This is a genomic window from Hydrobacter penzbergensis (assembly GCF_900106985.1).
Taxonomy (GTDB): Bacteria; Bacteroidota; Bacteroidia; order Chitinophagales; family Chitinophagaceae; genus Sediminibacterium; species Sediminibacterium magnilacihabitans.
The window spans coordinates 228847-344189 of the sequence record NZ_FNNO01000001.1; the positions used below are offsets into that span (position 1 = coordinate 228847).

Sequence of the window (115343 nt, forward strand, 5' to 3'; positions counted from 1 at the left end):
TGCGTGACTACCCTTCGGCCATCGCCACTTATGAAGCTTTTCTGAAACGTTTCCCTGAAAGCGCTTCCGTAGAGCAGGTGCTGTTCAACTTATCGCTTTGCTACCAGGAGAGCGATGCCGTTGCCAAAGCCGATTCGATACGGACCGTTTTGAACAAATCTTATCCGGCCGGCTCCTATACCGCTTTATTACGTAAGGCACAATCGGCCAACCAACCCGATGCCCCAACGCAAACATACGAATCGGTTTACCGCCTCTTTATTGAAGGACGTTTCAATGAAGCACGCCTTGCCAAGTTGAAAGCCGATCAACAGTTCGGTCATTCGCATTGGACGCCCCAGTTGTTGTTCATTGAGTCCATCAGCTATGTGCGGGAGCGGCAGGACAGTATTGCCATTAACCGCTTGCAGGAGATCATCCAACAATTCGGGCAATCTCCCATGGCCGCGAAAGCCGCCACCATGATCGATGTGCTGAAAAGAAGGAATGAAATAGAAGCTCATTTGACCAACCTGAATATCGAAAGAGGAGATGAATCTGTTTCGCGCCGGGTTGACCTGCAATCGCCACTTACTACCATTACGGCCGAAAAGAGAAAAGACAGCAGCAAACTGGCGCCGCCACCCACAGCAATCGTTTCCAAAGAATTAAAACAGGAAAACAAACCGGTGATCATCAGCAACGATGTGTACCGGTTCGTACCAACAGACTCGCAGTATGTAGTCATCATCATGAATAAAGTGGATCCTGTTTATGCAAGTGAAAGCCGTAACGCATTCAATATTTTCAACAGGGAACGTTATGCACGGCTGAAGATCGTCAGCAGCAGCATGCGGCTCACAAGCGATGTGCAGCTTTTATTACTCGGGCCATTCATGAACGCTGCTACAGCCGCTTCTTATATCGATGCGGTAAAGCCCCTTTCAAAAACAAATATCGTTCCCTGGCTACCGGCGGATAAATACAGTTTCAGCATCATCAGTCCGGCTAACCTGGCCATTTTACTTAACAACAAAGACATCAATGAGTTCAGGGCTTTTATGCAAAAATTGCTTCCCGAGTAATTTTAACGGAGAGATAAGGATCTTTGGCGAACTGTTGTTTAGTTTTACGTACCATTGCGAAACAATCATAGAACAGATTTACCATGTCTAAACCGGTGAGAATTTTCTGGCGCATTTTTTTCTGGGGCTTTGCAGGCTTCATCCTCTTGTTGCTCATGATCAACTGGGGTTGGCTGGGGGCCATGCCCGACCTGGAGGATATCGAAAACCCAACAGCGTCGCTCGCGAGCCAGGTTTTTGCCCAGGACGGAACACCCATGGGTAAATATTATATTGAAGACCGGGTGAATGCGGATTACAAAGACATCAGTAAATATGTGATCAATGCATTGGTAGCCACTGAAGACAAACGCTTCTATGTTCACAGTGGTATCGACCCATGGTCACTAGCCCGCGCTGTTGCCCACCTGGGTGGCGAAGGTGGCGCCAGCACCATTACCATGCAAACAGCTAAAAATCTTTTCACCGATAACTGGGATACCAGGAATTTTCTGTTGCGCATCCTCCAAAAAGTCAAAGAATCGATCATCGCTGTTAAGCTGGAAAGGAACTTCACCAAAGAAGAGATCGCAACACTTTATCTCAATACAGTAGCTTATGGCGATAATGTGTATGGCATCCGGAATGCTTCGCGCACTTTCTTCCAGAAGGAGCCCGACCGTTTGAGTGTGGAAGAAGCTGCCGTACTGATAGGCATGTTGAACGCACCCTCTTTATATAACCCTCGCCGCAATCCCAAGCAGGCCCTCGATAGGAGAAACCTCGTATTGAATCGCATGGTAAGCAGTAATTACCTGAGCGCCGAAGAAGCAAACAAACTGAAGACAAAACCCATTGAACTCAATTACAAAAAACTGGACGAGAACAACGGGTTGGGCCCTTATTTCAGGATGGTATTGGGTGAATACATGAAGACCTGGTGTAAAGAACACAAGAAAAACAATGGCGATAGCTACAATCTTTACCGTGATGGATTGAAGATTTATACCACCATCAATCCACGCATGCAATTGTATGCAGAAGAAGCAGTAGCGCGTCACATGAGTTATATGCAGAAGTTGCTGAACACGCAGGAAAACATCAAAAAGGGTTCTGTATGGAAAGGTTATGAGAATGTGCTGGAATCTGCCATGAAGCAAAGCGACCGCTGGCGCAACTTCAAGAAAGATGGTATGGGTGATGATGAGATACGCAAAACTTTTTTTGTCAAAACCCCCATGCACATTTTTGCCTGGAATAATTCACGTGGAAAAGACACGGTGATGACACCTTATGATTCACTCAAATACAATCGTCAGATGTTACAGGCGGGATTCATGGTAATGGAACCCGTTAGCGGAGAAGTCAGGGCCTGGGTGGGCGGTATCGATTTCAAAACTTTTAAATTCGATCATGCGAACCCCAACACCAGGCGTCAGGTTGGTTCTACCATGAAACCATTGTTGTATAGCCTTGCCATTGAAGAAGCGGGATTCACACCGAATACAACCGTATACGATGAACAGCAGAGTTTTGGTCAATACGGATTGGTGCCTGCCACCAGCAAATCCTGTAAAGGAGGAGCCATACCGATGGCCAATGCACTGGCCTTCTCGCGAAACTGCGCTTCGGCTTATATCATGAAGCAGCTCGACAATGAAGGCAATAATGGCGCAAGACGTTTTGTTGATTTCCTGAAAAAATGCGATCTCAAAACCAAGATAGAACCCTACCCTTCTATTGCCCTGGGCGCTTGTGAAATCTCTTTGTATGAAATGATGCAGGCTTACAGCATGTTCCCCGGCAGGGGTTTCAACGTAAAGCCCATGTATATTACCCGCATCGAAGACCGGAACGGGAATGTGCTGGCCACTTTTATTCCCCAGCGAAAAGAAGTGATCAGCGATGTAACAGCTTATTCCATTATCAAGATGATGGAAGGAACAATGACCATTGGTACCGGTCGCGGTATCTGGCAGTACGATGTACCCAATATGGAAGTGGCCGGCAAAACAGGTACCACCAATGAAAACAGCGATGCCTGGTTCATGGGTTATACACCTCAACTGATGGCCGGCGCCTGGGTGGGTTGCGATGACCGGTTCATCCATTTTGATAAAGACAACCTGAACGGACAAGGTAGCCGCGCTGCAATGCCCATCTGGGCCTATTTCTACAGCAAAGCTGTCAAAGACCCTAATTGCGGACTGGATCCAAAACAGACCTTTGTGAAACCGGATGTAATGAGCAATGATCTCATCATCGATTACATCAATGGCAATACGCCGGTACTGGGTGGAGAAGGAGAAGACATGGGTACCGGTCAATCGAAAGATTATGAAGTACCCAAAAACATCAAACCGGAAGACATAGCGCCGGAATCACAGATCAAACTGGACGACAACAATAACAAATCCAAAACGCCTGTTAAACCCATCAACCCACCTCCTTCTGCTAATAAACCCGGACAAGATCCAAAAGCGGTCATGCCGAAGAAAAACCAATGATTAAATAAGTGCGTCATCCCGAGCGAGCGAAGCGAGTCGAGGTACGTCATCCTGAGCGAGCGAAGCGAGTCGAGGTACGTCATCCCGAGCGAGCGAGGCGAGTCGAAGGAGCTGCTGAGGATTCAGGCAGATCCCTCGGCTGCGCTCGGGATGACGGGCTTAAATCATTGAACAACTATAGTGTGATGGAAAAGTGATGGAACAAACTTTGTTGATAGAAGCCTGTTGCATAATGCACATGCAGCTTTTTCAGCAACAGACTGGCGCCAAGGCTGACGCCATTGAGTCCGCTCGTAAAATTGTACGCATTCAAATCATACCCGCGCTGAAAATTATAACCTGCCTGGATGGTGCATTTTTCGCTGAGATATAATTGCGTACCCAACACGATATGCGAAAATATTTTTTGCGTCACCGGGCTGTTCTTGTAATTGATATCGCCTTCCGAAGCACGGAAACTGGTATCGTTATAGTAAATATTGAACCGGTGTAAATGATGTAAAGTGAGTGAGAACTGAAAAGGCGCATGGGCCAGGCGTTTGGATATGCCCGCCTCCACATCAAAAGGCAATTCTTCTTTCCGCGCGCTGCCATCATAGGTATTGAGTTGTGTGCCCATGTTTTTGGCTACCAGGCTGGCCTGCCATTGGCCTTCTTCGTCGTAATACGCAATTCCTGCGTCAACGGCCAGTCCGGATGAACGATACATACCATATCCGGAATGCATGAATTTCAGGCTCATCCCATACCACCATCTTTCTTTATACGGCTGAGAGATCATGGCCTGCACCACATAATCGCGCGGCGAAAAACTACCCCACACATTGCCGGAAGCATCGGTCTGTGGCATGGTTCCGTAGTTGAAATAATTCACGCCTACCCCAACGGTTGTTTTTTCATTGCGCAGGTGCATCGCAGAAGTAAGACTGTAATTACTGATACCAGCCAAAAAAGCGTTGAAAGAAAAATCCGTTTTCAAATGCATATCAGGACGCAACAGGGCCGGGTTCTGAAATGCCATACCTACATCCTGACCAATAGCAGAGACATTCATACCACCCAGTGCAGATAAGGTTGCCGTATTGGGTTGTTGCAGGAACTGGAAAACGGCATTGCCCCCAAGGGTTTGCGCTTTTCCCGGATGAGCAAAAAAAATCAGAACAACAATAGGGCAATAACGATGCATGAACAGGTTTCTATTCCAAATCTAAGTAAGAAAACAAAGCGGCGCCAGTTACATCAATAAACCAGGTCCTCATAAGCTGCCTGCAATTCGTTGTAAGCGTGCTGATCGCCCGCCTGTTTGGCCGCTTGCATGCCTTTCTCGTACCATTCGATGGCCAGTTGTTTTTCCTGCATCTTTTCGAGCAGTTTGGCCAGGTGATAATAAGAACCGATATAATCGGGCGATTGGGTAAGGATGGTTTCAAATAAAGCGCGGGCTTCCTGGTCCTGCTCCTGCTTGATGTATTCCAGGGCCAGCGCATGGCGGAGGAAATTATCCTGTGGGTTGTCTTTCAGGAATTCCCTGAGCTTGGAAATGCGGTCTGTCATCCCGTAAAGTTAGGCCGAGGCCGGTGAATAAAGTTTTTGCAGATTAAATTTTATCCTAACCTTTGCCGCGTTGAAATCATCCCTATATTTGCTAATAGTTGCATAAACAACTATTAATTCCGGGATGAATTAAATCTGCATTTATTATGAAAATTTTAGTGTGCGTAAGCAAAACGCCAGATACCACTTCCAAGATTGCCTTCTCCGACGGCAATACCAAATTTGATGAAGCCGGTGTGCAATGGATCATCAATCCGTATGACGAATGGTATGCCCTCGTAAGAGCTATTGAACTGAAAGAAAAAGATCCTTCCGTGGTACTGCACCTGGTAACTGTGGGCGGCGCCGATACAGAGCCCATCATCCGGAAAGCGCTGGCACTGGGCGGCGATGAAGCCATTCGTGTCAATGCCAACAGCAGCGACAGCTATTACATCGCCTCTCAAATAGCAGCAGTGATCAAAGACGGTGGTTACGATCTTATTTTAACGGGAAAGGAAACCATTGATTACAACGGATCTTCCATCGGCGGCATGGTCGCTGAACTGATCGATGCGCCTTATCTCTCGTTGGCTACCCAATTCAATCTTGAGGGAACCACCGCTACCGTTACACGTGAGATAGAAGGTGGAGAAGAAGTAGCAGAAGTAGCATTACCTGTAGTAGTAAGCTGCCAGAAAGGAGTAGCAGAGCAACGCATTCCCAATATGCGCGGCATCATGGCTGCCAGGACCAAGCCTTTGAAAGTAGTAGAGCCTGTAGCAGCAGATACGCTTACTGCCATTACCGGTTTTGAATTACCACCAGCAAAAGCGGGAGTGAAACTGGTAAGTCCGGATAATGTAGCCGAACTGGTACGTCTTCTGCACGAAGAAGCCAAAGTGATCTAAATCTTTCAACAAAAACGAAGCACAAACATCATGGTACTGATATATATAGATCAAAGCGAAGGTCATATCAAAAAAGCTTCTTTCGAAGCCATGAGCTATGGCGCCGAAGTAGCCGAACAACTGGGTACTGTTGCCGAAGGCCTGGTACTGGGTCAGGTAAACGATGACCTGGCCGCACTGGGAAAATACGGGGTCAAAAAAGTACACCAGGTAAACAACGATGCATTGAATCACCTCGATGCACAGGTATATGCCAAAGTCATTGCAGAAGCCGTAACAGCAACAAATGCCAACGTGGTAATATTTTCGCATAACCAAACGGGCAAAGCCATATCATCGAGGGTAGCGGCGCGTTTGAAAGCTGGTATTGTTACCGGCGCTTCTTCCCTGCCCGATACTTCGAACGGATTTGTGGTTCGCAAAACCGTTTTCTCCGGCAAGGCTTTTGCGCATGTGAATATTCTTTCTTCTATCAAGGTTATTTCGCTGAGTCCGAACAGCTATACCACTACTGTTGGAGCAGGTGTTGCGGAAGTGAACCAACTGAACATTGCAGTAGATGCTCCTAAAGTAAAAGTAACTGCGGTTAATAAAGTAACGGGCGAAATTCCTTTAACAGAAGCCGACATAGTAGTGAGTGGAGGACGCGGCATGAAGGGCCCTGAAAACTGGGGCATCTTGTTAGACCTCGCCAAAGAACTGGGCGCAGCAACTGCCTGTAGCCGTCCGGTTGGAGATGCACACTGGAGACCGCATCATGAGCATGTAGGACAAACCGGTATCCAGATAGCGCCCAATCTCTACATTGCGCTGGGTATTTCCGGAGCCATACAGCACCTGGCAGGTGTGAACAGGAGTAAAGTGATCGTAGTGATCAACAAAGATCCCGAAGCGCCTTTCTTCAAAGCAGCTGATTACGGTATTGTAGGCGATCTGTTTGAAGTGGTGCCCAAACTCACCGAAGAGATCCGCAAAATGAAAGCATCATAATCCACTCAGTTTGCCGCCATCCACCGGCAGATTGATACCATTGATATAAGCGGCTGCCGGAGAACATAAAAAAGCTACGGCAGCCGCCAGTTCTTCCGGCTCTCCCAAACGGCCCGCAGGAATTTGTGCAACTGCTTGCTGCATGATAATATCTATTGTACTGTTTGCGGAAGCAGCCTGCTTTTCAAATAAATAATCCAATCTATCGGTACGCGTAGAGCCCGGCAATACATTGTTCACCGTGATCCCGAACGGTCCCAATTCATTAGACAATGTTTTGGCCCAGTTGGCCACTGCAGCGCGAACCGTATTGGAAATACCCAATCCTCCGATGGGTTGTTTCACCGAAGTGGAAGTGATGTTCACGATCCGGCCATAACCTGCTTCCTTCATTCCAGGCACCAATAGTTGTACAAGTGTATGCGCAGCGCTGAGTTGTGAACGGAACGCAGTTTCCAGTTCATCTGCACTTGTATTCAATAACGGGCCCGCTGGCGGTCCGCCGGTATTATTTACCAAAATATGTACTTGTCTTGTTTTAGTGAGCAAGGATGCTATCTGTGCAGCCAACTGATCGGGATGTGCTGTATCTGCCACTATATAGCTGTGTTGTTGCCGAAGCGAAATATCGAGTGACTGTACAACCCGCCTGAGTTTTTCTTCATTCCTGGCGAGCACCACCACATGCGCACCCAGCAATGCCAGCTCGGATGCTACGGCCGCTCCCAATCCTTGCGAGGCGCCGCAGACCAGGGCAGTTTTATTGGTAAGATCGAGGTTCATGCTGCAAATTACGATATGGTGTTAAGATATGGGTAGCTATAGGTTTCCGGCATCCAGTATTAAACAAATTAAGTTATTTTCGTGTCAGCTATGAAAAAGATAGAATTGGAGATAGTGGCCCTTTCCCACAGCATTACGCAAACCCATTCTTATGCAGTGGTATTGGGCGAGATCAGTGGATTGCGCAGGCTGCCCATCGTCATCGGTGGTTTTGAAGCCCAGGCAATTGCAGTGGCATTGGAACACATGCAACCCAGCCGCCCCCTTACACACGATTTGATGAAGAATTTCATGAACGCTTTCAATGTGGAATTACAGGAGATCATCATCAGTGACCTGCAAGAAGGCATTTTTTATTCGAAGCTTGTTTGTTATACCGAACACGATACCATTGAGATCGACAGCCGTACCAGCGATGCACTGGCATTGGCCGTTCGTTTTGGTTGCCCCATCTATACCTACGAACATATCCTAGAGAACGCCGGTATCCTGATGGAGGAAAATCCCGAAAAGAAACCCAAAGGAGAATCGGTTGGTTCCGAAGCCGCCAGCGGCAGCCGGGAAGACCTCAGTTCCATGCCCCTTGAAGACTTGCAGAACCTGCTCAATGAAGTATTGGAACACGAAGATTATATCCGCGCCATAGCCATCAGGGATGAGATCAATAAAAGAAAATAATGGTTCTTTTTCCCAACTGTAAGATCAACCTGGGACTCAACATCATTGAGAAAAGAAAGGATGGTTACCACAACCTGGAAACCGTATTTTATCCCGTAGCATGGAATGATGCGTTGGAATTAGTGACCTCCCCGGAAGCTCCTTATCCCGGCATACAGTTCAACTCAAGTGGCCTGCCCATCGCAGGCGATCCCGATTCCAATTTATGCACCAAAGCCTATCAACTGCTGGCAAAAGATTTTCCGCGACTTCCTGCTGTGCGTGTGCATCTCCACAAAGCCATCCCTATGGGAGCGGGTTTGGGAGGAGGCAGTTCCAATGGGGCTTTCATGCTGAAAATGCTTAATGAAAAACTGTTGTTGGGTCTTGATGCTACGCAATTGATGGGTTACGCGCTGCAACTGGGAAGCGATTGTCCTTTTTTCATCCGCAATACGCCCTGCATTGCAACCGGACGAGGCGAGGATATGCAACCCTTGGCATTGGACCTGAATGCTTACCGCATGGTATTGATTAATCCGGCCATTCATGTATCTACTGCCTGGGCTTTCGCACAACTGAAGCCACAACCTGCGGCTATACCGGTATCCGAAGCCATCCGAAAACCCATTGAGCAATGGAAGGATATCCTGTTGAACGATTTTGAAGCGCCCGTTATCAAACAATTCCCTGAAATCGGACAAATCAAAGAACAACTCTACCAAAGCGGCGCCCTTTACGCTTCCATGACAGGGAGCGGCAGTACCCTTTTTGGCATTTTTCCAGCCAACCGGCATCTTGAATCTTCCATTGAACAACATCACAGTATAAAAGAAATTTCCCCGCTTTAAGAACGGTTGTTAGTTTTTTGAATAGAAATTATTCAACAGATTGTCAATTTTATTGAATATTATACACTTCTTTCAAAATTTATTAGAAATGCTGGATAATATTTAGCAATTCTTTTGTAATTTACCAACCGATTCGGTTGCTTGCCATATTATTCCTGATCCTTAATTCGATTGTACATGCTTGTTTCAGCAAACAGCCAGGGACTTTATAGCCCTACCTTTGAGCACGATGCCTGTGGTATTGGTTTTGTAGCGAACATTAAAGGCCGCAAATCCCACCAGCACATTTCAGATGCTTTAACCGTACTGGAAAACATGGAGCACCGTGGCGCCTGTGGTTGCGAGAGCAATACGGGCGACGGTGCAGGTATCATGATCCAGGTTCCGCATGAATTCTTTTTCGATGAATGCTTAAAACTGGGCGTACACCTGCCTGCTTTTGGCAAGTACGGTGTGGGCGTTATTTTCTTTCCGCAAGACTTACAGCTTCGTGAAGAGTGCCGCGATATTTTCAATCGCGCAGCAGAGAAACTCGGACTCGAAATCCTTACCTACCGCAAGGTTCCGGTAAACCAGAAAGACATCGGCAGCTCTGCCCTTTCTGTTGAACCGATAATGGAACAAGTATTCATTGCTTGTCCGCACAACATCATCAACCCCGATGATTTTGAACGCAAATTGTTTGTGCTGCGTAATTATGCAAGTCATACCATTTTTAATACAGTCAGAAAGGACGAAATCGGTTTCTACCTGGCATCACTTTCTCATAAAACGATCGTTTACAAAGGCCAGCTCACCAGCACACAGGTGCGCGGCTATTTCCCCGACCTGAGCGACAAACGCGTGGTATCTGCTTTTGGCCTGGTTCACTCCCGTTTTGCTACCAACACTTTTCCTTCCTGGAAACTGGCGCAACCCTTCCGTTACATCGCACACAACGGAGAGATCAATACATTGCAGGGCAACCTCAACTGGCTTCGCGCGAGTGAGAAAGGATTCACCAGTCCTTATTTCTCGCAGGAAGAAATGGATATGTTGTTGCCCATCGTAACGGGTGGACAATCAGATTCAGCCTGTCTCGACAACATGATCGAATTGCTCACCCTCACCGGCCGCTCATTACCGCATGTAATGATGATGCTCATACCCGAAGCATGGGATGGCAACGACCAGATGGATCCGGTGAAAAAAGCATTCTATGAATACCATGCCTGTATGATGGAACCCTGGGATGGACCTGCTTCCATTTCATTCACCGATGGCAAGACCATCGGCGCCACACTCGACAGGAACGGCTTACGTCCTTCACGTTATTGCGTTACATCGGACGACAGGGTGATCATGGCTTCCGAAACAGGCGTATTGCCGGTAGACCCTTCCATCATCATAGAAAAAGGACGCCTGCAGCCCGGCCGTATGTTCCTGGTAGACATGGAACAGGGCCGCATCATCAGCGATGAAGAATTGAAACAGACCATCTGCTCGCAAAAGCCTTATGCAGAATGGCTCAACAAATACAAAATACGTTTGGAAGAACTGCCCGAGCCAAGGGTGATGTTCACACACCTCGAGCACGACCAGATATTTAAATACCATAAAGCATTCGGTTATTCTACCGAAGACCTGGATACCATCATTGCACCTATGTGCATCGATGGTAAAGAACCCATTGGCTCAATGGGAACCGATACGCCGCTGGCAGTACTGAGCGATCAACCGCAACACCTGAGCAGTTATTTCAAACAATTGTTTGCACAGGTAACCAACCCGCCCATCGACCCCATCCGTGAAAAGATGGTAATGTCGCTGGCTACTTTCGCAGGAAGTACCGGAAGCCTGTTGAACGAAGATCCATTGGCTTGTCACAGTGTGGCACTCAAACAACCCGTACTCAGCAACCACGAACTCGAAAAGATCAGGAGTATCGATACGGGTATCTTCCAGGCAAAGACCCTGCAAACTTATTTCAGGGCCGATGGCAAACCGGGATCGCTGAAAGCGGGACTTGACCGCCTCTGCCGTTATGCAGTGGATGCAGTGGAAGATGGTTTTGAAGTGATCATCCTTACCGACAGGGCCATCGATTCAGACCACGCACCTATTCCTTCCTTGCTGGCTACCGCTGCTGTGCATCATCACCTCATCCGAAAAGGTTATCGCACACAGGTTGGTATTATAGTAGAAGCGGGCGATGTATGGGAAGTACACCATTTCGCTTGTCTCATCGGGTTCGGCGCTACAGCCATCAATCCTTATCTCGCGCTTTCTTCTATCCGCGATATGAAATTGAATGGCCAGTTAGATACGGAACTGGATGTAGAGCACCTCAAAAAGAATTACATCAAAGCAGTGAATGAAGGATTGCTGAAAGTGTTTTCTAAAATGGGTATCTCAACACTGCAATCTTATCAGGGTGCACAGATATTCGAGATCATCGGCCTTAATAAAAAAGTGGTGGACACTTATTTCAGCGGCGCCACTTCACGCATAGAGGGCATGGGACTCGATGAAATTGCAAAAGAAACACTGGCCAAGCACCAGTTCGCTTTCAGCAAGACCGACAGCGCCGTAAACCGGTTGTCTGTTGGTGGTGTGTACCAGTGGAAACGCAAGGGAGAGTTTCACCTGTTCAATCCGCAGACGATACACCTCTTGCAGTATGCAACCAAGATGAACGATTACAATACGTTCAAAAAATATTCCAAGCTGGTGAACGACCAGGGCGAGAAAGCCTGCACGTTGCGCAGCCAGTTCCGTTTCAGGCGTAACCGTCCTTCTATTTCAATTGAAGAAGTAGAACCGGCAGAAAACATTTATAAACGTTTTGCTACAGGTGCTATGTCCTTCGGTTCTATCTCCTGGGAAGCACATACCACACTGGCCATTGCCATGAACCGTTTAGGCGGCAAAAGCAATACCGGTGAGGGTGGAGAAGATGATATCCGTTACCAGCAATTGGCCAACGGCGACTCTATGCGTTCTGCAATTAAGCAGGTAGCATCGGCCAGGTTTGGCGTAACCAGTTACTATCTTACCGAGGCAGATGAATTGCAGATCAAAATGGCGCAGGGTGCGAAGCCGGGTGAAGGCGGACAGTTACCTGGTCATAAAGTAGACGACTGGATCGGCAGAACAAGACACGCAACGCCGGGTGTGGGATTGATCTCTCCCCCGCCGCACCACGATATTTATTCTATTGAAGACCTGGCACAGTTGATCTTCGACCTGAAAAATTCCAACCGCGCAGCACGCATCAACGTGAAGCTGGTATCCAAAGCCGGCGTTGGTACCATTGCTGCAGGCGTAGCCAAAGCAAAGGCCGATGTGGTATTGATCTCCGGTTTCGACGGCGGTACCGGCGCCTCTCCCATCAGTTCTATCAAACATGCGGGACTGCCCTGGGAATTAGGACTGGCCGAAACACACCAGACATTGGTGAAAAATAAATTGCGCAGCAGGATCGTAGTGCAGGCAGACGGACAAATGAAAACCGGTCGCGATATTGCCATCGCTGCTTTGCTGGGCGCTGAAGAATGGGGTGTGGCCACTGCGGCACTGGTGGTGGAAGGATGTATCATGATGCGCAAGTGCCACATGAATACTTGTCCGGTTGGCGTAGCCACACAAGACGCCGAACTGCGTAAGCGTTTCACCGGCGATCCCGATCATGTGGTAAACTTCTTCAAATTCATCACACAGGAATTGAGGGAGCTTATGGCTGAACTGGGTTACAGAACTGTGAATGAAATGATCGGCCAGGTAGATGACCTGGAAGTAAGGGATGATATCAAACACTGGAAATACAGCAAGCTGGATCTTTCTCCTGTTCTGTACAAAGAACCTACTTCTTTGTACACCGGATTGTACCAGCAGGAAGCACAGGATCATGGTTTAACCGAAGTGCTCGACTGGAAACTGCTCAAAGCGGCCAAGCCAGCCATAGACAACGGACAAACAGTGGTAGCTTCTTTCCCTATTAAGAATACAGACCGTACAGCGGGTACCATTCTTTCGAACGAGATCACCAAAAAATACAAGGCAGAAGGTTTACCTGATGATACCATCCATTTCAACTTCACCGGTACAGCCGGACAAAGTTTCGGTGCCTTCAATACCAAAGGGGTGACCCTCGAGTTGGAAGGCGATGCGAACGACTATTTCGGTAAAGGCCTGAGTGGAGCGAGACTGGTGGTGTATCCGCATAAGAGCGCTTCATTCGTACCGGAAGAAAACATCATCATTGGTAATGTTGCCTTCTACGGCGCTACATCGGGTGAAGCTTTTATCCGTGGAAAAGCGGGAGAACGCTTTGCCGTAAGGAATTCCGGCGCCAATGTGGTGGTGGAAGGTGTGGGTGACCACGGTTGTGAATACATGACGGGCGGACATGCTGTTATCCTGGGTAATACAGGCCGCAATTTTGCAGCGGGCATGAGTGGCGGTATTGCTTACGTGTACGATGTACAGGGCAATTTTGCCGAGCTCTGCAACAAGGAGATGGTAGACCTCGATCCGGTAAGCATCAACGATATCGGCTTCCTCAACGACATGATCACCAGGCATTATGCGCATACGGGCAGTACCGTGGCGCGATTCATCCTGGATGATTTTGAAAACCAGTTGAAGAATTTCATCAAGGTATTCCCCAGAGATTACAAGAAAGCGCTGCAACTGAAACAGGAAACAGCCACACAACAACTTTAAGAACCTTGTCGCAATACCCGTAAGGGTTGTAGCGAACGCAAAATAGAATGTATGGGTAAACCAACCGGATTTTTGGAATTTACAAGAGAACTGCCAACCAAGCGTAACGTGCGTGAAAGGCTGGACGATTATAACGAGTTTGTTGACCGCCTGCCCGAACAGAAACTGAACCAGCAGGCAGCAAGATGTATGAACTGCGGCGTTCCTTTTTGCCACAGCGGATGTCCGCTGGGTAATATCATACCTGAATTCAACGACGCTGTTTACAGGAAGAACTGGGAAGAAGCTTATGAGATACTGATCTCTACCAACAACTTCCCCGAATTCACAGGACGTATTTGTCCGGCTCCCTGCGAAAGCGCTTGTGTGCTGGGCATCAACCAACCACCTGTTACCATCGAGGAGATTGAAAAACATATCATTGAAATTGCTTTTGATAAAGGTTTTGTAAAATCACGCAAACCCAACCTGAGAACAGGCAAGAAAGTAGCGGTAGTTGGTTCTGGCCCGGCCGGACTGGCTGCTGCAGCGCAACTGAACTATGCAGGACATTCCGTGACCGTTTTTGAAAGGGATGATGCGCCAGGCGGACTGCTGCGTTATGGTATACCGGATTTCAAACTCGAAAAATGGGTAGTGGAAAGAAGGGTTAAACTCATGGAAGAAGAAGGTGTGGTGTTCAAATGCAATGCTAATGTGGGTGTGAACATCAGCATCAACGACCTGCTGAGGGAATACCATGCTATTGTACTGGCAGGCGGGTCTACCATTCCCAGGAACCTTCCTATCCCAGGCAGGGAACTGAAAGGTGTACACTTCGCCATGGAATTCCTGAAACAACAGAATAAAAGAATAAGCAAGTTACCTGTTGAAGGCGACGATATACTGGCAGGTAAGAAGCATGTGGTAGTCATTGGCGGTGGCGATACCGGCAGTGACTGTGTGGGCACTTCCAACAGGCATGGGGCCGTTTCTGTAACCCAGTTCGAATTGCTGCCCAAGCCGCCCGAATCCAGAACCGCTTTCATGCCATGGCCTACTTATCCTATGACGCTGAAAACCTCTTCTTCGCATGAGGAAGGCGCTAACCGCCAGTGGGCTATTGCTACCAAAGCCTTTATCGGCGATGAAAAGGGCCAGTTGAAATCATTGCAGATCGTAGACCTGGAATGGAAGTTTTCGGAAGATGGCCGCCCGGCTAAATTCGTGGAAGTAGCCGGAAGCGAAAGGGAGATACCCTGTGAGCTTGCCCTTCTGGCCATGGGCTTTGTGCACCCGCAGCATGAGGGCCTGGTAGAGGAACTGGGTGTAGAGTTGGATGAAAGAGGCAATGTAAAAGCCAGTGAAAAAGCCTTCCAGACCAATATTCCCAAGATTTTCACCGCCGGAGATATGCGTCGCGGTCAATCGCTCGTGGTATGGGCCATCAGTGAAGGCCGGGAATGCGCCCGTAAAGTAGATGAATACATTATGGGATTTTCTATGCTCGAAAAGAAGGATGAAAGCTGTCTTATTAGTGTTTAGTATATATGTATAGTTAACCCTCGCTAAGCCTGTTTGAGAAATCAAATGGGCTTTTTTGTGTTCTAATTTTCTCTCCCATCAAATAATTTAATCGTCATTTCCAATTTAAACATTTTTCAATTAAACGGACATATACATTAAATAATATTAAATGTTAGCAATTAATGTAAAATAATAAGAAAAACTTCATACTTTAGCTTTATAATCATTAATTGATTTTTTTATTAATGTCATTTATCTCAACCATGAAAAAAATTACTTTACAACAAATCGCGCCCTTCGCAATATTGGCTCTGGTAGCCTTGGGGGCCATCTTTGTGCCATCGTTTAACCTGTTCGATGGTACCGGTAAATACAACGCGGCCGACATTACCTGGATCATCGTGGCAACGGCCCTGGTATTCTTAATGACACCTGCCCTTGCATTCTTTTACGGTGGTATGGTACACAGGAAAAACGTGCTGTCAACCATGATCAAGAGCGTGGTAGCTGCAGGTGTGGTAAGTATTATTTGGGTAGTGGTTGGCTATAGTCTTTGTTTTGGCCAGTCGATCGGCGGCTTCATCGGTAATCCCATGACACACCTTTTCTTCAAAGGTGTAGCATCAGGTGCCCCCTGGAGCCTTACACCTACTATTCCGCTCACCTTGTTTGCATTGTTTCAATTGATGTTCGCCATCATTACACCCGGATTGGTAGTAGGCGCGGTAGCAGAGCGTATCCGTTTCACTTCTTATACTTTGTTCATTGTGCTGTTCAGCCTCTTGGTATATGCACCGATCGCACACTGGACATGGCACCCTGACGGGTTCCTCTTTAAGATGGGCACACTGGATTTCGCAGGTGGTACCGTAGTGCATATCTCTGCCGGATGTGCAGCGCTGGCCGGTGCACTCGTATTGAAACGTCGCCAGGTGCATATTGAACACAAAGAAATTCCTCCTGCCAATATCCCTTATGTACTCATCGGAACCGGTTTGCTTTGGTTCGGATGGTTCGGGTTCAATGCCGGATCTGCGGGAGCAGCCAATGCACTCGCCGTATCTGCATTTGCCACTACCAATACAGCAGCGGCTTCCGCCGGACTGGCCTGGATGTTCTTTGATGTAGTGCGTGGCAAAAAGCCTTCTGTACTCGGATTCTGTATCGGCGCAGTAGTAGGGTTGGTAGCCATTACACCGGCTGCGGGCTTTGTTGCCATCCCACAAAGTATTTTCATCGGCTTTGTTGCTGCACTGATTTCCAATCTTGCAGTTTATTATAAAAGCAAATCAAGTCTGGATGATACCCTCGATGTATTCCCCTGTCATGGACTGGGTGGTATGGTTGGTATGCTCCTCACCGGGGTCTTCGCTACCAAAACCGTAAACAGTGGCGGTAATGATGGTCTATTTTATGGAAACGCTGCATTCTTTTTTACACAAGTGAAAGCACTGTTGATCGTGGTTGCGTACAGTTTCACCGTTTCCTTTCTTCTTTTCAAATTCATCAATTTCATCCTGCCGTTGAGGGTAAGCACTGTGGAAGAACAACTGGGGTTGGACGCTACCCAGCACGATGAAAAATACCTGCAAGGAACTTTGTTGGTCCATGAAAATGGGAACATCAAAGAAACCCTGCTGGATGAACAGTTCTAACATACTAAGTTGTACTACATCTCTGACCGGGTGTGGTACAACTGCATTTTCTTTTGCTGATTGCTTTTGAATGGTGTACCATAAAAAAGGTACAGCCTTATGTTGAACTTCTGACCAAGTTGAACGGCTGTACCCTTTGTTAATCATAAAACCAAGACAATGTTAAAGAAAATTTCGACACTCGGATGCGGATTTTTAAGCATGGCTGCGCTGCATGCGCAAACTGACACTACCAAAAAAGCAGCCCCGGCAACCACTTTCACCTATTCAGTGGATGCCTATTACCGGTACGACTTTAATGATGCACCTGCTTCGGTAGCCAATCCCACCAACAGCCTCACGAGTTTTACCAATTCAAAAAACTCTTTCGAACTGGGGATGGCTTCTGTAAGGGCAGATCATTCTTTCGGCAAGATCGCTGCTACTGCCGACCTCGGGTTTGGCAGAAGAGCAGAAGAATTTTCGTACAACGACGGACAGTCACCCGGCAAAAATGGTTTCCTCACACTGGCAGTCATCAAACAGGCATACCTCAGTTATGCACCTTCTTCTGCTATCAAGTTCACCATCGGTAAATGGGCCACCCATGTGGGTTATGAATTGCTCGATGCTTACGCTAACCGTAACTATAGCATGAGCTATGGATTCTCTTACGGGCCATTCTTCCATACGGGTCTTAAAGCCGATATCTCTCTTGGCGGAAAAAGCGCCATCATGATTGGTGTAGCAAACCCTACCGACAATTCTACTACCACTTCCCCTTCCCAAGTAGCGCTGGCGCAGTTCAGCACAGGTACGAAGGACGACAAACTCAAGGCCTTCCTCAATTTCCAGGGCGGCGACGGCTTCAGTCAATTCGACCTGGTACTGAATGGTGTGGTCAGTTCAAAGTTCGGCATCAACTACGATGGTACTGTTAAGACCGTTAAAATAGCAGGTACCAATAAAAGCTGGTCCAGCAATGCACTTTATTTTAATTACGATCCCACCAGCAAGTTCGGCTTCACATTACGCGGCGAATATTTCGACGACAAAAAATCGGTTGCAGGCGTGGGTACCAGCATTTTTCAAACAACCCTCTCGGGCAATATTCATTTAGACAACCTGACCATCATTCCTGAATTCAGGCTCGACAATGCGAAGGACAATACCTTTTTTAAAGGTTCCGGGGCCGCAACCAAAACCGATGCCAGTTTTATCCTGGCTGCTGTTTATAAATTCTAACTGCACTTATAATACCCTATCCTGCTGAATTTGCAATATTCATCATCTTCAAACCCCTACGCCATGTTTTCAAGCACATTATCTACGCTAAAGCAACTGGGCAAAAGGAAACCTAATGCTTCCCCCGCCACACTCACACTTTCAAAAGCCGATCGATGGAGAATTGGAATCACCCTTTTCGCCGGAAAGATCCTCGGCTTATTGGTCGTGCTTGCCGTTATGAAAGTTTTACCGGGCATACTGGCAACACCTGCCAAAGCAGCGGAAACATATTCGGCCCACGAAACGTCTATCATGAATTCGATCAACACCGTGTGGACACTGGTGGCAGCATTCCTGGTATTTGGTATGCAGGCTGGTTTCGTAATGCTCGAAGCCGGTTTTGCAAGAACCAAAGAGACCGTCAATGTGTTACTCGAATGTATTTTCGATACTGCTATTTGCGGTATCCTCTTCTGGGCCATTGGTTATGCTTTCATGTTCAGTCATGGTAATGGTTTTATAGGGAAGAACTGGTTCTTCCTGTCGGGCGTTCCGGCCACTTATGAAACCACGGGCGTACCCATCCTCGCACACTGGATATTCCAGTTTGCATTCGCCGATACCACTTCTACCATTACTTCAGGCGCGATGATCGGCCGCACCAGCTTCAGGGGCGATATCCTCTACAGCATTGGCGTAACCGGTTTCATCTATCCCATCATTGGTCACTGGGCATGGGGCCCCGATGGCTGGCTGGCAATGATGGGCAGCACTGGTAATTTCTTACCCTCATTGGGTCAGGGATTCCGCGATTTTGCAGGCTCAACCGTAGTGCATACCATCGGTGGTGTGATCTCATTGGCTGGTGCACTGGTATTGGGTCCGCGTATCGGTCGCATTTTTAAAAGAGACGACAAAGAAAAAGGAGGCCTGCCTCCTGCACACAGCCTTCCATTAGCTGCTGTGGGTGCATTCATTCTCTGGTTCGGCTGGTATGGTTTTAACCCCGGTAGTACTTTATCTGGTATGGATGCCGATGGTATCGGTCGTATTGCAACCAATACCACCCTTGCGGCTTGCGCAGGTTCATTAACAGCCATGCTGCTACCCTTGTACTTTGGCCCTAACAAAGGCAAATACGACCTTCCTTTCACCATCAATGGTTTGCTCGCTGGTCTTGTTGCCATTACCTGCCCCTGCTATTGGGTATCTCCCCTCGGCGCCATTTTTATCGGTCTTATTGCAGGTGCAGTAGTTTACTACGGAACCCTTTTACTAGAACAACTTCGTATCGATGATCCTGTTGGCGCCGTTCCGGTGCATGGCATTGCCGGTATCTGGGGTACTCTGTCACTGGGCTTGTTTGCCTGTGGTAAATATGGTGCAACCGGACCCACAGGAGCCGATAATTCTGCTCCCGTAAAAGGATTGTTCTATGGTGGTGGATGGGATGTATTCAAAGCACAATTGATCGGAAGTGCAGTCATAACCATCGCTACATTTTTGGTAGCCATCGTACTCATGCTGATCGTCAATAAGCTGCCCTATCCATGGAAATTACGTGTAGAGCCTGAAGCGGAAACAGGCCCCGGTCTTGATTTGTTTGAGCATGGCAGCTCTGCATATCATGTGCAGGATTAATCATTCCGCCTTTACAAACGGCCACATTTTTTGAGATAAATGACAGGCAAAAAGGGGGCATCATCCTAGCATGGTGCCCCTTCTTTTTCCCCAAAAAGCCCATTTTACGGGCTTTACGCAGCCTTGTGGAAAATTTTTTAAAAATTTTTTACTTTTTTTTGAAAAAACAGGCTTCCGTACAAACCCGCTTTTTTTGCTAACCCCACCCTCATTCGTTTTGGTTTTTTCAACAAAAAAAACTTCTCAGGCCATCTGCTGTTTTAAACAGGCCCGATAGTCAGCCCAAAACATTTATTATCATTTTTCATATTGCATAACCCATCAATTCTGTGCAGGCGCACTATGTAAAAGTTGTGCTTTTTTGGTTCAACTTTGTGGTGTTCTTTTATTACAAATAAAAAATCAAACCATGAATTTGTTAGCAGCACAATCAACCCTGGATGTAACCAATGAAGGTACATTACTGGTTATTGGTCTTATTGCCTGTATCGGCGTATTCGCCCTGTTACTGGCTAAGAAAGAAATAAAAAATGTTGCCTGATTCGTTCCGCAATATTTTTTAAATACCTGACAAGTCCGCCGTAGCTTTAGCGAAGGCGGGCTTTTTTGTTGGTTTTTACTTAAGTTAGGCCAATGAAAAGACTGTTACGTCTCCTGCAATACCTGTATTGTATTTATGCGCTCCTGCTTTTTATTATACTGATGCTTCTTATTTTCCCGTTGGTATTGCTCGCATTACTGTTGGGAAAGATCCGCGGTGGTAACATCATTTATGCACTCTGCATGATCTGGGGAAAGATCTGGTACTTTCTCATTGGCGTACAACACCGGGAGATCTATGAAGCGCCACATAACTGGCAAAAGCAATACATCTTCGTGGCCAACCATATTTCTTATATGGATATTCCGCCCCTGGTACTGATTGCTCACCAACCGATCAGGGTATTGGGTAAAGCTGACATGACAAGGATACCGGTATTCGGGTGGATCTATCGCGCTGCTGTGATCCTGGTTAACCGCAGCAATGCAGAAACAAGGGCCAGGAGTGTTCGGGCGCTCAAAGCGGCATTACGGCATGGCATTTCCATCTTTATTTTTCCTGAAGGCACTTTCAACGAAACAGGTAATCCTTTGAAAAATTTTTTCGATGGCGCTTTTCGCATCGCTATTGAAACTGCTACACCTATCAAGCCCATTTTACTGGTAGATACCGTTGACCGCCTGCATTACCGCAGCATCTTTGAACTCACACCGGGACCAAGCCGTGTTGTTTTCCTGGAAGAAATTCCTGTAGCTGGACTTACCATGCGAGATATCCTGTCTCTGAAACAACAAGTATACGATGCCATGGAAGCGGCACTCAGACGCTATCGCAACTATCCAACTGCTTAAAGCTTATTTTTGAAGAAATTAGGTTGATTTGTTTGTAGAAGTCATTATACCACTCGCCCTTCCCAAAAATTACACCTGGTCGGTACCCCCGCATTTGCTGGATGCCGTACAACCTGGCGTACGTGTGGAAGTGGTGCTGGGCAGGAATAAAAAATATGCCGGCATTGTAAAACGCGTATTGCCATCTAAACCGGAATCCTTTCAACCCAAAGACATTTTAAACGTGCTGGACCCCGAGCCCCTGCTCTATACTTCTCAACTGCAGTTGTGGGAATGGGTAGCGGATTATTACATGTGCAGCGAGGGAGAAGTGATGCAGGCCGCCGTTCCTGCCAACCTGAAATTATCGAGTGAGAGCGTGCTTATCTGGAATGAAGCGGCAGGCTATGCTCCCTCTGATCTTTCCGACGCCGAATACCTGGTTACGGAAGCGCTGGAACTCAAAAAAGAATTGCGGCTGAGCGAAGTGCAACAGTTGCTGGATGCTGCTGTTGTTTATCCTGTTATCAAAAAACTCATAGAGAAGAATATCTGTTATGTGTGGGAAGAATTGAAGCAGAAATACAAAGTCAAAACTGAAACCTATATTTCACTGGCAGCCGCATACCGGAACGAAGATCAGTTGGCAGATTTACTAAACAACTGGAGCCGTGCACCCAAACAAATGGAATTGCTGCTCGCTTACCTGCACCTCGTAAAAACAGCGGGGGAAGTAACCAAAGCAGAATTGTTGAAAAAATCCGGCGCTTCTGATGCGCAACTGAAAGGATTACTGGAAAAAAATATCCTGGTTGCCGAAAAAAGGGCCATTGATCGTATCAGTCCTTTGCCCAGGAATATCGCCATCGATTTCACACTTTCTCCTGCACAAGAGAAAGCCCTCGCTGCCATCAGGGAAACCCTGGAACACAAACAGGTTACTTTATTGCATGGCGTAACAGCCAGCGGTAAAACACAGATTTATATCAAACTCATCGAAGAACAGATCATGCAGGGTAAACAGGTGTTGTACCTGCTGCCGGAGATCGCACTCACTGCGCAAACCATCCGCCGCCTGCAAAAACATTTCGGCGGGTACATTGCCATTTATCATTCCAAATTCAATCCGAATGAACGGGTTGAGATATGGAACAAAGTAAAATCGGGCGATATCAAAGTAGTATTGGGCGCCCGCTCTGCTCTTTTTCTTCCTTTCAGGGAACTGGGTATGATCATTACCGATGAAGAGCACGATGCTTCTTATAAACAACAGGAACCTGCACCCCGCTATCATGCAAGAGACACCGCTATTTATTATGCATCCTTGTTCGGCGCTAAGGTATTACTCGGAAGCGCTACGCCTTCGGTAGAAAGTTATTTCAATTGCATGCAGGATAAATACGGACTGGTAACCCTTGCTGAAAGATTCGGCGATGCAGGTCTGCCTGCGATTGAACTCATCGACATAAAAAAATATCCTGCCAAACCAAAACCTGTATTTACACCACCACTCATCGATGCCATCCAGGCATCATTGGACGCAAAGAAACAGGTCATTATTTTTCAGAACAGGCGGGGCTATGCCCCTTACCAGGTATGCGATACCTGCGGATGGATACCGCAATGCCGCGATTGCGATGTAACGCTTACGTATCACAAAACAAGAAATCAACTGGTTTGTCATTATTGCGGCACCATTTACCCGGTGATACAAACCTGCCTGGCCTGTGGCAACCATCATTTCACACAGAAAAATTTTGGTACGGAACAGGTAGAAGAATTGTTGGGCGAAACATTTCCCGAAGCCAGGACCGCCCGGATGGATTACGACAGCGTTAAAGGCAAACACGATCACGATGCGCTGATCAAATTATTTGAACAGCAGCGTATTGATCTGCTGGTGGGTACACAGATGGTGGTAAAGGGACTGGACTTTGAACACGTGAACCTGGTGTGCATTGTTGATGCCGATGGCATCCTCAACTTCACCGATTTCAGGGTCAATGAACGAGCATTTCAGTTGATGGAACAGGTGAGCGGAAGAGCCGGCCGCAAAGACGATGAAGGGAAAGTGCTGATACAGGTGAGCAATCTGCAGCACCCGGTTTTGCAATTCGTGAAAGACCATCGTTATGCCGAGCTCTTTGAATTTGAATTGCATAACAGGAAAGCGTTCGACTATCCGCCCTATACCAGGCTGATCCGGCTGGTTTTCAAACACAGGGAAAAACATATTGCCGAAGAGGCCGCCCATATCATGGCGCAGGGATTGAAAACCCATTTTGGCAAATACCTTTCCGGTCCTGCGCAACCGGTGGTAGATCGTATACGCAATCAATACCTTTGGGAAATACTGCTCAAGCTGCCGAAAGACAGTCGCTTCATCCATCAGTGTAAAAAAGAAATTCATCAGCAAACAGTCATCATCCAATCCAATAAAAGATACAGGGCGGTTGTGATACAGCCCGATGCAGATCCTGTTTAAATCATTATACCAACCTAATCTCCATGCAAATTAGCCAGCACTTATCACTCAAACCATACAACAGTTTTGCCATCGACGTGAAAGCAAAATATTTTGCTGCTTTTGAATCGGTGATGGTGTTGGAGGAATTGCTTAGTGCTGCCGGTCATGAACAAATGCTGGTGCTCGGCGGCGGAAGCAATATTCTTTTCACCGGCGACTTTAATGGATGGGTATTGAAAAACGAATGCAAAGGCATCCGTCTCATAGATGAAGATGACAATTATTTTTACGTGAAAGCCGCTGCCGGTGAGAACTGGCACCAGTTTGTGATGCATTGCATAGCGCAAGGTTATGCCGGCGTTGAAAACCTCAGTTTGATTCCCGGTAATGTGGGCGCTTCTCCCATGCAGAACATCGGCGCCTATGGTGTGGAGATCAAAGACGTATTTCATGAGCTGGAAGCTTTTCATCGCGAAGAGCGAAAGCTGGTAACCTTTACGCTTGCCGACTGCTCATTCGGCTATCGCGAAAGTGTTTTCAAAAACAAATACAAAGACCAGTTCATCATTTTGAATGTGACTTTCCGTTTACGCAAAAAACCGGTGTTCAATACAAGTTATGGGGCGATAGAACAGGAACTGGAAAAAATGGGTGTGCAGGAACGCTCTATAAAAGCTATTTCAGAGGCAGTAATACACATCAGGCGCAGCAAGTTACCAGACCCTGCCGAGACGGGTAATGCCGGCAGTTTTTTCAAAAACCCCATTATTCCTACTCTTCAGTTTGAACAATTGCAACAATCATTCCCCGCAATTGTTGGCTATCCTGCGGGTGCAGGCCAAACGAAAGTTGCCGCCGGTTGGCTGATAGAGCAATGCGGCTGGAAAGGTTACCGGAAAGGCGATGCGGGCTGTCATGCACGGCAAGCGCTCGTATTGGTGAATTACGGTAATGCCACAGGCGCTGAAATAGTGCAACTTTCAACCGATATCATCAACAGTGTGCAAGAGGAATTCGGTATTCACCTTGAACGGGAAGTGAACCTGGTTTAATGATTCACAGGTGTTTGCGCTGCTGTTGAATCCCTTACAGGCGCTATGGAACTGATGTAGATATCCATCACCTGCCCCTGCCTGATCTTATTGGGTACTTTTTGTCCTGTTGGCCCCAGCACATCAGACAAAACCGTGGGCGACTGCTTTACTATAAAAGCTGCTGCTGAATCTTTGACGGCATCGGTAGCAACAATAGAACCAATGTTCACATTCACCGTAGCGAGGTAAGTACGCGCTTCCAGCAAGGTCATGCCTACCAGGTCGGGCACAGGAATATCGCTGCCGCCTACACCGCTTCCCAGTACAAAGCTAATGGTACTGCCCAACGGTATCTTGGTTCCGGCTGTTATCTGGGCGCCGTTGTAATACTGTTCCAACACAGAGTTACGCGCTATATCAGGCTTGTAGGTCACTTCACCCAGTTTCAATCCCAGGCTGCGCAGGTACATTTCCGCGCTTCTGATGGAAAAGCCTGCCATATTGGGCATTTCTACCTGCGGTGGAATGCTGCGGTTGACAGTAAGATAAACAGCGCGGCCGGATTTCACGGTAGCGTCTGCCTCAGGAGATTGGCGGATCACCGCTTGTTTGGGAATGCTATCGATATACAATGAATCCTGTATCACTACATCAAATCCTTTGGCTTGCAGTATCTGTTGGGCGGCCAGCACGTTTTGTCCTGTTACCGATGGCACTTTCTCCACTTTCCCATAGCCCGTAAGCCATCCTAATGAACTGAAAAAAAGGATCAGTAATACAACGAGGATACCGATCGCTGCGAGTATGTTTACCCAAATGGATTTTCCAGTAATTCTTTTAACCAGGTTGCTCATGCTTACTTATTAATTAAGGACTTCGTCTATCAATGCAGAATAAAAATCTTTCAGGTTCCATCCCATGGTCTTCACCTGTTGAGGAATGATGCTGGCTTCACTTTGTCCCGGAACCGTATTCACTTCCAGCATATAGGGTTGTCCCTGTGCTTCGTTGTAAATAAAATCGATGCGTACCACACCGCGGCAGTTCAACACCTCATACACTTTTTTAGCGGCCGCTTCCAGTTTTGTTTTCATTGCATCATCAATAAGCGCAGGTGTTGTTTCAACGCTTTTGCCCTGGTACTTCGCTTCAAAATCGAAGAACTCGTTTTGCGTGCTCACTTCCGTAATAGGCAGTACCATGATCTTTCCTTTCGACTTGAATACACCGATCGTGAACTCGCGTCCGCTGATATATTCTTCTACCAGCACCTGGTCGTCTTCCCGGAAAGCCTTATGCAGCGCAGCTTCCAGCTCATCCGCCACACTCACTTTACTCATACCGATGCTGCTGCCGCCGTTGTTGGGTTTCACGAACACAGGTAGTTTTAAGGCAGTCAGTATGGCTTCGGAGGATACGGGGGTATGCCTGAAAATATGTTTGGAGTGTGCAACATGTATGCCCCCGAATGCTGCAACAGCCACTGTATATCTTTTGTTGAAAGTAAGCGCTGAAGTAGCCGCATCGCAACTGGTATAAGACAACCCTAGCATATCGAAATATCCCTGCAACTTGCCATCTTCTCCCGGCGTACCATGAATGCAAAGCAATATCGCATCGAAATTGATCTTCTTGCCGTTATCAGTAACTGAGAAATCGTCGCGGTTGACTTTCGATTTTTCTCCCTGCACAGGTTCATACCACCAGCCGGTGGCATTGATATCGATCCGGTACACATCGAACCGCTCTCTGTCTACATTGTTGCCAACGGTGATAGCGCTTTTATAACTGATCTGTGCTTCGTTGCTCAAGCCTCCTGTTACCAGGGCTATCTTTTTTTTCATTTCCTTGTTTTTAACGTCATCCCGAGTGCAACCGGGGGATCTCACTGAAGGTTCGGCAGATCCTTCAACTCGCTTCGCACGCTCAGGATGACGAACATGTAGGCAAATATAGGGATGAGGATGATAAAAAAAGGTGAAGAAACTCCCCGTCTCTTCACCTCACGTTGGCAGGAAATATCACCCGCCGTTACAAGTTGTTGTCTCTTTGAATGGCAACAATTAATTAGGACTAAGCTAAGTAAATCCACGCGCTTTTGCAAGTATTTTCCTGCTAAAGTTTAGCACAGGCGCCTGTGCATTAGATGTGCATTTTTTCCTTCTTGGCCAGCAGTTCGTCTACTGTTTCGCGGTACATTTCATCAGGTACACAGCAGTCAACCGGACATACGGCTGCACACTGGGGTTCTTCATGGAAACCCTGGCATTCGGTGCATTTATTGGGAGTTATATAGTAAGTATCTACGCTGATGGGTTCAAAACGCTTATCAGCTTCTACAACCGAGCCGTCCATCAGGGTAAATTCGCCTTTAACAGTGGTTCCATCGGCAATGGCCCATTCCACCCCACCCTCGTAGATTGCGTTATTCGGACATTCGGGCTCACAGGCGCCGCAGTTGATACATTCTTCTGTTATTTTGATTGCCATACAAAAAAAGAGTTTGTTGGATTAGTGATTTTACATTTGCAGTTCCAAAAATACGGTTGACAAATGACTTTACAAGAACGAATTCAGCTGATGGCCAGATTGGGTGTCTACATGCAGGGAACGGATGCCGGATGGGAGAACACCAAAGCAAGGGCTTACCGCGAAAATGCCTGGTTCATCCCGGAATTCATCAACCGGTCGGTCGATAGTATCTGTACCCGGTTCTTACAGGCACCCCTGCTGGAGGCTTGGGTGGGGTCATATAACCTGCCGGATACGCCTGCAAAAGTGCAAACAGTAGGATTGGTCATGGCAGGTAATATTCCCCTGGTAGGCTTTCATGATTTTCTCTGCGTTTTCCTGAGCGGCCATTCTGTATTGATCAAAGCTTCTTCTAAGGACGAAGTCCTGATCAGGCACCTGGTGGAACAGCTCAGTCAATGGGAGCCGTCTGTAGCCGAACGGGTAGCTTTTGCCGAGCAGTTAAAGGGTTGCGACGCTTATATCGCTACGGGCAGCAACAATTCGGGACGTTATTTCGAATATTATTTCGGTAAATATCCGCATATCATCCGTCGCAACCGGACTTCCGTAGCCGTATTGGACGGTTCTGAAACCAGGACCGAACTGGAAGCGCTGGCAGAAGATATACAGCTGTATTTCGGACTCGGATGCCGGAACATCACGCAATTGTATGTACCGGAAAAATATGATTTCATTCCCCTGCTGACGACTTTAAAAAAATATGAATATTTTCTTGACTTCCATAAGTACAAGCACAATTACGATTACCACCTGGCGCTGCTCATCATGGGCAATAAGTATTATATGAACAATGATTCCGTCATTTTGACTGAAAACACCTCTCCTTTCTCGCCAGTAAGCCAGGTGCATTACCAGTATTACAACGATGCGGCAGCCGTATGGGACCGGTTAAAAAATAACAACGACATCCAATGTGTGGTAGGGCATGGCGCCCTTGCTTTTGGCGAAGCGCAACGCCCTTCCCTGGGCGATTATGCCGATGGTGTAGATACCCTCCGGTTCTTAACGGCGCTGTAAAATTTGCTAACTTTAATCACTGGATCTACGAGGATCGCCGTAAAACATTTGTTAAATGCGTTGACCGGTGTACTGACAATTAAACAGCTTTGTTTATTTGCTATCCAATAGGCATATCATTTGACGTACCTGAATTAATTTAAAGACCATGAACATGAATTTTAAAAGCATTTTAGCCGTTGTAGCCATCAGTGCAGGCACTGCTGTTGCTAGTGTTTGGGGATATGGTAAATACGTGGAACACCAGCATGCAGGCGTACAGGAGGCTGGCAAATTACCTGTGAACTATGCAGGCTTTTTCGGAAATGGCAGTAATAATGGCGCCATCGTAGACTTTACGCCTGCGGCTACCACAGGCACACCCGCCGTTGTGCATATCAAAACAAAAACAAAGGCCCGGCAGGTGAACAATAACAACCGCAAACAGCGTAATCCTTTCTCCGATCTGTTTGGTGATGATCTGGGTGATTTCTTTGGAGGTCCCAGGGTGATACCCGAGCAGCTGGCCAGCGGTAGTGGTGTGTTGATTACGGATGATGGTTATATCGTAACCAATAACCACGTGATCGACGGAGCCGATGAGATCAATGTAACCCTTGCCAATAAAAAATCTTATAAAGCTTCTGTGATCGGCGCCGACCCCAGCAGCGATCTGGCCGTTATCAAAATCGAAGGGAAGGGATTCCCTTACCTGGTATATGGTAATAGCGACGAATTGAAACTGGGTCAGTGGGTACTGGCTATCGGTTATCCGCTTACGCTCGATGTTACGGTAACAGCCGGTATTGTAAGCGCCAAATCAAGGTCCATCGGCATCAATGGCCGTCAAAGCCAAACACCGGTGGAGTCATTTATCCAGACCGATGCGGCCGTTAATCCCGGCAACAGTGGTGGCGCACTCATCAATACCGCTGGTGAATTGGTGGGCATCAACTCGGCCATCGCTTCTCCTACGGGTTCTTATGCAGGATATTCTTATGCTATTCCAGTAAACATTGTGAAGAAGATCGTGACCGATATCGTGAAATTCGGCACTGTACAGCGCGCTTATATCGGCATCCAATATGCTCCGCTAGAAAATATGAGTGATGATGACAAGCGGCAGTTGGAAAAAGAGCTGGGTGTTTCACTGAGAGAAGGCGAAGGCGTGTATGCTACTGCAATTCCGGCAGGAGGCGCTGCAGCAATAGCGGGACTGAAAAAAGGCGATATCGTTACCAAGATCAATGGCGTTCCGGTTACCAATGGTCCGGAACTGCAGGAGCAGGTAGCGCGTTACAAACCCGGCGACAAGATCAACATCACCTACAAGCGCGGGGGCAAGGAAAATACTGCCAGTGTTACCTTGAAGAACAAGGCCGGCAATACGGATGTGGTGAAGAATAGTAGTCTCATAGAAAAACTGGGTGGCACGCTGGAAAACCTCGATAAGAAAGTGGCGCAGGCCAATGAAATAGCGGGCGGCGTACTGGTGAAAAAAGTAGGCGATGGTATCCTGAAAAAAAGCAGGATGCAGGACGGATTTGTGATCACAGGTGTGAACGGAAAAGAAGTGAAGAACCTCGATGAATTGAAAGAACTGTTGTCCGTATACAAGGGCAGCAATATACGCCTCGATGGCTTCTATCCTGGCTTTGAAGGCTCATATACTTATCCTTTGAACCTGGGAGACGATAATTAAATTGATTGCATTTCCCTTTTATTGAAAAGCGGTTGTTCTTTTGGAACAGCCGCTTTTCTTTTGGTGTCATGACCACCGCAGTCTCTTTCTTAAATTATGCCAGTGACAATTGTTTACCCCCGAGCGTAACGGAGAAATGTATCTCTGCTTGCAGTGCCTGGAATATCCTAAGAATGGTGTCGATGGTAGCGCTGTTGGCGTTGTTTTCCAGCTTGGATATTTGTGCTTTCTGAACACCTACCAGTTCTCCCAATTGTTCCTGCGTAAGATTGCGCTCTTTCCTCGCTTTTTTGATCATGCTGCTTAGTACAGCCATGTTGAGTTTGTGCTCGAAAGCTCCCCTGGCTTTGGTGCCACGTTTGCCTACGTGCTTGTCTATCATCTCGGACAGGCTATACGATTTCATTTTTGTTTTTTCCATATCGAATACTCTTTAGGTATTTTTTTCTTCGAAATAATTTTCCCTGATGCGCAAGACCCTTGCAATCTCATTAGCTGGCACTTTATCTACTTTCTTTATAAAGCCATGCGTTGCCAGTACCAACGTGTTATTGGCATCTGTTTTATCCCAAAATGCCAGCAGCCTGACTTGTTGCAACGCATACCTCACACGTATTTCCCAAATATCGTTGTGAAGTTTTTTAAACAACCGTGGATCGTTAGATTGCTCAGCTAATGCTATATTATACAATAGCTTGTTTACGATCTTCGGATTCAACCCATTGATAAAAGAAGATGCCTCCTCTAAAAACCTCGTTTCAAAATACCTCACAGTTTAGATTTTACAAAGTTAAACAATAGTTTCCATATTTAGAAACTTATTTTCTTTCCTTTCCCATCCTGTGTTCGGTACGATTGTAATTAACAGAAAAAAATAACCGTTAACGCAAACTCCTGCACAAATCAGGTATAAACCGCAAATCTGTATATTTAAACCTTAATCACTTTTTATGCGATTCGTGTATGTTGTTTTATTTGCTTTTGTATTATTAACAGCTTCTTTAAACTCCAAGGCTGCAGCGATCATTTTGCCTGGAATGCAGCTTTCTGCTAGCATTAAAACGGGGGCTGATCAAACAGAAAAATATTTGCCTTATCTGAAAGGAAAACGAGTAGGCATACTGGCAAACCCTACATCTGTCATCGGTAAGCACAATGTTCACCTGGTAGACAGCTTATTGAAGTTGGGCATTCACATTGTGAAAGTGTTTGGTCCGGAGCATGGCTTTCGCGGCAATGCCAGTGCTGGCGCCCATGTGGCCGATGAAGTAGATTCCGCTACGGGTATACCGCTGATCTCTTTGTATGGATCTGGCAAAAGCAAACCCAGCAAAGCCGATATGGCCGATATAGACATCATGGTATATGATCTGCAGGATGTCGGCTGCCGTTTTTACACCAATATTAATGCATTGGCCAGGCTGATGGAAGCCTGTGCAGAAAACAATAAAGAGTTGCTCATACTGGACAGGCCCAATCCCAATGGCTACCTGATAGACGGCCCCATACTCGATATGAAGCTGAAATCGGGCATCGGCATGTTTCCGATTCCTATTGCACACGGGCTAACCATTGGCGAGTTTGCCCAAATGGTGAACGGTGAAGGCTGGTTGCCCAATCATTTGCAATGCAATATCCGCATCATACCTGTGGCCAATTACAACCACAACATGGAATATACTTTGCCTGTAAAACCATCTCCCAATCTCAATACACAACAATCGATACTACTTTACCCCACTTTATGCCTGTTTGAAGGAACAGTGATCAGCCAGGGAAGGGGCACTTATTTTCCTTTCGCCGTATTGGGTAACCCTGATTTGAAAGGGTATTCTTTTTCTTTCACCCCCACCAGCATCAAGGGAATGGCGGAAACACCTTTACACATGAACAACACCTGTTATGGGCTCGACCTGCGCAAATATGATGTTGCTGCATTGCACAAAAGCAAGCGGTTGCATATTGAATGGATGATCGAAATGTACAAAGCCTATCCTTACAAAGAAAAGTTCTTCGACTTCAAGCAAAGCAAGGAAATGGGCAGCATCGATAAACTGGCTGGCACTACTGCTTTTAAAGAACAGATCATAGCCGGCTTATCCGCCGATGAAATCCGCAAAACCTGGGAGCCGGGGCTGAAAGCCTACAAGGAAATGCGGAAGAAGTATTTGCTGTATCCTTAAAGCCTAACTTGCCTCATTGAACCATCCATTGCAATCTTTTAATCGATTTTGTATATTTGATATTAAATGAACTACCAACAAACGCTTCAGTCCATCAAATTTACGGTAAGGTCTTTTTTGCCTGATTCCAAAGTACTGTTATTTGGCTCCAGGGCAACAGGCAAGGCCGATGAGGAAAGTGATTATGATCTGCTGGTTATTACTTCCGATACATTTGAGCCACGTGTAAAAATGAATTGGGAAAGTAAAATCAGAAAAGCGCTGGTTCATTCCTTAAAAGCTCCATTCGATGTTATTTTAGAAAGCGAGAAGGAAATAAATGAAAAAAAGAATTTAACCGGGCATATCGTCTATTATGCGATGAAGGAGGCTGTAGAATTATGACTGAGGCCGAAGTAACACACTTAAATCAATGGATTGAAAAGGCTGAGCATGATTTAATCGCTGCTCAATTAATTATTGAACACCAGCCCATGATACTGGATGTTGCTTGTTTTCATTGCCAACAGGCTGTGGAGAAATATTTAAAAGCCTTCCTAATATTTAAAAAAGAAGAATTTCCCAGAACCCATAATTTGGATTTACTGATTCAAAGCTGTTCTGTCCATCAAGAAGCGTTTACCGTGATAGATCTAAAAAACCTGGAAGATTTTGCAGTCCGCGGTAGATATCCACACGACTTTTTAAGACCCGAACTGGAAGAAACGCAATTTTTCTACAAAATCACGCTAGAGATAAAAGATCTTGTGATAAAAGAATTAAATAAAAGCATCTCTTAGTAGCGGGTTATGTTCATATTTAATGACTATCGGTTGGATAATAATTAAATATTATAGAATTGGCATTCTAAATGCCGATTTGCTCTCGATTGTGACGACTCTTAAACGCATTCTTGAATTTGGAAAAAGAGTAGCAAAGAAAATCATTTCCGTTGATGAAAAGAAATCGCCCTGCTAAAATTAACGGGGCGATTTCTTTTTTTATTAAAAAAGTTTTACATTCATGTTTCGGTTCAAACTCCCTCCTTGGACTACGTTCTGAGTAAGAAGCAAAAAAAGCCCCGCAGATAGGCGAGGCGCTAAATGTTTTCACAACGGAATAATCCTTATTGTGATTTGCTTTCGAATGTGAAGTTAATAATAAAACAAAGATCGGAAGAACTTAATTTGAAAGCAAATCACAACTCTCACAACATACCCCTCAACTCATTCATCATATCCAGCAATGGAATTGCAGCAATATCCTTCGTCACCGGAAAGCGCTCTTTGCCCGGGTAAACAATAAAACGTTTTGTAGCTGCAATATCTTCGCAACCCAGGTGGAAGCCTTTTGAAACAGACGGGGCTTGGGAACGTTTGATTTCAATCGCATATCGCTCCTTACTGTTCCTTTCGATCACCAGGTCAATTTCAGCGCCGGCAGCCGTACGATAAAACCATGCTGTTACACTTGCAGGCAGGCATGATAAGAGGTTTTCAACAACAAATCCCTCCCAACTGGCTCCCACAACAGGGTGTCCCAACAGATCATCAAATGTTGTTAAGTTAAGCAGGGCATGCGTCAACCCACTGTCGCGAATATATACTTTAGGAGCTTTAACCAGTCGCTTACTCACATTGCCAGACCAGGGTCGAAGCGTGCGGATCAATAGTAAATCTTCCAGCAATTCAATATACCGTTTGGCAGTTGGCGCGGTTACATCGAGGTTGTTTCCGAGCTGCGCAATATTAAGCTGCCCACCCTGACTGTGAGCTAACATGGTCCAAAGCTTGCGCAGCGTAACAGCTGGTATCCGGGGGCCGAACTGGGGCACATCCCGCTCCAGGTAAGTACTGATGAAGTTTAACCGCCACCGTAAGCTGGCTTCGTCATTCTTTGCAAGAAAACTATCAGGAAATCCGCCATGCAACCATAAGCGGTCAATGTCTTTTGATTTTTTGTGATCAATTTCGGCGACTGTAAAACCAGACAACTCTTTGTAAGCAATTCGCCCAGCCAGGCTTTCTGATGATTGTTTCAAAAGCTCTAACGATGCCGACCCCAAAATAAGGAATTGAGCCTTCCTAAGACCTTCCCTCCTGCGGCGGTCTATTACACCCCGTAAAATTTGAAAAAGTTCAGGAACACGCTGCACTTCATCAAGAATGATCAGCTTTCCTTTGTGCAGTTCAAAATATGCTTCCGGCTCATTCAACCGCGCTGCTTCGGAAGGCCTTTCCAGGTCTAGATAAATAGGCTCCGGGTTCATCGAAGCTGCAATCTCCTCAGCAAGGGTTGTTTTTCCAACCTGGCGGGGCCCAAGAATAGCTACCGCTGGAAATTCTTCCAGCAATTCAGCAATTTCTGGTTGGGCTAGCCGTTTTATCATCCTTGCAAAAATAACATAAAATATTCGATTTGCAAGGTAAAGTATTGCACAGATTTAATGCTGTTAAGCTCCCACACAGATAACAGGTTGGGATCTTTTTCCATAAGCAGCAGTTGTATTTTTAATTACAACATATTATTTTTAATGAAATTTTAATAGTAGATTAAATTCTACTATCAGGTAACTTCCTCTGTTTCAACCATTAAGCAGAAAAAAATATTATGTTATGCCAATGCATTTACAGTTTTGGAAACAATTTTGTTGGTTGGCTGCCGGTTTGCCCGCCGCTGCCTGGTGCATGTATGTAGCTATGCGCTTTCTCATCTTTGCCTGTGCAGATGATGTATTGGAACGGTATCACAGGTGGGGTGTTGTGGGGCAACTATACTTTATTGTAGTAGAACTAGGCTTCTTCGAGGTCTTCAACAGGTTGCGGCTCTATATCGTAAAACAAGCATACAAGGCTTTGGTCCCTCCCATGCGCTGGCGGCTCCCTGCCATCCTGTTGTATGCATCTGCTATATGGTTGCTATGTATGTATTATCTGCTAATGCAATTATGGGACGCGCTGCCCGTTTATCACCTGGATGTGATAATCCAGTTTTTCTTACTGTGCACAGGGCTCTCCGTGATGATGGGTATTGCCCTCCCGTACAGTGCACTGAGAGGCTGGCGATTCGTATGGCATCTCCGGAATCCGGCCAGCAAAAGTTCAAAACCCGGTTAGCGCTAATATTTCTCCTGTTAAATGAAAACGTTCCGCTAACTAAATGGCAAATTACTACTTTTTCGTCTACTGATTCCCTCGGGTAGATGCCCGTTCAACCAGCATGGAAGGTATCGTAATGGTTTGCGCAGACAATGTAAAGTGCTTTTCTTCTAATCCCTTGAAAAGAACAGTAGCGGCTGTTTTCCCTATTTCAAAAGCCGGCTGTGTAACAGTGGTCAGAGAAGGTTCCAGGATAGATGCGGAATGCAGGTTGGTAAAACCAATGACTTTCAGGTCATCAGGAATAGCCATACCAAGCTGTTTACTCACCAGGTAAACAGGTGTAACCAGTTTTTCAACAGATGCAATGATGCCATCCGGTTTATCCCTTTGCTCCAGCAATTGCCTGATCAATCTGCAATTCTGTTCCATATCGTTACTGCAAAGCAATACATCTGCATCTGTTGCGCCTATGTGCGCATCGTGCAATGCTTTTTGAAAGCCTTGCACCCTTTTCGAAGTGATGGACAGGTTGGCTGCGATGGATAAAAAACTGATCTTTTTACAACCCCGTTCCAGCAAACAACGCGTGGCTTCATAAGCGCCTTCAAAATCGTTGGTAGAGATTTTAGCAGCTTCAATATCATCGAAAATACGGTCGAAAAAAACCACGGGAATACCTGCCGTAAGTACTTCTTTGATATGATCGGCCTGTGAAGTTTCTTCCGAAACAGAAATCAAAATACCATCTACCCGGCCACTCCTGAAGGCTGAAAGGATTTGTTCCTCTCTTTTAAAATCTTCATGTGAAAGATAGATCAATACATGATATCCTTTGGCTTGCGCAACGGATTCAATACCATTAATGGCCAGCGAAAAAAAACTATCCGCCACTTCGGGCAGTACTACTGCAATGGTTTTGCTTTTTCGTTTACGGAGACTGCTCGCATAGGGGTTGGGTGTATAATGATATTTGGCAGCCAGCGCCAATACTTTTTGTTTGGTCTCGCTGCTGATCTCGTGGCTGTCTTTCAACGCTTTGGAAACGGAGCCTGCAGACAGGTTCAATTCTTTTGCCAGTTGCTTAATGGTAGTACCGTTCAACAGATTGATATTAAGAGTCCTGAATAATCGTTGTTGGACGAAATGAACCAACTACAGTGAAAATAAACAATTTTCAGGGGTTTTACGAAACCGGTTTCGTAAATAAATACGCGCATGAATGACATTTATTGACCAAAAAAACAACAATTTAGTACAAGCTTCCATAACGAAACCATACCACTATGAGCACTACGAATGCCAGTCCATTAACCAGCCTCGATCAGTGGGAAGACGACGTGCTGCGCCGATACCCCGATCCGGAGTCCATCGCCACCTCCAAAAGCACCGAAGCCTATCGCAATTACGAAGCTCCCGAAAGAGATACAGTACGGGAATTTTACAAATTGAATCATACCTATCAGACCTATGATTTTGTAGTACAGAAACGGGAAGACTTTTTAAGATTCAACCGCAAGGAAATGTCGGTATGGGATGCATTCCAGTTTTTGAATCAATTGGTAGACGATTCAGATCCCGATACCGATCTTGATCAATTCCAACACCTGCTGCAAACATCTGAAGCCATCAGGCGCGACGGGCATCCCGATTGGATGGTACTGGTAGGTTTAATGCACGATATGGGTAAAGTATTATGCCTGTTTGGTGAACCGCAATGGGCGGTTGTGGGAGACACTTTTCCTGTTGGTTGTGCTTATTCGAATAAAGTGGTTTATTCTGAATTTTTCAAAGACAATCCCGATTATAATAACAGTGAGTATAATACGCAATACGGCGTTTACGAACCCCATTGCGGATTAAGGAATGTAAAGATGAGCTGGGGGCACGATGAGTATGTATACCAGATGTTGAAAGATCACCTGCCGGAAGAAGGACTGTACATGCTGCGTTATCACTCGTTTTATGCATGGCACCGCGAAAATGAATACAGCTATCTGCTAGATGAACATGATAAGAAAATGTTGCCCTGGGTACAATTATTCAATCCTTATGATCTCTATTCGAAAAACCCCGAGCCGCCGGATTGGGAAAAGCTGCGTCCTTATTACGAAGCGCTCATTGCAAAATATCTCCCTTCAACACTAAAGTTCTGAACAAAAACAGGTGGCATACATATTATCATTTAGGCCGTATTTTCCAATATCCACGGCGGCATTGACCACCAATATCAAACTAGTTCAAAACCCTGCAATTGGTCAACCGCTGTCAGTAAGCAGCCGTATCTTTGTCCCGGTGCGTCCGGGACAAAGCTTTTTTACAACAGTCAGTATGCACTTCTTCTAAAACCAGCAATATGCCAACTACTCTACCCAATCACTCATCAGCAAATAAAAATCCGGCCACTGGAAGGCTGCTTTCACTGGATGCCCTGCGTGGGTTTGATATGTTCTGGATCGTTTGCGGGGAAGCTATTTTTCATGGCATCGCATCGGTCATTACACAAAAACATGCATTGGTTCAAAACATAGACGACGAACAGATTGCGATCAACAGTACATTGACAATGACTGAAAGAGTTTTTGTAGGTATCAGCAACCAGCTGCGCCACACCGTATGGAATGGTTTTACTTTTTACGATCTCATATTTCCCCTGTTTATTTTTATTGCAGGTGTGAGCATGTATTATTCTTTCAATAATCAACTGGAAAAAGCCGGAGCCGATCAGGCAACTGCGCGTAAGCATATCTACCGTTCACTCATCAAGCGCACACTGGTCTTATTGTTCCTGGGAACAGTAGTGAACGGCCTGTTAGAATGGAAAGGATTTCACGAAACCCGTTTTGCCAGCGTATTAGGGCGCATTGCATTGAGTTGCTTTTTTGCAGCGCTCATTTATCTGAATACTTCTTTTCGCAAGCAAATAATATGGGTGGCTGGCTTGTTATTGGGTTACTGGATACTCATGCAATGGGTGCTTGTTCCCGGTTATGGCGCCGGTGTGCTTACACCCGAAGGTAATCTGGCATCGTATATAGACAGGTTATTGCTTCCAGGCAAACTACACCGGGTGATCTATGATCCGGAAGGATGGCTCTCTACCATTCCTGCCATTGGAACAGCTATGCTGGGAATGTTCACTGGTCGCTTTTTGCGTGATAACCGGTTCGCCCCGCAAAAGAAAGGATGGATATTATTTCTTTCAGGTATCTTATTATTGTTATTAGCCCTGCTTTGGAATCTTGTTTTCCCGATCAACAAAAAATTATGGACCAGCTCTTTTGTATTATACACAGGAGGATGGAGCCTTTTGTTGCTGTCGCTGTTTTATACGATCATAGATGCATGGGGATATAAAAAATGGTGTATGCCCTTTGTATGGATGGGCGCCAATTCTATTTTAATATACATGGCCACACATGGCCTGGTGAATTTTGAACACAGCTCCCGTTTCCTGTTCGGAGGATTGATCAACCAGGCGCCCGCTCCTTATAACCAGGCCCTGGTATGGACAGGCGTGGCTTTGATCCAATTCTCTGTTTTATATTTTTTATACAGAAAAAAATGGTTCCTGAAATTATAGTGCAGATAGCTCCACCTTTTTCCCGGTTTGAGTAGCCTGGTAGATGGCATCGATGATCTTCAGGTCTTTCAACGCCTCACCTCCATCAACAGGCACGATGGGTTGTTTGCCAGCTAACAAGATATCCGACATTTCTTCCATTTGCCGCGTCTGGTGTGCTATATGAGGATAGTTGAGTTCTCCTTTGTGTGTGCGACCTTTGATCGGCCCATAATTTGTAGCCGGTTGCAGCTCAGCAAAACCATTTTCTCCATCCAGGAAAAAACGATCCAGGTAATTCATGCTATAGGTAGACAAACAAGAGGCCACTGCTCCGCTGGGAAAGCCCAGTTGAAACTGGATGGTTTCATCTACGCCGTCTTTGAATTTCACCGGATCGGTCTTGGTTTCCTGTGCCGTTACCCATAGCGGTTCTTCACCTGTCATATAGCGGGCGCCGTTGATGGAATAAATGCCTATATCCATCAATGAGCCGCCGCCAGCGAGCTGTTTATTCAATCGCCATTGCTTCGGATCGCCAATGCGAAAACCACTCAACCCCTGGAAGAATTTGATCTTACCAAACGCGCCTTCATTGCGCATGCGGATGATCTCAAGCGTATTCGGTTCGAAGTGCATGCGATACCCTACCAATAGTTTCACGCCTGCTGCTTTGCAAGCCGTAACCATTTCCGCTCCTTCTTTGGCATTCAACCCCATGGGCTTTTCACAAATAACATGCTTGCCTGTTTTTGCCACCCTGATCACTTCATCGTGATGAAGTGCGTTGGGCGTTAGCACATATACTGCATCGATATCAGGATTATTTCTGATCGCATCGAAGGTTTCATAGTTATAGCAATTTTGATCAGGCACATTGTATTTCCCTTGCCATGTTTTGAGTTTGGCGGGCGTTCCGCTGATCAACCCGGTTATTTTGGCTTTCTGACAGGCCTGCATGGCCTCTGCTACTCTTGTGGCATAACTGCCCAGTCCCATCAACGCTACTCGCAACACAGGACCTTCGTAAGCATGCATATGCAGTATGCTGCTATTGGCATATCGTGGCAGGAGTGAAAAAGCAAGGGCAGAACCCGTAAGCTTTTGCAGGAAATCGCGTCGGGAATTCATAGTATGGTATTGATTAGATACCCTCTAAATTACTGTTTATTGATGGAATAAACGACTACAGTAATGAGAAAGGGCTGTATATTACAGCCTTCATAAAAAAGACATGATAAAATCGTTTTTAGTATTGTTCGGATCACTGCTCATTGGCACCATAACAATGGCGCAATCGAAAGATCCTCTTCTTGAAAAAAATTATTCGTTCAGCGGAGCAAGCGCTACGAAGAAATCTTACCACGCCATTTATCAGTTGGACAGTAACGAACCTAAAGTGATTGAGAAAGCCCTTCGCAATATCAACAACGTATTGCAAGACCCGCGCCTGCAGGGAAAGTTACAAATTGAGCTGGTGGCTTTTGCCGGCGGTACCGAAGCTTATATGAAGGGCAGCAAATACGAGAACGAGCTGAAAGCCCTGGTAGCAAAGGGCGTGATCGTGGCGCAATGCGGCAATACATTGAAGGAAAGAAAGATCAGCCGCGATCAATTATATGATTTCATCGGCATCGTACCCAGCGCCAATGGCGAGCTGATCATCCGTCAATCGGAAGGCTGGGCCATCATTAAGCCCTAGCCTGTTTACCGGTAATACTAACTTATAATTCTGAATAAGCCGTAGGATGCAGGAATACAATATCGATTTTCGATACCGTATTCTTGTACTCGGGCAATGCCGACAATCGCTTCCATTCAGGATCGGCGCTGAAAGTTTTCCAGTGTGCATCTCTTTCGGCACGGTTGTCGAAACTGGTCATGTACATGAGATTGGGCATGTGGCTACCAGATATTACCTGCGCATAAAACACAGCATTGAAGCCCAGGCGCTTGAATAAAGGGATCTCCCCACCTTCATTAAACATGCGCACTTTACCTTTATGGAGTTGCTCTGTGGCCGATTCATAGCTGCGAAGTTCATAGATGCGTTCAGCCTGTTCACCTTTCAGGTCAGGCGCCTGGTAGCCGGGCATATCGTTGAAAGCATACAGCAATATCGATTCCATCCGCGTATAAGCCGGTGCATTGAACGCTGCATTCAGGTAAGCTGCTCCGTCTTTTTGGTAGGCTGCATCTTTGCTAAGCTTCTCGTCTATCTCCACCAACTGAGCAGGAGAACGCAAAGGAATAAAAACATACAAACTCTTTTCAGCAGCCGTATCGTTTCCAACAAAACTAAAAGCCCCCACTTTGGCAATGCCATAACGGTGTAAGGCGGGAATGAATGCATCTTTGAGATAAGCATTCACCATCGCCATTTGTTCCTGGCTCTTCATCCGGTATACTTTGATCTGGTAATAAGACCTGGCAGCAGCTTTTCTGCCATTTGATGCAAAACCTGTAATCGCAGCCAGAATCAACAACAATCCTGTAGCAAAGCGGGAGAATAATTTCATTGTTTGATGAGTTTTGGCGCTAAATTAGGGAAAGAATCAATTGACTCTTTCATATATCATATATTCCCCGGCCTGGATCTCAAAATCTTCCCGGCCATCGAAGTTGAAGATCATTTGTGAAAACAGGTTCCTGAAGCGGCCTTTCAGCCAGTCATGTGCTACTTCTATCCTCAGTTTATTATCGTACGATACGTTGAGCAGCACGAGTACCACATCGTTTCCTTTTCTGCGCAGGTAAGACATCAACTGGCTGCTGTGTTCCGACGGAAGGATAAACGTCTCCCCTTCCCTGATGGCCTGATTCTCTTTGCGGAAAGACAACAGCACATTGTAAAACGATTCCATCTGCAAAGGACGGCGCCATTCGATGAGGTCTTTGTCGAAGAATTTCAACCGTTTCTTACTGGGACTCTCCTGTCCGCTGTAGATCAACGGCATGCCATCGGGCCAGGTACAACTGAACACAGCCCATGCCTGCGCAGCAGGTCCGTACTTTTCATATTCTGTACCATTCCAACTGTTTTCATCGTGGTTGCTGGTAAAGAAAAGTTTAGTAGCGCCCGCAGGATATTGCGAATAACTGTGCAATACATTCATCACTTCATTCAACCCATCCGGCTGCTTTTGCAATTGTTCCGAAGCATGCATCCACGACCAGGCATAACTGGTATTGAATACTTGGTGATAAGCCGGCTGCTCACATTCGCCCAGCCAGTACAAATGTTTAAGCGATTCGCATTGTTGCTTTGCCTCTATCCAAAAATCGAGCGGAACCAGGTGGGCCATATCGCAACGGAAACCATCGATATCACAGGTCTGTATCCAATATTTCATGGCGTCGATCATGGCAGACCGCATGGCACCCGAAGTATAATCCAGGTCAATCACATCGTGCCAGCCGTTTCTTTCGGTAAAATTGCCTTTGTCATCCTTTACATACCATTCCGGGTGTTCGGTAGTCCAATGATGATCCCATCCGGTATGGTTGGCCACCCAATCGATGATGAGCTTCATACCCAATTGATGCGCCTGCACTACCAGGTTTTTCAGATCGTCCAGCGTACCGAATTCAGGATTAACAGCCGTATAGCTGCTGCATGCATAATAACTGCCCAACGCACCCTGCCTTTCTTTCAGGCTGATAGGCGTAACGGGCATCAACCATAATATTTCAACGCCCATATCACGCAACCGCGGAAGGTGTTGTCCAAATGCTGCAAAACTGCCTTCGGGTGTGTACTGCCGTATGTTCACTTCATACACGTTAGCCCCCATGGCCCAGTCTACCATTTGGTACGATTGCTTCATCCCATGAAGTTACCAATTGTTATGCCAACCTCGCATGATCGGCTGTATTATCTTTTGGTCAAAAAACTGAACAGATAAGCCAGGGCCACCACAGCCAATGTACCCAGCACGTTCAGCCATAAGAACCCAAGACCGATGATATTGTAACGGTCGAGCAGGAAGAAAACGATCACCAGCAGTTCGCCTACGATGGCTGCCAGGAACACAGCCTGCCCCTGTATCTTTTTCATGTAAAATGCCACCAGGAATATGCCCAATATCACACCATAGAACAAGGAGCCCAGTACATTTACCGCTTCTATCAGGCTTCCCATGCCCGTAACAAATTCAGCAGTGATCACACAGAACACACCCCATAGCAGCGTGTACCATTGGGATAAGCGGTATTCTTTTTCGCTTTGCAACTGGTTATCTCGATTGTATTGTTCTCCTTTCAAACGCAAATGAAAATCAACCATCGTACAGGAAGCCAGTGCATTCAGCGCGGCAGCGATAGAGCCCCAGGCAGCCAGGAAAATAATGGCGATCAACAGTCCTACCAATCCTTTGGGCAGGAAGTCTACCACAAACCGCAGGAAGATATAATTGGTATCGTTGGTGTCTGCGCCCGGTACTGCTTTTTTCACCACATCGCGGTATTGCTGCCGGATATTTTCCATTTTTTGGGTACCGGTATGCAAGCTGTCTTTGTAAAAATCCTGTCCGCCTGCAGCATAGGCCACACTCCACTGCTGCTGTACTGCCTGCTTGCTCTCGTACTGGTCTTTCAACTGCATCAATGAATCGCGGTAAGGTGTTTCCAGGGCACGGTCTTCCACAGCCTGGTTAAAAAAAACGGGTGAAGGATGGAATTGGTAAAAAGTAAACAACAAAGCGCCCAGCAATAAGATCAGGAACTGCATAGGCACTTTCACCAAACCGTTCATAAGCAATCCCAGCCTGCTTTCGGTCGTATTCTTAGCGGTGAGGTAACGCCCCACCTGGGATTGATCGGTGCCGAAATAAGAAAGCGCCAGGAAGAAACCTCCTATCACGCCGCTGATGATATTGTACTTGTCTTTCAAGTCAAACCCATTGCCGGTAACACCGGTAGTGATCACATTCAGCTTTCCCGATGCACCGCTTACCATGAGCGCCTCTTTTAACCCCACCCCTTCGGGCAGGTTGTGCACGATGAGGTAACCTGCCACAAACATGCCCGAAAATATAATGAGCAATTGCAATTGCTGTGTATAGGCTACCGCTTTGGCTCCGCCGGTAACAGTATAAACGATGAGTAGGCCACCCATTACAATATTGGTCCAGAAAATATCCCAACCCATCAAAGAGGAAAGGATGATAGAAGGCGCATAAATGCTGATACCCGTTGATAACCCGCGTGAAAGCAGGAACAGGAAAGAAGTGAACAATCGTGTTTTCAGATCAAAGCGCTTTTCAAGGAACTCATAAGCCGTGAACAGTTTGAGCCGGTTGAACAAAGGCACAAACGTTACACACAACACCACCATGGCAATGGGTAATCCGAAATAATATTGCACGAACCGCATGCCGTCGGTAAATGCCTGTCCGGGTGCAGAAAGGAAAGTAATGGCACTGGCCTGCGTACCCATAATGCTCAGCAGTACCAGGTACCAGGGCATGGTACGGTTATTCAAAAAATATCCTTCCAGGTTCTTAGTGGTACGGCTCTTATACAAGCCGTACACAATAATCACCAGTAAGGTAACCGTTAGTACAACCCAATCGAGTCTGCTCATGAAAAATATTTAGTGAACCACACGAAAAAAATAATCAGTACTACCAGCACGGCCAGCACAAAAATGTACCAGCGGCGCCAGGTTGAAAAGAGTGGTATTTTATTTTGATCTTTCAATGGTTCATCTTTTACTGCTCAGCAAGCCGCCCGCCAGCAATCCGAGTCCCAATCCGATGATCAGCCCGACCTTCACATTTTTAATGGCATATCCCAATACCAGTCCGATCAACAATATGGTAACAACACCTATTCTTCTCCGCGGATGCATGTTTATTTGTTTTTGGGCAAAGCTATTAAATTTGCCAGCAGCCTGTAAGCGCCGGGTACACCTGCAGGCAGTTGCCTGAACAGCACAAGGCTTACATAAGCAAAATTACCTTTCCCATATTTAGCGGTGATCAGGCTGCCATTCGATTCCTTTTCGTTCTGATCATGCATACCCAATGGCGCTTCATAATGGGCATCGGGTTGATCGGCCTGGTAGGTACTTCGTTCCTGCACCCAGCCTGCAAAATCTGCATCCGTGATCTTATTCGGATAATTTAAAACAGGATGTTCGGGTAATAAGAAATGAACTGGCGCTTCTTCTTCTGTTACCCTGGAGCCAGTACTAATGGCAAAAGCATAAGGACCAACCTTGGCCTTGTTACTCCCTACCTGCATATTACGCACGTATTGTACAATCAGGTTGCCGCCCTGCTCAACATAGTGCATCAGCACGTCGTATTTATTGGACAGGTATTCGTGCAGGTTATAAGCACGCACGCCGGTAATGATCGCATCGAATTGTTTCAGGTTCTCGCTGGTAATATCTGCATCGCTTAATTGTTTCACTTCAAAACCCATTTGTATTAATGCATCCGGTATGGCATCTCCCGAACCGGGTATATAAGCAATTTTTTTACCTACTACTTTCACTTCCTCGTTAACAAATTTCACATGGTCCCTGAAGAAGTAATGCATATTGGGAATATGCGGGTATTCGATTGATTTGAAGAAATTAGGGAAGGTCATTTTTTTATTCCCCAGCTGTATCTCTATGGCACCTTCTATATATCGTCCTTTAGCGGAATCGTACACCTGCTTTATCGGAACATCCACTACATATCGCTTCCCCTTTTCAAGATCAGATGGCTGGTCCTGAAAAATGGTGTGCACTTTGTTCTGCATCACATATAAAGTAGCAGGTACTGCATGGGCCGAAAAATTGGGTCTATACACTACATGTATCATGGAATCGGCCAGTTGTTTACCATGTTGATCTTTTACGTTCAGCAAAGCCACATCGGGACTCAAATACAGTTCCATGTGTGGCGCCATAATGAATGGCTGGTACAGCTCTCCTTTTGTTGGATCGGTGTATTTGTATTGTACGGGGACAGTTACAAAGAAAGAAACGCCTTCTATTTCCAGTTTGAATACGGCGTTGAATGCAGCGTCGTTCCAGGCTTTACCAATCAGGCGTTCATCGGGCACTTCAAACATGCCTTCTTTCTGTCGCTGTTTTAACAGCCAGTAAGGTTGGGAGGACAATGCAACCATATTACCCGGTGTTATTTTGATCGGGTAATTATAATTCTGATTGGTTTCCAGGGATTGTTGCAACACCGTATCCTGTACATTATTGTTCACCCAAATGCCATAGATCAAGGCATTGGCATTATTTCTCTTATTCACGAAGCAATTCACCACAACCGTATCGCTCGACAATACTGTTTCCTGTTGTGTGGTGGCTTCCATATAAAGTCCGGCACAGTGCAGGATCAATTCTTTTACTTCATCTATCTTCTGTCTAACGATGGCATCGCTGTTTGGTCGCAGTATCTTCAGCATTTGCTTGTACAATGCTACCAGGGCAGGCACAGATGCTTCCGGTGAAGTAAACTGATAGTGTGCGATGATAGCATCAATTTGCGCCTGTATCTTATCGCCACCGCTAACCCTCGTCCAGTCAGTCGCCACGCCATCCATCAATTCATGTTGCGGCGCTTCTCCGCCGGTTGTAGCGAAATACTCATACAGCTTTCCTTTACGCCATGGACGGCCTTCTCCCTGGCTTTTATGCATACTGCGTGCTTCGCCACCCAGGTCGCCGGCGCTCACACCCAACAAAGGATCATAAGCACCCACTTCCATTTGCAATTGGTCACCGGCAGTTGTATTGATATTGCCGAAATTGTAGGTATTCCAAAGTATGCGTTTGGCCTGCCAGGGTTTGAGTGCAGGATCGAGTTTGAACTGTTCAGGAAAACGTGTACTGTCTGCCGCTGCTTTGAATGCCTGGTTGGCCAGTATGGACGACGCAGCATGATGACCGTGACCGGCCCTTGCATCGCCTGGAAAACGTGTGATGATCACATCGGGTTGCAGTTTACGGATCGTCCATACAATATCTCCCAACACTTTATCACTATCCCATAAATGCAGGGCCTCTTCGGCGTGTTTACTGAACCCAAACTCATAAGCCCTGGAAAAATATTGCTCCGCACCATCTACGCGCCTGGCTGCCAGCAACTCCTGTGTGCGGATCAATCCCAACTCCACTCCTTGCTCACTGCCAATCAGGTTTTGCCCGCCTTCGCCACGTGTCAGACTCAGGTAAGCCGTACGGTATAATTTTTCTTTGGCCAGGTAGGGCAACAGGGAATTGTTCTCATCATCGGGATGTGCCGCTACATACAATACAGTGCCCAGCACTTTCAGTTTTTTCAATTGCAGGTAAATATCTGCACTGTTATAAATGGCAGGCGTCTGCCCTCCCGCGATGATAGCAGTACAACATCCTGCCAGCAAAATCAACCAGCGTTTACTCATCATGTATTAATTTATTTGTCCTACCAGGAACACTGCATTAGAGAACAGTAATTTTCCCGCTTCCCAGAAATTCCTGAACAAAGGATCATCGGCCAGGTATACCACGGTTCCATTACCCATATCCTGTACGCCAAATACCAGACCATCTTTCATTTTATTTTTCACCTTAACGCCTGCAAAACCTGTTACATAAGCATCTTTCTTAAGAACGCCTACATTCCAGCCATCTTTCATAAACTCAAACAGGTTGTTGTCCTGCCTGATTGTAAAATAATAGTCGGGATATCCAAAGCCCAATGGATGGCTGTTGTCCAGCTCCAGTTTATAAATAGCGCCGGGTATGCTGTTGCTCAATGATTCACGCAAACGGTCTCCATATTTTTTAATGTGCGAAGAATCATCGGCCGACTTGTCTTCCTTCAGTTTAATGCCCCAGTCCGCTCCTGCCAACATAGACACGGCATTTTCCATTGCGATGACTTTACCGCCGTTCCTTACAAACTCTTTCAGTTTATCCATGGCGCTTTTATCGTTCAGGCTTCTGTAAAAGCCATCCGGAATGATCAGCACATTGTAATTGCGCAAGCTGAGCCTGTTGAATTCATTTGCATTCAATAATGTAAGCGGATAATTCAACATCCGCTCAAAGAAATGCCATACTTCGCCTGCCCCCAGAGATGAAACCTGCTCACCTGTTAACAATGCCACTTTGGGTGCAGCGTTGATGATCTTTATTTCAGGCGAACCAAAATCGGCACCTTTATCCATAAAACCGGTGGCTACCTCATCGGGGCTCACATTGTATTGCTTACATGCTTCGTCAACTACTTCGTTCCAATTAGCGGGATTGCTTGTTTTCAGCACAATCAGCGTGCCGGGTTCATAATGTTTCCCTTTATAATCAAAAGCTTTCTCAGAGAACCGCACTTTGATATCATTTTGTAAAAGATGTGCCAGCACCTGGGCAGCGTTAAACGAAGTATACGGTATCAGCACACCATAAGCCGCGCTCATGGCAGTAACCGGAGAAACTATCACCCTTTCCGAAGACTTCACTTCCAGCTTTTCTTTCACGGCATACGCATCTACACCATAAGCATAAGGAACACTCCATGCAGTAATATCGTAAGTATTAGAGTCTACCACCGTTGTCCTGGGCTCCAATAAAACCTTCGCCATCACTGCATGCGGTTGAAAAGCACTAACAGCCAGGTGATGCCCCTGGTTCTGGAATGCTTCTTCTTTACCATTCAGGTAATGGAATCCCCTGAAAGAAGTATTGCCAAGCTCTCCCGATTCAATTCCATTTTTCTTCAACAATGCGGCAACAGCCTGTAGCTTATGCTCATCCTTTGAAGTGAGTACATAGGTCTTGTATTCACCAACCTTGCCATTGCGGCTATCTGTATAAAATTTCTGATACTCCTGCAATAACCTTTCTTTGTTACGCGAGGCGGTTTCTATTGTAGACAGTCCTGTTGTATAATGATGCATGGCACGGTCTACCAGCGTAAGCGTATCACCACTGGCATTCACAACAGCCAATCCACCCCTGCTGTGCCCGCCCTGTTCAAAGGTCATGCCGATGGCTCCATTATAAATAGGATACGTATCCCCATAAGAAGGATACAACAGATCGAATCGCTCTTTGGTAAAGAACAACCATCCGTTCTGATCAAAATAACCGGCATTGTTTTTACCGATCATCACCTGGAAGTCGCGCTGCCACTGTGTAATCACATCATGAAAAGGTTCCGCCGCAGGCGCGAAATAATAAGGCTGGTTGTATCCCTGTTCATGAAAATCAACATGTACCTGTGGCAACCATGCATTGTATTGTTTTACGCGCTGCTGTGTCTCTACCTGTGTTTGCCAGACCCAGTCGCGGTTGAGATCGAAATTATAATGATTACTCCTTCCTCCGGGCCAGGGCTCTGCATGTTCGCGCGATTGCGGGTCTGCATTAAAATGTGCCCCCACTACCGAGTTGAACCAGTTCACATAGCGGTCGCGGCCATCGGGGTTGATGCAAGGGTCGATCACTATCAACGTATTGCGCAGCCATTCTTTCGTTTGTTTGTTCGAAGGATCAACCAACGCATACAAGGTGAGCATGGCCGCCTCGGAAGACGAGGGTTCGTTGCCATGCACATTGTAACTCAGCCATACGATCGCCGGCATGGCGGTATTGGCCGGTCCTGATTTGTCAATGCCTGCCATTCGCAGGTTGTTGATGCGTATGGCATCCAGTTGCTGTATGTTTTCAGGCGTTCCAATAAATGCCAGCATCAGCTCGCGGCCTTCATTGGTTTGTCCGTACGTTTGTATTTTCACAGCAGCCGGACTGGCCTGTGCAACCGCTTTAAAATAATTGACGATCTTATAATGCGGGGTATAATGCGTTCCTATCTTATAACCCAGGAATTGTTCGGGACTTTGCAAACTTTGCGCCCGAAGCGTAAACGAAAGAATTGTCAATAAACATGCAGCGATGTATCTTATCATAAGCTAAGCGTAATTATGGATAAATGTAACAAAGAATTCAGTATCAGATCAAACCATTCATCCAATGCCTGTTGCCGGATTGTCAAATAGTTCTTAATTTCCTATCGTGAAAAAAACCAATCTAACCTTTATCGCCGCAATACTGTTGTGCGGACTATCCGCCCAACCCGTCCCTTCTATCGTAGGTCCTTATAAAGCGGTAAACCCTTACAAGTACAGCATCGTAAAAAATGCTGTTTATAGCCACGGAGCGGTATCCAGCGCCCATCCTTTGGCCAGCCAGGTAGGCGCTGCGATGCTGAAACGGGGCGGCAATGCATTTGATGCGGCCATTGCCACGCAACTGGCGCTGGCCGTAGTATATCCGGGTGCAGGTAATATTGGCGGTGGTGGTTTTTTACTAGCGAGAAGAACTAATGGAGAACTCATTGGACTCGACTATCGCGAAGCGGCCCCTTCCAAAGCCAGCAGGGATATGTACCTCGATAAAAATGGAAATGCACAGGTATCACTTTCACAAAACGGACACCTTGCTTCGGGCATCCCGGGTACCATCGCTGGTTTATTTGCGTCGCTCACTTATGCACGCCTGCCATTCAGACAACTGATCCAACCGGCGATTGACCTGGCAGAGAAAGGCTTTGTGATCACGGAAAGAGAAGCCAATAACCTGAATAATTCGCGCGAATCTTTTATCAAATACAATACAAAGCCTACAATTTTTGTAAAGCCTGTGAAATGGAAGGCCGGGGACACGCTGGTGCAGAAAGAGCTGGCGGCTACACTCAGGCGCATACAAAAAAACGGCGCCAAAGGTTTTTATGAAGGAGAGACCGCGCAACTGATCGTAGAAGAAATGCAACGGGGCAATGGCATCATTCAACTCGAAGACCTGAAAAACTATACTGCCAAATTGAGAGAGCCACTGAAGTTTGAATACCGTGGGCACCATATCATCAGCTTTGCGCCACCCAGCAGCGGAGGTATTTTGCTGGCGCAGATGCTGAAGATGATTGAAAAATATTCCGTGAAGAACATGGGCTTTCAATCGGCCAAATCGGTGCAGTTGATGATAGAAGCGGAACGCAGGGCTTATGCCGACAGGGCCGAACACATGGGCGATCCCGATTTTTGGAAAGTACCGGTGAGTGCTTTAACAAGCGATGCTTATCTCACACAACGAATGGCCGATTACCAGCCCGAAAAAGCCGGCCAGAGTGTTCATGTAAAACCCGGCATCATCAAAGAAAGCGAAGAGACCACGCACCTCAGTGTGATTGATGCCGATGGTAACCTGGTATCGGTTACCACTACCCTCAACGGAGGTTACGGATGCAAAACAGTAGTAGGTGGCGCAGGATTTCTCCTCAACAATGAAATGGATGATTTCAGCGTCAAACCCGGTGTGCCCAATATGTACGGCGCCGTGGGCGGCGAAGCCAATGCCATTGCGCCCGGCAAACGCATGCTGAGCTCCATGACTCCTACGCTGATGATGAAAGACAATAAGCCTTACCTCACCATCGGAACCCCGGGCGGAACCACTATCCCTACTTCTGTATACCAGGCCCTGGTGAACCTGGTGGATTTCAATATGACCCTTTCCGATGCCATCAACAAACCCAAATTCCACCACCAGTGGTTACCCGATGAAGTATATGTAGAGAAAGAGTTTATTGCCGCCACCAAACAGGAACTCGAAGCCATGGGGTACCATATCCAGGAGCGCCCAAGCATCGGCCGCACCGAAGCGATCAGGATCATGAATGGAGGAAAAAGAGAGGCAGTGGCAGATGTCCGCGGAGATGATTCTGTAGCGGGTTATTAATTTTGCCCGTCATCCCGAGCGTAGCCGAGGGACCTGCCGAGTATTAAGCAGGTCCTTCGATTCGATTCGCTCACTCAGGATGACGTAAGACGTAAAAAAACATCGTTGCATGAATTTAGCAGAAGGATTTTTAAAAGACAGTATCAAGCGTTTCCGGAACTATAAAGACCTGGGTGAAAAAACGCTGGCCCAATTATCGGAGACGGAACTGCATTATCTTCCTACAACAGAAAGTAACAGCATTGCCATGATCATCCAGCACCTGCATGGGAATATGCTCAGCAGGTGGACAAATTTTCTTACAGAAGACGGGGAAAAAAGCTGGCGCCAGCGGGATGCTGAATTCGAAACAAAACAGCATACCAGGTCAGCAATTGATGCTTTATGGAATGATGGCTGGAACTGCCTGCTGCAAACTTTGGAGAGTCTTCAACCTGAAGACCTGCTGAAGAAAATAACCATCCGCACCGAAAGCATCAATGTATATGACGCCATCCTCCGGCAGCTGGCACATTATTCCTACCATGTAGGGCAGATCGTTTACCTGGGCAAAATGATGCGTAACGAGGAATGGTCTTCTCTCAGCATCCCAAAAGGCCATAGCCAGCAATACCACGAAAGTGTTAAAAAAGGCTAAACAAAGCAGCCCTGAGTGTTTTCCCCCAATTTTAACGCCCCCTTAGTTTGGTATTGAATTTGCCTGCCAATACCTATTGCCTATTTTTACAAAACAAACGGACCTTTCTGAAGCGATTCTTTAAAATACTACGCCGGACCATCCTCTTCCTGATTGCCTTTATCTTGGGTGTGTGGATTGCTCTCCAGACCAGCGTGATACAAAACTGGCTGGTAGGTATGGCTACCAAACGTTTGTCGAAAACATTGGGAACAGAAGTGAGCATTAAAAAAGTAAGTTTCTCCTTTTTCAACCGCCTCAACATGGATACCATGCTGGTGCGTGATCTGCACAAAGACACCATCCTGTATGCAGGTCAACTGAAAGTGCGTATTACCGATTGGTTCTTTTTGAAAGATACTGCCGTATTAAAATACGTTGGACTGGAAGATGCCGTTGTTAAATTACAACGCAGCGATTCGAACTGGAATTACCAGTTCATCATCGATTCATTGGCCTCACCTTCACCCGCTAAAAAGAAAGAAGGCGGCGGACTGGCGTTGAACCTTAAAAAGGTTGACCTGAAGAATCTCCGGCTCATCAAGAACGACCTGTGGCGTGGTGAGCGGATGGAAGCGCGGGTAGGAAGCCTGGTGCTCGATGCAGACAAAATAGACCTCAATAAAAGCATTTTCCTGATCAACGACGTGTCGATCGACAAGCCCTTCTTTTCCATACTGAACCTGCCGCCCCTGCGGCCCGATTCGCTCGCGCACCATAATCCTGCTACCCCTGATACAGGCATGTACCTCAATGCCGGCAATGTGCTCGTGAAAGTGGCTAACCTGCGGCTCAGCAACGGCGGTTTGAATATCGATGGAAATAAACAAACACCCGCTGCAGGCTTCGATGGTTCGCATATACATCTTAGCAGGCTCAACGGAACCTTTAAACATATTGCTTTTGTCAAAGACACTTTACGTGCCAACGTCGACCTCACAGTAAGGGACCGCTCAGGTTTTGAGCTGAAAAAACTCAAAGCAGCATTCCGTTTTACTCCGCAGATCATGGAGTTTGCCTCCCTCGATCTGCAAACCGGCAAAAGCCGGTTAGGGAATTATTATGCGATGAAATTCACCGATTTCAACCGCGACTTTGGTGATTATATTACCAATGTAACCATGGAAGCCCGGTTCCACGATTCAAAAGTGAATACGGAAGACATTGCTTATTTCGCTCCTGAATTGAAATCCTGGAACAGGGTGGCGCAATTAAGCGGTCATTTCCAGGGAACCGTAAGTCATTTCAACGTTACCAACCTGGTAACGAAAGTGGGCGCTACCACTACCCTCATGGGCAATCTGCGCATGAAGGGACTGCCCGATATCAACACTACCCGTATCAGTTGGAGCAATGGAACCTTGCTAAGCAACCAGCACGACCTGGCCACCTTCGTGCCCATGCTGAAAACTGTTACCGAACCCAACCTGGCAGCGTTGGGTACCATCATTTACAGAGGTAACTTCAACGGCACCGTGCGCAATTTCACCACCAACGGCATATTGAGTTCCCAACTGGGCGGTGTGAAAACAAATATCAGCATGCAGTTGCCGCGCAGAGGAGAACCTTCCTATACCGGTAATATAGAGACCTCCCGGTTCAACATCGGTAAATTTCTCAACAACGACCAGTTGGGGCTTGCCGACTTCAAAGGAAAGATCACAGGCAGCAGTTTCAATGTAGAAAAATTGAAAACTAAACTCGATGGCAATATCAGTTCCATCGAGTTTAATGATTACACGTATACCAATATTGTTACCAACGGTACTTTCCAGAAAAAATATTTCAGTGGTGAAGTAAAAATCAATGACCCCAACCTCAACTTCACCAGTGACGTGCAGATTGACCTCACAAAGCCCCAACCCAGTTTCAACATCCTGGGCGACCTGGTGAATTCAAACCTGTACGCGTTGCATTTCATGAAAGAAAACATAGAACTAACAGGCCTGCTGGATGTGAACTTCACCGGTACCAACATCGATAACTTCCTGGGTACTGCTAAATTCCTGAACGCAGAGATCCGTAGCCCGGATATCAAACTCAACTTCGACTCAGTAAACCTTACTTCCTATTATCTTGACACCGTCAAGTATCTGCAATTGAACAGCAATGATTTTGCCGCTTCTATCTCCGGCAGGTTCACCATCCTGGATCTCCCCGCCAGTTTTCAGGTCTTCCTCAGTCACTATTTCCCAAGTTATATCAAGCAGCCGCGGTACACACCACAAAACCAACAGTTCAATATAAGTCTGCATACCAATTATATTGAACCTTACCTGCATATTTTCAATAAGCACCTGAGCGGCTTCAATGATGCCAGCCTCGAAGGAACAGTAGATACACGCAAGAATGAACTCCACATCACCAGCCTGGTGCCTTTTGGTAAATATGATAACTATAGTATTACTGGCATTGACTTGAAAGGGGTGGGTAATATGGATACCCTTTCTTTAAAGGGAGAAATCAGCAGTACACAAATTGGCGACAGCCTGCGGTTCCCGAATACCCATCTCAATATTGTATCCAAAGGCGACCATTCCATTGTATCCATTAAAACCAGCGCCGATATTACCCTGAATGATGCAAGTCTGAATGCAGATGTATTTACGCTGGACGATGGCGTTCGGGTGTTGTTCAGGCCTTCTTCTTTTGTGCTGAATGAAAAGAAATGGAATATTGAAAAAGAAGGAGAGCTGATAGTACGTACTCATTTTGTAAGCGCACAAAATGTAAAGTTCGTGCAGGGCTTCCAGGAAATTGCCGTTAAAACAGAGGAGGAAGACGGGGGCAATACCAACAACCTTGTGGTATCGCTGAAGAATGTGGTATTGGGTGATATTACTTCCTTATTCATGAAGCAGCCACACCTGGAGGGCGTTACCAACGGCAATATCGTCTTGAGTGATTTCTTTGGTCAGTTCAGAGCCGATGCAACATTGAAAGCTGAACAGTTCCGGCTCAACGACGACTCCGTTGGCACTGTGAACCTCAAAGCCGGTTATGACAGCAAAACAGGTAAAATTTCCATGGATGCTGTTTCGCCAAACGATGGTTATAATTTTTCTTTTGCAGGATTGTATAACCTGAAGGACTCTATTGGCCAGCCACTCAATGTAGATCTCAAACTAAATGATTCCAAAATCGATATCCTTCATCAATTCCTGAGCGACCTGTTCACAGATATCAAAGGAAAAGCAACCGGTACGCTCAATATCAACGGCAATCCCAATGCGCCCAACCTGCTGGGACATATCAAGCTGAAGAATGCAGGCATGAAAGTGAACTATACGCAGGTATATTATGCAATCGATTCGGCTGATATCAAATTTGAAGAAGACGGTATCAATTTCGGTGAATTCAAGATCGCGGATATATACAAGAATACAGGTACGGTAAAAGGAAAATTGTATGAACATGGCTTTAAAGACCTGGCATTCGATTTTGATCTGAACACTACCAAATTACTGTTGCTCAATACAAAGCTGAAAGACAACCAGCAATTCTATGGCAAAGCCATCGGTTCGGCCAAGCTCAGCTTGAAAGGGCCCGAAAGTGCTGCCAGGATGACCATCATTGGGGAAACAAAAGACAGCTCACATATCTTCATACCTAACTCGGTGAGCAAAGAAAGTGGCAATGCCGACTTTATTGTATTCAAGCAGTATGGTACCGAAATGGCCAAAGCTGATAACAACTCTAATTTCAATTTATTGGTTGATCTGGATATTACTGCCAACAACCGTACACAGATCGACGTTATACTGGATGATCTGGCGGGCGAGGTGATCAAGGCTACCGGTCATGGAACGCTAAAGATCAGGGCTGGTTCTACAGAGCCCCTTTCCATTCGCGGGCGTTACTACATTGAAAGAGGAAATTATGATTTCAACATGCAGGGATTGGTTCGTAAACCATTTGAAATGCTTCCCGAAGCGGGCAATTATATTGAATGGAATGGCGATCCTTTCAAAGCCAATATGAACATAGATGCGCAGTACACCGCCCAGGGCGTCAGCCTCAGCGATCTCATCGGTACCAATAATTTCACCGGCACCATCAAAGCTTATCGCGGAGATGTATATGTGATCGTAGAGTTACGTAAACAGTTGCTGAAACCGGAGATCACTTTCCGTTTTGACTTCCCTGCGGGAAGTCCGGCTAAAATAGACAATGATTTTTCCAATTATGTGGCCAGGATAGAGAAAGACCAGAATGAAATGCTGAAGCAAGTAGCATTCCTGATCGCATTCAATTCTTTTTCGCCAATTGGACAGACAGGAGGCAGTAACACTACCAACCCCTACTCACTTACTACAGTGGGCGTGAATACCCTTTCACAGGTATTGACCAAAGAGGTGAACAAAGTTTTCTCGAATATCCTGTATAAACTTACTGGAGATAAAAGCCTGCGCTTCGACTTGGGCACATCGTTGTACAGCAGCTCCAGTCTCGATCTGAACAACGATGGACTGGTGGCCAACAGCAACCGCCTCGACCGCTCGCGTATCAATTTTAAATTCGGCAAAAGTTTCTTTAATGATAATGTAGTCGTTACTTTCGGTGGCGACCTGGATTTCAACCTGGGTAATACTTCTGCTGTTCAGAATGGTAACTTCCAGTGGCTGCCTGATCTCAACATAGAGATCGTGTTATCGAAAGATCGCAAACTGCGAATGATCATTTTCAGCAAGAACAGTCTTGATATTGCCGGATCCAGCCTGGGCCGCCGTAACCGGCAGGGCGCCAGCATTTCTTACCGGAGAGATTTTGAAACCCTGTTCGGAAGAAAAGAGAAAGACATCGAATTCAAGCAGCCGCCCGATTCAAGTGTATCAAGCGATAAATAGAAAATTGTATCATCTATTCTTTAGTGGGGCCGTTACTCAGAGCGGTATCGGCGGTACCAGCTTACATGATTTCAACCGGTACACATAAAAATAACGCACGGCCTTCCCACCCCGGATCTGGCTAATAACAGTTGGAGGGGCTATTGAAGTAAAATAACGGCCGTATTTCGCGGTAACATTCATGGGAAGATTGGAGGGAACAATACAATACGCATCATCACCCAACTGCAACCACCTTCGTTCTTTATTGAGCCAGGCAAGCTTATGGATGTCCTGCAGGCTGCCTACTCCCAATAGGATCATGCCCGTGGTGCGCGCCGTATAAAATTCGAGGTGTCCGCCGGGGAACCACTTGTCTACCAGTATCGGAGCCTGGGCTTTCATTTTGCCGGTACTGGAATCTTCCGCTACCAAACGGCTGAAATCATTACTGAAATGCTGCCAGCCCGACATATCCAATGTTGGACAGTACTCTCCATAATTCTCCTTTTCATGACTGCCGAAATTCACAGGCGAATAACGGATCAATCCAATACCTGCCACCAATACGATCGCCACCAAAGTCATGGCCACTGTAATAAAAGGCGGATAAACATGCCTGGCTTTTTTCTCCAGGAAGAGCGCGGCCACCAGGAAAAGAGGAATATAAGCCGGTCCGGCCCAGTGCGGCAAAGTAGGATTGAACAAGGAGATGCCCCAGAACAACAGGAGCATGGGCAGGCTCATGCAAAACAACCAGGTACGAATCTTGTTACCCGAAAAAGAGAACCATATCCTCCGGGTGATGAGCGCTATCACCGACACCAGGATCAGCAAAAAGATCACCGGATTTTGATATGCAAATTCCCCTCCTATCTCTCTTCCCAACATATCCCATTGCATAGAAGTATGGGTAACACGTTCCGAATGGTAACGGTAAGTAATAAAATGATTTTTGATGTTCCAGTAAACGATCGGCGAGATACATACTGCTGTAACCAATACGCCCATATAGAAGCGCCAGTTGAACAAACATTTACTGTTCGTGAACAAAAGGAACAGTCCGAAGCCTGCCCACAAGAACAAAGCATGCACTTTACACAATGTGGCCAATCCTATCAATAAACCCAACAACAACCATCTGCCCAGCTTTCGCTCATTGTTTTTGAGGAACATTTCTGCCATCACATACAATGCCCCTGTCCAGAACAATAGCTGCGGCGAATCGGGCAAGATGAAGAAGCCCGCAATAAAACCAGTGTACACAGAGCAAGTGTATACCAGCGCAGCATACCAGCCCAGTTTTTCGCTCGACAGGAGTTTGCCTAATTTAAAAATGATCCAGGTAGCAATGGCTGCACAGAGAATAGCGCCCAGTCGCATCGTGGTCTCATTCACCCAAAGCTCATTGAAAGTAGTGAGGCGTATCAACCAACCCACCATCGGCGGATGATCGAAATGATTCCAATCGGGTTGTAACGAATAAGTCCAGTAATACACTTCATCATTACCCAGTTCCAGCAAGGAAGCCGCAACGAGTTTCACGATCACACTGATGATGATCAGCCAAAAAACCTTATTCGCATATTGTTGACGCATGATGCAGCAAAAAGCAAATACCGTACCTTACTTTGTTTGTGCGTGTTGTATGAGCCAATGGATGGCCAACTCATATCCTTTCAGTCCCAATCCGAAAATACTACCGGCCGATTTGCCCGATACATGCGATAGCTTTCTGAACTCTTCCCTTGCATGCACATTACTGATATGCACTTCCACCACCGGCACGTTGATAGCAGCAATGGCGTCCCCAATAGCTACTGAAGTATGGGTGTACGCTGCAGGGTTCAATACAATACCGGCAAAATCGGCATAACCTGCTTTTTGCAGCTCATCTACCAGCTCGCCTTCGATATTGCTTTGAAAATAATGCAATTCAACGTTGGGGAATATATGCTGTAACTCTTTCAGGTAATCGGTGAAGGACTGGTTCCCATATATATCCTTTTCCCGTTTACCGAGCAAATTCAGGTTAGGTCCATTGATGATGGCGATTTTCATGCATCGAAAATACAGTAATTATCGTCATCCTGAGCGAGCGAAGCGAGTCGAAGGATCTGTCCGATCGTTCAGACAGATCCCTCGGCTATGCTTACTCGGAATGACGAACAAGGATCATCGCATCATCGCTACAAACTGATCAAAGAGATAACGGCTGTCGTGCGGACCCGGTGTACTTTCCGGATGATATTGCACACTGAAAGCCGGTTTGTGTTTGAGCCTGATCCCTTCGATCGATTCATCATTCAGGTTCACATGCGTTACTTCCACATCGGGATGTTTGCGCACCGCTTCGGGGTCTACACCAAAGCCGTGGTTCTGTGTGGTGATCTCGCAGGTACCTGTGATGAGATTCTTAACAGGATGGTTCAATCCCCTGTGCCCGTGGTGCATTTTGAAAGTGCGAATACCATTGGCCAGCGCCAGCAGTTGGTGACCAAGACAGATACCGAACACAGGCTTGTCTTCGTTGAGTATATCTTTTACAGTGGTAATTGCATAATCCATGGCAGCGGGATCGCCGGGGCCGTTGGAGATAAAGTATCCGTTCGGGTTGAATTCTTTCATCCGGCTCAACGGTGTTTTGGCCGGATGCACGCGCACGTGTGCGCCGCGTTGTACGAGACAATCCAGTATGTGTTTCTTTACACCCAGGTCGAGCACAGCCACTTTCAGGGGGCTATTGGTATCGCCCAGTTCATATTCTTGGGTAGTGCTGATGGTGCTCGACAATTCCAGTCCATCCATATTCGGTACTTTGGCCAGCTCGGCTTTCAGTTGATCCACATCCAGTATCTCGGAAGAGATGATGCAGTTCATGGCGCCTTTTGTGCGGATATGCGCCACCAGGGCCCTTGTATCGACGTGCTCGATGGCCACAATATTATTCGCCTGGAGATAAGCATTCACATCTCCACTGGCCTGCATACGGCTGAACTGCTCTTCCAGGTTACGCGCGATCAGTCCGCGTATCTTAATGCTGTCACTCTCCACATCCGAATCTTTCACCCCATAATTGCCGATGTGCACATTGTTCATGATGAGTACCTGTCCCGTATAACTGGGATCAGTGAATACTTCCTGGTATCCTGTCATGCCGGTATTGAAACATATTTCCCCGGTAGTGGTACCAATTTTTCCAAATGCTTGTCCATGAAAAACGAGTCCGTCTGCTAATACTAAAATCGCGGGTGAGGTAGATTGGGGCATCTTGCTGCTTTGTTTATAATTTGTTTGCAAAGAAACGAAATAATGATTTGCCTGTTTGCAAAAAAGGCAAGACTTATAAAAAGTCTTGCCTTTATGTGAATGAATTGGGATCAAACTATTCTGCCGTTTTTTCTTCTGTTGAAGGATTTTCAGCTGCCGGTGTTTCGGCAACCACTTCTGCTTCAGTGGCGGTCTCCGCTTTCTTGGCGCGGCTACGTCGTGTTTTCTTGGCAGGCTCTGCTGCTTTCGCAACATGCTTACCGTAGATCTCGTTGAAGTCTACCAGTTCGATCATGGCTTTCTCTGCATTATCACCCGGACGAATGCCCAGTTTGATGATGCGGGTATAACCACCGGGACGGCCGGCTACTTTGGGACCTACCACTGTGAACAATTCTTTCACAGCTGCTTTATCCTGCAGGTAGCTGAACACTACCCTGTGCTGGTGCATGATGGTAGCAGTATCTTCACTTTTCTTGGTCTTGGTGATCAGCGGCTCTACGTATGTTCTCAAAGCCCTGGCTTTAGCAAGGGTGGTAACGATACGCTTGTGCGTGATCAGCTGGCTGGCCAGGTTGGCCAGTAAGGATTCCCTGTGCGCTTTTTTACGACCCAGGTTGTTGATTTTGTCTCCGTGACGCATGACTTGTTGTTTTGATCTTGTACCGTGTCAGGAATTACAAGATGTTGAAAAATTTAATTATCTAAATTATCCAGTCCTAATTTGTTCAGGTCCATACCGAAGCTCAGACCGCGTTCAGTCAGCACCTGCTCAATTTCAGAGAGCGATTTCTGGCCGAAGTTCCTGAACTTCATCAGGTCTTCCTGCTCATACTGTACCAGTTCGCTTAAGCTGTTGATCTTGGCGGCTTTCAGGCAGTTGAAGGCACGCACAGAAAGATCGAGGTCTTCCAGCGGGGTCTTCAATACCTTGCGCAGTTGCAGTACATGCTCATCTACCACATCTTCTTTCTTGTCTTCTTTGTTATCGAAAGTGATGTTCTCATCGGTGATGATCATCAGGTGCTGGATGAGGATGCGTGAAGCCTGCTTCACCGCTTCTTCCGGATGGATGGTACCATCGGTAGCTACGTCCAGAACCAGTTTCTCATAGTCGGTCCTTTGCTCCACACGGTAGTTCTCAATGCTGTATTTCACATTCTTGATCGGTGTGTGGATAGAATCGATGGCGATGTATCCGAAAGGAGCTTCCTTGATCTTATTTTCTTCGGCAGGAACATAACCACGGCCTTTGGCGATGGTCAGTTCAATGTCCATTTTAGAAGTAGTATCCATGGTACAGATTACCAGCTCGGGATTCATTACCTGGAAATTCTGTGAAAGTTCGCCGATCATGCCCGCAGTAAATTCTGTACGGCCTTTGATGGAAATGGCGATCTTTTCGTTGGCAACATCATGCTCTACATGCTTTTTGAAACGCACCTGCTTCAGGTTCAGGATGATCTCAGTAACGTCTTCTGTGATACCCTTCACGGTAGCAAACTCGTGGTCTACACCTTCGATCTTGATACCTACGATAGCATAACCTTCCAGAGAGCTCAGCAATACCCTGCGTAAGGCATTACCGATGGTCAGACCGAAGCCTGGCTCCAGGGGGCGGAATTCAAATTGTCCTTCAAAATCAGTTGCTTTTTGTAAAACGATCTTGTCAGGCTTCTGAAAGCTTAATATGGCCATATTAAAACTTGTTTTTAAGGTTTATTTAGAATACAACTCGACGATCAGTTGTTCCTTGATGGTCTCAGGAACACTTTCACGCTCGGGATAGGTAATGAAAGTGCCTTTTTTCTCGGCTTCATTCCAATCCAGCCAGCTGAACTTAGGGTTCTTACCGCGGTTCTTGCTGGTAACAGCTGAATTATCGGCGCTCTTGGGTTTATAAGCGATGATATCACCCGGCTGGCACTGGTAAGAAGGTACATTCATTACTTCGCCATTCACAGTGATGTGCTTATGGCTCACCAGTTGTCTTGCTTCGGGACGGCTGGCAGTCAGGCCCATGCGAAAAATGGTATTGTCGAGACGTGCTTCCAGCAGTTTGATCAGGTTCTCACCGGTAACACCTTTCAGGCGTTGTGCTTCTTCAAAGGTTTTACGGAACTGACGCTCCAATACACCATAAGTATACTTGGCTTTTTGTTTCTCTCTCAACTGCAGGGCGTATTCGCCTAAAGTTTTACGCTTGCGGGCGGCTCCATGCTGACCGGGAGGGTTGCTGTTCTTACCCAGCCATTTGCCATTACCCAGGATGGGTTCGCCGAAGATTCTTGAAATTTTGGTCTTGGGACCAGTGTAACGTGCCATTTGTTCTTTTTTGTGATTTTTTAATGACGACTTCCTATCAGTAAAAATCTAAAATCAATAGAAAATCCTTTTATTTTAATCGTCATTCCGAGCGAGCGAAGCGCGTCGAGGAACCTGCTGAAACCTTTATGAGGCCCTTCGGTTCGCTTCGCTCACTCAGGGTGACGGGCTAATTGTTATACGCGTCTTTGTTTGGGCGGACGGCAGCCGTTGTGCGGTAAAGGAGTAACGTCTTTGATAGAAATTACTTCAACACCTGACTGAGAAATAGAACGGATAGCGCCTTCGCGTCCGGAACCGGGGCCTTTCACGAATACTTCTACGCGTTTTACGCCAGCTTCCAGGGCTACTTTGGCTGCATCTGCAGCGGCCGTCTGGGCGGCATAAGGTGTGTTCTTTTTAGAACCCCTGAAGCCCATTTTACCGGCGCTGCTCCAACTGATCACCTGTCCGGCTTTGTTGGTAAAGCTGATGATGATGTTGTTGAAAGTAGCGGAGATGCGCACTTCACCGGCTGCATCTACTTTTACGATCCTTTTCTTGGCAGCAGCTTTTGCACTGTTCTGCGCTTTTTGTGGTTTTGCCATGTTCTCTTTTTGAGGTAGTCATCCCGTTTTCAGCAGGACTCGTTTAACAATGAAAAATCCCGATCTGCTCGGGAACCGTTTCACTCTCCTTCCCGACTCATCGGGAGATCCAAGCTGAACCGGATTTTATATAAGAAATCGTGAACAGGGTACCCCTGTTCACGACTCACCTTATTTATTTCTTGGCAGCTTTCTTCTTACCGGCAACTGTCTTACGCTTACCTTTCCTGGTACGGCTGTTGGTTTTGGTACGCTGGCCACGAACCGGCAGTCCCTTACGGTGACGCAGGCCACGGTAGCAGGCGATATCCAACAAACGCTTGATGCTCATAGACACTTCACTACGCAAAGCGCCTTCCACCTTGAACTCATTGTTGATGATGTTACGGATGGCAGCCTGCTCTTCGTCGTTCCACTGGCTTACTTTTTTGTCAAAGTCAATACCAGCTTTGGTTAAAATATACTGAGCAGTTGAGCGACCAATACCAAAAATATAGGTCAGACCAATTTCGCCTCTTTTATTCTTTGGTAAGTCAATACCGGCAATACGAGCCATATCTTGATTTTAGTTTTAAAAAATTTTAATTACCCCTGACGCTGTTTATAACGTGGGTTCTTTTTGTTGATCACGTATAACTTCCCCTTTCTCTTCACGATCTTGCAATCCGCGCTACGTTTTTTGATTGAAGCTCTGACTTTCATTGCTGTGTTTTTAAACTATTATAAGTACCTTATTTGTACCTGAATATGATCCTTCCCCTGCTCAAATCATACGGACTCATCTCCACTCCCACTTTATCACCAGGTAATATCCTGATATAGTGCATTCTCATTTTCCCAGAGATGGTGGCCAGTATTTCATGCCCATTTTCCAACTTCACCCGGAACATAGCATTGCTCAGGGCTTCCAGAATCACTCCATCTTGTTTAATCAACGGTTGTTTCGACATACAATTTTTGGGGCTGCAAAGATACTAAAGAGCAACCGAAATATGAAAATTTAATGTAAAAATTTCTTATCCAGGGGCAAAACAGGGCAAAAATAAGTTATTTGAACAATCTAACGGGTAAAATAAACTCCCAAACCCCTTGATTAGTAACCCCGTAGAGCTCCTGATCCAGTAAACGGCTGTACCGCACCCCAAAGGTTACCGGCTCCTGGTTCCACCATTTGGTATCGAAGTACAATTCACCCCCTGCTGTGCGGAATGGTGTTTCCCTACCAGTACGCAGGCTCTTGCCTACCGTATAGTCGAAAAAGGCATTGGCCCTCACCCGCAGAAAATAAACGATCTGCCCCACTCCCCAGTCGGGATACAACAAAGGAAAATGGTAATTCACGCCCCATTTCCACATCCTGGGAAAATCGATTCCCTGGTAGCCCCTGGAAAAAGGAAAATTGTTTTTGAAAAAATACATCCTGGCGGTATCCCTTTCCTGGTAGGCCAGGTTGATCACCAGGCTATGGTTGCGCAACAGGCCCGGCAAGTATAAAGAACCTGCTGCCAGGAACTGGTGCGCCGTAAATTCATTTACGCTGTTGCGGTATTGCAGCAAAAATGACTGCCCCCAATGCGGATAAATATGTTGCGCCGCCTGCTGTACCTGGCCATAGTAAGCCAACACCCCTTCCGCATAATTCACACCCACATTCCTGAACAGTTTTTGCCCCACGCCGGTCCACTTAACCTGGTCGGTATTGAACGTGCCTTGCAATACCAGTGCCCGGTACTGCTTCCCTGCCGTGAGGTTCAGGGGCAGGCGAAGGCCGCCGTAAGCGCCCAGCTCGTTCCAGTAAACCGTGGTGTCCTGGTTCCAGAGCGCGCTGCGCTGCCATGTTTGGTTAACGCCGAATACAGGCTGCAGTAAGAAGCCACCATAAATTCCGTCATAGCCCACTTTGTGGCTGCCTTCGTTCCTGTTGTAGGTATACGAAAGTTGTGACTGGAAAGTATTGAGCACGTTTTCGCCGTAGATGGTGAATGAATATTCAGGATAATCGTAGTATGGCCGCCAGCTGTGGAAATTCAACAGGTTGAAACCTTTGGAATAACGACCCACAGGATAATGCCCGTTACCCAATGAATCCAATATACCATGGTCTTTGTTCTGATAAGCATCACCTACATACAAAGTATGCAATTCATCCCGCGGGGTTGTTTTTTCCCAAAGCGGACTGAACCTTCCCAGTCGGTACCCACCAGCCGTAAACGTTGATCCCACCAATTGGCCGCCCTGGTCCAGTGTTCCCTGGTAAATGCCTGTGCTGTAAGCCGCCAGGCGGTAAGTATTATGCTGGCCGGCACGGTCGATGCAGGCCCAGAGTTCATCCCGCCCATCATGCGTGGTGCTGAACAATAAGGTGTCGCCCTTGACCTGCAAAAAACCAATGATGCGGTTGCTCAAAGGAACGATGGTTTCTGTTTTTCCACTACCTGTTTCCCATTTGCGGATACCCATCTGGCCTTTGTCGTTCCGTACAATCCAATAAACCGATGCATCATCGGCAGAGAATTTCGGATACGTGTACACTTCGTTGCTTTGCTTCTGTTCGCCCATCCGGCTTCCGTCTTCCACATTGATCACCAATAAGCGTGTAGTGTCCCTGTCCTGCTTAACTGCTGTAACCAGCTTCCCGTTATGCGATATATCGGGCGTGAAATATCGTCCTTTGCCCGCCACTTGTTTTACCTGGCCCGATGCAATATCCAGTATGCGGATCACATTGCGATCCCGGTTACCCCACCGCAGATCGGGCCTGATGGCTGTGTACACGATGCGGTTATTGTTGTAACCGAAATAATCGTCCGATGTGATATCCCTTACACCAATTCTCTCTTCTTTACCATTCCCGAGCAGTTTGTAAAAAGCGGGGATGCGGCTATAACTGTTTTTCAGAACGATCAGCGAACCATCGTCCGCAGCATAAGGATAGCGGTAATTGACCACCCGGTCATTGTTACCTGTTGTAAGCCAATGCGGATTGGCGGTCTTTGCGCCTGCCCATTGCTGCTGGTAATAACCCATTGCATGCCGCACAAAATCGGGGAATTTTTCGCCGGTATATTTTTTCACAGCTCCCTGGAATGGATAGAACAATGGGCTGAAACGGGCCGCATCGTCCGTCACTTTTTTCCAGATATCATCGCCGTATTGCTTTCTTCCATAAGCCACCAGCAAATAACCCAATGCATAATGATCGGGCACAAAATTCCGGTACGATCCGTTGCGCATTTTCATGTAGCTGTAATGAATACCGGCATTGAAGAGCGATTGGTAATTGCTGAAAAACAGCGGAAGGCTGCCCCTGCCCTGCCGGGTGAGCATCGTTTCATTGAATACGGCGTCTCCTTCAAAAAACCAGTTGGGTATGGCCGCCGCGTTTGCTATGGCTTGTCCTTCCTGGCCTAAAATGATCGATGCGAATTTCGATAAACCTTTCCTGAAATTACTATACTGCTGCACATGCCTGAACTCGTGAACAGACAGCAGATCGGTCCAGTTAACAGCCCCCAGCGAAAACGCGTTGACGGGAGGTGTGGTATAAAACTCACTGCGAAAAGGCCCCAATCCCACATACCCGTTGGAGATCAGGGTTTCATCCTGCAAAACAATATTGACTTTATGAAGACTATTGCCAATGGTATTTGCATATTTCCGTTGCAACTGGTGCACCGTAGCCGCCACCCTTTCGCCCCTGCGTTCATCTCCTTTGGGGAAGATCACACGCACTGTATCTGTGTTGATCTGTCGCCACTTTGTAGACGGAGGATTACCTCCGAATACTTGTCCGTAACCATCCATTGATATGGCCGATAGTAAACCAACCAGCAGAACGAGCGAACGAAAACGCATGGGATTTTTGCCTTCAATATAATTAAAAAAATACACCTGTCTATATCTCATCAATAATCTCAACTGCAATCTATATGCCAGCAAAACAGCGCAGGTTTGAATTTTGCAAAAAATGGCTTGAATTGCACAAGTTCATTATGCCCGTTGTATGGTAATTTTGTGCCGCGAAACAAAACAACGGAGCAAACACAGATGAAGGATACGAATAGAAAGGATCAACAGCTCAGCACATGGCTGGCATTTGCATTATTACCCCTGGCCGGATTTGCCACAGATATTTATCTTCCCTCTTTACCGGGCATGTCGGTATCGCTGGGTATTACAGAGATCCGTACACAGTTTACATTGAGCATTTTCCTGATCAGCTACGGGATTTCACAGTTGTTCATCGGCAGTGTGCTCGATAGTTTTGGCCGGCACAAGATCGGCGTGGTTTGCCTGCTGGTATTCGCTTTGGCCAGTTTTGTCATTGCCCGGTCGCACAATATTTACCTGATCTATCTCATGCGTGTGGTGCACGGTATCACAGCAGCCACCATTGTAGTATCCAAACGGGCTTATTTTGTAGATGTATTCTCGGGCGACCGTCTGAAGCATTACCTCAGCCTGTTCTCCATTATATGGTCTACCGGTCCTATTGTTGCACCTTTTGTAGGCGGCTACCTGCAAAATAATTTCGGCTGGCAATCAAATTTCTATTTCCTGGGAATATGGGCCGTATTGTTTGCACTGCTCGAATATTTTTTCAACAGGGAAAGCCTGAAACACTTTTCTCCTTTTCATTTCAAAAGCATTGTGCAGGTGTATACCAGTATGTTGCGTACTACCAGCTTTACACTGGGACTGCTCATTATTGGCATCTCCTATTCAATGGTGATGGTGTACAACATGACCGGTCCTTTCATCATCGAACATCATTTGCATTTCACTGCCGTTATTGCAGGCTACTGTTCATTGATCATAGGGTTTGCCTGGATGATAGGAGGTTTTATTGGCAAGGCCACCATTCACAAACCTTTTGTGAAAAAGCTGTCTTTGAACCTCGCCATCCAGGTGCTGATTTGCCTGGTAATGTTGTTCAGCGCTTCATTTATTGAGAATATTTTCCTGCTGGCGTCTTTCGCTTTTCTTGTGCATGTGTGTGCCGGTTTTGCCTTCAATGTTTATTTCACTTATTGCCTGGGCAAATTTCCCAGGAACGCAGGCATCGCCAGTGGTTTAACAGGCGGTATTATGTACATAATCGTGTCTGTACTGAGTTATGGCATGGTGTACCTGATGCCCGCTAATGATACCAGGAACCTGGGTTGGAGTTACCTGATACTGATCCTTGCAGTTGCACTGGTGATGTGGGCAGTGAGGAAAAACGAAGAGCCCGCAAAACAGCAGGCCCTTGTTGGTTGATACGTTCAATATGTGATCAATAATGCACCGGATCCTTGGTCAGGTGAACCTTGGTCATCTGCAAATAATGATTTTGCAGTTGGTGCACGTAGTGGATATCGGGGTTATGCCTCCGGTCTTCGCGATACCAGATTTCCATCTGCGAAAAATCGCCGGCAACGGGCGTTACAATGCGAAAGGGACCTTTGAGGTATTTAACCGATCCTTCGCCGTTGGCTTGTTTTTCGAAATGCAGTTTCGTCAATTCCTCCTCATTCAGTGGAATCGGGTGTAGCTGGTCCTGTTCAAACCAAAAATCCTGTACATCGGTCTGAACACAAATTTGTTTTTCATCTCCGTTTAATTCGACCACTTCTCCGTTCCATGTTTTTCCTTCAAACTCTGCACGGACATAGTCGCCGATCTTGATGTCGCTGAATTTGATCATGTGGCAAGTTTTTTTGTTTAGAACCAAAAGTTAAGAGAAATTTCTGATTTCTGATTTGAAGATTTCTGATTTTTTATTCCGCCCAACTCATGGTATAGCCGGGGTTTTCTATTTCCAATGCTTCCACTGTCAACTGAAGCGGATGGAAGGTATCGATCATCACTGCCAGCTCATCGGTTTGTTTTTTACCAATGCTTTTTTCCACGGCGCCGGGATGCGGCCCATGCGGGATACCGGCTGGGTGCAAGGTGATCATCCCCCTGGTAACATGCTTGCGGCTCATGAAATCGCCCGCTACATAGTACAACACTTCATCACTGTCGATATTACTGTGGTTATAAGGTGCAGGCACCGCATCGGGATGGTAATCGAACAGGCGCGGACAAAAACTGCACACCACAAAATTATGGGCCTCGAAAGTGAGGTGGACAGGCGGTGGCTGGTGCACACGCCCTGTAATGGGCTCAAAATCGTGTATGCTGAATGCAAAAGGATAACAATAGCCATCCCATCCTACCACATCGAAGGGGTGATGGGCGTAATGAAGACCATACAGTACCCCTTTCTTTTTGGTTTTGATGAGGAAGTCTCCCGCTTCATCGATCGTTAAGAGTTGTTGAGGGGTGCGGATATCCCGTTCGCAATACGGTGAATGTTCCAGTAATTGTCCGTATTTACCCAGGTATTTTTTAGGATAGCGGATAGGACTGAAACTTTCAACGATCAGCAGCCTGTTATGCTTGTCGTTGAATTGTACCTGGTAGATGGTTCCGCGGGGTATCACCAGGTAATCGCCATAAGCAAAAGGTATTTGTCCGTATTGTGTAAGCAGGATACCGCTTCCTTCATGAATAAAGATCAGTTCATCGGCATCTGCGTTCTTATAAAAATACCCTTTCATACTTTCCTCCGGTGCAGCGAGTACAATATGACAATCATTGTTCACCAGTATGGGTTTACGGCTTGTCAAAAAATCTGCTTCGGGCCGTATATGAAACCCTTCGAAACTGCGGTGCTTGAGCATTTTTTCTTCCGCTACGCCGGGCATTGCAGGCACTGGTTCATCTGTATGAATGATCTGCGTTGGCGGCCAGTGATGGTACAGTAGCGAATAATCGTTACTGAATCCTTCGGTAGAGAACAATTGTTCGGAATACAGGGTCCCGTCGGGTTTACGGAACTGGGTATGACGTTTGTGAGGAATGGTTCCTAAGCTATGGTAGTGAGGCATGTCTGTGCAATATTGTAGTAAAGAAATAATCTGCACGTCATCCTGAGCGAGCGGAGCGAGTCGAAGGAGCTGTTAAGGATTTGATGAGGCCCCTCGGCTACGCTCGGGGTGACGAATAATGGTTGTGTGTTTCCCAACACTTTGCCAATTGAAGAGAGAGCATAAGGAAATAATATTTCCATACGCGCTTATCGATCCAATATGTGAAATTCCGATGGAATGGCATAGCAAAACAATCTCCATCAAAGATACGTATATAATTATCACTTGTTTACTTTAAACCGCGTCATCCTGAGTGAGCGAAGCGAATCGAAGGACCTGCTGAACGTTCGAGCAGATCCCTCGGCTGCGCTCGGGATGACGACGCATAAAAGATCGGGATGACGTTGTTTCATGCATTCATGCCCGGGAACCAGGGTCTTCCTATATCGGCGCGGAAGGGCCAGGGAACAGCAGCCAGTATCAGCAGCAGGGCCAGCAGGAAGAAGATAAATGCTTTGCGGTACTTCACTTCGTCGGCTACGGTTTTCTTGGCCATGCCATAACCAAGCGTGATAAATACCACCGATAAGATCATCGCTACCGGGTGTTCGATCCAATAGAAACGGAAAAAATGATTTTTCATCAGCGACTCGCCTTCCGGCAGGTTCGTTTTGAAAATACCGTATCGCCCTACTGCAAGCTGGTACAGCCCGATCAGCAAGGTGATGTGCGCACTGATCAACGTGAACAACCATGTTTTGCGATCACCGGCAGAAAAAGTTTTCTTGCCTTTCCACCCGGTATAAGCTTTGTAGATAGACAACAGCAGCAGTATCGAGATCACCCAACGCAATAAATTGTGTAAATGCAGAAGTCCTGTATCCATAATGATTGGTTTTAAAGAGCACAAAGTAACGCTATTTCAACTGCATATCTTTTCATGTATTCACTTAACAAATACACAATCTGTATTTTCGCAACATGAAACGTTGGCACTTCCTTCTGTTGTGGGTTAGCATCGCTGCTGCGTGTAACAACCATGAACCAAAAGAATCTCCCAAAGCAACATCCAGGGTACAGGAACCATCACCCCTGGTTAAACGATTGTATCAAAGTGTTGCCAGCTATCCCGACAGCATTGGTTTGCGCCTGCTGCTGGTGAATGCACTCGACAGTGCCGGTGATTACCGGCCTGCTTTGCAGCAGATGGATTCATTGCTTCGGAAAGACAGTCTCAATTTCGGACTCTGGTTTCGCAAAGCCACTTTGCAGGAACATACCAAAGACACCAGCGGCGCCCTGCAGTCTTACCATTTTGCCGCCCGTATTTATCCTTCTCCCGATGCATTGCTGGCCATGGCCAACCTGTATGCCGAACAGAAAAACAACAAAGCGCTTGCTTTATGTGCGCAGGTAGATGCGATGAGACTGGGCAGGGAGTACACCGCTCATACCAGTTTTATCAGCGGCGTGTATTATGCCCGTACCCGAAATGCTTCCAAAGCCATTGACCTGTTCAATCGCTGTATTGCCAACGACTATACTTATATGGAAGCCTATATGGAGAAAGGATTCCTGTATTTCGATGCACGGAAAACGGAGGAAGCCCGCAAAGTGTTTGAAACAGCCACTTCTGTAAGGGTCAATTATGCCGATGCCTGGTACTGGCTGGCCAAATGCCAGGAAACACAGAACGACCGTGCAGGGGCCATCAAAAGTTACCAAACGGCGCTGGCCCTCGACCCGGGCATTACCGAGGCTACGGCCGCATTAAAAAAGCTGGGAGTGAACTGAAATAATTGCAATAATTTTGCGCATCCTTAACCAAGCATCATGCCCATCGTTGCCCCTTCTTTATTGAGTGCCAATTTTCTGAACCTGCAGCAGGATTGTGAAATGTTGAATGAAAGCCGGGCCGACTGGTTCCACCTCGATGTGATGGACGGACGTTTTGTACCCAATATCAGCTTCGGGTTTCCCATCATTGAACACGTGAGAAAAGCCACCAAAAAGATATGCGATGTGCACCTGATGATCGAAGAGCCTGAAAAATATGCAGAGGCATTCAAGAAAGCCGGCGCCGATATATTGACTGTTCATTATGAAGCTTGTCCGCATTTACACCGCAACCTCCAACAGATCAAAAGCCTGGGCATGCGCGCAGGCGTAGCCCTGAACCCGCATACACCTGTTAATTTCCTCTCAGATATATTGGGTGATATTGACCTGGTTTGCCTCATGAGTGTGAACCCCGGCTTCGGTGGTCAACAATTTATTCCGCATACCATTGATAAGATCCGTGCACTCAGGCACATGATCAAAGACAGAAACCTTCCTACACTGATAGAGATCGACGGCGGCATAACACTTCAAAACGCAGCTGCCATTGTGCATGCCGGCGCCGATGTACTGGTAGCGGGCAATACCGTTTTTAAATCTGACGATCCCGTTAAAACAATTGAGGCGCTCAAAGCGTTATAATTAACAATCTCTATCCACACCCTGTGCATAACAAATGCTAGGATTTGATAGATATATCCAATTAAATTTGAGACAGATGCAAGGGTAAGTATCAAATTTATTCCGTCATACATTAAACTGAACAGATTGACAGAAGCTATCATTAACCTCGAGACTGTTAACCCCATTGAATTTTTTGGAGTAAACAATGGAAAGTTGGACCTGCTGCGAAAGAAATTCCCCCTTTTAAAAATCCTTTCACGCGGAACACAAATGAAACTAAGTGGCGCCCCCGAACAGATCGAATCTGCCCGGGAGAAAATAGACCTCATCATACAGTACCTGGAAAGAAATGGTCACCTCAGTGAAAACTATTTCGAACAGATACTGGGTGGTGATGACGGTGAAACCGTAGACAATTTCGTTGAGAGCCATCCCAACGATGTGCTCGTGTTCGGTCCGAATGGCAAAACCGTCCGCGCCCGCACGCAAAACCAGAAAAAGCTGGTGCAGGCGGCCGACCGGAACGACATTGTCTTTGCGATAGGCCCGGCTGGTACAGGTAAAACCTATACCGCTGTAGCGCTCGCCGTGCGCGCATTGAAGAACAAAGTCGTGAAGAAAATTATCCTCACCCGCCCTGCGGTTGAGGCAGGCGAAAGCCTCGGTTTCCTTCCCGGCGACCTGAAAGAAAAGATTGATCCCTACCTGCGGCCTTTGTATGATGCGCTGGACGATATGATACCGGCCGATAAGCTGGGTTATTATATGAGTACGCGTACCATTGAAGTGGCACCGCTGGCCTATATGCGTGGCCGCACCCTCGATAATGCATTCATCATCCTGGATGAGGCGCAGAATACGAACGACTTACAGTTGAAAATGTTCCTTACACGTATCGGCGCCAATGCCAAAGCCATCATCACGGGCGACCCTACCCAGATTGACCTGCCCCGCAACCAGCGGAGCGGACTGGCCAAAGCCACCCGTATACTCAAAAGCATCGATGGCATTGCCCATATTGAGCTGAATGAAGAAGACGTGGTGCGTCACAAGCTGGTGAAATCGATCATCAAAGCCTACGAAAAAGAGAAGGAGAAGGAAGAACAAGAAATTAGACACTAATTTATACGTCATCCCGAGCGCAGCCGAGGGATCTGACCGAACCTTCAAGCAGGTCCTTCGACTCGCTCCGCTCGCTCAGGATGACGTATAAATGGCTGAACTACTCCCCTAATATCTTGTGCCCCAGCTTGTCTCTTTTAGTCTCGAGGTATTTTACGTTGTGCGGATTGGCAGGCACTTCAATGGGCACTACTTCTGTTATCTCAAGACCATAGCCCAATAATCCGGCACGCTTGCGCGGGTTATTGCTCATGAGGCGGAGTTTGCTGATGCCTAAATAACGGAGTATCTGTGCGCCTACGCCATAATCGCGTTCGTCTTTATCAAAACCCAGTTCCAGGTTGGCTTCTACGGTATCCAAGCCCTCTTCCTGCAACCTATATGCACGTAATTTATTGATGAGGCCAATGCCACGGCCCTCCTGGTTCATATATAATATGATGCCTTTGCCTTCTTTCTCTACCATCGACATGGCTTTGTGCAATTGTTCGCCGCAATCGCAGCGGAAACTGCCCAGGATGTCACCGGTAAAACAACTGCTGTGCACACGCGTGAGCACGGGTTCGTCCTTCACCCAAATACCTTTGATCAGGGCCAGGTGTTCGCCGCCTGTAGCTTTTTCTTTGAAAGCCACCAGTTTGAAATGACCATACCTGGTAGGCATGTCTACCCTAACCAGTTCTTCTATGAGTGAGTCGGTTTTGAGACGGTAATCGATCAGGTCTTTGATGGAAATGATCTTCAGGCTGAATTTTTTAGCGATCTCCAGCAGTTGGGGCAGTCTCGCCATGGTGCCGTCTTCATTCATCACTTCTACCAGTACACCGGCAGGCTCCAGTCCGGCCAGTCTCGCCAGGTCTACCGCAGCTTCTGTATGGCCGGCACGGCGTAATACGCCACCATTTTTAGCACGCAAAGGGAATATATGCCCGGGGCGTCCGAGATCGGAAGGTTTGGTTTCTGGGTCAACCAGGGCCAATATGGTCTTGGACCGGTCGTGCGCCGAAATACCCGTAGTAGTACCATGCCCGAGCAGGTCTACCGAAACGGTAAAAGCCGTCTCATGTAAAGAGGTATTGGAACTCACCATCGGGTCGAGGCCTAATTCCTTGCAACGGTCTTCCGTTAAGGTAGCGCAGATAAGCCCCCTGCCCTCCTTACTCATGAAATTGATGACTTCCGGAGTAGCATGACGGGCCGCAATGATAAAATCGCCCTCATTTTCCCTGTCTTCATCATCCACCACTATAATCATCTTGCCATCCCGTATATCATCAATGGCATCCTGGATCCTATCGAGCATAACTGATTTTTGAATTGCAAAATTACGGCTCCTGAAGGGTAACAGCCTAAACTAAGTTTTGAGATATATAAAACGGATTGAATATTATACAAAAAGCTGCATAGATTCACCTTAATAATTGAACAAAAAATACACAATCCGGCGGATAACTGCACAAAATGCTCAAATCGGGCAACCTTTTGTTAACATCCCCTTGTAATTACACAGAGATATTTTACTTTCTTTGTGCGAACTAACATTTCGACCTATGCTTAAAAAGAGAATCCTACAATGTTTTATTGTATTGCTAATGCTATGTCCGGCACTGGTAAACGCCCAGATCACTACCAGTAGTTTGGGCGGTTTTGTAAACGCATCTACCGGAGATCCTTTGGTGGGTGCTACTGTAACGATAACCCATGAACCAACCGGTACTGTTTATCGCGTACAAAGCCGTGTTGGAGGCCGTTTTGACGTCAGCAACCTCAATCCCGGAGGCCCATATACAGTGGAAGCCTCTTTTATCAACTTTGCCAATGAAAAGAAAACTGATATTTATTTAAGTCTGGGTGAAGGATTCAAAGTTGACCTTGTACTTTCAGCTAAAGCCGCTAATCTGGGAACAGTGGTTGTATCTGGTGTGAGGAAAACCACTGAAAGTTCAGGCAAAGGCGGTACCGAGTCTGTTATAGGACGCGATAAGATGGCTGGTCTCCCTACAGTAGGACGCAATATCTATGACTACCTTCGCGCTGTACCCCAGGCCAGATTGATCCCTGGCTCCGAAGGCGCTGTAACCATTGCCGGTCAGAACAACCGTTATAATTCTTTCTATATAGATGGCGCTATCAATAACGATGTATTCGGTCTGTCTGCTTCCGGAACAAACGGCGGACAAACCGGTGCAGCTCCGATCTCTATTGATGCGATCGATCAGTTTCAAATAGCCATATCGCCCTATGATGCATCCGTAGGTAATTTTACAGGCGGTGGCATCAATGCCATTACCAAATCCGGTACTAACAAGACCGAAGGATCTGTATATTATTTTTATCGCAACCAGAACCTGGCAGGCAAGGATCCTGTAGCACCCAAAGAGACCGCGACCCGCTTCCCCGATTTTCAAAATAAAACTTATGGTTTAAGAGTGGGTGGCCCATTGATTAAGAATAAATTGTTTTATTTTTTGAGTCTGGAACAACAAAGAGACCAAACCCCGCAACCCTTTGATATTACAACCTACAAAGGAAATACGAATACAGCAGCAGGTATTCAAAGCCTTGTCGATTATGTGAAGACTTCTTATGGATACGATATGGGAGATTACATTAGTACCAAAAGGAAGCTTGATGCAGACCGGATTGTAGCCAAGATAGATTGGAATATCAATGCAAGGCAAAAGCTTTCGTTAAGTTATCGTTACAATAAGGCGATTTCCACCACACCAAGCGGCAGCTCCAGCACCTCGATTAACTTTTATAATGGAGGTGTGTATTTCCCAAGTACCACGTCTTCCTTTTCAGGAGAATTGAAAAGCATGGTTGGCAGAAATTCATCCAATAAGCTTTTGATCACTTATACGAGCGTATTGGATCAAAGAAGTATTCTTGGTAACCCTTTCCCACGCGTGGCCATTACCGATGGCAGTGGTATCCTCAACTTCGGATCAGACAACAGTTCTACGCAAAACCTTCTCAAGCAAAAGAATATCAGCCTGGTTGATAATTTCAAATTTAATGTTGGTAAACATGTCATGACTGTTGGTGTCGATTATGAGTATTTTGATGATTTGAATGTTTTCATCCAAAACACTTATGGCAACTATCGCTACAGCTCTGTTGCCGCATTTATGGCTAATAATGCCGCACCTAGCTCTTACCAGGTAGGATATCCGCTGACTGATAATTTATTGAATACAAATACTAATGCCAATGCCAAATTCAAAGTAGCCAAAGGTGCACTCTATTGGACCGATGAATTGCGGCCTTCTGAAAATCTTACTTTAAATTTTGGTTTAAGGGCTGATTACTGGAAGTTTTTGTCCAACCCCGCTACTGACCAATTTACGAATGATTCCGCGCTATCTAAATTTGCTCAGTATTATGATCTGAAAGGTGCAAGATCAGGCCAACGCCCTAACTTCCCTATTTCTTTTTCTCCCAGGTTTGGATTCATTTACAAAATACCTGAAGAAAATATTACCATTCGAGGAGGTATTGGTCTGTTTACCGGCCGTATGCCATTGGTATGGCCGGGTGGCGTTTACAACAATAATGGACTTTTCGTAGGTGGATTTACTGCTTCCGGCGCAGCATTGAGCCAGGTGCGCTTCCGTTGGAACCCGAATGATATCAATAACAGCATTTGGACTGCCAACAACCTTGGAATATCCTTGACAAAAGGGCCATTGAACTTAATTTCCCAGGATTTCAGGATGCCCAAGTTATTACGTACATCTTTAGCCGTAGATAAAAAACTCGGCGATGGATGGAGTGCAACATTGGAGGGAATGTTCAGCCGGAATATCAATGAGATCAACTATACCAACATCAACATCCTGCCCCCTGCAGGCACTTCTGTAGCTCCCGGATCCCGGAACGTATATAATTTTGAAAGTGCAAGTACAGCAGCCAGGATACCTATCAGAAGCAATGGCACCAATCCCTATGACAACGCCATCCTCGTTTCCAATAACGACGACCCGCAAAAGGGATTCTCCTATAACATGGCATTGACCATAGATAAAAAAACAAAAACCGGCTTCAATTTCAATGTCAACTATGCTTTTGGCAACTCACTTGTTTGGAATGAGGCGACCAGCTCTGTAAACCTGAGCCAATGGAGGTTCATCCAAACAGTGAACGGCAGGAATTTCCTGACTCGTAATATCTCTGACTTCAGCCAGGGGCATCGCATTTTTGCTTTTGTCAGTAAAAAATTCTCTTATGCGCACAATGCAATGGCCACTACTGTTTCCCTGGTATATACAGGACAGAGCGGTACTCCTTTCAGCTATGTATATAGCGTCGGCAGTATGACAAGGGATGATGGTTCAGGTGGGGGCAACGATCTTATTTACATACCTACATCCGGTGAGCTCAGCAACATGACTTTCCTGCCCAATACAGTTGGTGGCACTACCTATGCACCACAACAGCAAAAAGATGCATTGGAAGCGTATATCCAGGGAGATCCTTACCTCAGGAACAATCGCGGCCAGTTTGCCGACAGAAACGGTTCCAGACTTCCTTTTTCAAATGTGGTGGACCTGAAAATCACACAGGATTTCAACGTAAAACTAGGTGGTCGCCATTACCAGTTGCAGTTGACCTGGGATATGTTCAACTTTACCAACTTCCTGAACAGGGATTGGGGACATAATTACTTTACCAGCTTTAACACTTTTGGGTTGATCAATTTTGTTGGTTATAAGAGCGCTACTGACCTTACACCACAATACAAATTCAATCCTACCATTACCAAGCCATGGAACTTCAATAGTACCGCAACGCCAGCTTATGCAAACCGTTGGATAAGTCAGGTGGGAGTCCGTTTCAACTTCTAAACTTACAAAAGAGAGGCTGCCCTTTTGACAGCCTCTCTTTTTTTTGAAATAGCTACTTTTTTCAAATAAGCTGTCAATAATAAGTTATTAACAGTTTTCATCATCGGTAACAATCATTTAATGCAGAATTAAGCCCCGTAGGTACACATGCGGATATTTTTGCAAATCAAACTAAACTTTAACAATTTATGAGAAGAACCATGCGTTCCATGTTTGCGCTGCTCATAGTCGTATGCATAAGCGTATTGACTGCCAGGGCGCAGGAAACCACTTCTGACATTCAAGGTACTATTACCAGCGAGAATGGTCAACTCAGCGGCGCAGTGATTACAGCGTTGCACCTCCCTTCAGGTACAAAATATGTTACTACCAGCCGTAAAGACGGCCGGTATAACCTGCCTAACCTTAAAGTGGGAGGCCCTTATACTATTACCGTGAGCTATCTCGGCCAGAAAGAACAAAAACAGGAAAATGTGTTTTTGGTACTGGGCCAGGAATTCAAAGCCGATTTCTCTTTGAAGACAGATACCAAGACACTGGCTGAAGTAGTGGTAACCGCTACCGGCAGGCAGGACAAGGTTTTCAATACCAACAGAACAGGTAGTCAGGAGGTGGTGAGTCGTGCCCAAATTGAGAAACTACCTACCATCAACCGCAGTTTACAAGACTTTACCAGATTAACTCCTTCTTCATCAGGTAGCTTTATGAGTTTTGGTGGCCGTAGCGGTCAATATAATAACATTACTGTTGATGGTGCCAACTTCAATAATGCATTTGGATTGTCAGGTGTATTAGGAGGACAAACCAATTCACAACCCATCAGTCTCGACGCTATTGAGCAGATTCAGGTGAACATTGCCCCTTACGACGTAAGACAAGGCGGTTTCTCGGGTGCTGGCGTGAACACTGTTACGCGCAGTGGTACCAACGAAGTAAAAGCTTCTGTTTATACATACCTGAGAAGCCCGGGATTACAGGGTTATAACGTAAGAACCAATACCGTTCCCAAACCAAGTTTCACTTATAATCAGAGGGGAGCATCTATTGGCGCTCCCATTGTTAAAAATAAGCTGTTCATTTTCGTGAGTGGTGAACAAGAAAGAATCAGTCAGCCTGCTACTAGTTTTATTGCCAATAAACCCGGACAAACAGCCGTTCCCGGGGTAATATCGCAAGCCGTAGCAGATACTTTGGATGCATTGCGCACTTTCCTGATGCAGAAATACAATTACAACCCAGGATCATACCAGAATTATAATTATGATACTTATAGTGATAAACTCACTGTAAGGGTTGATTGGAATGTAAGCAGTAAGAGTACGCTGACATTGAAATACAACTACCTGAAATCATACAGGGACATTTCAGCCAGTAACAGCGGCGCTCCCAATGGTAACAGGCAACCCAGTAATACCGGTCTGCCTTTCAGCGGCAGCGGCTACCGTATCAACAACAACTTCAATATTGCAATTGCTGAACTGAATACCAGCTTCAGCAATAAACTCTCTAATAAGTTGCAGATAGGTTATACAGCATTGAGGGATTACCGCGCCAGCCTTGGAGGTGGAGACTTCCCGCTGGTAGATATCCTGAACGGTCAGGGACAGAGCTATACTGCTTTCGGTTATGAGCCCTTTACTTATAATAACGTACTCAACACAAATGTGTTCCAGTTCTCTGATATCGTTACCATGTATACAGGTAAGCATGAGATCACATTGGGAACACAGAATTATGTGAAGAATTTTAAGAATGGTTTTGCTCCCAACTATGAAGGCGCTTACCAGTTCAACACACTCTCTGATTTCTATAGCAGTGCGATGAATGGTACCGCCAATGCAAAGAGCTATGCAGTACAATATTCCCTGACAAAAGACGGTTCTTTCCCCTTCGCCAATATCGGCGCTACAGAATGGGGTGCTTTTATCCAGGATAAATGGCGCATCAGAAACAATTTAACTGTTACCGGTGGTTTCCGTTTCGACCTGCCTGTATTCCAGAATAAATTCGATGCGAACCCTTATGCTTCTCAGCTGGCATTCCGCAATGGTAACCATTACGATGTAGGCCAGAAACCAGGCAGTAATCTGTTGGTATCACCCCGTTTTGGATTCAACTGGGATGTATTCGGCGATCATAAAACACAGGTGCGTGGCGGTTTTGGTTGGTTCTCCGGCCCTCCTCCTTTTGTATGGATCAGCAACCAGGCCAGCAACAACGGTGTACAGTTCGGTTCATTCAGCAACTCAAAGAACCCTGCAACCGGCAAGCCTTATGTATTTAGTCCTGATATCAATGCATACAGACCTGCTGCAGGAGCTGCCAATACCTCCTACAACCTGGTATTCACAGATCCCAACTTCAAGTATCCGCAGGTCATGAAGCTCAGCTTCGCTGTTGACCAGAAACTGCCTGGCAACCTGGTAGCTACTGTTGAATACAATTATTCAAAAGAAGTGAACGCTGTTTATTTCCAGAACGTAAACCTGCCTTCTACCGGTACGCCATTGGTAGGCTCTGATAACAGGATCCGTTACGATTCCAGCAAAATCTGGAATGGTGCAGGTGGCGCTTCTGTTACCAACCCTAATATTTCCAATGCCATTCTTATGAGGAATTCCAACAAAGGTTATTCGTATATGGTTACGGCAAGACTCGAAAAAACGCTGCGCAACTTCAATGCCAGTGTAGCCTATACCTACAGCCAGTCTAAATCCATCAATGATGGTGGATCTATTGCCGCCAGTAACTGGCGCGACAGGCCTGTAAAAGGTGATCCCAACAGTGATGAGATTGGTTATTCTAACTTCTACCAGCCTCATCGCGTGATCGCTTATGCTTCTTATCGTAAAGAATATGCGAAAAACTTCGCTACTTCAGTAGGTGTGGTATTTGAAGCAGCACCCAATGGTGTAGGTTCTTATACATACCAGGGAGACCTGATCAACGCCAACACAGGTGGTAACAGCTCATTGATCTATATTCCCAAAGACAAGTCAGACATTGTACTGGTACCTGTTAATACCGGCGGAGGTACTATCACCGATACACGTACAGCATCACAAATGTGGGCTCAGTTGAATTCTTTCATCCAGCAGGATCCTTACATGAGCACACACCGCGGACAAATAGCAGAAAGGAATGCCGTGGTATTGCCTTGGTTCAAACACCTTGATCTGAACATTACCCAGGACTTTTACCTGAAGAACAAACATACTTTGCGTTTAAGTTTTGACATCATCAACGTAGGTAACTTCCTCAATAAAAATTGGGGTATTGCCAAAACCTTCAGCAGCAACTCTTTCCTGAAATTTGAAGGCATTGCCCCTGCGGGAGATCCGAATGCTGGTAAGCCCCGCTATTCTTTCCTGTACCAGGATCCAGCTAACCAGATACCTTATGTAAACAGCTTCCAGGATAACTCCGGTATTTTCTCCAGGTGGCAGGGACAGATTGGGATCAGGTACCTGTTCAATGATCAATCTTCACGTTCTGCATCCTCAGTACGGAACCGATAATAATGATTCATATATACCATAAAAAACTTTGCCCTGGGCTTAAGCTCAGGGCAAAGTTTTTTATTTGGCCCATCCCCATTTGAGGAACCCGGGCCAGGCTTTTGCCCAGCTTTCCACATCATGTGTGCCTTCTTTGAGTTCCATATAATGAATGTGCTGATCGGTATATCCTTTGGCTTTTAATTCAACAATGAGATCGAGTGCATCATCGATGGAATCTATCACACCGTTCTTGTTACGGTCTTCCGTTTCATCGTCCGTACCACATTCAATGAAGAACTGCAACCAGGGATAAAAATCACCTTTGCGTACCTGCAGGTGCATGAGGCGGTCTTTTTCATCATCATATCCTTCTTCATATCCTTTACGCCTCCACCACAATGAGCCGCTGAACACGCCTACCCTGCTGAACTCGTTGGCATGGTTCCACACAATGTCGAGCGCGCTCAGGGCGCCCAGCGAAAACCCGGCAAAGGATTTATCCCTGAACGAAGGAGCCTGGTACACTTTGCGTAAATAAGGCAGGAGTTCCTCAAAAATGAATTTGGTATACAGACCTGCATACGCTCCCCTGCCCTTATAATCGGCGGCATAGGCCGTACCGTATTCCATGATACGCTCCGGTCCGCAATGAATGCCCACACAAACCAACGGCTCCATTTCCTGGCTGACCAACACTTCTTCAAGCAATTGTTCGAATGCTATTTTTACGAGGTCCTGTCCGTCGTTGATCAACAACAAACTCCATTGCTCGGGTTTGTCCATTTTACCCGGCAGATACACATCAAAACGCACTTCTCTTTCCAGGTAGTCTGAAAAAACGGTATGTTGCTCCACCGCCACCTGTAACGCTGTTTTTCCATCAATCATAACGTCAAAAATAATGTAATTGGAAATATGAAAATTGTCGGTAAATTGAAAGCAAATCCAACCTCAAAACCTCCAACATGAAAAAGATCGGCATTCTATTCGGGCAGGAAAGAAGCTTTCCCATGGCTTTTGTTGAGCGCATCAACGCCAAGCACGTGGAAGGCATCAGCGCAGAACCCGTTCGGATAGACAAAGTGATGCAGGGTGTGGCAACCGATTATGCAGTGATCGTGGACCGCATCAGCCAGGATGTGCCTTTTTACCGGGCCTTTCTTAAAAATGCAGCGCTCTGTGGAACCGCCGTTATCAACAATCCCTTCTGGTGGAGTGCCGATGAAAAATTTTTCAATAATTGTTTAGCCACGCAGATCAATGTGCCGGTTCCCAAAACGGTTATCCTGCCCTCTCGCGAGCTGCCGGCCGACACTTCCGATCAATCGTTCAGCAACCTGGCTTACCCGCTCGACTGGGAAAGTATTTTCCACTATGTAGGTTTCCCCGCTTATATGAAGCCCTTTGCCGGCGGTGGCTGGAAGAATGTATACAAGCTCACCAGCATGGATGATTTTTTTGAAAAACATAGCGAGACCGGTCAGCTCGTGATGTTGTTACAGGAAGAAATTATTTTCGAAGAATATTATCGCTGCTATTGCATAGGCGGTAAATACGTACGCATCATGCCATACGAACCCCGTAACCCGCACCACCTGCGTTATGTGGCCGATTTTGCTCCTTCGGCAGAAAAGCTGAAAGAAATGGAATCGATCGTATTGCGCATCAACCAATACCTGGGTTATGATTTCAACACGGTGGAACTCGCGCTGCGCGATGGCGTTCCTTATGCCATTGACTTCTGCAACCCCGCACCCGATGCCGATCTGAAAAGTGTAGGAGCAGATAATTTTGAATGGGTGGTGGAAACCGCAGCCAACTATGCCATAGAAAAAGCGCTGTCTGTAACACCCGGCATCGATAACCTTACCTGGGGAGAATATGTAAAAAGAAGCAGCGCCAAACAAAAACTGATTTAGACGATGGGAGATATCAATTACTCGCACTTTACACTGGGCGTAGAAGAAGAATACATGGTGCTCGACCCGCATACACGTGAGCTGAAAAGCCATGAACAAAAGATCGTACTGGAGGGTCAGAAGATCATCAAAGACAAAGTGAAGGCCGAAATGCACCAGGCTGTAGTGGAAGTGGGTACCGATATCTGCCGCAATATCGATGAGGCTTTCAAAGACGTGGCTACCCTCCGGGGAACGATCGCACAAATTGCAGGTGATCTCGGTTTATGGGTGGGCGCTTCGGGCACGCATCCTTTCAGTCACTGGGAACACCAACTCATCACCGACCACGCCCGTTACAACGAGATCGTAAATGAGTTGCAGGAAGCAGCCCGCAGTAACCTTATTTTTGGATTGCATGTGCATGTAGGCATGGAAGACCGCCGGATGGCCATGCATATTGCCAATACCGCACGGTATTTTTTACCGCATGTGTATGCACTCAGTACCAACTCGCCTTTCTGGGAAGGCAGGCTTACCGGTTATAAATCTTTCCGTACCAAGGTATTCGATAAGTTTCCGCGTACGGGCATACCTGATTTTTTTGAAAGCATTGAAGCATACGAGAATTATGTGAACCTGCTCATCAAGACCAATTGCATAGACAATGCGAAAAAGATCTGGTGGGACCTGCGTGTGCATCCTTTCTTCAATACCGTGGAATTCCGTATCTGCGATGTGCCGCTGACCGTTAATGAGACCATTGCCATTGCCGCCTTGTTCCAGGCCATCTGCGCCAAAATATACAAGCTGCGCAGCCAGAACCTCAACTTCATGATGTACCAGCGTTCGGTGATCAATGAAAATAAATGGAGGGCCAGTCGTTATGGCATCGATGGCGCCCTGATCGATTTTGGTAAGGAGACCGAAGTGAATACCCGTGCCCTCATTTACGAGCTCATGGATTTTGTAGATGATGTGGTGGATGACCTGGGTTCCCGGCATTCAATCAACTATATCCACACCATATTTGAACAGGGTACCGGGGCCGACAGGCAACTGGCCGTTTACCAGGAAACCAATAGCCTGGCGAGCGTGGTTGACTACATACATGATCAGTTTTTACTAGCATGAAACAATCATCAGCTATGTAAAATGATGAAAATCAATATGTTTTTTAAATTTTGTGTTTTAACTTTTTATTTTTTTTAATTTCTCGCAGGCAACGAAACCTCCTCAACGGGTATCTTTAGCAAGAAGTCAATCCTAAACCAACCTGCAGGTGACAGAATCTGAACTTATCAAGGGATGTATCAAGCAACATACCGGTTGCCAGCATATACTGTTTGAAAGATATGCCGGTAAGATGATGAGCGTATGCCTGCGTTATGCCAACGATACCATGGAAGCCGAAGACATGCTGCAGGACGCTTTCATCAAAGTATTCAAATACATCGAACAGTTCAAATCGGAAGGTTCATTCGAAGGATGGATCAGGCGTATCGTGGTGAATACGGCCATCCGGCATTTGGAGAAAAAGAAAATCCGTTTCAAAGAGATCGATGACCACAGCAACGATGCGCCCAAGATGGATCCCAGCACCTACAGTCATTTGGGTGAAGAAGATCTTTTAAAATTGATTGGTCAGTTGCCAGAAGGTTACCGGATGGTTTTTAACCTGAATGTAGTGGAAGGATACAGTCACGAAGAAATAGCAGAAATGCTGAACATACAACCCGGCACCAGCCGCAGCCAATTGGTAAAGGCCCGGAAGATGCTGCAACAACAAATATTACAACTACAAAAAATTGCTGTATAAAATGAGCGATAACCAATTTGATCAATTCATCAGGGCAAAGCTCAAAGACCATTCTGCCCCTGTGCCGCCGGGTCTTTGGGAAAAGATCAAGCCCGATGAAAAAGACGACCGCAAAGGTTTCGTACTGCCCCGGATCAACACCCTTGGCAGGTACATGATTGCGCTGGCCCTCCTGGGGGCTTTCGCCGTTGGAGGATACCTGTATTTACAACCGGCAACACAGCAGCCATCCACATCCACATCTATATCTGCAACCGCAACACGAGATCAGCAACATGCACAGGAGCAAACCGTTGCTGGCAGTGAATCAGCTTCTTCTAATAATAATGTCGCAGAAAATTCAAACGCTATCGTTCAAAACAATACACTCCATAATAATAATACACCCAACGAATCGAATAACAACAATGAACTTTCATTATCTGCACAGATAACGCCCGGCAATACTGCTTACAAAAATGCACAGGCAGCTGGTATCAATTATAATAGTCATCCCGCATCGCAAGAGCAAGCATCTCCTATCCAGTCAGCATCAGATGATGCCCGTCGTTTCAACCTACTGGCAGCCGCTCCTCTTCTTTCAGACAGGAACAGTTTGTTGTACGATATGAAAGATTTGAAAAACCTGGAACTGATGAATGCGGTTGCACATACCAGGCGTGTTCCCAATATGCTGGTTTGCCCTTCAGCAAGAGGCGGGCGGTATGTGAACCCCGATTGGTATGTTGAGATGTATGCCTCACCCGATCTTGCTTTTAAGTCAGAGCAGAATGTATCGGCTACCCCGCAATACATGCAGCGTAAAGACAGTAGTGAAAGTTCACAACTGGGTTTCAGTGTAGGTGTACGGTTGGTGAAACCATTCAGTGATAACCTGGTGTTGAAAGCAGGCTTGCAATATGGACAAATCAACCAACAATTCACCTATCGCAGCGAAAACGAGATCAAAACAACCACGGTAATTACACAACGGCAAATCATCCGGGGACCGGGCGATACCGTACTGGTCAATGATACCAGCGTGTTGCGGCAGATCGGTTATCGCAACAATACTGTTACAAATCATTTCCGCACCATTGATGTACCTGTGACGATCGGGTACCAGTTTGGCAGGGATGAAGATGATTTCAGGGTGGGTGTAAATGCAGGTGTGATATTCAATCTTTCTTCCTGGTACCAGGGTGTGGTGCTCGATAAATCACTCGCTACTGTTCCGATTGACAAAGCAAGCACTGCTGTATATAAAAGCAATATCGGCATGGGGTTATACACCAGCATCAGTTTCATGAAACGATTGGGTGAAAACAGCCAATTATTTTTTGAACCTTATTTCAGGTATAATTTATCGAACATCACTGCTGATCAGGCTGCTTATACGCAGAAATTTCACGTTGGTGGACTGTCCATCGGCTTAAGATATAATTTAAATAGAAGATAGCAGGCAACGCGCGAAACACTACCTGTATCTATGATGTAGTAATAACATTAACTATGAAAAAAACTATAACTATCGGATGTATTGCGCTCCTTTTCTTTACAGCTTGCAGAAAAGAATTATCAAGCAATCTGATCCTTTATCCCAACCATCCGCTGAACGATACAGCCTGGATGAAAAATGCAACCGGCAGTGCTACCCTCAATGAGTTGGCCCAGCTGATGTTTCCCAATCTCACCGTTGATTCTTTTAATTGTTCTAAAACAGATACACTCACTTACGGCGATAGTCTCTCTATTCAAATTCCCGGCAGTTCCTTTACCTATGCTGGCGGTGGAAGTGGCGGCAGTGGTGGTGGAGGCGGCAGCAATGTATGTTCCGGCCCTGTACGCATCGAATTCTTCCGTCTGAAAACCAAAGGCGATTTCATCAAATTCTTCAAACCTACTATCAGCAATGGTTACCTGCTGGAGACAGGCGGTGGTATCTTTATCCGCGTAACACAAAATGGCCGTGAATTGAAACTTTTACCCGGCGCAACCATTACCATACGTTTCAGTGATACACAGGATCCTAAACCGAACATGCAGGTATTCTATGCTGCTGAAACCATTCCTTACCTTACACAGGGTAACATTGATACCATGCATAACTGGTTGCGCGATCTCGATACTACCTGGATCAAGACCTGGTCGAAACCCAACAGCACCAACACTTCTATTGTAACAGGATACGAATTGGCTTCTAAGAACCTGCGATGGATCAGTGCTTGCCGGTACACAGACAGTACGCTTCCGAGCACCAAGATCACTGCTGTGCTGCCACCCAATTTCACCAATAGGAATACCGTTGTATTCGCTGTATTCGCCAACCAGAAAACAGTGGTAAGACTGAAAGACGATTTTGATTCGAGGTCCTTTACCACACGGCGTATACCCATCGGAAGCAAGATCACGCTGGTGTCCATATCACGCATTGGAACGGATTTGTACCTGGGCACTAAAAACATCAACGATGTGGGCACAGTAACACGTTATGTGATCGACCCACCGGTACAGAAGAACCTCACCGAGATACTTCAATACCTCAATTCATTATAACCAACGCTTTCGTTTTTAATAGTCAGGGGGTTAAGGGTTGCAAGCGATTGCAGCCCTTACTTTTTGAAATCAAACAAGGTAGCGGTGAACTGGGCGCGTTCTCTTTTTTTGAAAATAACATCCCAGTTGCCTTTGTAGCGCAAAACGCGGGGAACCGTGAGTCCTTCGAATTTGGTCATTTCCACTTCCATGCTCACGTCAAAATCGTATACGCCCGCTTTGTAGCTCAGTGAATAATTACGTCCCAATACTTCCAGCGTTTTCTGGTCGAACCAGGTATCCATCTGGTCAACCACAATGCGGTCGTTCTTTAAGAAACCGAGGTCTTCTTTTGGTTTGATAGAAAATTCATAGGCCAGCGTGCCGTGGTATTCAACAATATCCAGCCGGTAATCGTAGAGTTCGTGTGCGCTTTCATCGTAAAGGTCCAGCTTGTTGCCGATAAAAGGAATGCCGGGTATTTTTTTACCCGGGTTGAAGAACAGCATTTTCAGTTGCTCTTTGTGTTTTTCTATCCCCGATTTTCCGCTGGTGTTCAGGATACGGCCTTTTACAATATTATTCTCCCCGCAAACGCTTCCTTTGGTAAAGAACAGTCCTGCATACAATTCCGCGGTCATGTAATTGTAATTCCGTTTGCTGTCGTAAAAATTGCCTGTTGTTTGCTCTTCCAGCACATCCATGGTACGGCAGCCATTGGCCCTGTTCTGTCTTGTTTTGCTGTTCAGAGAAGCTTTTACAGCGCCTTTTTTATCCAGCATTTTGATATCGTTGTAAGAAGTGAACCCGAGTATACGCAGGTTGCGAAAAGCTTTATAGAATGTAGTATCTTCTTTGATCTGGGCCAGCAGCTTTTTGTAATCGAAATTATTCCGCACCACCACTTCGGCGAGGGTAACCCGTTGCTTATCGATCAGTATGGAGGTATCCTGTGCTGCCGAATGAAAGCAAACCAATATCAACAAAAAGCTGTAGTATCGCATCATTTGATGAATATCATTTTATAATCCACTTTGGTCTTGCCCTTGCTGATATCGGTCAACTTGCCCTGTAACATTTTTTTCTTCAAAGGTTTCAGGTAGTCGATGAAAAGTTTTCCATCAATATGGTCGTATTCGTGTAAAATGATACGGGCGGAAAGTCCTGTGAAGGTTTCTTTGTGTTGCTGGAATTGTTCGTCCATATACTCCAGCACCACTTCTGCGGGCCTGCTGATGTCTTCCCTGATATTGGGAATACTCAGGCATCCTTCGTTGTACGCCCACTCGTGCCCATTAAGTTCTTTGATATGCGCGTTGATGAATACCTTTTTGATACCGGGGGCATCGCTGTATTGTTTTTTCTCTTCTTCTTCGAGGTGTTCGAATATCTGTGCGCTGTCCATCACGAACAAACGAATATCCTTGTTAATCTGCGGAGCCGCCAGTCCAACGCCATTACTGGCATACATGGTTTCCCACATATCGGCTATTAATTGTTCCAGCCTGGGGTAATCAGGCGTAATATCTGCTCCCACTTTCCTTAGCACCGCAGCGCCATAAGCCACAATTGGAAGAATCATCGATCTGCTTGGTTTAATGAGTAATGAGCGCAAAAATACCGGCAAAAAACTAAAAAAGAGTAAGTCAGAACTCAAAACCTGTGCCGGAATGCTGTAAATACTCCTGCAACATGATGGTAGCCGCGATTTCGTCTACCAGTTTTTTGTTCTGCCGGTCTTTCTTTTTCATACCCATTTCTATCATGGCCCTGGAAGCCATTTTGGAGGTAAAGCGCTCATCAACCGTTTGTATGGGGATGGCGGGAAACTCTTTTTTTAACTTTTGTATGGCAGCCCGCACCAATGGGGTGGCATGGGTTTCCTGGTCGTTTAAATCCAGTGGCTCACCAATCAAGATCAACTCTACTGCTTCTGTTTGCATGTATTTTTTCAGGAATGGGATCAGTTCTTTAGTATCCACAGTGGTCAATCCGCTGGCAATGATCTTCAAAGGATCTGTTACCGCGATCCCGGTTCGTTTACCGCCATAATCTATGCAGAGGATGCGTGGCATTTGAGTTGTGAGTTGATAGTTGTTAGTTGTTAGTTGTTAGATAATAAGATCATATCCAGGATTACCAGGAGGCCGAAGATAACGCTGGCAATGCCGTTGGCGGTCATGAAAGCGATGTTCACCCGGCGCAGGTCGTTCGGTTTAACAATGGAATGTTGATAAATGAGCATGCCTGCAAATACCAATATCCCTATCCAGTATAACCAATGAAATTCACCGCTGAAGCCTGCCATGATTACGCACGCTGCGCTGAGCAGGTGCAATAATTCAGAAACACGTAATGCCCTGGTTTTACCCAGCGCTGCTGGAATGGAATAGAGGTGTTGCGAACGGTCGAAGTCTACATCCTGCAAAGCATAAATAATATCGAAACCACTCACCCAAAAGATCACTGCCAATGAAAAAAGAATCGGCAGCAGGCTGAATGAGCCGGTAACAGCCAGGTAGGCTCCGATGGGAGCCAGTGAAAGTCCCAGTCCCAATACCAGGTGACAAAGAGGTGTGAACCGTTTGGTATAACTGTAAAATAAAATAACAAATAATGCAATAGGTGCCAGGTACAAACAAACCGTATTGATCAACCAGCACGCGATCACAAACAACAAGCAATTGATGATCACAAAACGCAATGCATGATCGGGTGAAATGATGCCCTGCGGTATTTCCCGTATGGCGGTGCGTGGGTTTTGTGCATCGAAGCTCCTGTCGAGATAACGGTTGAATGCCATAGCCGCGCTGCGCGCCGTAACCATGCATACCAACACCAGCAAGAATTTGATGGCGAGGTGCGAAGCATCCGATGCCTGGTGCACGCCCAGAAAGAAACCAATCATGGCAAAGGGCAATGCAAAAATGGTGTGCGAAAACTTGACTAAACTCAGGTAGTTTTTAACGGTAGCCATGATTAAAATTACGTATGATGAATGGAAGCGCGCACCATTTCCCAAAGGACAATGCCCGCCGCTACAGATATATTCAATGAATGTTTCATGCCCAACTGGGGTATTTCAATGCAACCATCGCATAATTGCAACACTTCCTGGTCCACTCCTTCCACTTCGTTGCCAAATACAAGCGCCGTTTTATCACCTGTAATGGAGAATTCTTCCAATGAAATACTTCCCTGTGTTTGCTCAATGCCATAAATACGGTATCCCTGCTCTTTGAGTTGCCGTACGGCATCGATGGTATGGGGAAAATAAATCCAGTCCACCGTTTCAGTAGCGCCCAATGCCGTTTTATGTATATCGCGGTGTGGAGGTTGGGGTGTGTATCCGCAAAGACATATTCCTTCGGCCAGGAAAGCATCTGCCGTTCTGAATACGCTGCCCACATTGTGCATGCTGCGGATATTGTCCAGTACGATCAGGATGGGGTTCTTGGCCGACTGCTTGAATTCATCTACCGTTTTTCGCCCCAATTCGTCCATACTCAGTTTGCGCATGGCACAAAGGTAACCCCCGCTGTTCATAAAATGTATAGGGATGATTCCCCTATATTTGTTGCCATGTCTAAATCTGCCGCCGATACCCCGCTGATGCAGCAACACAGGGCCATCAAACAACGATATCCCGATGCCGTATTGTTGTTCCGGGTAGGTGATTTTTACGAGACGTTTGGAGAAGATGCCATCATTGCCTCGAAAGTATTGGGCATTACACTCACCAAAAGAAATAATGGTGCGGCAGCATCGAGCGAACTGGCCGGGTTCCCGCATCATGCGCTGGACACTTACCTGCACAAGCTGGTAAAAGCCGGCCACCGCGTAGCGATCTGCGACCAGTTGGAAGATCCCAAATCGGTCAAAGGCATTGTTAAACGCGGTGTTACCGAAATGGTTACGCCCGGCGTAGCCACGAATGACAAACTGCTGGAGCAGAACAGCAACAACTTTTTAGCAGCCATTCATTTTACCGACCAGGCCAACAGTGGCGCTGCTTTCCTTGATATATCCACGGGCGAATTTTTTGTTGCCGAAGGAAACCAGGAATACATAGATAAATTATTGCAGAGCCTCCGGCCGGCAGAAGTGATCTTCCAGCGGAGCTACCAGAAACATTTCAAAGAAAATTACGGCACCCGCTTCTATACTTATACAATGGAGAGCTGGATCTTTGATGAAGCGTTTGCTACAGAAAGCCTGCTCAAACATTTCCAGACCCATTCACTGAAAGGATACGGCATTGAAAATATGCCGGCCGGCATTGTTGCCGCCGGCGCCATTCTTTATTATCTCAAAGAAACAGAACATCCCAACCTGCAGCATATTACTGCGGTGCAAAGGATTGAAAGGGATGATTTTCTGTGGATGGACCGTTTCACCATCCGCAACCTGGAATTATTGAACACCGGAACAGAACAGGGCAACAGTTTATTGAAAGTATTGGATCAAACGGCAAGTCCCATGGGCGCGCGTTTGCTGCGCAGGTGGATGTTGTTCCCTTTGAAAGACATAGGAAAAATCCAGGAAAGATTAGATGCTGTTGAATTCCTCATCCTGCAACCGGAACTGCGCAAAGAACTGGTGCAGGCCATTAAAATATGTGGCGATATTGAACGCCTGGTGAGCAAGATCCCTTTGAAGAAGATCAACCCGCGCGAAGTGATGCACCTGGCCAAAGGATTGCAACAGGTGGCGCTCATCAAATCATGGTGTACAGCGGCTACAAACCGTTACCTGCAACAGTTGGCCTCCATGCTCGATGCCTGTGAAGTAATTGTAGATACCATTCTGCAAAGGCTACCCGATACACCATCGGTTGCCGCCAATAAAGGCGGCGTGATCAAAGAAGGCATACACGAAGAGCTGGATAAACTGCGGCAGATTGCCAGCGGCGGCAAGGAATACCTCGTTAACATACAACAACGCGAAGCAGAAAAAACGGGCATCAGTTCTTTGAAGATCAGCTTCAACAATGTGTTCGGTTATTATTTGGAAGTAACGAATTCACACAAGAACAAAGTGCCGGGCGACTGGATACGCAAGCAAACGCTGGCCAATGCAGAACGTTATATCACCCCTGAACTGAAAGAATACGAAGAGAAGATTACCGGTGCTGAAGAAAAGATACTCTCCATTGAACTGGAATTGTACGATGCATTGGTATCTGAATTGCAAGCTTATATTGCACCGATACAGGTCAACGGTCATGTGTTAGCAGTGCTCGATTGTCTCTGTTGTTTTGCAGACAATGCCCTCCAGTTCAATTACAAAAAACCGGAAGTACATGAAGGGCTTTCACTTGAACTGAAAGAAAGCCGTCACCCTGTTATTGAACGCAACCTGCCCCCCGGTGAGCCTTATATTGCCAATGATGTTTTGCTGGATCCGGCGGACTGCCAGATCATTATATTGACAGGTCCGAATATGAGCGGTAAAAGCGCCATACTCCGCCAAACAGCGCTCATTACACTGATGGCGCATATAGGTAGTTTTGTACCGGCCAACAGTGCGCACGTTCCGCTGACCGATAAGATATTTACCCGCGTAGGCGCCAGCGATAACCTGAGCGGCGGCGAATCTACCTTTATGGTGGAGATGAATGAAACGGCCAGCATCATCAATAATATTTCCCCCCGCAGCCTTATACTGCTCGATGAGATCGGCCGCGGCACCTCTACTTACGATGGCATTTCCATTGCCTGGAGTATTGTGGAATACCTGCATGGTTCACACGCATCGCCCAAAACCTTGTTTGCCACGCACTACCATGAGTTGAACGAGTTGGAAGAGAAATTGCCGCGTGTGAAAAATTTCCATGTTACCAATAAGGAAGTGGGCAATAAGATCATTTTCCTGCGTAAGCTGGCGCCCGGCGGAAGCACCCACAGTTTTGGTATCCATGTAGCTAAAATGGCGGGCATGCCGCCTGAACTCATCAACCGGGCCAATGATATCCTCAAACAATTAGAAGCCAAACATGTAGACACTGCTGACAAAGGAATCGCTACAGTCGTGAAAAACATAGCAGCGCCGCAATTGCAGCTTTCTATTTTCGATGCGCATTCTGAAACATTCGGCGATATCCGTAAAAAACTACAGGATATCGACATCAACCGGCTCACACCTGTTGAAGCGTTGATGAAGCTCAACGAGATCAAGGACCTCCTCAAATAATTCTCATAGATAACTCAGCCACCACTGGGTATGTGATGCCTTGTATTCACTGTATCTTTTACATAAAGGGTAGAGCGACAACACCAGCGCTGCCCATATCAGGTACACCCCACCCAGGCTATACCCGAAATCATCGGGTCTGAACCAGAAGAAGCCTTTCATGCCTTCAGTCAATGTATGACCGTTGCTGAAGAATATGATCATGCATATAAAATGTATGAGGAAGAAATGAATCAGGTAATAGAACATGGGAACGCGGCCGTATACCACTACGAAATTCTTCCATTTGCCTTTTGCAGTTTCCAATGCCCACAATGCGATCAATGCCGGGCCCAATGTCATACAAAGGAATAAAAGCGAAGGCGGGTATTTGGTAACATTGAAAAAAGACAGCACAGTATGTACGCCATCCTTTTGTGTGGCCCACAAGGAAGGATCTCCGTAGATATTGATCCAGCGGAGTACAAAGAATGCCAGGGTAATCAGCAATCCTCCTTTCAACAACCACTGTCTTCTTTTTACCGGATCGAACTCTTTTGTAAACAGGCTGCCCATGCAATAACCCAGCAATAATATCCCGGGCCATGGTATCAGCGGATACAAAACGAAAATGGTGTGATCGGGAGTAACAATATCAAAAAACTGCTGGTGCAGGAAAGCCCACCACAATACCTGTTGCCCCGGTTGCGCATCGAAGCGATCGAGCAAGTTATGGCCGAGTACCAGCACCAATCCAATGATCAGCAATACCCTGAGCGGCAGCCAGTGCAACACAGATAAGATCACCAGCGACCATCCAATTACCCATATCACCTGCACGGCAACTATTGAGTAATGCGGGTTGAAGCTGAAAATAAAATTCATGATCACCAGTTCAATCGCGATCAGCCACAACCCTCTTTTGAACAGGAAGGCCGACAATTCCTGTTTGCTCATTTTTCTGCCGGCAAGAAAAGCGCCTGTGCCGGTAAGGAACACAAACACGGGTGCACAGAAATGGGTGATCCACCGGGTAAAGAACAACACCGGCGTGGTGGTGTTCATATCGGTAGGGTTGCCGGTAACTGCTGCTACATGAAAAAAGTCACGCACATGGTCCAGCGCCATGATGATCATTACAAAGCCCCGCAAGAGGTCTATTGAATCGATCCGTTGCTTTCCCGGCAGTACAGTGGTTGACATAAACAGGGTTTGAGTAGGTTAAAATACTCTTTTTTATGTCATATCACGAAATTTTGGGATCAGTGTTTCCCGTACGCCTTCACTTTCTGGTGGAGGCCGGCGCTGAGCGGTACTACCGGCAGTCGAACCACATTCTGCAACAAACCTTCTTCGTGCATGAACGCTTTCACCCCGGCAGGGTTGTTCTCTGCGAACATGAGATCGTACGCGGCCATGAGTTGGTCGTTCAGTTTTTTTGCAGTTTTGAGGTCGGCTTTCAGGCAGGCCCTTACCATGTCTGAGAATTGTTTGGGGAAAGCGTTGGCCGCCACGCTGATTACACCGTCCATACCACAGGCCAGTTGAGGCAGGGCGAGTGCATCGTCGCCACTTACGATCAGGAACTGCTCGGGCCTGTCGCGCAATAGCTGCATGCATTGCGCCATATCGCCGCTGGCTTCTTTGATACCGGCAATATTGGGCACTTCATTGGCCAGGCGCAGTGTGGTATCGGCGTTGAGGTTACGGCCTGTTCTGCCAGGCACGTTGTACAGGATAATGGGTTTGGGAGAGGCTCCGGCAATGGCTTTGTAATGCTGGAACAATCCTTCCTGTGAGGGTTTGTTGTAGTAAGGAGAAGCGCTCAATACCGCTACCGCTTTTTCGAGCGGAAAATGGTGCAGGTCTTTGATGAGCTCCTGTGTGTTGTTGCCGCCGATGCCCACTACTACGGGAACGCGGCCTGCAACTTTTTCAAAAGTATAATGAACAATGTCCAGCTTTTCCTGTTTATCCAGTGTGGGTGTTTCACCGGTGGTACCCAGTGTTACGAGGTATTCAACTCCTCCTTTGATCATCGCTTCGATCACGTTTCCGAGCGCTTCGAAATCTACCTGTGCATCTGTTTTGAATGGCGTTACCAGTGCTACACCGGTACCCTGTAATTGCTTACGTAAAGACATTGTTTTGTTTGATTTGTTATCTGTGTTGTATGGCTAAATTCTATCTTCGGGACTTTCTCTTTTACCGAGCACGGGCTCCTCTTCTTCGAGGGGTGCTTCTGTCCAGAAACCCATCTTCCCGTATTTCTCAATACGATCGTTGATGCGCTGCTGCGGGTTTTTCTGTTTGATTTCCTGCAAACTTTTTATGATGTATGATTTTAAAATGGCGGCCGCTTCTGCATAATCCCAGTGCGCACCACCGAGGGGTTCGTGTACGATTTCATCAACCAGTCCGAATCCTTTCATATCGGTAGCAGTTAAGCGCAATTGCTCTGCGGCCACTTCTTTTTTCTCCCAGCTGCGCCAAAGAATAGAGCTGCAACTTTCCGGGGAGATCACCGTGTACCAGGTATTTTCCATCATCAGCACTTTATCGCCTACACCTATGCCCAGCGCACCGCCGCTGGCGCCTTCGCCAATGATGACTACGATCACCGGCACTTTGAGGCGTATCATTTCCAATATATTACGGGCGATGGCTTCACCTTGTCCCCTTTCCTCGGCTTCCAGACCGGGATAAGCGCCGGGGGTATCGATGAGCGCGATCACCGGTTTGTTGAATTTCTCGGCCAGTTTCATCAGTCGCAGCGCTTTGCGATAGCCTTCGGGGTTGGCCATACCGAAGTTGCGCAGCTGGCGCAGCTTGGTATTGGTTCCTTTTTGTTGCCCCAGAATCATCACCGTTTCGCCATCGAGCTGGGCAAATCCGCCCACCATGGCTTTATCGTCGCGGAAAGTGCGGTCGCCATGCAGTTCTACAAAATGGGTGCACATTTTCTCGATATACTTCATGGTATAGGGCCTGTCGGGATGGCGGCTCAACTGCACCCTTTGCCAGGGAGTGAGGTGCTGGGTGATCTCTTTACGTTTTTCGATAATAGATGCTTCCAGCTGTTCTATTGTAGATGTATAATCTATTTTGGGGTTCTTTTCCGCAAGCTTTTTTGTATCCTCTATCTGCTCGTACAATTCCTTGATAGGCTTCTCAAAATCAAGGAATTGACGATTGGGGTAATGGGGCATAGTATGGTGTTGAGCGGGTAAAATTACGGTTTGAATTTTTTTAAAGAAAGATTTGTTTAAAAAAACAGTTTACCCTTATCTTTGCCGTCCCGAAAACGGTCCGTAAAGACCTGATGGAGGAACGGATTGGTAGTTCAGTTGGTTAGAATGCCGCCCTGTCACGGCGGAGGTCGCGGGTTCGAGTCCCGTCCAGTCCGCTGAGCGGGGGAACTTCAAAATTCCCCCATTTTTTTTCATACACAAGTAGCTCTTTCTCCTTCATAATGTGGGCATTATGAGCAAGTAAATCTATCATGGTTGGGGTTCGATACATACCCCCCTGATAGTAAAGATTTTGCTCGAACCCCAGGTTTATTAGTTCTTGTTTTTCGAGCGGACTGGTTTTATTGAAAATAAATTCCAAATCGGATAACTTCTCCAGATTGTTTTGCAGAATCTTATACGTCCGGTTTTGATTACCGCTTAAACGCTCGATAGATGCTTTTAAGGCAATCCTGTTATTGTTGATGGATGAAAACCATCTTTCATAAGTGTCTTGGGTAATTTTGTTCGTAATCCATTTTTCTTCAATGGAGAACAGCTTTGCCTCTTCGGCTTCCAATTCTCTCTTTTTATCTGCAAGCAGTTTTTTGTCTTCAACCATTTTATTCTCAAAAATGAGGTCAGCATTTTTGCGGATAACGCTGATGGATTTATTGGGCAAACTCATTAATCCAAAAACTTGTCGAAGCTGGTCGTGTGCCTTTATTGCACTGAGATTAAGATGTGTCGTTTTATTGCATTTATAATAGTAGTAATACTTCCCCAACTTACCTCTTGATGGAGCGCCTGTTAGAGATTTTCCGCAATAACATTTCAATACACCTCTCAATGGCATTTCATCACTCACAACAACTTTCTCTTTTTCTGGTTTTTTCAGTTTACGTTGAACTTGCTCCCAAGTAGCCAGATCAACAATAGGGTCATGCTGAGCCGGAAATAATCCTCCAGGATAATTCTTAAATGGTTCAACGTATTGCATTCCAGCATATAAAGGATAGCTCAAAATGCGCTGAATGGCTACATTGCCTGATCGTTTAAACCCTCTTTCTTTAGCTTGTTCAACAATGATATAAATAGGCGTTCCTTTCAAGAAGGCATCATAAATGAATTTAACAACATTGGCTTCAGATTCGTTTATAACAAGCCTTCTTTCCTTACGTTCACCTACTTTGTAATATCCAAATGGAGGGCTTTTGTATATATATCTCCCTTCTTTCGCTTTAGCCGTATAAATGCCGCCACGAACCTTAATACTCCTGTTGATATTATCCTCTTCGGCAAGCAGTAATTGAAGCCCTGCTCTGAAGAAGCTTCCCGGAGTATCGTAATCGAATGTTATACCTTCGGTAACACTGACGATTTGAATGCTGTACGTCTGCTGTAATTTTTTGACGTAGCCCATAGCTTCGCTTGCATTACGACTGAAACGATCCAATTGGTCAACAATAAGATAGTCAACCCTTTTATGATGTTTAGCGATAAACTCTTGGAGCTTTTTGAAATCCGGCCTGTCAAAGGTTTTAGCACTATATCCCCGGTCTATGAATGTATCAACCAATTCAACGTCATTGTTTCTGATCCATTGACCAGTATATAATTCCTGCCTTTCGATAGAGCCGTTACTTTGCTTCCTGTCGCTGAAACGAAGATATCTTATTGCTTTCTTCATGACTTTCTCGGATTGAAATATTGACAATAATTTCTGCTATCAAATTTAGCAATTTTAGTTCAGGCATGGAGAATTCATCCTGATTATTTACAATATTCTTATCGTCATTAAGAGGTATTTTCTCTCTCACTTTTCCATCCATCACACACCTCCTTTTTAGATAGCAAAAAGCCCATTATGGGCTTTGAACTGCAACTTTTAAAACACCTTATTCGTATGGACATTTTTCACTGAAATGCACCTTGCTTCCTTTGTTTCGTTTATAAGAAGGTTCATACCTTATATACCCGTAACTGCTTAAATCCTTAATGATTTTATGATAAGTGGTCTTCGTAGAGATTTTTGCAATCTTCATGATTTCATAACTAAAAACATGAACGGGATTTTCAAAACCATGTTCACTCCAATACTGGAGCAAAGCCGCATAAAGACCTATATGCGTAATGCTGATGCGAGGGTCCTTATCAATGGCTATAAAGAAATCCGATAATGGTTTTAGTTTCTCCATTTAACCTGCTTACAAACACTGTTATCAATATGGCAAGCCTTATCAGGTTGCTATTCCTTAGCTGATAGAATTGCTTTGCTTCTTTCTTCTTTTGTGCGATGCCTTTGGCATCTCATCGCTATTATCTGCAGCACCTTGCTTCTGGCTCTCATTTTTAGATGCTTGTTTTGCAGCGTGGTTTTCACCTTGTCCCTGCTTTGCATTTTGTCCTTGTTTGCTATGAAGGCGCTGAATATTGCTGTCATATACATTGATGGTTTTGAATTGCGGATTGGCCTCGATAAAATGCTTTTGCTCCGTACCATTTTGCACAAACGTTACAGATTGCCGGTTGCCCTTGTGCAAGGATTCCACCAGTCTTGTTTTATCCTGTTCGTTGGTTAGTTCCTTGATTGGATGCTTTTCCAATGCACTTACTAAGTCGTATCCATAGTTCTGATGATACTGCTTAAGCTTGTAATTACCGTTATTATCGGTCTGTTTAAAATCCATTTGCATCCAGGCGTTGTAAACCTGTCCTTCCTTATTGGTCAGGTCTTTATTCACTGCCCTTCCGTTCATCAGGTTATAGGCTTCTTTAAGTGTAATGCTGCCTTCTTTGTTGATGTAAAACGTTTGCTCCATCCTATCCTTTGAGCCTTCCGGCGTTAGGGACACCTGGTAGCGGTTAAAGAAATACATATCCGTCTGGTCAGACTTTTTAAAATGCAAAGAGGCTTTTACATCATCATTGCCAAACTTCGTGTTATGAGTTAATTGAAATTCCGGAGTTTGCTTCTGCATTTTTTCTTTCAATTCGTTTTCCAGTCCTTCGCCGAAGCCGGTGAACTTTACCTGATCACGCAGGTATTCAAAATTTTTCTGGTTCATAAAATCTGTTTTTGGAGTGAATGAAATTGTTTCGTTTGATGCTTCTACAGCAGTTGCTTTCAGCAGTTCATAAACCGCTGTTTTTTCTACCATCTTATTAGCTGGTATAGCGCAGGTAAACTGATACTGTTGTTTTAAATAGTCTAAGGAGAATTGATTAGGCTCATAAGGCCCATCAAACCAGTATTTGAACATTAGTTTCTCCGCTATTTCTTTTCCTCTTGAAGCAGCATGGAGTTTAGTTATGTTATGAAGAATGCTGTCCATTAGTTTTAACTCTTTCCTTCCGGATTTCGACTGCATTCGTTCTTCTACTAAAGCTTCTGAATGATGGTCAATTGACCAATCAAATTGACGCATGGCATTATCAAGTTGTCCAACATCAATACCCTCGATAGAAATGGTAGGGATTGCTGGAAATATTCGCAAAGTGACTTCGTAAGCCGACAGCCGGTAATTGCCGGGTTGCCCGTTTTGTTCAAAACGCAACCAATACTCTAAGGCTTCATTTTCTTTTCTTTCTTTAAATGGCAGGTGAAATTGCTCTTGCGGGTACACCTCATAAAATGATATGGCTCTATTCAATCTATTGCCAAATCCTAATGCTTCCAATTGCTTATACAAGCTATTGTTGTCAACAGTTGGTAAGTGTTGGTTTTCTCCATTAGTGTTAATACTTTTCCCATGAGGTGTTTGTTTAAGCCCACTAAGAGACTTAATTTCTTTAACGTTATAATTATCAAACTCACTTATGTTGCTTAATGCAAAATCATTTGCTTCATGGCTGGTGTTAAAGAAATACACATCGTGCTTCTCTAAAAGATATGGAACAGTATTATAGGCTATCCATTGATTACCTTGAAGAAGTTCTATATTGATCTGATGCAAGACTTCATCTGATATAATGTGACCATCAATAGCATTACTTTGAATGTCTTGTTTTACCTGATTTTTTTCAGACTTGAGAAATTCATAAGCTTCCATTGCTGTTAATGCCTCATTATCATCTACAGGAAACACATGTTTGTGTTCATTCAGCTTTTGCATTTCTTGATGGTCTTGAAAAAATTTTTCATATTCGCTTTCAGGAAGGTGTTTGTACATTAAAAGTTTTGCAACATCTTTTCCTTCTTCTATATTGGCCAGCGTATATAAATCGCTGTTCGTAGCTTTTATAAAGTCAGTAGCTTGCTCATATTCTTGCCTGGACATGGTGTTCTCAATGTCTCCCCCATAGAACTTGTCGTATAAACTGCTTACTTCGTTCAGTTTCGCATCCAAATCCTTAGTATTTATCCCTTGCATATTCCGGTCGGGAATATCTACATGTTTATACGTTAATTCGTATTGCTTAAGCTGATACGTGTTGTTTGAACTTTTGATAAAATGTAAGTCATACATTAAGTCGTCTTCGTTGATTTGATTGCTGTAATAAATATGAAGTGCCTCTTTATTCGCTTTCATATAATATCCTAACTCTTCCGCAACTCTCAGGGGGAAACCAAGTGCTTTTAATTGACCTTTGAGGTATTCAAGATTTTTCTCGTCCATTTCTGAAGCTTTTAATAACGAATGACTTTCTTATTCAGGTAACTTTATAGAGTTGCTAACTTCATTGCCAAACACATCCCATCCTTTAAATTCTTCATTAGAGAATAAGCTCCCACAACTTCTGGCAAATAGTTCTACCCGTGGTACGTCACCAAAGAGGTTTACAATTCGCTCTCTTATTTCTTTGGGTTTCTTCGAGTGTTTATCTCTTTTAGATATAAGCACTTGTTCTACATTCCGGCAAAGCCTTTTCAATGGTTTTCCTTTAGTAAAAAGAAGAACGACTTCCGCATTCGCCCTTGTGTAGTATCCCATTCCTTTGAAAAGCTTTTCGTTGTTTTTATTCTGCTTTATCCAGGTGAAGGCGACGGTTTTATAAACAAACCCCCACGCTTCTGCTAATTCTAATGCACTTTTTAAACAAGGAAAAGTTGCCCACATAAGAAGCACACAGTCATTCTCACAAATAGCTGGAATATTGAATGCTGTTAAGCTTTGAAAGGACTGTGTTGAATAATGGTTTTCCGCACTTCTTCCCATGCCTCTATTGCTCCAAACCTTGAACTGCCAGGGCGGGTCCGCATAAATAATGTTATATTTCTTGCCCACACTTTCCATGCTACACTAACATTTAATAGCTGCCAATAAGGAAGGCTACTGGAGTAACTTTGCCCGGATGATAGTTTTGTTATGCACATGAATTCTTAAGTGCCTGCCGCCAGATTTTTCCATCAGTTCGATGGCTAAATATTTCTTATCCGGTATGGTGAACTTGGGGAGTGCATACACAAAAACCTTTTCTGTTTGTCTCGCTATAACTAAAGTATCGCCTTTTATATAGAGAGGACTTATTTCAAGCTCCTGGGTAGCTGTACGTTTTGCCTTTTTCTCGTCTCTTATATAAAATCGAAGCTGGTCAATGTCGTAGTTGATATTGGTTTGGTTCTGCAAGGTGAGGCGAAGGAACAATACATCACCTTTGATATATAGTCCACTCACTTTCATCTTCATGCCATAGCTCTTATCCTTCACGCCATGTATAGTTTCTTTTGTCATCGCTACCGTATCTGCGTCCGCTTTTACCTGCGCTTCATTGATACTGATATTTGGGAAGAGGGCTTCGGGGTAAACCGCAGTTGTATTATCAAACCGGATATTCAGCACACTAAGTGTATCCGAATAATTAAGAATATAAGAATACAGTTTGCCATCAGCCGTAATAACGGTAAGATTGGTTTGGTCAAATCCAGGCTTGCCTGCTTTTACTTGTAGAATGTTCTCAACGCCTTTTGCTTTCTGCACTAAAATATCTTTGCTCCCCCTGTCAACGCTTTTGATGGCGTAGGGGAAAATGAGATTAGTGGTTTTGTAAAAGGTAATGGGAAGAACATACGGTTTAATCACCGTTACTTTGGTTTCCGCATTGTTTTGAGCAAATAGCCGAACACTCAGTAAAAGGAGAAGAATTCCTGTTACCACTCTTGCACTTATCTTTTTCATATACTTATGAAGTTTGTAAATGAAACAATATGTTTATTGGAATTGATAATTAGATTATCAGTTCTCCTGTTTTTGCTTTTCGTCACGTAGTAGTACCTGATAACCTGCTTTCACGGTTACTTTGACCAGCTTGACCTTTCGACTAAGCAACGTTTTAGCAGCTTCGATGCCGGCACCCGCAGCTTGAGCGCCTATTGAGGGATTTAAAGTGGTAAAGTCAAGTGCCTGTGCGGAACGGTCTAAAGATTGTTTCGCCACATCACGGGTAATAGCACCAGGGATATAAATACCATCCATGCCGTCCATATCGCAAACGGACAGGTCCACCGGGAAAAGAGAATTGCGATAACGAATGCTGTTGATTTTGATGCTTAATCTTTCTCCATTCAGATCTGCTATGCCAAATACGAAATTGTCTTTTGGTATCAATACGCCATTGATAAAAATATCATTTGTCAACCGCAACTTCACTGTAGAGCCATTTACCAAGGTCTGTGTTTCATGAATAACTGCTTGTATGGAGTTTTGATCTTCGTTTAAAGAGGCTTCATCATCCAAGGAGTAAAAACCGTTAGATTGAAGGGCATAATTTGTGTTGGTACTTTTCCGGTTTTTTGTTCCTCTATTATCCAGCAGCGAGATAGAATTATTCTCATTATTTACAGCCACTGCAAATACCTGTCCCTTCTTGGTTTCTGATGTTTGCTTTATCTTTTCACGCACACGGTCGGGATGTTGTATATCCAATATCTTTTCCAACATGCCGTTCAATTGCTGCATCTCCGGGTCTTCGCCCTCCTTTTGGTTCATGCCTTGCATCATTTGTTCCAATCGGTAAATATCACCGCTATTAACCGAAGTGTTATTGTGCATCGTTTTTACGGTGCTTATGTTCTCCTCGGCGTTTGTTCGAGATGAAGAAGCATTATTTAATGCAGCATCCAGTTGAGCGAGTTTTTGATACACCTTTGTTTCATTGGGGTCCGTATAAGTGCTGTTATGATTTATGATTGAACTTTTTCTTGCAACCATATTGTTATCGAACTTGCGGCTCGTAAGAGAGGTATCTGCGGTTGGAACAACAGAGGTATCTATATGATGCCTGTAGTACGGATCATTTTCCATGAGTTGTTGCAACTTCATAGAGTCCGAAGCCGCCTTTTCATAATAGCTTAATTTATCAAGCGGTTTATCATCTTTCAGATTGGCACCGGGCAGTTGCATGTTCAACCCATTTTGTGCTTGTTGCGCATCGGCATGGTTTACGCTGCCACCTCCTAATGCCCAAAACATCAAAGTCATGAAAGGAAGCACCAATAAGGGCAGCACCAGTAAGAATTTGCGCTGCCGCAGAAACTTTTGTGAATGTGTTTTCTGTTCCATAAACTGTTTTACTTTTTATTTTGTGATTGGTAAATCGTTTCAAGAAGAAGAATGCTATCCATTAAACCGGGTCGGTTAGTAAGGATACTGTCATGTACTTTTTTGGAGGAAGGACTTCTGGCCAGGCTATCCATATAAAACCGGAAACGTTGAATTTTTTCGTATTCCGCTTTCGATATGATTACGAAAGCTTTTGTGTTTTCATCACCCGATTTATTGGCATATGGAGGCTTTGTAAGGGGAGCAACGGTAAATGAAGAAGCTTTTCGGCTCAGCAAACTGTTTGCGATGAAATATATGCTTATGCTTCCTGCTGTCAGACAGAACAAAGAAAGTAGGATAAGCTTACCATTGCGGGAGAGGCGCTCTGTATGGCGCTGCATGAAGTTTGCCCACCTTTGCTGCAGGCGAATGCAGGCAGAAACAATACTGCTCGCAACTCTTTCCTGTGCAACATTTCGTTTACCTGAACCTTTGGTTTTCCTTTTTCTGAATAGTGATAACATGATTTAGCGATTTTCAATTTTTAAATCCCTGTTTTCTATAGTAGTCCAACGTTCGATAAGGAAGCCATGCGGGTTATTATCCGAACGGCTCACGTTTCGCATGTAACCTTCCGTAATTAAGCTTCGTGATACAGTGCTTGTAGTCCTTATGATGTTTTGTGTAGCATAGCACCGGAAATAATACGGGTACTCGTTTGTGTTTACCATTACGCTATCTACTTTGATTTGCTGGCTGATATTACCGGCAATGATGTTGGCGTAGTATCCATTCTCTTTTAGATTATCATATTCCCGTTTGGCAGAAGCATCGGCGAGATAAAGCGCTTTGGTAATGTTTGCCTGTATTACTTTTTCATCAGGGTCAAGTGTAAAAAAGTATTGATGAAACATCCTGACATGATCCCTGGCTTCAACAGGAATATTTTCTTTCCTATCCGACGCATATGCTTCCAAAGCTTTCCCGTTAGCGAGAATGTATATCTTGTTTTGCATTTCAGCAACCAGCCTGAAACTCTTGTACAGTGTAAAACCACAAAGGGAAACAGAACCGATTACGACAATGACGGCAAAACTGCGTATGCTGCGAAAGGCTGTATCTATGTTTTTCATTTGTTGAAACATGACCAATTAGATTGTTGTTTTCAAAAAGTTGTATTTTGTGTTACAGGTTTTCAGGTTGAAGATTTACCTGAAATTTTATCCTGCATGTAACTGGAATTGCCGGTAGAGCCGCTTTCATTGAAATAACCCGAATTCATTCCGTAGCTGCTCATACTGCTGCTTATCCTACCAGCAGCATTGCCCATTGCATCCGCTACCATACCGGCACTGCCTGACATCGTATTTACCGCTGTCCTGGATGTAGTGCTGAACAGACTTGTTACTTTTTGTACCATTGCTCCGCCACCACCTGCATTCACGATATAGTTGGCAACAGAAGGAACAGTGAAATACCCCACGATACCAATAATGAGGAAAATGAGATATGCGGCGTCGGTTGAACTGAAGAAAGTATCGCCATTCGATTGTATCTGGCTAAGGTCAACTTTCAGCATTTTCTCTTGTATCTTGCCGATGATAGCACCAAATATGTTGGCGACGGGCAACCACAAGAAAATGTTTATGTAGCGGGCTAACCATACAGTTAGTGTATGCTGAAATCCGTCAAAGACAGCAATACCAAATACCAAAGGGCCCAATATGGCCAGTACGATGAGCTGAAACGTTCGTAAGGTATTGATGCAAAGTGCAGCCGCTTCAAATAGTACCCGTAACACTTCGCTCATCCATTCTTTGATGGAATTACGAAAATTGTAAGAGGCTTTGGACATGGCAAACTTGATGTCATTGCCAATGCCTTCAAAGATGCCCTCATTTGCACCCGTAGGGTCATCGGGATGCGTGTACTTATACCACTTCTCCCTATCGCCGCTGCCTGTCTCACCCACATACATTTGCCAGGCTTTGGTTGTTTTAATGGCTTCTTCCTTTTGCTTTAAGAGTTCTGCAATAGCTTTATCCGAGTCCGTTACCATACTTGCTGTAGCAGTAACCGTTGGCTTCATGACGCCGTTAATCATTCCTAAAACAGAGGGGAAAATCATTACTGCAAATCCAATCACGAAGGGCCGGAACAAGGGATAGAAATCAATCGGCTCTGCATTGGCAATATGCCGCCATACTCTTGAAGCGATGTACCAGGTTGCTGCAAACCCTGCAATGCCTTGCCCTACGCCTATGAGCTTACTGCATAACGGCAACATCTCATCGTATAGCTGATCCAAAACGCTCTGAAGTCCGTGTATCTCGTCCGCAACACCCTGCGCATGCGAAAGTTGAGGCAATACCATTCCCACTGCTGCTATTAAAGCAGCTCTTATCCACTTTGTCATATGTAAAAGTTTACTTGTTTATACCATAGATTTTCTGCATAGTGGCTGCATCGTTCTTTTCCCTGGCTCTTTGCAATGCCAGTATCGTTGTATTGTTATTAAAATGCCGCAGAAACAGCAGCTTGTCCTGCATTTTGCTAAAAACCTGGTCTATTGCCTCCAACCGTTCATCATCCGACATCCGTAGCTTACTATCGGTTATAATCATCATTAGTTCATCAAGGTCGTTCAGACTTTGTTTAAACAAATTGCCATATACTTTGCCCAAGTACTCAATCTCTCCGGGATTGAAGTTGCCATCCTGTTTAAAGCGATTAAAAGCAGTTTTGTACTCTTTTACAATTAGTAGTTGATTATTGATAATGTCAGCTATCCGTTTGTATTTTTTTACAGTAGGACTTACCATCATTAGCCCATCTAAAAAAGTTTTATGCAGATTGAAATTCCCCTGCGACAAATCTTTTATGGTAGAATAACCAACACTGACTATTTGATAGCCTTTCTTAAGATCACTAAGGATTTGCTTGAATTGTGCCAGCTTCTCGACATTTAGTAACAACTGTTGCACTTCTTCGCTTTGCGCAGATAGCTTAGATGTTAGGCATGTGCTTAATAAAATAAAAATGAGAATTATCTTTTTCATACCATTAGTTTTTTATACCATTGAGAATACGCATTGTTTGAATGTCGCTTTGCTCCCTGATGCGTAAAGCTGCAAGCAGCTTTGCTTCATTGGAAAAGGCTTGTACAAATGTGTATTTATCTTGCATGTCGCTATAAAGTGCATCTATTCGTTTCAATCGTTCATCGTCTTTCATCTCCAATTCACCGCTTGTGGTAACTGCTATTAATGCATCTATAGTTTTGGTGCAGTCGTCCAGTAATCGTTCAAAAACGCCGTTTACATAGCTGATTTCATCTACATTGAACGACCCACTTTGTCTTACCTGTTTTACTGCTTCTTTGTAAGTTTTTACAATGTTTACCTGCAATACAACAATGTCTGCAACCTTGCTATAATTTTTGATTTTAGGGTTAACCGTTTTTAACGAGTTGAAGTAATCTTTGTGCAGATTAAACTCACCGTGCTTAATATCGCTTATGGTGTTTAAGCCTTGTCTGGCTATGGAATAGCCTTTTTGCACATAACCGATGTACACCTGTAAGGCAGCAATCTGTTGTAGCAGGTATTTTTTCTGCGTTGCTTTTTGCCGGAACCATTCGGCAAATGTTTGTGCCTTCGTGCCCGAAGAAAGGATGGCGAACAATAGTAAAATGAGTAGCCTTTTCATACAACTTATTTTATAAAGATTATTGAATGCCGTAAAGTTTCTTTACTACGTCCACGTCGTTTTGCGATTTCGCTCTTTGAAGACTTATGACAATACCTTGCTGATTAAATGTTTTCAAATCGTTGTAATTAACCTCTATCCGGTCAGCGGCTGCATTGATGATTTCAAGACGTTTTGCATCGCTCATTTGCGTTTGAAAAGAGTTGATGACTACGAATATTTGGTCAAGGTTCTTCACACTTTCATCAAGAATACCAGAATAAACCCTACTCATGTAGGAAAGCTCTTCGGCTGAAAAATGGTTATCCTGCTTAAACAATCCCCAGGCTCTTTTGTATTCCTCCACTAAGTGCACCTGCTTTTCCGTGATTTCTTTAATTCGTTTGTAATAGGAGATAATCGCTTTTACCTTTTGCAGTTCTTCATAATAATCCTTGTACAATTGCTTCTGCTTCTCAACCCAATTGGTAATTTCATCCAGCTTTAGCTTTGACATGGTATTTTCCAGTGTCTTCTGTGCATTCTGCAGCCAAATAGTTTTATTCTGCAACCGTTGAATTTTCAAGTCAACAGCTTTAATAACTTTTACAACGGCTGCTTTAATAATTTCCGCAATCGGAATTTGAGCCTGTGATCGGTACGTCGGTGCTATGGTTGCTATTCCCAGTAATACCAATACGAACAATAGCTTTTTCATTATTACAAATTTTAAATGTTAGTATTACTTGCTTGTTTTCGTATCTCTTGTCAATGCGGCAATTCCTTTTTGAATACTGCCATACTTTTTGGCATATTGCATTACTTTTACTTTTTCCGTTTCTTCGGTTGTATATGCGAGGTATTCTTCAGGTGAAACTTCTGTACGATACACCTTTGAAAGCATACCGCCGAGTGAAACAAAAACCTCTTTATACTTTTTGGTAGGGTCGTTCGCTTTATTCACTGAAAGAACCAAAGCTTTTTCTTTTTCAGTCAGCCCTAATAGCTCCTGTATTTGCTCAAACTTGTTTTGGTACTTACTTTGGTCTAATAAGATTTTGCAGTCGCTGTTATTGATAATGGCTTGCTTCACTACAGGAGAACTAATGATGTCTTCTACTTCTTGTGTTACAACAATTGCTTCTCCAAAGAATTTCCGCACCGTTTTAAACAAGTATTTGATGTATTCAGCCATACCTTCCTTTGCGATAGCTTTCCACGCTTCCTCAATGAGTATCATTTTACGAACGCCCTTCAGCTTGCGCATCTTTGAAATAAAGACTTCCATAATAATGATGGTAACCACGGGGAATAGAATAGGATGGTCTTTAATGTTGTCTAATTCAAAAACAATAAAGCGTTCGGTAAGCAATTCCAAGTTTTCAGTGGCATTCAGCAGATAATCAAACTCACCGTCTTTGTAATAGGGCCTCAGCACGTATAGGAAGTTATTGACATCAAAATCTTTCTCTTTCACATTATCAGTTGCCAGCTTCTCTACAAATTCATCTCTTAAAAAGTCGTAGAAGCTGTTGAAACAGGGAAAGATGTTTGCGTTCTTTTCTAACTTTTCATAATAAAGCTGCAACGCATTGGATAGAGCCACATATTCGGAACGATTGAAGGTTTCATTGTCCTTCTTCCATAGTGCCAAGAGCAATGTTTTGATGCTTTCCCGCTTCTCTGTATCCAGGCTGTCACCTTCCCCAATGTAAAATGGGTTAAAGCGGATAGGGTTCTTTTCATCATAGGTGAAGTAGTATCCGTTCACCATGTCGCATAATCCTTTGTAACTATGCCCAACGTCCACCAAGACAATATGGGTTCCTTGCTCATAATAGCTTCTAACCATGTGGTTGGTAAAAAAAGATTTACCACTACCGGAGGGACCCAATATGAATTTATTCCGGTTCGTGCATAACCCTCTTTTCACCGGCTCATCGCTGATGTCCACATGCACCGGCTTACCTGTTAATCTATCTCCCAAGCGGATGCCTATGGGACTTAGAGAGGAACGGTAGTTTGTTTCAAGGTTCAGAAAGCAGGTGGCTTGTTCAGCGAACGTATCGAAGGTGTCGTTCATGGGAAAATCAGCTTCGTTGCCGGGAATGCCTGCCCACCATATTTGCGGAGCACCTGCTGTCTCTTGTTTAGCAGCGGCGTCCATCTGTGCCAAAGCAGAGGAAACAAGGTTCTTTAAATCCTTTAATTCCTCTTTTTTATCCGTCCATACCTGCACATTAAAATGCGCTTTTACAGGAAGTCTTTGCTGGCTGATGGCTTCATTTAGGAAATCATTGGTTGCATCCCTGGCGATTGAATTTTCCCTTGAATAGGCAGATAGCGATTGCAACCGTAACCGTTTACTTTCCAGCTTTTGCAGGGTTTTTTGTGCATCTTCGATAAAAATATACTGGTTGTAAATATGGTTGCACGATAGCAGTTGTCCTAATGTTGAAGCAAAACCCACACTGAATTTTGTCTTGTCTGTGGAGTACCGGTCAAAGTTTATCCGTGAACCACACAACGCTGGCAAATCCTCAGCATCACCCAACGTGTAAAGCTGAGAATATTGATCACCGACCTGTAACCCGTTCTCTAATTTTATGTCCTTGAACACGATGCTGTTCTCTTTTTCGCATAGGTAGCAGTACCGCTCAATCAACCCCATTTTACGGCTATGGCTTTGTAGTTCGTCACTTTTAAGCCGGGTAAGCTGCACGAAGCCGCTGTCTTCCAAAATGCGTTTAAACTGCCCGGCACTGTCAAGGAAGTCCTGTAATAATTGAGGTTTAAGCGTTTGTTCTGGGACGATGGATTTACGAAGCAGGTTCGAGAAAAGAGAACTGGACAATTTTCTGCCAGTAGGCTTTTTCGTGAGCATGATGTAACAGCTATGATCTAAAAAGGGACGTTCCGTAAAAAACCGTTCGCTGCTTTGTGTTAAAAAACTAACATCATCTTTGGTGAAGTCGGGTTTATACTTGCTATCTATAAACCAGTCCTGTTTGTGAAATACAGACAACTTCGGCAACACCTTGATGGCTTTCACCCATGCCTGATGAAAAGCTTCGTATTCTTGGTCAGATAAGGTGAATATTTCCGGCAACTCTGCCCGGAACACAATGGTTATATCACCCTGTTTGGAAAGGATACAATCATGTTCCACACCAAGAATTGGTAAAATTTCATGCAACTGCTTTTCCATACTCACTGATTTACCTTTTAATAATTTCCTCTTTTTTTCTTTATTTTCTATGCAGGAAAGCGGACCTGCTTTTAGATTTAATTACTTTGGGAATACTTCGCTTTGCCAGCTTTTTCATCATTCCGTATTCGCCGTAGGTGTTGCTTAATGCATAGATTTTTATGGTTAGTATAGTTCCGAGGGTTAGTATAATGCCAATGCACACAAACGAGTTTATACCAATAATGTACAGAATGGCGAACAAGATGAGTAAGGCAATTACACCCCCACCGAAATACCAGATGTACTGTGCCTTTAAACCTTTGAATTCAATGCTTTTGTTAATGCCTTTATTGATTGAATAAACACTGTTGCTCATAGCTTCTTTATTTTAAAGTTTAAATCTATTACTGCGTTTTATGTATGTCTGCTCCATTTGATTTTCCCCGTAATGCTCTTTACCGTTTACTGCAGCTCCGTTTACTTTGGCCATCGCTACTTGCAGCGGTGTAGCCCCTTTGGGCATCATTTGTATGATTGGCGTTTCTTTAGGTAAAGTATTTTCCTGCTGTGGCTTATTCGTGTCCAGCAAGCTATTTTGCTTCATTTGGTTTTCCTGTATTTTGATAGCTATCTCTCTTTCCATTTTCGATAATTCGCTTTTCATCTGTACGAGTTGAGTTTCCTTCTCGAAGAGTTTAGTAGCCAGGGCTGCCACCATCGGAATATTTTTTTCCAATTCGTTCAAATGGTTCTGGTATTTTTCTTTCAATGCTTCTACACGGTCAATGGCATTAAGAAAGTAACGTGCAGCAAGCTTTGGATTATCGGTATTAGGATGCCCGTTGTTATAGGTGTATTTAATACCGCTTTCGGCACGTTCTGCGTACAGCGTATTATAGTATTTATATCCAAACCCATCTTTTTCTTCAACAGCTTCCCGTTGCTGACGGATATACAAATCAAATTCGTACAGGCTGCCAATCTTTGCTTCATCCGTTGGCTTCCAGTTTTGATAGAGCTTTATTAGGTGTTTGCCAATGGCTTCGGGATCGGCTGTGTTGATGCCTTTAAGCTGGACAGGATTTTCTTTTATGCCTTCTTTGTCGTAGCGCAGATTGTCTTTATAAACCTTACCGTCTGCAGTTAGCTTTTGCAATGTTTCTATGGTGCTTTCTTTTTCATGATGAAGATTTTCCAGTTGAAACTTGGAACGGGATACTTCACGGTAATGAGCAGTTTTCAGGCTTTCCATCACCGCCACTTTCTTTTCCAATTTTGATTTTTCCAGCAGCGAAGTATCACCCGAAAGAATAGCGATGTATTCAGAAAAATTCATCCCGCTTTTCTCATCTATAGCTCCTTCATCAATGGTGCGGATGTTAAGCTCACAATTCTTCATTTGACTGATGAAGGTTTGCTTGTTCTTTAGTAGGTTGAACTTGTAGTTGTCCAACGATTGTTCTACTGCGTAAATGAAGTTCTGTACCTTATTGCCATAATAATCTCTCGCTATGATATTACCTTGCCTTGCACCACGTCCATTACGTTGTTCCAGTTCGGCAGGTTTCCAGGGAATATCAACATGATGCATTGCTATAACACGATGTTGTACATTCAGTCCTGTTCCTGCTTTGTCTGTACTGCCAATGAGCACACGGATTTGTCCATTGTTCATTTTACGGAACAACTCTGGCTTTTGCTTGTCTGTCCAATCGTGAATGAAAGTGACTTCATGTGCCGGTATATTGAAGTCTCTGATTAGCTTCTCTTTCAGGGCATCATAGATATTGAACTCATTTGGCTTGGGAGTGCCAATATCACTAAAGATGATTTGGGTGCCTTTGTGTTCTGCACTTTGCCTGTATAGTTCTGCCACTTTGCGGGCACATACACTAACCTTGCAGTCAGGATGATCACCATAAACATTACTGTCTATCAACCGCATATCGGCAGCCATTTTCTTGGCATAATTGGTGGCAATTAGCATCCTGCCCTTGTCTTCTTCAGCAGTAAGCGGCGCCCTGCCTATAAGAGTGGCATCACCGGTTTTAGCAAATTGCATCAGCTTTCCAATGAAGGCGGTTTGTTCCGGTGTAGGTTTGATGTTAACGAGAGTTTCATCCAAATTAGGTTTAGCTAAGTTGATATGCTTCGCTGTTTTATAATCGGTAATCTCATTATAAAACAAAGCCAGTTCCGGTACTTTAATGAAATGGCGAAAACGTTCTTTGGCAATGATTTCGTTGGTAACGGAAAATTCAAAGTCCGTTGTCTTTCTTGCAAATACCGCAGCCCAGCCATCAAAGTTTTCAATATGCTGCTTTTCCATTTCCTTAGGACGGAGATATTTAAACAGCAAATACATTTCGGTAAGGCTATTAGAAATGGGCGTACCGGATAAGAACGTAACACACAAATCGGCATCAAACTTTTGTTGTAAAGTGCGAACCGCAAAAAGCATATTGAGTGCTTTTTGACTTCCTTCCATATTGCCGATGCCGGCAACCCGGTCATGTCTTGTGGTAAAAGTCAGGTTCTTAAACTTGTGAGCTTCATCTACAAACAAGTGGTCAACACCTAATTCCTTAAAGTTGATGCCTGCATCCTTCTTTTGCTCGATGTCATTGATGATTGTCTTTAACTTTCCCTGTAGATTATTCTTTCTTACTTCCAGCCCTTTGAGCATCTTCTTGGATATGTCGCCGCCCAAATCCTTCAATGTTTCCAAATCACGTTCTACATTATCCAACTCGTTTTGGAAAATTTGCCGTTGTATCTCTGGTGATTGTGGTATTTTACCAAACTGGTCATGTGTCAAAATGATGCAGTCCCAATTGTTGTTTTTAATTTCATGAAACAGGCGCATTCTTTTTTGAGGTGTAAAGTCGTTTTCACCTGGTGCTAAAATTTTCGCATTTGGATAGGCTTTGCGGTACGTTTCGGTAATCTGGTTGATGTTCGCTTTTAGAGCCAGTATCATTGGCTTGTGTACAATACCCAATCGTTTCATCTCGTGGGCAGAAACAATCATGGTAAGTGTTTTGCCTAATCCTACTTCGTGATCTATTAAGGCACCACGATTTTGAATAATACGCCATGCTGCATTTTTCTGCGAGCTGTATAAATCCTCAATTCCTAAATTCTTTTTCTCTAAACCGGGAAAGGTCAGGTGTTCTCCGTTATACTGGCGA

Annotated in this window: 95 protein-coding genes, 1 tRNA gene and 1 pseudogene (2 of these 97 only partly in view); 40 read left to right on the forward strand and 57 right to left on the reverse strand. The window is 45.5% G+C overall.

What is annotated here, in order from left to right; genetic code table 11:
* Positions 1-1064, forward strand: partial view of a type IX secretion system periplasmic lipoprotein PorW/SprE gene (porW, locus tag BLU98_RS01120; protein WP_092721402.1) — the 3' portion only. The gene continues 1846 nt to the left of window position 1, outside the view; only the last 1064 of its 2910 coding nucleotides appear in the window; its start codon lies beyond the left edge, outside the window; the stop codon is at positions 1062-1064.
* A gap of 83 nt (positions 1065-1147) precedes the next feature.
* Entirely contained in the window at positions 1148-3550 is a 2403-nt protein-coding gene (locus tag BLU98_RS01125; protein ID WP_092721403.1) for a transglycosylase domain-containing protein, read from the forward strand.
* Between the two features lie 175 nt (positions 3551-3725).
* Here the strand turns inward: BLU98_RS01125 and porQ are convergent, their stop codons facing one another.
* Both porQ and BLU98_RS01135 read right to left on the reverse strand, forming a co-directional pair.
* The gene (gene porQ / locus BLU98_RS01130) at positions 3726-4736 is read right to left on the reverse strand and encodes a type IX secretion system protein PorQ (protein WP_092721404.1); all 1011 of its coding nucleotides are present in this window, start codon (positions 4734-4736) and stop codon (positions 3726-3728) included.
* A gap of 53 nt (positions 4737-4789) precedes the next feature.
* Entirely contained in the window at positions 4790-5104 is a 315-nt protein-coding gene (locus BLU98_RS01135; protein WP_092721405.1) for a hypothetical protein, read from the reverse strand.
* A 146-nt stretch (positions 5105-5250) separates the two neighbouring features.
* On the opposite strand from BLU98_RS01135, the gene BLU98_RS01140 reads away from it, so the two are divergent.
* Together BLU98_RS01140 and BLU98_RS01145 are read left to right on the forward strand one after the other, a co-directional pair.
* Complete coding sequence (locus BLU98_RS01140) at positions 5251-5994, forward strand: electron transfer flavoprotein subunit beta/FixA family protein (RefSeq protein WP_092721406.1); 744 nt, start codon at positions 5251-5253, stop codon at positions 5992-5994.
* Between the two features lie 30 nt (positions 5995-6024).
* On the forward strand, positions 6025-6984 hold the full coding sequence (locus BLU98_RS01145) for an electron transfer flavoprotein subunit alpha/FixB family protein (RefSeq protein ID WP_257574621.1): 960 nt from the start codon (positions 6025-6027) through the stop codon (positions 6982-6984).
* Here the strand turns inward: BLU98_RS01145 and BLU98_RS01150 are convergent.
* Positions 6979-7767, reverse strand: coding sequence for an SDR family oxidoreductase (locus BLU98_RS01150; RefSeq protein ID WP_092721408.1), 789 nt, complete (start codon positions 7765-7767; stop codon positions 6979-6981). The genes BLU98_RS01145 and BLU98_RS01150 overlap by 6 nt on opposite strands.
* A 90-nt stretch (positions 7768-7857) precedes the next feature.
* Here BLU98_RS01150 and BLU98_RS01155 point away from each other — a divergent pair, with 90 nt between their 5' ends.
* The 11 genes from BLU98_RS01155 (at position 7858) to murB (ending at position 24877) form a co-directional block, all read left to right on the forward strand.
* Positions 7858-8445 (forward strand): bifunctional nuclease family protein, encoded by a 588-nt coding sequence (locus BLU98_RS01155; protein ID WP_026769751.1) that lies wholly within the window; start codon positions 7858-7860, stop codon positions 8443-8445.
* The gene (gene ispE, locus BLU98_RS01160; RefSeq protein WP_092721409.1) at positions 8445-9275 is read left to right on the forward strand and encodes a 4-(cytidine 5'-diphospho)-2-C-methyl-D-erythritol kinase; all 831 of its coding nucleotides are present in this window, start codon (positions 8445-8447) and stop codon (positions 9273-9275) included. Before BLU98_RS01155 ends, ispE begins: the two co-directional genes overlap by 1 nt.
* Positions 9276-9452: 177 nt before the next feature.
* The gene (gene gltB / locus BLU98_RS01165) at positions 9453-13979 is read left to right on the forward strand and encodes a glutamate synthase large subunit (protein ID WP_092721410.1); all 4527 of its coding nucleotides are present in this window, start codon (positions 9453-9455) and stop codon (positions 13977-13979) included.
* A gap of 51 nt (positions 13980-14030) precedes the next feature.
* Entirely contained in the window at positions 14031-15503 is a 1473-nt protein-coding gene (locus BLU98_RS01170; protein ID WP_092721411.1) for a glutamate synthase subunit beta, read from the forward strand.
* Positions 15504-15748: 245 nt separating this feature from the next.
* The gene (locus BLU98_RS01175) at positions 15749-17140 is read left to right on the forward strand and encodes an ammonium transporter (RefSeq protein ID WP_092721910.1); all 1392 of its coding nucleotides are present in this window, start codon (positions 15749-15751) and stop codon (positions 17138-17140) included.
* A gap of 159 nt (positions 17141-17299) precedes the next feature.
* On the forward strand, positions 17300-18364 hold the full coding sequence (locus BLU98_RS01180; protein ID WP_092721412.1) for an outer membrane beta-barrel protein: 1065 nt from the start codon (positions 17300-17302) through the stop codon (positions 18362-18364).
* A 63-nt stretch (positions 18365-18427) separates the two neighbouring features.
* Entirely contained in the window at positions 18428-19987 is a 1560-nt protein-coding gene (locus BLU98_RS01185) for an ammonium transporter (RefSeq protein WP_092721413.1), read from the forward strand.
* Positions 19988-20396: 409 nt separating this feature from the next.
* Complete coding sequence (locus BLU98_RS17635; protein WP_257574622.1) at positions 20397-20528, forward strand: hypothetical protein; 132 nt, start codon at positions 20397-20399, stop codon at positions 20526-20528.
* A gap of 92 nt (positions 20529-20620) precedes the next feature.
* Entirely contained in the window at positions 20621-21379 is a 759-nt protein-coding gene (locus BLU98_RS01195; RefSeq protein WP_092721415.1) for a lysophospholipid acyltransferase family protein, read from the forward strand.
* A 28-nt stretch (positions 21380-21407) separates the two neighbouring features.
* On the forward strand, positions 21408-23843 hold the full coding sequence (gene priA, locus BLU98_RS01200; RefSeq protein ID WP_092721416.1) for a replication restart helicase PriA: 2436 nt from the start codon (positions 21408-21410) through the stop codon (positions 23841-23843).
* A 23-nt stretch (positions 23844-23866) separates the two neighbouring features.
* Complete coding sequence (gene murB / locus BLU98_RS01205; protein ID WP_092721417.1) at positions 23867-24877, forward strand: UDP-N-acetylmuramate dehydrogenase; 1011 nt, start codon at positions 23867-23869, stop codon at positions 24875-24877.
* Here the strand turns inward: murB and BLU98_RS01210 are convergent.
* From BLU98_RS01210 to BLU98_RS01220, 3 genes are all read right to left on the reverse strand, one after another.
* The gene (locus BLU98_RS01210; RefSeq protein WP_092721418.1) at positions 24874-25713 is read right to left on the reverse strand and encodes a PASTA domain-containing protein; all 840 of its coding nucleotides are present in this window, start codon (positions 25711-25713) and stop codon (positions 24874-24876) included. The genes murB and BLU98_RS01210 overlap by 4 nt on opposite strands.
* A 9-nt stretch (positions 25714-25722) precedes the next feature.
* The gene (locus BLU98_RS01215; RefSeq protein ID WP_092721419.1) at positions 25723-26703 is read right to left on the reverse strand and encodes a D-alanine--D-alanine ligase; all 981 of its coding nucleotides are present in this window, start codon (positions 26701-26703) and stop codon (positions 25723-25725) included.
* Between the two features lie 298 nt (positions 26704-27001).
* Complete coding sequence (locus tag BLU98_RS01220; protein ID WP_026769684.1) at positions 27002-27349, reverse strand: 4Fe-4S dicluster domain-containing protein; 348 nt, start codon at positions 27347-27349, stop codon at positions 27002-27004.
* Positions 27350-27412: 63 nt separating this feature from the next.
* On the opposite strand from BLU98_RS01220, the gene BLU98_RS01225 reads away from it, so the two are divergent.
* Together BLU98_RS01225 and BLU98_RS01230 are read left to right on the forward strand one after the other, a co-directional pair.
* Positions 27413-28411, forward strand: coding sequence for an acyl-CoA reductase (locus tag BLU98_RS01225; RefSeq protein ID WP_092721420.1), 999 nt, complete (start codon positions 27413-27415; stop codon positions 28409-28411).
* A gap of 148 nt (positions 28412-28559) precedes the next feature.
* Entirely contained in the window at positions 28560-30092 is a 1533-nt protein-coding gene (locus BLU98_RS01230) for a trypsin-like peptidase domain-containing protein (RefSeq protein WP_257574623.1), read from the forward strand.
* A gap of 94 nt (positions 30093-30186) precedes the next feature.
* Here the strand turns inward: BLU98_RS01230 and BLU98_RS01235 are convergent, their stop codons facing one another.
* Positions 30187-30513, reverse strand: a complete 327-nt coding sequence (locus BLU98_RS01235; RefSeq protein ID WP_092721422.1) for a helix-turn-helix domain-containing protein — start codon at positions 30511-30513, stop codon at positions 30187-30189.
* Positions 30514-30525: 12 nt separating this feature from the next.
* The gene (locus BLU98_RS01240) at positions 30526-30864 is read right to left on the reverse strand and encodes a type II toxin-antitoxin system RelE/ParE family toxin (protein ID WP_092721423.1); all 339 of its coding nucleotides are present in this window, start codon (positions 30862-30864) and stop codon (positions 30526-30528) included.
* Between the two features lie 265 nt (positions 30865-31129).
* Between BLU98_RS01240 and BLU98_RS01245 the strand changes: the two genes are divergently transcribed.
* The 3 genes from BLU98_RS01245 to BLU98_RS01255 all read left to right on the forward strand — a co-directional run bounded on the left by BLU98_RS01245 (position 31130) and on the right by BLU98_RS01255 (position 33054).
* Complete coding sequence (locus tag BLU98_RS01245) at positions 31130-32275, forward strand: exo-beta-N-acetylmuramidase NamZ family protein (RefSeq protein ID WP_257574624.1); 1146 nt, start codon at positions 31130-31132, stop codon at positions 32273-32275.
* 66 nt (positions 32276-32341) lie between these two features.
* The gene (locus BLU98_RS01250; protein WP_092721425.1) at positions 32342-32659 is read left to right on the forward strand and encodes a nucleotidyltransferase domain-containing protein; all 318 of its coding nucleotides are present in this window, start codon (positions 32342-32344) and stop codon (positions 32657-32659) included.
* Entirely contained in the window at positions 32656-33054 is a 399-nt protein-coding gene (locus tag BLU98_RS01255) for a HEPN domain-containing protein (protein ID WP_092721426.1), read from the forward strand. Before BLU98_RS01250 ends, BLU98_RS01255 begins: the two co-directional genes overlap by 4 nt.
* Before the next feature lie 407 nt (positions 33055-33461).
* On the opposite strand, the gene BLU98_RS01260 is transcribed toward BLU98_RS01255, so the two are convergent.
* Positions 33462-34643 carry an ATP-binding protein gene (locus BLU98_RS01260; RefSeq protein WP_092721427.1) on the reverse strand — a complete coding sequence of 394 codons (1182 nt, stop codon included), beginning with the start codon at positions 34641-34643 and terminating at the stop codon, positions 33462-33464.
* A gap of 232 nt (positions 34644-34875) precedes the next feature.
* Here BLU98_RS01260 and BLU98_RS01265 point away from each other — a divergent pair, with 232 nt between their 5' ends.
* Positions 34876-35370 (forward strand): hypothetical protein, encoded by a 495-nt coding sequence (locus BLU98_RS01265; protein ID WP_139173800.1) that lies wholly within the window; start codon positions 34876-34878, stop codon positions 35368-35370.
* A gap of 66 nt (positions 35371-35436) precedes the next feature.
* Here BLU98_RS01265 and BLU98_RS01270 read toward each other — a convergent pair whose 3' ends face one another.
* Complete coding sequence (locus BLU98_RS01270; RefSeq protein ID WP_092721429.1) at positions 35437-36456, reverse strand: LacI family DNA-binding transcriptional regulator; 1020 nt, start codon at positions 36454-36456, stop codon at positions 35437-35439.
* 182 nt (positions 36457-36638) lie between these two features.
* Here BLU98_RS01270 and BLU98_RS01275 point away from each other — a divergent pair, with 182 nt between their 5' ends.
* Together BLU98_RS01275 and BLU98_RS01280 are read left to right on the forward strand one after the other, a co-directional pair.
* Positions 36639-37508, forward strand: coding sequence for an inositol oxygenase family protein (locus tag BLU98_RS01275; protein ID WP_092721430.1), 870 nt, complete (start codon positions 36639-36641; stop codon positions 37506-37508).
* A gap of 200 nt (positions 37509-37708) precedes the next feature.
* Positions 37709-38935 (forward strand): acyltransferase family protein, encoded by a 1227-nt coding sequence (locus tag BLU98_RS01280; RefSeq protein WP_092721431.1) that lies wholly within the window; start codon positions 37709-37711, stop codon positions 38933-38935.
* On the opposite strand, the gene BLU98_RS01285 is transcribed toward BLU98_RS01280, so the two are convergent.
* Positions 38930-40045, reverse strand: a complete 1116-nt coding sequence (locus tag BLU98_RS01285; RefSeq protein ID WP_092721432.1) for a Gfo/Idh/MocA family protein — start codon at positions 40043-40045, stop codon at positions 38930-38932. The two genes, BLU98_RS01280 and BLU98_RS01285, sit on opposite strands and share 6 nt — an antisense overlap.
* A gap of 103 nt (positions 40046-40148) precedes the next feature.
* Here BLU98_RS01285 and BLU98_RS01290 point away from each other — a divergent pair, with 103 nt between their 5' ends.
* Positions 40149-40616 (forward strand): DsrE family protein, encoded by a 468-nt coding sequence (locus BLU98_RS01290; RefSeq protein WP_092721433.1) that lies wholly within the window; start codon positions 40149-40151, stop codon positions 40614-40616.
* Positions 40617-40638: 22 nt separating this feature from the next.
* Here the strand turns inward: BLU98_RS01290 and BLU98_RS01295 are convergent, their stop codons facing one another.
* From BLU98_RS01295 to BLU98_RS01315, 6 genes are all read right to left on the reverse strand, one after another.
* A complete protein-coding gene (locus BLU98_RS01295; RefSeq protein WP_092721434.1) occupies positions 40639-41433 on the reverse strand; it encodes an NIPSNAP family protein in 795 nt (264 codons plus the stop codon).
* Between the two features lie 36 nt (positions 41434-41469).
* On the reverse strand, positions 41470-42741 hold the full coding sequence (locus BLU98_RS01300) for an alpha-amylase family glycosyl hydrolase (protein ID WP_257574625.1): 1272 nt from the start codon (positions 42739-42741) through the stop codon (positions 41470-41472).
* Positions 42742-42788: 47 nt separating this feature from the next.
* Positions 42789-44498 (reverse strand): sodium:solute symporter family protein, encoded by a 1710-nt coding sequence (locus tag BLU98_RS01305; RefSeq protein ID WP_092721436.1) that lies wholly within the window; start codon positions 44496-44498, stop codon positions 42789-42791.
* 120 nt (positions 44499-44618) lie between these two features.
* Positions 44619-44765 carry a hypothetical protein gene (locus BLU98_RS17640; RefSeq protein ID WP_257574626.1) on the reverse strand — a complete coding sequence of 49 codons (147 nt, stop codon included), beginning with the start codon at positions 44763-44765 and terminating at the stop codon, positions 44619-44621.
* Positions 44766-44767: 2 nt separating this feature from the next.
* Complete coding sequence (locus tag BLU98_RS01310; protein WP_092721437.1) at positions 44768-47314, reverse strand: PIG-L family deacetylase; 2547 nt, start codon at positions 47312-47314, stop codon at positions 44768-44770.
* A 3-nt stretch (positions 47315-47317) separates the two neighbouring features.
* A complete protein-coding gene (locus tag BLU98_RS01315) occupies positions 47318-49816 on the reverse strand; it encodes a M14 family metallopeptidase (RefSeq protein ID WP_092721438.1) in 2499 nt (832 codons plus the stop codon).
* A 106-nt stretch (positions 49817-49922) separates the two neighbouring features.
* Between BLU98_RS01315 and ggt the strand changes: the two genes are divergently transcribed.
* The 3 genes from ggt to BLU98_RS01330 all read left to right on the forward strand — a co-directional run bounded on the left by ggt (position 49923) and on the right by BLU98_RS01330 (position 57167).
* On the forward strand, positions 49923-51644 hold the full coding sequence (gene ggt / locus BLU98_RS01320) for a gamma-glutamyltransferase (RefSeq protein WP_257574627.1): 1722 nt from the start codon (positions 49923-49925) through the stop codon (positions 51642-51644).
* A 109-nt stretch (positions 51645-51753) separates the two neighbouring features.
* Positions 51754-52281, forward strand: coding sequence for a DUF1572 family protein (locus tag BLU98_RS01325; protein ID WP_092721439.1), 528 nt, complete (start codon positions 51754-51756; stop codon positions 52279-52281).
* A 170-nt stretch (positions 52282-52451) separates the two neighbouring features.
* On the forward strand, positions 52452-57167 hold the full coding sequence (locus BLU98_RS01330; RefSeq protein ID WP_139173801.1) for a translocation/assembly module TamB domain-containing protein: 4716 nt from the start codon (positions 52452-52454) through the stop codon (positions 57165-57167).
* Between the two features lie 36 nt (positions 57168-57203).
* On the opposite strand, the gene BLU98_RS01335 is transcribed toward BLU98_RS01330, so the two are convergent.
* From BLU98_RS01335 to BLU98_RS01385, 11 genes are all read right to left on the reverse strand, one after another.
* Positions 57204-58745, reverse strand: a complete 1542-nt coding sequence (locus BLU98_RS01335) for an ArnT family glycosyltransferase (RefSeq protein WP_092721441.1) — start codon at positions 58743-58745, stop codon at positions 57204-57206.
* Between the two features lie 27 nt (positions 58746-58772).
* Entirely contained in the window at positions 58773-59207 is a 435-nt protein-coding gene (gene aroQ / locus BLU98_RS01340) for a type II 3-dehydroquinate dehydratase (RefSeq protein ID WP_092721442.1), read from the reverse strand.
* Positions 59208-59321: 114 nt separating this feature from the next.
* Positions 59322-60416: a glutamine-hydrolyzing carbamoyl-phosphate synthase small subunit gene (gene carA, locus BLU98_RS01345; protein ID WP_092721914.1), complete on the reverse strand. Its 1095-nt coding sequence runs from the start codon at positions 60414-60416 to the stop codon at positions 59322-59324.
* Positions 60417-60531: 115 nt separating this feature from the next.
* Positions 60532-61059, reverse strand: a complete 528-nt coding sequence (gene rplQ / locus BLU98_RS01350; RefSeq protein WP_026769657.1) for a 50S ribosomal protein L17 — start codon at positions 61057-61059, stop codon at positions 60532-60534.
* A 53-nt stretch (positions 61060-61112) separates the two neighbouring features.
* Complete coding sequence (locus BLU98_RS01355; protein WP_026774903.1) at positions 61113-62114, reverse strand: DNA-directed RNA polymerase subunit alpha; 1002 nt, start codon at positions 62112-62114, stop codon at positions 61113-61115.
* A 21-nt stretch (positions 62115-62135) separates the two neighbouring features.
* Positions 62136-62741, reverse strand: coding sequence for a 30S ribosomal protein S4 (rpsD, locus tag BLU98_RS01360; RefSeq protein ID WP_026769655.1), 606 nt, complete (start codon positions 62739-62741; stop codon positions 62136-62138).
* A gap of 176 nt (positions 62742-62917) precedes the next feature.
* Positions 62918-63328 carry a 30S ribosomal protein S11 gene (gene rpsK, locus BLU98_RS01365; RefSeq protein WP_092721443.1) on the reverse strand — a complete coding sequence of 137 codons (411 nt, stop codon included), beginning with the start codon at positions 63326-63328 and terminating at the stop codon, positions 62918-62920.
* Between the two features lie 175 nt (positions 63329-63503).
* Complete coding sequence (gene rpsM, locus BLU98_RS01370) at positions 63504-63884, reverse strand: 30S ribosomal protein S13 (RefSeq protein WP_026774905.1); 381 nt, start codon at positions 63882-63884, stop codon at positions 63504-63506.
* Between the two features lie 29 nt (positions 63885-63913).
* Entirely contained in the window at positions 63914-64030 is a 117-nt protein-coding gene (ykgO, locus tag BLU98_RS01375; protein WP_026774906.1) for a type B 50S ribosomal protein L36, read from the reverse strand.
* A 29-nt stretch (positions 64031-64059) separates the two neighbouring features.
* Positions 64060-64278, reverse strand: coding sequence for a translation initiation factor IF-1 (gene infA / locus BLU98_RS01380; protein WP_026752042.1), 219 nt, complete (start codon positions 64276-64278; stop codon positions 64060-64062).
* A 97-nt stretch (positions 64279-64375) separates the two neighbouring features.
* Complete coding sequence (locus BLU98_RS01385) at positions 64376-67183, reverse strand: TolB-like translocation protein (RefSeq protein WP_257574628.1); 2808 nt, start codon at positions 67181-67183, stop codon at positions 64376-64378.
* Between the two features lie 192 nt (positions 67184-67375).
* Here BLU98_RS01385 and BLU98_RS01390 point away from each other — a divergent pair, with 192 nt between their 5' ends.
* Complete coding sequence (locus tag BLU98_RS01390) at positions 67376-68587, forward strand: MFS transporter (protein WP_092721916.1); 1212 nt, start codon at positions 67376-67378, stop codon at positions 68585-68587.
* A gap of 16 nt (positions 68588-68603) precedes the next feature.
* Here BLU98_RS01390 and BLU98_RS01395 read toward each other — a convergent pair whose 3' ends face one another.
* The 3 genes from BLU98_RS01395 to BLU98_RS01405 form a co-directional block, all read right to left on the reverse strand.
* Positions 68604-69014, reverse strand: a complete 411-nt coding sequence (locus tag BLU98_RS01395) for a hypothetical protein (RefSeq protein WP_026769650.1) — start codon at positions 69012-69014, stop codon at positions 68604-68606.
* 73 nt (positions 69015-69087) lie between these two features.
* Positions 69088-70245, reverse strand: a complete 1158-nt coding sequence (locus BLU98_RS01400; protein ID WP_092721445.1) for a homogentisate 1,2-dioxygenase — start codon at positions 70243-70245, stop codon at positions 69088-69090.
* Positions 70246-70636: 391 nt separating this feature from the next.
* Positions 70637-71113 carry a hypothetical protein gene (locus BLU98_RS01405; RefSeq protein WP_092721446.1) on the reverse strand — a complete coding sequence of 159 codons (477 nt, stop codon included), beginning with the start codon at positions 71111-71113 and terminating at the stop codon, positions 70637-70639.
* A gap of 95 nt (positions 71114-71208) precedes the next feature.
* Between BLU98_RS01405 and BLU98_RS01410 the strand changes: the two genes are divergently transcribed.
* The 3 genes from BLU98_RS01410 to BLU98_RS01420 all read left to right on the forward strand — a co-directional run bounded on the left by BLU98_RS01410 (position 71209) and on the right by BLU98_RS01420 (position 73812).
* The gene (locus BLU98_RS01410) at positions 71209-72021 is read left to right on the forward strand and encodes a tetratricopeptide repeat protein (RefSeq protein ID WP_092721447.1); all 813 of its coding nucleotides are present in this window, start codon (positions 71209-71211) and stop codon (positions 72019-72021) included.
* A gap of 39 nt (positions 72022-72060) precedes the next feature.
* Positions 72061-72708: a ribulose-phosphate 3-epimerase gene (gene rpe, locus BLU98_RS01415; RefSeq protein WP_092721448.1), complete on the forward strand. Its 648-nt coding sequence runs from the start codon at positions 72061-72063 to the stop codon at positions 72706-72708.
* Between the two features lie 126 nt (positions 72709-72834).
* Complete coding sequence (locus BLU98_RS01420) at positions 72835-73812, forward strand: PhoH family protein (protein ID WP_026769645.1); 978 nt, start codon at positions 72835-72837, stop codon at positions 73810-73812.
* Positions 73813-73912: 100 nt separating this feature from the next.
* Here BLU98_RS01420 and BLU98_RS01425 read toward each other — a convergent pair whose 3' ends face one another.
* Positions 73913-75115, reverse strand: coding sequence for a bifunctional 3,4-dihydroxy-2-butanone-4-phosphate synthase/GTP cyclohydrolase II (locus BLU98_RS01425; RefSeq protein WP_092721449.1), 1203 nt, complete (start codon positions 75113-75115; stop codon positions 73913-73915).
* 247 nt (positions 75116-75362) lie between these two features.
* On the opposite strand from BLU98_RS01425, the gene BLU98_RS01430 reads away from it, so the two are divergent.
* Entirely contained in the window at positions 75363-78659 is a 3297-nt protein-coding gene (locus tag BLU98_RS01430) for a TonB-dependent receptor (protein WP_092721450.1), read from the forward strand.
* A gap of 188 nt (positions 78660-78847) precedes the next feature.
* Complete coding sequence (locus BLU98_RS01435) at positions 78848-82177, forward strand: TonB-dependent receptor (RefSeq protein WP_257574629.1); 3330 nt, start codon at positions 78848-78850, stop codon at positions 82175-82177.
* A 60-nt stretch (positions 82178-82237) separates the two neighbouring features.
* On the opposite strand, the gene BLU98_RS01440 is transcribed toward BLU98_RS01435, so the two are convergent.
* Entirely contained in the window at positions 82238-83047 is an 810-nt protein-coding gene (locus BLU98_RS01440; RefSeq protein WP_092721452.1) for an alpha/beta hydrolase, read from the reverse strand.
* Between the two features lie 77 nt (positions 83048-83124).
* Here BLU98_RS01440 and BLU98_RS01445 point away from each other — a divergent pair, with 77 nt between their 5' ends.
* From BLU98_RS01445 to BLU98_RS01465, 5 genes are all read left to right on the forward strand, one after another.
* On the forward strand, positions 83125-84078 hold the full coding sequence (locus BLU98_RS01445) for an ATP-grasp domain-containing protein (RefSeq protein WP_026769640.1): 954 nt from the start codon (positions 83125-83127) through the stop codon (positions 84076-84078).
* 3 nt (positions 84079-84081) lie between these two features.
* Positions 84082-85191, forward strand: coding sequence for a carboxylate-amine ligase (locus BLU98_RS01450; RefSeq protein WP_092721453.1), 1110 nt, complete (start codon positions 84082-84084; stop codon positions 85189-85191).
* A gap of 148 nt (positions 85192-85339) precedes the next feature.
* A complete protein-coding gene (locus BLU98_RS01455; RefSeq protein ID WP_026769638.1) occupies positions 85340-85876 on the forward strand; it encodes an RNA polymerase sigma factor in 537 nt (178 codons plus the stop codon).
* Between the two features lies 1 nt (position 85877).
* Positions 85878-87314, forward strand: a complete 1437-nt coding sequence (locus tag BLU98_RS01460; RefSeq protein WP_092721454.1) for an outer membrane beta-barrel protein — start codon at positions 85878-85880, stop codon at positions 87312-87314.
* 53 nt (positions 87315-87367) lie between these two features.
* Positions 87368-88411 (forward strand): hypothetical protein, encoded by a 1044-nt coding sequence (locus tag BLU98_RS01465; protein ID WP_092721455.1) that lies wholly within the window; start codon positions 87368-87370, stop codon positions 88409-88411.
* A gap of 56 nt (positions 88412-88467) precedes the next feature.
* Here BLU98_RS01465 and BLU98_RS01470 read toward each other — a convergent pair whose 3' ends face one another.
* From BLU98_RS01470 to BLU98_RS01490, 5 genes are all read right to left on the reverse strand, one after another.
* The gene (locus BLU98_RS01470) at positions 88468-89397 is read right to left on the reverse strand and encodes a hypothetical protein (protein WP_092721456.1); all 930 of its coding nucleotides are present in this window, start codon (positions 89395-89397) and stop codon (positions 88468-88470) included.
* Positions 89394-89972, reverse strand: a complete 579-nt coding sequence (def, locus tag BLU98_RS01475) for a peptide deformylase (protein WP_092721457.1) — start codon at positions 89970-89972, stop codon at positions 89394-89396. Before def ends, BLU98_RS01470 begins: the two co-directional genes overlap by 4 nt.
* A gap of 64 nt (positions 89973-90036) precedes the next feature.
* A complete protein-coding gene (gene ruvX, locus BLU98_RS01480; protein ID WP_092721458.1) occupies positions 90037-90465 on the reverse strand; it encodes a Holliday junction resolvase RuvX in 429 nt (142 codons plus the stop codon).
* A gap of 29 nt (positions 90466-90494) precedes the next feature.
* Positions 90495-91367 (reverse strand): UbiA-like polyprenyltransferase, encoded by an 873-nt coding sequence (locus BLU98_RS01485; RefSeq protein WP_092721459.1) that lies wholly within the window; start codon positions 91365-91367, stop codon positions 90495-90497.
* Between the two features lie 8 nt (positions 91368-91375).
* The gene (locus BLU98_RS01490; protein ID WP_092721918.1) at positions 91376-91909 is read right to left on the reverse strand and encodes an RNA methyltransferase; all 534 of its coding nucleotides are present in this window, start codon (positions 91907-91909) and stop codon (positions 91376-91378) included.
* A 63-nt stretch (positions 91910-91972) separates the two neighbouring features.
* Here BLU98_RS01490 and mutS point away from each other — a divergent pair, with 63 nt between their 5' ends.
* Positions 91973-94582, forward strand: coding sequence for a DNA mismatch repair protein MutS (gene mutS / locus BLU98_RS01495; protein WP_092721460.1), 2610 nt, complete (start codon positions 91973-91975; stop codon positions 94580-94582).
* A 3-nt stretch (positions 94583-94585) separates the two neighbouring features.
* Here mutS and BLU98_RS01500 read toward each other — a convergent pair whose 3' ends face one another.
* The 3 genes from BLU98_RS01500 to BLU98_RS01510 are packed head-to-tail and all read right to left on the reverse strand — an operon-like array spanning position 94586 to position 97770.
* Positions 94586-95764, reverse strand: coding sequence for an acetyltransferase domain-containing protein (locus tag BLU98_RS01500; protein WP_092721461.1), 1179 nt, complete (start codon positions 95762-95764; stop codon positions 94586-94588).
* Positions 95765-95823: 59 nt separating this feature from the next.
* Complete coding sequence (gene dapA / locus BLU98_RS01505; RefSeq protein ID WP_092721462.1) at positions 95824-96705, reverse strand: 4-hydroxy-tetrahydrodipicolinate synthase; 882 nt, start codon at positions 96703-96705, stop codon at positions 95824-95826.
* Positions 96706-96738: 33 nt separating this feature from the next.
* A complete protein-coding gene (locus tag BLU98_RS01510; protein WP_092721463.1) occupies positions 96739-97770 on the reverse strand; it encodes an acetyl-CoA carboxylase carboxyltransferase subunit alpha in 1032 nt (343 codons plus the stop codon).
* 123 nt (positions 97771-97893) lie between these two features.
* On the opposite strand from BLU98_RS01510, the gene BLU98_RS01515 reads away from it, so the two are divergent.
* Positions 97894-97967 (forward strand) — tRNA-Asp (locus BLU98_RS01515).
* 725 nt (positions 97968-98692) lie between these two features.
* On the opposite strand, the pseudogene BLU98_RS17995 reads toward BLU98_RS01515, so the two are convergent.
* From BLU98_RS17995 to BLU98_RS01595, 16 genes and pseudogenes are all read right to left on the reverse strand, one after another.
* A pseudogene (locus BLU98_RS17995) lies at positions 98693-99481 on the reverse strand (recombinase family protein); the annotation flags it as partial.
* Entirely contained in the window at positions 99432-99626 is a 195-nt protein-coding gene (locus BLU98_RS01525; protein ID WP_139173803.1) for a hypothetical protein, read from the reverse strand. The gene BLU98_RS01525 and the pseudogene BLU98_RS17995, both read right to left, overlap by 50 nt.
* A 63-nt stretch (positions 99627-99689) precedes the next feature.
* The gene (locus tag BLU98_RS01530) at positions 99690-99989 is read right to left on the reverse strand and encodes a hypothetical protein (protein WP_092721465.1); all 300 of its coding nucleotides are present in this window, start codon (positions 99987-99989) and stop codon (positions 99690-99692) included.
* A 57-nt stretch (positions 99990-100046) separates the two neighbouring features.
* Entirely contained in the window at positions 100047-102410 is a 2364-nt protein-coding gene (locus BLU98_RS17645; RefSeq protein ID WP_257574630.1) for a histone H3 family protein, read from the reverse strand.
* A gap of 30 nt (positions 102411-102440) precedes the next feature.
* The gene (locus tag BLU98_RS01540; protein WP_092721466.1) at positions 102441-103028 is read right to left on the reverse strand and encodes an MT-A70 family methyltransferase; all 588 of its coding nucleotides are present in this window, start codon (positions 103026-103028) and stop codon (positions 102441-102443) included.
* Positions 103029-103064: 36 nt separating this feature from the next.
* Complete coding sequence (gene traN / locus BLU98_RS01545; RefSeq protein ID WP_092721467.1) at positions 103065-103910, reverse strand: conjugative transposon protein TraN; 846 nt, start codon at positions 103908-103910, stop codon at positions 103065-103067.
* A 57-nt stretch (positions 103911-103967) separates the two neighbouring features.
* Positions 103968-105293, reverse strand: a complete 1326-nt coding sequence (gene traM / locus BLU98_RS01550; RefSeq protein WP_092721468.1) for a conjugative transposon protein TraM — start codon at positions 105291-105293, stop codon at positions 103968-103970.
* Positions 105294-105301: 8 nt separating this feature from the next.
* Positions 105302-105799: a hypothetical protein gene (locus BLU98_RS01555; protein WP_092721469.1), complete on the reverse strand. Its 498-nt coding sequence runs from the start codon at positions 105797-105799 to the stop codon at positions 105302-105304.
* A gap of 3 nt (positions 105800-105802) precedes the next feature.
* Positions 105803-106408: a conjugative transposon protein TraK gene (traK, locus tag BLU98_RS01560; protein ID WP_257574631.1), complete on the reverse strand. Its 606-nt coding sequence runs from the start codon at positions 106406-106408 to the stop codon at positions 105803-105805.
* A 62-nt stretch (positions 106409-106470) separates the two neighbouring features.
* Entirely contained in the window at positions 106471-107691 is a 1221-nt protein-coding gene (gene traJ / locus BLU98_RS01565; protein ID WP_092721471.1) for a conjugative transposon protein TraJ, read from the reverse strand.
* 10 nt (positions 107692-107701) lie between these two features.
* Positions 107702-108334, reverse strand: a complete 633-nt coding sequence (locus BLU98_RS01570; protein WP_092721472.1) for a hypothetical protein — start codon at positions 108332-108334, stop codon at positions 107702-107704.
* Positions 108335-108338: 4 nt separating this feature from the next.
* The gene (locus BLU98_RS01575; RefSeq protein ID WP_092721473.1) at positions 108339-108983 is read right to left on the reverse strand and encodes a hypothetical protein; all 645 of its coding nucleotides are present in this window, start codon (positions 108981-108983) and stop codon (positions 108339-108341) included.
* 19 nt (positions 108984-109002) lie between these two features.
* A complete protein-coding gene (locus BLU98_RS01580) occupies positions 109003-109680 on the reverse strand; it encodes a conjugal transfer protein TraI (protein WP_257574632.1) in 678 nt (225 codons plus the stop codon).
* Between the two features lie 24 nt (positions 109681-109704).
* Positions 109705-112170, reverse strand: a complete 2466-nt coding sequence (locus BLU98_RS01585) for a TraG family conjugative transposon ATPase (protein ID WP_092721475.1) — start codon at positions 112168-112170, stop codon at positions 109705-109707.
* A gap of 40 nt (positions 112171-112210) precedes the next feature.
* Positions 112211-112528, reverse strand: a complete 318-nt coding sequence (locus tag BLU98_RS01590; protein ID WP_092721476.1) for a DUF4133 domain-containing protein — start codon at positions 112526-112528, stop codon at positions 112211-112213.
* Positions 112529-112540: 12 nt separating this feature from the next.
* Positions 112541-115343: the 3' portion of a helicase-like domain-containing protein gene (locus tag BLU98_RS01595; RefSeq protein ID WP_092721477.1), read on the reverse strand. It continues 2783 nt past the right edge of the window; the window shows 2803 of its 5586 coding nt (coding positions 2784-5586); the start codon falls outside the window, past its right edge; it ends in the stop codon at positions 112541-112543.

Bases quoted from the DNA above. Each gene is read 5' to 3' on its own strand.
- BLU98_RS01125 (WP_092721403.1), top strand. From the start codon at position 1,148: ATGTCTAAACCGGTGAGAATTTTCTGGCGCATTTTTTTCTGGGGCTTT.
- porQ (WP_092721404.1), bottom strand. From the start codon at position 4,736: ATGCATCGTTATTGCCCTATTGTTGTTCTGATTTTTTTTGCTCATCCG.
- BLU98_RS01135 (WP_092721405.1), bottom strand. From the start codon at position 5,104: ATGACAGACCGCATTTCCAAGCTCAGGGAATTCCTGAAAGACAACCCA.
- BLU98_RS01140 (WP_092721406.1), top strand. From the start codon at position 5,251: ATGAAAATTTTAGTGTGCGTAAGCAAAACGCCAGATACCACTTCCAAG.
- BLU98_RS01145 (WP_257574621.1), top strand. From the start codon at position 6,025: ATGGTACTGATATATATAGATCAAAGCGAAGGTCATATCAAAAAAGCT.
- BLU98_RS01150 (WP_092721408.1), bottom strand. From the start codon at position 7,767: ATGAACCTCGATCTTACCAATAAAACTGCCCTGGTCTGCGGCGCCTCG.
- BLU98_RS01155 (WP_026769751.1), top strand. From the start codon at position 7,858: ATGAAAAAGATAGAATTGGAGATAGTGGCCCTTTCCCACAGCATTACG.
- ispE (WP_092721409.1), top strand. From the start codon at position 8,445: ATGGTTCTTTTTCCCAACTGTAAGATCAACCTGGGACTCAACATCATT.
- gltB (WP_092721410.1), top strand. From the start codon at position 9,453: ATGCTTGTTTCAGCAAACAGCCAGGGACTTTATAGCCCTACCTTTGAG.
- BLU98_RS01170 (WP_092721411.1), top strand. From the start codon at position 14,031: ATGGGTAAACCAACCGGATTTTTGGAATTTACAAGAGAACTGCCAACC.
- BLU98_RS01175 (WP_092721910.1), top strand. From the start codon at position 15,749: ATGAAAAAAATTACTTTACAACAAATCGCGCCCTTCGCAATATTGGCT.
- BLU98_RS01180 (WP_092721412.1), top strand. From the start codon at position 17,300: ATGTTAAAGAAAATTTCGACACTCGGATGCGGATTTTTAAGCATGGCT.
- BLU98_RS01185 (WP_092721413.1), top strand. From the start codon at position 18,428: ATGTTTTCAAGCACATTATCTACGCTAAAGCAACTGGGCAAAAGGAAA.
- BLU98_RS17635 (WP_257574622.1), top strand. From the start codon at position 20,397: ATGAATTTGTTAGCAGCACAATCAACCCTGGATGTAACCAATGAAGGT.
- BLU98_RS01195 (WP_092721415.1), top strand. From the start codon at position 20,621: ATGAAAAGACTGTTACGTCTCCTGCAATACCTGTATTGTATTTATGCG.
- murB (WP_092721417.1), top strand. From the start codon at position 23,867: ATGCAAATTAGCCAGCACTTATCACTCAAACCATACAACAGTTTTGCC.
- BLU98_RS01210 (WP_092721418.1), bottom strand. From the start codon at position 25,713: ATGAGCAACCTGGTTAAAAGAATTACTGGAAAATCCATTTGGGTAAAC.
- BLU98_RS01215 (WP_092721419.1), bottom strand. From the start codon at position 26,703: ATGAAAAAAAAGATAGCCCTGGTAACAGGAGGCTTGAGCAACGAAGCA.
- BLU98_RS01220 (WP_026769684.1), bottom strand. From the start codon at position 27,349: ATGGCAATCAAAATAACAGAAGAATGTATCAACTGCGGCGCCTGTGAG.
- BLU98_RS01225 (WP_092721420.1), top strand. From the start codon at position 27,413: ATGACTTTACAAGAACGAATTCAGCTGATGGCCAGATTGGGTGTCTAC.
- BLU98_RS01230 (WP_257574623.1), top strand. From the start codon at position 28,560: ATGAACATGAATTTTAAAAGCATTTTAGCCGTTGTAGCCATCAGTGCA.
- BLU98_RS01235 (WP_092721422.1), bottom strand. From the start codon at position 30,513: ATGGAAAAAACAAAAATGAAATCGTATAGCCTGTCCGAGATGATAGAC.
- BLU98_RS01245 (WP_257574624.1), top strand. From the start codon at position 31,130: ATGCAGCTTTCTGCTAGCATTAAAACGGGGGCTGATCAAACAGAAAAA.
- BLU98_RS01250 (WP_092721425.1), top strand. From the start codon at position 32,342: ATGAACTACCAACAAACGCTTCAGTCCATCAAATTTACGGTAAGGTCT.
- BLU98_RS01255 (WP_092721426.1), top strand. From the start codon at position 32,656: ATGACTGAGGCCGAAGTAACACACTTAAATCAATGGATTGAAAAGGCT.
- BLU98_RS01260 (WP_092721427.1), bottom strand. From the start codon at position 34,643: ATGATAAAACGGCTAGCCCAACCAGAAATTGCTGAATTGCTGGAAGAA.
- BLU98_RS01265 (WP_139173800.1), top strand. From the start codon at position 34,876: ATGCATTTACAGTTTTGGAAACAATTTTGTTGGTTGGCTGCCGGTTTG.
- BLU98_RS01275 (WP_092721430.1), top strand. From the start codon at position 36,639: ATGAGCACTACGAATGCCAGTCCATTAACCAGCCTCGATCAGTGGGAA.
- BLU98_RS01280 (WP_092721431.1), top strand. From the start codon at position 37,709: ATGCCAACTACTCTACCCAATCACTCATCAGCAAATAAAAATCCGGCC.
- BLU98_RS01285 (WP_092721432.1), bottom strand. From the start codon at position 40,045: ATGAATTCCCGACGCGATTTCCTGCAAAAGCTTACGGGTTCTGCCCTT.
- BLU98_RS01290 (WP_092721433.1), top strand. From the start codon at position 40,149: ATGATAAAATCGTTTTTAGTATTGTTCGGATCACTGCTCATTGGCACC.
- BLU98_RS01295 (WP_092721434.1), bottom strand. From the start codon at position 41,433: ATGAAATTATTCTCCCGCTTTGCTACAGGATTGTTGTTGATTCTGGCT.
- BLU98_RS01300 (WP_257574625.1), bottom strand. From the start codon at position 42,741: ATGAAGCAATCGTACCAAATGGTAGACTGGGCCATGGGGGCTAACGTG.
- BLU98_RS01305 (WP_092721436.1), bottom strand. From the start codon at position 44,498: ATGAGCAGACTCGATTGGGTTGTACTAACGGTTACCTTACTGGTGATT.
- BLU98_RS17640 (WP_257574626.1), bottom strand. From the start codon at position 44,765: ATGCATCCGCGGAGAAGAATAGGTGTTGTTACCATATTGTTGATCGGA.
- BLU98_RS01310 (WP_092721437.1), bottom strand. From the start codon at position 47,314: ATGATGAGTAAACGCTGGTTGATTTTGCTGGCAGGATGTTGTACTGCT.
- BLU98_RS01315 (WP_092721438.1), bottom strand. From the start codon at position 49,816: ATGATAAGATACATCGCTGCATGTTTATTGACAATTCTTTCGTTTACG.
- BLU98_RS01325 (WP_092721439.1), top strand. From the start codon at position 51,754: ATGAATTTAGCAGAAGGATTTTTAAAAGACAGTATCAAGCGTTTCCGG.
- BLU98_RS01335 (WP_092721441.1), bottom strand. From the start codon at position 58,745: ATGCGTCAACAATATGCGAATAAGGTTTTTTGGCTGATCATCATCAGT.
- aroQ (WP_092721442.1), bottom strand. From the start codon at position 59,207: ATGAAAATCGCCATCATCAATGGACCTAACCTGAATTTGCTCGGTAAA.
- carA (WP_092721914.1), bottom strand. From the start codon at position 60,416: ATGCCCCAATCTACCTCACCCGCGATTTTAGTATTAGCAGACGGACTC.
- rplQ (WP_026769657.1), bottom strand. From the start codon at position 61,059: ATGCGTCACGGAGACAAAATCAACAACCTGGGTCGTAAAAAAGCGCAC.
- BLU98_RS01355 (WP_026774903.1), bottom strand. From the start codon at position 62,114: ATGGCCATATTAAGCTTTCAGAAGCCTGACAAGATCGTTTTACAAAAA.
- rpsD (WP_026769655.1), bottom strand. From the start codon at position 62,741: ATGGCACGTTACACTGGTCCCAAGACCAAAATTTCAAGAATCTTCGGC.
- rpsK (WP_092721443.1), bottom strand. From the start codon at position 63,328: ATGGCAAAACCACAAAAAGCGCAGAACAGTGCAAAAGCTGCTGCCAAG.
- rpsM (WP_026774905.1), bottom strand. From the start codon at position 63,884: ATGGCTCGTATTGCCGGTATTGACTTACCAAAGAATAAAAGAGGCGAA.
- ykgO (WP_026774906.1), bottom strand. From the start codon at position 64,030: ATGAAAGTCAGAGCTTCAATCAAAAAACGTAGCGCGGATTGCAAGATC.
- infA (WP_026752042.1), bottom strand. From the start codon at position 64,278: ATGTCGAAACAACCGTTGATTAAACAAGATGGAGTGATTCTGGAAGCC.
- BLU98_RS01385 (WP_257574628.1), bottom strand. From the start codon at position 67,183: ATGCGTTTTCGTTCGCTCGTTCTGCTGGTTGGTTTACTATCGGCCATA.
- BLU98_RS01390 (WP_092721916.1), top strand. From the start codon at position 67,376: ATGAAGGATACGAATAGAAAGGATCAACAGCTCAGCACATGGCTGGCA.
- BLU98_RS01395 (WP_026769650.1), bottom strand. From the start codon at position 69,014: ATGATCAAATTCAGCGACATCAAGATCGGCGACTATGTCCGTGCAGAG.
- BLU98_RS01400 (WP_092721445.1), bottom strand. From the start codon at position 70,245: ATGCCTCACTACCATAGCTTAGGAACCATTCCTCACAAACGTCATACC.
- BLU98_RS01405 (WP_092721446.1), bottom strand. From the start codon at position 71,113: ATGGATACAGGACTTCTGCATTTACACAATTTATTGCGTTGGGTGATC.
- BLU98_RS01410 (WP_092721447.1), top strand. From the start codon at position 71,209: ATGAAACGTTGGCACTTCCTTCTGTTGTGGGTTAGCATCGCTGCTGCG.
- rpe (WP_092721448.1), top strand. From the start codon at position 72,061: ATGCCCATCGTTGCCCCTTCTTTATTGAGTGCCAATTTTCTGAACCTG.
- BLU98_RS01425 (WP_092721449.1), bottom strand. From the start codon at position 75,115: ATGCTCGATAGGATCCAGGATGCCATTGATGATATACGGGATGGCAAG.
- BLU98_RS01430 (WP_092721450.1), top strand. From the start codon at position 75,363: ATGCTTAAAAAGAGAATCCTACAATGTTTTATTGTATTGCTAATGCTA.
- BLU98_RS01435 (WP_257574629.1), top strand. From the start codon at position 78,848: ATGAGAAGAACCATGCGTTCCATGTTTGCGCTGCTCATAGTCGTATGC.
- BLU98_RS01440 (WP_092721452.1), bottom strand. From the start codon at position 83,047: ATGATTGATGGAAAAACAGCGTTACAGGTGGCGGTGGAGCAACATACC.
- BLU98_RS01445 (WP_026769640.1), top strand. From the start codon at position 83,125: ATGAAAAAGATCGGCATTCTATTCGGGCAGGAAAGAAGCTTTCCCATG.
- BLU98_RS01450 (WP_092721453.1), top strand. From the start codon at position 84,082: ATGGGAGATATCAATTACTCGCACTTTACACTGGGCGTAGAAGAAGAA.
- BLU98_RS01460 (WP_092721454.1), top strand. From the start codon at position 85,878: ATGAGCGATAACCAATTTGATCAATTCATCAGGGCAAAGCTCAAAGAC.
- BLU98_RS01465 (WP_092721455.1), top strand. From the start codon at position 87,368: ATGAAAAAAACTATAACTATCGGATGTATTGCGCTCCTTTTCTTTACA.
- BLU98_RS01470 (WP_092721456.1), bottom strand. From the start codon at position 89,397: ATGATGCGATACTACAGCTTTTTGTTGATATTGGTTTGCTTTCATTCG.
- def (WP_092721457.1), bottom strand. From the start codon at position 89,972: ATGATTCTTCCAATTGTGGCTTATGGCGCTGCGGTGCTAAGGAAAGTG.
- ruvX (WP_092721458.1), bottom strand. From the start codon at position 90,465: ATGCCACGCATCCTCTGCATAGATTATGGCGGTAAACGAACCGGGATC.
- BLU98_RS01485 (WP_092721459.1), bottom strand. From the start codon at position 91,367: ATGGCTACCGTTAAAAACTACCTGAGTTTAGTCAAGTTTTCGCACACC.
- BLU98_RS01490 (WP_092721918.1), bottom strand. From the start codon at position 91,909: ATGCGCAAACTGAGTATGGACGAATTGGGGCGAAAAACGGTAGATGAA.
- mutS (WP_092721460.1), top strand. From the start codon at position 91,973: ATGTCTAAATCTGCCGCCGATACCCCGCTGATGCAGCAACACAGGGCC.
- BLU98_RS01500 (WP_092721461.1), bottom strand. From the start codon at position 95,764: ATGTCAACCACTGTACTGCCGGGAAAGCAACGGATCGATTCAATAGAC.
- dapA (WP_092721462.1), bottom strand. From the start codon at position 96,705: ATGTCTTTACGTAAGCAATTACAGGGTACCGGTGTAGCACTGGTAACG.
- BLU98_RS01510 (WP_092721463.1), bottom strand. From the start codon at position 97,770: ATGCCCCATTACCCCAATCGTCAATTCCTTGATTTTGAGAAGCCTATC.
- BLU98_RS01530 (WP_092721465.1), bottom strand. From the start codon at position 99,989: ATGGAGAAACTAAAACCATTATCGGATTTCTTTATAGCCATTGATAAG.
- BLU98_RS17645 (WP_257574630.1), bottom strand. From the start codon at position 102,410: ATGGACGAGAAAAATCTTGAATACCTCAAAGGTCAATTAAAAGCACTT.
- BLU98_RS01540 (WP_092721466.1), bottom strand. From the start codon at position 103,028: ATGGAAAGTGTGGGCAAGAAATATAACATTATTTATGCGGACCCGCCC.
- traN (WP_092721467.1), bottom strand. From the start codon at position 103,910: ATGAAAAAGATAAGTGCAAGAGTGGTAACAGGAATTCTTCTCCTTTTA.
- traM (WP_092721468.1), bottom strand. From the start codon at position 105,293: ATGGAACAGAAAACACATTCACAAAAGTTTCTGCGGCAGCGCAAATTC.
- BLU98_RS01555 (WP_092721469.1), bottom strand. From the start codon at position 105,799: ATGTTATCACTATTCAGAAAAAGGAAAACCAAAGGTTCAGGTAAACGA.
- traK (WP_257574631.1), bottom strand. From the start codon at position 106,408: ATGAAAAACATAGATACAGCCTTTCGCAGCATACGCAGTTTTGCCGTC.
- traJ (WP_092721471.1), bottom strand. From the start codon at position 107,691: ATGACAAAGTGGATAAGAGCTGCTTTAATAGCAGCAGTGGGAATGGTA.
- BLU98_RS01570 (WP_092721472.1), bottom strand. From the start codon at position 108,334: ATGAAAAAGATAATTCTCATTTTTATTTTATTAAGCACATGCCTAACA.
- BLU98_RS01575 (WP_092721473.1), bottom strand. From the start codon at position 108,983: ATGAAAAGGCTACTCATTTTACTATTGTTCGCCATCCTTTCTTCGGGC.
- BLU98_RS01580 (WP_257574632.1), bottom strand. From the start codon at position 109,680: ATGAAAAAGCTATTGTTCGTATTGGTATTACTGGGAATAGCAACCATA.
- BLU98_RS01585 (WP_092721475.1), bottom strand. From the start codon at position 112,170: ATGGAAAAGCAGTTGCATGAAATTTTACCAATTCTTGGTGTGGAACAT.
- BLU98_RS01590 (WP_092721476.1), bottom strand. From the start codon at position 112,528: ATGAGCAACAGTGTTTATTCAATCAATAAAGGCATTAACAAAAGCATT.